Origin of the sequence: Acaryochloris sp. 'Moss Beach' (assembly GCF_021497025.1) — a bacterium.
Lineage (GTDB): Bacteria > Cyanobacteriota > Cyanobacteriia > Thermosynechococcales > Thermosynechococcaceae > Acaryochloris > Acaryochloris marina_A.
The window spans coordinates 634,244-749,586 of record NZ_CP071717.1 but is presented as its reverse complement, the minus strand read 5'-3'; the positions used below and the strand labels follow the sequence as shown (position 1 = coordinate 749,586).

Sequence of the window (115,343 nt, the reverse complement as noted above, 5' to 3'; positions counted from 1 at the left end):
CAGATATTGGGCAGCTAGCCGAGGGTAGAGAATATAGATTTGCAGGACTTTTGCCAGGAAAAGTCACGTTTGACATCACTGATAATAGGTTGGCAATGATGATTTATAACTTCAGAGAAGCCAATCTAAAACAGATACAGTTGAGTTTTTGCATGTAGTTTCTGGACAATCTCCAAGATTAGAGTACACAGAGTACAAATTGGATGTTGTTTGAGGAATTCACGGCATCATCTTGTTCTCCTAAGAACTGTTTATTGAGAGTAATTAGGTAAAACTATTTGTCGGACTAATAGAACTGACATCAAAAGATATATAACATTTTCTATATCCAGTATGCCAGAGCATTTCAGTCATCTAAAAAACACCGAGACAATCTTTTCAACTATTTGTATATAAATTCATGCATCCTCGAAGATACATTAGGATTATTCCGAAGAAATAGCTATAACCTCAACAATGACACATATTGAGCTAGTAAACCTCATTAAATATACTTATTTTGTCGAGTAAATTATTCTGAATAATGTATAGACCTATACATTATTCAGAATATCAAATAAGTTTAATTCTCTTTAAAGATACCTATAAATGTACAACAAATATCTCTATAGCTAGTTTTAACAGAGACAAAAAAAACTTAAATCAGTAAAAAATACTCAAAATATTTATATGCTCATATATCCTTCTATGTATCTTTTGCTTGGCGCAAATAATCCTTAAATGCTTACTATCAAAGGGCTATGGGAGACATCAATATATTAGACTTCTCCAAATAAACTCACTTTTTTTTGATTTTCTAATGACATTAGTATAATTACTTAGTTTTTAAGAAATATATAAAAAATACACAAATGCAAACTATTACTTTGCTAGACAATATGCCCTAGTTCAGAATTATTACTCAGTTCGACATTATGTCGAGATGAATAAAATATTATCTAAGGGAATAAAATCTTTTTAAGAGTATTATTCTTCTCTTTTGTGATTGTTTTTGTGTGGATTCATCATGACCTCTAACGAATTGATTGATTTTTATCTAGATCATTTATCATCAAGCATGACGGCATCAGATTGCCGAGCATTGTGTTCTTCTGTACTAGAAGACTGGACTTGTGTGTGTGTCAAGAAAGGGATTGCTTTAGTAGGTCACATTTATAACCATCCTAAATATCCTCAAGGGCAAGAAATCAAAACTTCAAGGATTGATGGATTTTTTTGCTAAGGATATGCACATATATATCACTACTCAAAATTCTATGTATACCTTAGGAGTACCCAACGAAGAATTTGCTGGAGATCTAGAGCTTTTATTTAATGACTCCATTGATGACACGACAGGACTCGCCTCTAATGCATTTGATGATGCCCTAGCAGAGTTTTTTCTTAAACGTTAAATAAAGTAGGTCTCGGTAGTGCTTAGATGATATCGAGACCTTGGTAGAACACCCTATGACAATCTGCTATCGAAAAAATAATAGTCAGCCATGATACGTATAAGTACTCAAGGCAATAATTGATTTGATATTTATTTTGGCAACAGCGAACGATTCCATACTGTGATGTGCACTGCTTTTTATTCAATTTTAAACTCGGTTCAAACGGAGATTACAGTGGTCCATCCTAAAGAGGTTGGAGGTTTTGAGCGAATTCGTGAAAAGTCTACTTATTCCCCTATCTATCTTGGGCTGCATCAGTCTGTTGGCAGGCTACTTGCGGTTTATTGTCGATGAAAAAGGCAATATTCCCTTAAATCGCTTTCGGTTGACGGGATGTATCGGTGAGTTTCTGGTGGGCTTGTTTTTAGGGACAATCGATTTATCTTCGCGTCAACTATCGGAGAACGCGAAATCGGCTTTACTGGTTTATGCAGGAATCACTCTGTTCTTTCTGGGGTTTCGCTTTGGTACATAAGCGCTGCGATCAATGAATGATCGCTAAGTTGGGTCCAAAAGCAGGGCAAGCTCCTCTAGACTGATACCAGCTTGGTATCACTCCCTATGACTATCCCTTTCATTCTGGCGTCTGCTTCACCCGCTCGTCGACAACTACTGAAGACAGTGGGTGTCGATCCGATGGTTCTTCCCAGTCATTTTGACGAGTCTCAGATCACCACGACGGATCCAGAAGCCTTAGTGACCACCCTCGCTACAGGCAAAGCTGAAGTAGTCGCTCAGCAGCAACAGTCTCCTGCATTAGTGTTGGGATGCGATTCTGTATTGGAGTTGGGGGGAGAAATTTATGGCAAGCCCCAGGGTACTGAGGATGCGATCGCAAAATGGAAAACCATGCGCGGTCAAACGGGCCGCCTCCTCACAGGACATACCCTGATCGATCTGCAACAGAACCGTCAACTTGTCCGCTGCCAAATGACCGAAGTAGACTTTGCCCCCCTTACAGACAACCAAATTCGAGCCTATGCAGAAACCGGTGAACCTTTACACTGTGCAGGCTGTTTTGCCCTGGATGGTCGAGGTGGACTCTTCGTTGATCAGATTAGGGGCTGCCATAGCAACGTGATTGGCCTGAGTCTGCCGCTACTGCGGCAGATGCTAACAGAGCTGGGCTATGACGTGACAGAACTATGGTCTAACGAGTCACCTTAACGGGAGTCCCCACAGCAACCAATTCAAACAGCTCCTGAATATGTTCGTCATACATGCGCACACAACCGTGAGACGCCGCTGAGCCGACGGACGCCCGATTGGGAGTACCGTGAAATCCAATCCAATTCTTGCCATTGGTCCAGAATCCTAGCCAGCGAGTGCCCAGAGGATTATCAGGAGCACCTCCAGGAATAACGTAGTTTTGACCCTGAAAAGGATTTTGCCAGGGGGGATTACGAACTTTTGTCTTCACTGCGAAATCACCCACAGGCGTGGGCCAGCCCTCTTTCCCTACTGCTACTGGATAAGATTTTAAGACCTGATCACCCTGAAATAACGTTACCTGGCGACGACTAATGCTGAGTTCCAATCGGCGAGTCCCATGGGCGCTCGGCAAATAATTTCGAGGTTGCTCCAAACCTGGCAAAGGTGTTTCAGGAATATTTTGCTCTGCTGCTTGAGCAACATCAAATGAAGCTATTGTGCCAACAGAAATTACTACACAGGCAATTTTAATGAATTCAGTTTTCATGGGAGAAATTAAAACAGCAGAAAATGCAATAGAGACGTTAAATCAAGAGTTCCCAAAACATCTGCTTCAAATCTATCTCATGAATATTTGAAGAGCAATTTTTTATTATTCTTGAAGATATAATTGAATAAAAGAGTTTATATCTGGTTGTTTTTTTTGTGCTAAACATATTTTTTAACGCAATCCACCCGTTGGCCTCTGTGGTCGGCACTAGGTATAGCAATAGCTAGGCAAAATGTCATGGGAGTTTCAGCGCAGAGTGGTCTTTCTCTTGCAGGCTACCCATGTCTCAACGGTTCTATCCATCCGTTGCCTGCACTCCTTCCTGCTGAGCCTAGGTCAATGCCATTCTTGTTCTAAGTGGATGCCTTGGGCTACCCCTTCATTAAACGTGCGTATAGACTCACCAAGTCCACTCCCTGATACAAGGCTAAGGAAGCATAGCGGGAAATATCTTGTTGAGTTTCAGGAAAATACAACCCTAAGCCACACAACGCTTCAGGCTCAGTATGGGGAAGAGGAAGACCGAAAAGTTTTCCTCCCGTCTTATGGGACACTATCACCGAGGTTTTGAGAAAAGCAGTAAATTCAATCAGTTCATCTTCACTTTGTTCACCGAACGCTGAAAGACGATTGAGTAGCATCAATGCATCACAATTCAGCTCATCGAAGTATGGATAAGTAGAAATATTTAATTGACTGAATGGAGGTAAACGGCTCTTAAGAAGGGCTTGGAGCAATTTAGAGAGTTTTTCTGGGATTCCCTCGACAGCTTGGTTATCCACCAAAGTCAGGGTGTGATACATATCAGCCCTTTCAGTATCCATAATGGCAGCAGCGGCTTCGCGTCCATCGGCTAATGAATCAAGGCATTTCAGCCAATCTTCATAGTAGTAATTTGGGGCACCTAGGGTAAGTTGCGAAGCCAGGGTGTATCGTGCACAGTCCTTGGCTTCGTAAATCACTTCGAGGGTCGCTTTGTTGCAATTTTGGAAATATAGTAGCTCAACCTGGCCATGAGTCGATGGGTTGAATTGACTGACCGCCTTGGCAAATTGGTCAACGCTCATCCAGGTGCGTGTCTGATGATTCTTGGGATGATCATCTGGACTCAGTTCATTGATCTTGCCACCATGACCCACCACAATGACAGCCCAATGCTCAGCTTCAAAGGTTTGATGGGCCCAATCCAAATACGCGACTAAAGCAGCGTGATCGCTACTGTCTTCGTCTAAGACCTCGATCTCAGTAACCGCCCCTTTAATAATCTGGCGACGACGCATTCGGGATTTTCCCCAATAGTCAGATTGAATCGCCACCGCAACTTCAGTGGCTTGGGTGCCGCAGGTCAGCATTTCAATGATGGGCTCACCAAAATGTGACAGATCATTGTCGTAGGGCATCCAGTACAAAACAGCCCATTGATGGCGTAATTTAACTGGAACCCCTTGGGAGGGTTGGGCAAAACCTGCTATCCCAGTAAATCCAGCTGAACCCAGTGCATATTGACAGAACTCTCTTCGTTTCATAACGAAATCAGAGCATTTCAGAACGTTTTTGGGTCAGCCCAATGACTCCTAGACTAGGAGATTCTTGAAGTCCGATTTTTGGTGCAGTTTTTCTACACTAAATTGCGGTCAGTCAGAATCTCATACCCTGTTTTAGTCACCAAAATGGTGTGCTCAAACTGAGCTGACAGCGCGTTATCAACCGTCACCGCTGTCCAGCGATCGCGAAGAATCTTGGTCACCTTAGTTCCGGCATTGAGAATCGGTTCAATCGCTAATGTCATTCCCGAACGGAGTTTGACATTACGCATCTGAGGAGTGCGGTAGTTAAACACTGAGGGTTCTTCATGGAGATTGCGACCTACCCCATGTCCCGTGAAATCTTCGACGACTACAAAACCATTTCCTTCCACATGGTCTTGAATAGCCCCGGCAATATCCATTAGATAATTACCTTCTTTAACCTGCTCAATCCCTTTGAAGAGAGATTCTTCAGCCACTCGAATCAGCTTGGCGGCATCATCGGTTACTTCTTCCACCGCAATCGTAATGCAGGAATCACCGTGGAAGCCTTCAAAAAATGCGCCTGTATCCACTTTTAAAACATCACCCGACTGAATGACTTTTTTGGAGTTGGGAATACCATGTACCACTTCGTGATTGATGCTGGCACAAATAGAGGCTGGAAAACCGTGATATCCCTTGAAACTAGGGGTAGCTCCCATCTCACGAATTCGCTTTTCGGCATGGGCATCTAAATCGGCAGTGGTCATGCCCGGTTCGACCAGTTCAGAAATCTCTTTCAGGACAGTGGCTACAATCCGAGACGACTGTCGCATGATCTCAATCTCACGCTTGGACTTGATTTCAATCCCTCGACCACGTTGCTTCGATATAGAGGGTTGGGCAGGCTGAGCCAATAGATTAGAGAGAATGTTCATGCGTTTTTGAAGACAGGTTTGCTGAGGATTTAGACCAATCGACTGAACAATGTAGCAGCAAGCTACTACATGAATTGATTACCCTACCCCTAAGGATAACGCCAAATTCTCTTTCATAGACACATAGCCACTGCCTTAAAAGGGCATTACCATACTGACCAACGCCTCTTCCCTTTGTTGAGAATTGTGGTTAATCCTCTCCAGTCCCCCCTGAAACTCTAGCCTTTAATTTATGCAGCCAATATGTCGAAGCATTTCCAGCTGTTGCTGGGCAGGGACTAGCGCATGGGCCCCTAAGAATCCACTGGCCGCAACCGCAGGCATACCAATACCCGGAAAAGTGGAGTCACCACAGCAAAGCAGACCCGGAATTTTTGTTTTGGGGCCGGGGAAAAGGCCTTGACCTGCCCGAATCCCTGGGCCATAAGTACCCCGATGGCGGCGTAAAAAGCGCTCATGGGTTAAAGGCGTACCGACTAAGGACACCTCGCAACGGGCTCGAATATCGGGAATAATCCGCTCCAGAGCCTGCCACATCACCTCGGCTCGCTGCTGCTTAAGCTGGGCATAGGCAGCACTATTATGGTCCAAACCCTGCCAGAGGTCATAGGGTTCATTGCCAGGGGTATAGACATGAATCACCTGTTTGTTTTCTGGGGCCAGAGAGGGATCCAGAAGGGATGGGATAGACACCAACACCACGTTCTGGGGCGCAGTCACCCCTTGCTGCCAATCGTTAACCACAATGTAATGACACGCTAAATCTGAGGGGAGGTCCTGTCCGTCAATACCCAAGTGCAAGTGCATAAAACTGGGGCAGTCCGGCAAGGTTTGTTTTTGGCGATAGCGAGTATGGGAAGCGGGCAGTAAAGAGGCTGTATCCCAAAAAGACGCATTAGAAATCACCGCCTGACGGCATCGCAATTCCTCACCTGTCCGCAATCGCACCCAACGGCTCGCTGGTTCTCAATCAGAATCTCCTCAACGTGGGCACCGAGTCGAATTTGGCCGCCCTGTTTTGTCAAGCCTCGGAGTAGTGCATCTGCGATCGCACCACTGCCACCGATGGAATAATCCAACACCACATCCGGGCGATACCATTCCCCAAACATAAAAGCCATTTCCGCCGCAATAATCCCATCTGCGGGTAACCCTGCCAATAAAAAACTCATTAAATCTAGCCAGTTAAGCAGAAATGGGTCCGTGACTTGTCCCTCAATCACCTGGCTAAAGGGACCTGTGAGTTGGCTGAGGTAGGGGATTTGTTTGAGCAGCTTGGGGATAAACCGACCAACGGTTTGTAATACACCTAAGTCAAACCGTATTGCTGCAGCAGGAAGTGCGATCGCAGCCTCTTTCAATGGCTCCATTCGTTGCTGCAAGGTCCGCCATTCGGCAACCGCTGAGTCTCCTCTCAACTCCTGCACGACATCACAAAATTGATCGGCCCCGACAGAGGTAAAGAAATTCCCTTCTGGTAAACAACATCCCCAGGTATCGTAGGTGGCCCATTCCAAATCCTCATCAATGGCATCCAATACCTGGCGTAAGGGATTCGGGGATGGACTGAAGGATAATCCCGAAAATAGAGAAGGACCCGAGTCAAAGGTATAGCCCTGGCGCTGGAATCCATGGGCTGCTCCCCCTGGCAAAGTATGACTTTCACACACCAAAACCTTGAGGCCATACTGGGCTAACAGTGCCCCACAGCTGAGTCCACCAATGCCACTGCCGATGATGATTACATCTAAATTGTCGTCATTCACCATCCATAAGTACCCCATAGCTAGGTTATTAATGGTAAATTCGCCAAGGATATTAAAACAACGCGATTTCTCTTCATTCCCTCTAAACGGCTATGACCTTACTGCAAGCAATTATTTTGGGGATTGTGCAAGGACTCACTGAGTTTCTGCCCGTCTCCAGTTCTGGGCATTTAGTGCTCGCCAGCTATTACTTAGGTTGGTGGGAAAAGCTGCCGCTCTATGTGGATATAGCCACGAACACGGGTACCTTTTTTGCTGTTCTAGTTGTCCTTCGTAAGGATGTCTGGCAAGCTCTATCTGGCTTTTTTGCAGGCCTCACTTCGTCTGCAGCTCGCCAGCAAGAAGGGTGGCGGATGGCGTTACTCGTTGTTTTAGGCTCCATTCCCACGGCCATGATTGGTTTGGGATTGAAACCGATTTTTGAAGAACTCAATCAGCCGCTGTATGTTTCCTTTGCGCTTATTGTCACAGGAATCGTGCTGTGGTTCACCCCCAAGTCTGGCCTCAAGGGGAATGCCATGTCTCTAGGTTGGCTAGATGCCACCATTGGTGGCATTGCTCAAGGCTGTGCCGTCATTCCAGGCATTTCACGGTCGGGTAGTACCATTTCCACCATGCTCTGGCGAGGTGCTACATCCGATTTGGCACCCCGATTCTCTTTTCTCATGTATTTGGTAGTGTCCTTCGGTGTCGCTATTTTGGGTATCGATGAAGTGCGAGAAGAAGGGCTGCAACTCGCTCCCCTCCTTGGCATGATTATTGCCTCTTTTATTACGGGCTACATTGCGTTGCTTTGGTTATTTTCTGTCCTAAAAAAGGGACAGTTTAAATGGTTTGCCCCTTACCTTTGGGTCGTCGCGGCGATCACGCTCATTAAAGTTGCCATAAGCTAATTTGGAAGCACCTCAGCTAAAAGTGATCGCTCAGCCAAGGTTGAGGACCACTAAAGAGCATAGTCGCCAAAGCCAGGACCTCCCTCGATCCATCTACAGCTCCCAGCAGTTTCAACTCCTGCGCTGTCAACATGCTGGAATATAGAGGAGCAAGACCTCGAATATTCAACTTCAAGTCGCCCCGCCCCCCCGTTCTCACTTGTCCCTGCCCTTGCGACACTTGCAATACAAACTGACCCGAGTTGGCAGGCACGAGCGGATCTTCTACCTGTAAATGCAGCTCTGCTTCAAGGGCCGGTGGGTAGCCCCGCAAAGTTAACGCCTTCGGTAAATCGACAATCCGCAACAACCAGCGCTCCGTTTTTTGCACCTGATAGGTTTGTTCCGCCAGCATCAGTTGAAATGGGTCAACTGGAGCCCCATACCAGAAGATGTCCTGGGCCAAGGATCGATGATCGGCGAAAAAGGTCCACAGTCGTTGCCCTGCGGCGGGGGTTAACCATACCCAGTCGTAAATATTGATGTTGTAACACCCAGAATCAATCTGATGGGCAAAGATAACGTATCCCTCCGGGTGCGCCTCTTCCCCAATTAGGTAGGCATAGATAGGGGTATCATCCTCCAGCATCTGCTCCCAAATGGCTGGATGTCGATCCAGGTTGCCGTTGGTTTGTTGGGCCCGCTGCTGATACAGCTCGGCTAGAACAGCTAAATCGCTGGGATCAATCGCCGTTATAGGTAAACTGCGATCTTTAATCGTCAAGGACTGAGTGGGGAGCTGATAGCGACAGTAGGTGCCCGCTTGTTCAAACCCCACGCTTCGGTAGAGTTGTGAAGTGGAAGCATACAGGGTGGCTAACGGAACGCCCTGCTGATGCAAAGTTTTCACCGTTTCTGTCATAAGGGACCGGGCTACCCCTGCCCCTCGATATTCTGGAGCTACTCCTACCCCAGCAATGCCATGCATGGGAATTCGCTGCCCCCCAAACCACTGCCCCATGGGATAAATACCAAGGCCACCCAAGACCTTAGGGCCGTGGCAAATCACCCTTAAATTATCTTGCCCAAGCTGACGCGCATAGGTCTGCCAATGCTCAGGAGACACATTGAAGCATTGGGTCACAACTTGGCCCAGGGCTTGAACTTGGCGTGAGGTCGCGGGTACACCAACCTCATAGTGCTGATGGGAAAACTGAGACATTCTCACGCACCTCTTCTAGAATTGCCCCTGTTCAGTCTCCAGCAGAGACCTCTCAAACCAGTGTCTGTCAACAGATAGGCAAAAATTTTCGGTCCCCAGATGACATCCAGGGATATGTTGGTATACTAGATGAGCTTTTGTGCATTAGTCATCCTGACTAGTGTCGAAGCGCTTCCCGTTTGCGGATGTGGTGGAATTGGTAGACACGCACGCTTGAGGGGCGTGTGGCTTATGCCTTGCGAGTTCGATTCTCGCCATCCGCATAGCTATTCCTTGTAAACAGAAAATTGACCTACGGTTCGGTTGCTTCCGCTTTAGGGGCAAACAGAACATTGTCAGCGTGGCTCTGTGGGAAAAAGTTAACACCCACGGCTGATGCCGCCACATAAACCGTACTCAGTACTACAACAGACAGCAGACTTCCTGCCAAGCCCATGGAAAGGTAGCGTCGCAGCCCCTGATCGTGAGCTTCTATTTGGGCAATCCTAACTCGCTTATGGGTTCTCCGATCTTTCCCGAGCAATACGACAAAGTAATATTTGCTTCCCAGCAGAGAGAAGGATTTACGGACATCGACTTTTCTACTAGGCGGAGAGGAACTGGTTAAAGCCGTCATCATGGCCTGACGCTGCTTGGCATCAAAGGATTCGGCTACCTCAAAGGGGAACTTGTTGAGAAATCGAGCGAGGGCTTCCTCTTCCTTACTGTTATTTGCCGGAATCATCAGGATTTTCTCCCAAACTGTACTAGCAGAATACCGTGGTTATTCTGCCCCAAACAGCGTGATTTTACTTAATTTGTCGTGGTTAGCCATCAGGCACTCATGTCTAGCATGCGCTGAATGGGATGGAGGGCTGCTTGGCGGATATCTTCCGGCATTGTGATTTCCGGCTTGCGATCTCGCATGGATACGTACAGCTTCTCCAAGGTGTTCAGCCGCATATAGGGACATTCATTACAGGCACAATTCCCCGTAGGTGGCGCGGGAATGAAATTTTTGCCAGGGGCCTGCTTCTCCATCTGATGCAGGATGCCCGATTCAGTCGCCACAATAAAGGTGTCTAGAGGGCTAGTCTGGGTATATTTCAGGAGTGCTGTGGTTGAGCCGATAAAGCTAGCATGTCTCAAAATGGTAGCTTCGCACTCCGGGTGAGCAATGACCTCAGCCTGGGGATGCTTGGTTTTGAGTTCGATTAACCGCCGTTCAGAAAAGGTTTCATGAACGATACAGCTGCCTTCCCAGAGCACTAAATCCCGCCCTGTTTCCGCCATTACATAGCGACCCAGATTTTGATCAGGGGCAAAAATAATCGGCTGATCGGCTGGAATTTGATTGACGATGTGGACCGCGTTGGAGCTAGTACAAATAATATCGCTCATGGCCTTGATTTCAGCCGTACAGTTGATGTAAGAAATCACCAAATGATCGGGATGAGCAGCTTTGAAGGCTGCAAATTGGTCCGGAGGACAACTATCTGCCAATGAACATCCAGCATCCAAGTCGGGTAGTAATACCAATTTATCTGGATTGAGAATCTTGGCTGTTTCTGCCATGAAGTGGACCCCAGCAAACACAATGACTTCAGCATTGGTTCCGGCAGCTTGGCGGGAGAGTCCTAAGGAGTCACCGAGGTAATCAGCGACATCTTGGATCTCAGGTTCCTGGTAGTAGTGGGCCAAGACAATGGCATTCAGGTCTTTCTTCAGGTCATTGATCGCACCCACTAAATCATGGGGCGTCGACAAAACATCATTTGAGCGGAGGGCAGTTGTAAACACTAGTCAGCGTCTATTTTTTGGCGAAGGTTAATAGAATGTAATTTGAATTATAGTTGATTTTACCAAAAATGCCTAATTCTACAGCTCTAACCCTCTGCCCAAGGGACCAATCCTGGAGCTGATGGGGGGGGGGTGTACTCCATGACTCAAACAGTGAAGAGACATTCTAAAAAGGCTTAAGAACGACAACAATTCTCATTTTAAGAATATCCACTAAAAAAGCTTTCCCAGCAAGGCTTTTAGAGTTCTGAGATCAAGCACATGTTTTCAAAATACTCATCAACTCCATATCAATGAGTTGTCTAAGCACTATTACCACTGTCAAGAACAATTCAGAGCAAAGACTGGAAGTGGGAAAAGTACCAACGGATAAGGCTCAGAGTGTTAGTCTGTCAAAATGAGAATTGCTGTAAGAACAATGAAGAAAATTTTCAAATATTAAATTAAGGTAAGGCTTATCCCTGACAGGGGTTCAGGAAATTGGATCAATGCTAGCCTGTGTGCAGACAAATGGTTACACAACTGAATATTTCTGGTATCGTTGCGTTAGCTTTCACCAACGTTTAGTTTGGTCTCGTTTATTCTTCCACTTGGAAATTCTTAATTTAGTCACTTAGTTTTACTAAGACGTGGTTTGAGGAAGATAAAGCTGATAGGGGGGAGAAAAGTTTTAGGCTTCAATATCAGTGTTTTTGGAGTTTACTAGCCGAATTTTCTTAATAATTCGCTAGTGAAGATACTAATGCTTATCTCGCACACATTATTCCCGATATATAGTTCGGTATCCTTTTTAGGAGACCGGACTGGATGCGTGTTGGCTTGGGCATAATTGCATTTGACCTATTTCAGCATCACGACTTAAATCATGGACAATGTCATTCCTTTGTTTGGTTCTTCACAATCGGAAATTAAGGTTGTAAAACCCAGCTCTTTTGAAGAAGCTCAACAAGCAGTCGATCAACTAAAAGCAGGTCGCCTGGTTATGTGTAATGTTTCTGAACTGCCCTCTCACTTAGCTCAGCGCATTATCGATTTTTTATCCGGTAGCATCAATATGCTCTCTGGAGATGTCGTGAGAGTGGGTAGTGGCGTTTTTCTCTACAGTTTGACGGAAATTGAAGTAGCAGGCTTCCAGGAGCAACGATCGGCTTAAGTTTTTTTGGTCTTCTTAACTATCCAAATGATGTCGGTTTGTGTTGCAGCAGTAGAAGCGACAGGGTAAATTGGCTGCTTGACTGAATTTCTCTAGTCTTAAGAGGGCGTGATTCTAGTCTAAGCTAAGCATAGGCAGGGGCTTTACAGCCTGCTTTTTTCCCTTTTCTGCAGGCGAAATTTTCATGATTGCCACAGGCACTCAACTTAATTGGCAACCCATCATCCGGCAGATGCAGGCTGTTGTCGGCCAGGACGGGGTGATAGTGACCCCAGAAGAGTTATCCGTCTATGAATGCGATGGCTTAGCCAGTTACCGGCAACGTCCCAGCCTCGTAGTGCTGCCCCAAACGACGGAAGAAGTAGCGGCAGTGGTGGAGATTTGCGATCGCAACCAAATACCGTTTGTGGCTCGGGGGTCAGGAACTGGCTTATCTGGCGGTGCAATGCCCACGGTAGGTTGCGTTTTAATCGTCACCTCCCGCATGAATAAAATTCTCGAAATTGATATTGATAATCAATGTGTGGTGGTCCAACCGGGGGTCATTAATGCTTGGGTCACCCAGGCAGTGGCTCCAGATGGCTTCTACTATGCGCCAGATCCCTCTAGTCAGATCATTTGCTCCATCGGTGGCAATATCGCCGAGAATTCCGGTGGCGTTCACTGCCTGAAGTACGGGGTGACCACCAACCATGTGTTGGGGATGAAAATGGTCCTCACCAATGGTGATGTAGTGGATTTAGGCAGCAAAGTCCCTGAGATGCCAGGCTATGACCTGACCGGGGTATTTGTGGGGTCGGAAGGAACCTTAGGCATTGCCACAGAAATTACCTTGAAAATTTTGCGCAGTGCTGATGCTATTTCAGTTCTACTCGCCGACTTCACCAGTGTTGATGCCGCCGGAAAAACCGTTGCCGACATCATCGGGGCCGGGATTATCCCCGCTGGCATGGAAATTATGGACAACTTCAGCATCAACGCCGTGGAAGATGTGGTGGCAACAGACTGCTATCCCCGAGATGCGGGCTCCATTCTTTTAATTGAACTGGATGGCTTGCAAGTTGAGGTCAATGCTAGCAGCGAACGGGTTAAAGAAATTTGCCGCCAAAATGGTGCTCGTAATATCGCCGTAGCCACAGAACCAGAAGAACGGCTCAAGCTTTGGCAGGGACGGAAAGCTGCTTTTGCGGCTGCCGGAAAGCTCAGTCCCAACTATTTTGTCCAAGATGGCGTCATTCCGAGAACGGAACTGGCCTATGTATTGGGTGAAATTAATGCCCTAAGCGATAAATTTGGTTACCGAATTGCCAATGTTTTCCATGCAGGAGATGGAAATTTACATCCGCTGATTCTTTATGATGAGTCCATTCCAGGTTCTTTAGAAAAGGTAGAAGAGTTAGGGGGCGAAATCCTGAAGCTCTGTGTGCGTGTCGGGGGAAGCATCTCTGGCGAGCATGGTATCGGGGCGGACAAGCGCTGCTATATGCCGGATATGTTTTCTGAGGCTGATTTAGAGACGATGCAGTGGGTGCGTCATGTATTTAATCCCAAAGAGTTAGCCAATCCTGGCAAGGTTTTTCCCACTCCTCGTACCTGTGGAGAGGGGGCTCATACACATTTGCCTGTGGAAATTGATGGGGCATTGTTATTTTGACAGTGGTTTTGCATAAGACCTGCGTTAATCGCTAATTTTGCTGTGTTATGCAGATATTTCGTTGCTGTAGTTCGCTCCAGCAAAAAGCTGCTTCTGACCCATTTGAACGTTTCTTTGCAGACTTGAATTTGTAGCCTGCAATCTGGGAAAGCTATATCACATCGTTTCTTGCTCCCACGACTTGTGTGGACTTTGAGCAACGATATCTGTAGTTTGGTGAGCAGCAATTAGAGACATGACAATTTGGTATTTCAATTACGGTAGCGATCGCCTCGGCCCTTTCGACGAAAAGCAGGCCATTGACCAAGCCAGACAAAATTCCAATGGCCATTGCTGGCGACAGGGATTTACCGATTGGCTCCCCATTTCCCAAGTGGCCGAACTCCGGGGAGATGCCCCTGCCGCTGCTCCACCACCTCCTCCCCCCGTAGGTCCGGGTGCCGCCCATGAAATCGACTATCAAATTTTCGGCGAAGACATGCAGTTTGTTGAAGTCGAACTCGATCCGGGCGAAAGCGCTGTGGCTGAGGCGGGAGCCATGATGTACAAAGATGCTGTGGTCCAAATGGAAACTATTTTTGGGGATGGCTCAGCCCAAGCTTCCCAAGGCGGCTTTATGGACAAGCTAGTCGGGGCGGGTAAGCGCCTAGTCACTGGAGAAAGTTTGTTCACGACTGTCTTTACCCACGGTGGCCCTCAAGGTAAGGCCCATGTTGCTTTTGCAGCTCCCTATCCGGGCACCATTATTGCCGCCAAACTCAGTGATTATGGTGGACGATTGATTTGCCAAAAAGACAGTTTCCTTTGTGCCGCCAAAGGCGTTCAAATTGGTATTCATTTCCAAAAGAAGATTCTCACAGGGCTTTTTGGCGGTGAAGGCTTCATCATGCAAAAGCTAGACGGGACAGGCCTAACTTTTCTCCATGCCGGGGGAACGGTGGTCCAGCGTGACCTGAAAGCGGGTGAAACCTTACATGTTGATACGGGCTGTCTCGTTGCCCTGACCGATTCGGTCCATTACGACATTCAGCAAGCGGGCAATGTTAAGTCGGTTATCTTTGGCGGTGAAGGGTTATTTTTTGCCACCCTCACAGGACCTGGACATGTGTGGTTACAATCTCTTCCCTTCTCCAGAATGGCAGGTAGAATGCTAGCCTCAGCACCTCAACGGAGTGGGAGCGGTGGTCGAGGCGAAGGATCCTTGCTCGGCGGCCTTGGTGATTTGCTAGATGGAGACAACTTCTAGGGTTTGCCAACAGATATTTTCATAGCTCTCAAGCTCTCTAGTTTGATGGCAGGTTAATTCAACCCTTCAGCGCCTAACTTAGTGCTTGATTTTCACCTCTATCTGAACGTTAATCACCACTAGTAGGCGTTTGGAGCACTCCCGTTGAATTGGCCTGACCTGATTTTTTTTCGTAGACGAGTTGCGATCGCAATCTGCACCTGTTTATGCCTAATTGGTATTCATCTTCATACTCCCCCTGGAGTCACAGCCAAACCTCCTATTAATCAGCTAGAGATTATTGCTGAACTCCCCCAAGGAACAGAAGTAGGCAATATTGCGGTTACAGCTGATAAACGAATTTTTTGTAGTGTGCATAGCTTCTATGGCAATACGAATCGGGCCATAGAAATTCTCGACCAACAGAATTGGCAGATCTACCCCAATCCAGATTGGGGGAAGGCGCCTGAGGTTAATCCTCCCAATTGGTCGGGCCTCAACAATACGTTGGGAATTCAGGCAGATGGTAGGGGCAATATTTGGTTCTTGGACAATCCTAGCCCCACCTTTTCGACAGGTCGGCTCATTGCTTGGGATACGCGGCGCAATGAGCTACATAAGGTTATTTATCTACCCCTACCCATCATCACGGGAAATGCCTTTCTCAATGATTTTGCCGTGGATGTCAAACATGAGGCGAGTTATATTGCGGATACCTCAGGTGGAGCTGATGCCGCTTTCATTGTCGTTGATCTGAAGTCTGGCTTAGCTCGCCGAATCCTGCAAGGGAGCCCGTTTACAATCCCCGAAGATATCGATATTAAGATTGATGGCCGAGTGATTTCGTTAGGAGATGCCCCAGCTAGAATCGGCGTCAATCCGATCACTATCGATCCTGCTTACGAATGGATCTATTTTGGGGCCATGAATGGCAAGTCAATCTATAGACTCCGCACCTCAGATGTATTGAATCAATCTTTAAGCGAGCAACAGTTGAGCCAAAGAGTACAGCGTTACGGTGATAAACCCATTAGCGATGGCATTACGGCTGACAGTGCCGGCAATATTTATATTACGGACATCACGGCTAATGCCATCGGTGTAACGAACCCCGAGGGCAAATATCAGATCCTCTATCAAGACAATCAAAAATTGAGTTGGCCTGATGGTCTAGCAATTGGTCCGGATGGTTATGTTTATGGAACGGTAAACCAACTCCACAAATCCCCACCACTCAATAACGGAATCAATGATGCGATCGCACCTTTTTTGATTGTTCGTTTCCCTACTTTGGCACCTAGCAGTGTCGGTCGATAAAAGAAGATCTCAGCCCCAGCGTTTATCCAAGGAAGAGGGTTGTTTGTCCTTGATCTTAAGAGTTTGCTCAATTGCCCACCCATCTTCTTCACTAATCAAAACGGCATTGCCCTGCTGACTTGTAATGGTCAGCAGGGCAATAGGTATCGTTGACGCGGTCGATTAAGCCAATTAACTTACATTGAGAATGATTGGGGCAGGAGGCATTTTGCTCTATCAGCTTTTTGAATGCTGTTTAGTTGTGGCCATCTTGGTCCCCTCATTCTTTAGTTGTCTTGCGGTAAAGAGTATTACTCATGAGGATGTTGTTGCTTGGGGGTAACTAACCTCTTCCTCGCCAATCGCCATCAATCTAAGCCATCTGTAATTAGAGGCAATGGCTTCTGCAAAGGTTGGGTAAACCATATAATCGACATCAAATTCCTGGCAAACTTCTGCCACGATGGGAGCAATTTTGGGATAGTGGATATGACAGATCTGGGGAAACAAGTGATGAACGGCTTGGAAGTTGAGTCCACCCACATACCAATTTAAGAAAAAATTGCGAGGGGCAAAATCTGCAGTCGTTTTCAGTTGAAAAATCGCCCATTCATCTTCAATTTGGTTCGAGTCTGGATCCGGCTGAGGGAATTCAATGCCCTCCATCACATGGGCTAGCATGAAAATCTCACAGACAATGGCCCCGTAAGTCCAATAGGCGATACAGAAACCTAGGACTATCTGTAAAGGGGAGTAGCCTACCAAATAAGGAGTGACCATAAAAAACGACACGCCAATGACTCGGCCAACCCAAAATGATACGTAATCGATGGGTTGCTTGGTAGGTATGGAGTTGGTTTGATAAGGGGTGTTGAGGATAAACCGTTGGATATCCCTGAAATACCAATAAATGGGAATAAAGGGGTAAATAAACCAAATCCAATAATGCTGCCATCGATGGTGAGATTTATGGGGGGCATGGGGTGACATGCGGACCACACCGTCTCCCTCAATTTCGTTGTCATACCCTTCGATATTGGTATAGATATGATGCAACTGATTATGGCGAAATCTCCAGAGGAAACTAGAGACGCCAATAACGTCGTAACAGCTGCCAACAATCCGATTGACAAGAGGACTAGAAGAGTAGCTACCATGATTGGCATCATGACCAACGCTCATACCGAAGCCAGCCACCCCCCATTCCTAAGGCAACACAACCCAGTATCTTAATAACAAGATTGGGTGGCCCAAAGAGGATGAGGCTCCAAGCAGCCAACGTCCAAGTGGTAATGACTACCGTCTTGAAATACATTGCTGGATTATCCCGAGGCCTGATATTGTTTGTGGCGAAATATTCGTTGACCCGTCGGCTCAATTCTTTCCTAAACCCGACGTTCCTGGCAAAGGTAACTTGTGGATTTGTCAATTTCGATACCTGTTTAGTTGATCGAATTTTATATCTAAACCTTGCCCTTAAATGAGAAACAGTGGATTTCAGAAATTTTCTTAATCAAAAACCGATGTAACGTTGGCCTGCACTACAGTAAGTCAGGAAATACTGAGAACTGTGAAAAGTTGTATCTTGATATCGAAAAAGTTTCCATTCAAGGGTGCATGGGCTTTTTGTGGCGACATCGAGATTAGACAGTGAACCGATCTGGCAAAATTATGAATTCGGGAACAAAGGGCCAATTTCACCCAATTTCCACTGAGGGTACTTGCCCATAATCTGCAAGAAGATGTCTGATTCTAAAAAATCTGCTAGCCAAGTCTGCAAATGGGGCCAAGGTTGCGCTTCAAACCAAGGCTTGTCTGTATTAGCAAATTGACGAACAAAGGGGGCAATCGCCATATCTGCCCAGGATCTTTGCTGATCACACAGATAAGTGGTCTTACTGAGTTGGTGATTTAACGTCTCTAAGAATTTGGAGCCTTCCGTTCGGTGTTCTTGAGCATTGGCATCCTCATAACGCTGAGCATACTTATAGCGGTCTAGATGATGCTTAAAGTGACCATCACATTCCGCCACTAATGTTTGCAGATTCGCCATTTGGACTGGATTAGAACGGAGCCAGCCGTCAGGATCATGTTGTTTGAGGGCCCACATCATAATCTCTAGGCTTTCTTCCAAGATGGAACCGTCTACCTGCACCAGTACGGGAACCGTTCCTTTGGGAGAGGCATCCAGCATTTCCTGGGGTTTGTCTCGCAACACTACTTCCCGGAGTTCACAGATCTGTTGGCTAACAGTCATAGCCAGTCGAGCCCGCATAGCATAGGGGCAACGGCGAAATGAATACAAAATGGGATAAGTTGCCATGAAAACTAACTGCTTGGATCCGGTTGATGGCGGGCATATTCTGCCCCGATGTGACGTTGGTTTCGTTGCTTAGCTAGCTCAACTTGCCGCTGACGTTCAGCAAATCGTCGTTGTTGGTCTTCTGTTTTGGTGCCATAGCAGTGGGGGCAACTTTGGCCGGGCACATACTGTTCCGATGTCATCTCTTCCGGGCTAATCGGTGTGCGACAGGCTCGGCAGAGATGATACCGACCGGGTTTGAGGCCATGACCGACGGCAACCCGCTCATCAAAGACAAAACAGTCTCCTTGCCACTGACTTTCGTCTTCTGGCACCTGCTCTAAGTAACTGAGGATGCCCCCTTGCAGATGATAGACCTGTTCAAAGCCTTCATGGCGCAATAAGGCTGTTGATTTTTCACAGCGAATGCCCCCTGTACAAAACATGGCGACTTTCGGCTTTGTCTGTAATTCAGCTTGTTCTTTGAGCCATTCAGGCAACTCTGAAAAACTTTTGGTGTTAGGATTGATCGCCCCGTTGAAGGTGCCGATGGCCACCTCATAGTCGTTGCGCGCATCAATGACTACTACATCTGGATCCGCGAGTAGTTGGTTCCAATCTTCCGGCTTAACGTATTCTCCGACGGTTTGGGTGGGGTCAATGTCTGGAACCCCCATTTTGATGATTTCTGTTTTCAGCCGGACCTTCATTCGATAAAAAGGCTGTTTCTCTGACCAGGATTCTTTCGGGGCTAGATCGGCAAGGCGTGGATCATCCCGCAAAAAATTTAAGACTGCATGGATATTGTGAGGCAGACCTGCGATCGCACCATTGATTCCTTCTGTTGCCAAGAGAATAGTGCCTTGAACATCATTATCTTGGCAGCAGGCTAAAAGAGGTGCCTTCAACTCTGCATAATCTTGCAGCTCGACGAATTTATAGAAGGCAACCGTTAAAAATTCAGACATCAATGTTGATTGAAAATATCTAGGAATAAGCAAGACACAGTCCCTCGCCATGAAGGTCTACTGCTTCAAGCTGTTTCCTATGTTAGGACATCCCCAGGCATCCTAGATATTGCAGATAGTCCAAACACTGATCTAACCCATCTTCCAAAGTATGACTTGAGCCCAACGGAGGGACTCAATCCGATTCCTAAAACGATTGCCCAGCTGTGACAGATCTCAATTGATTGCCCTGCTTCAGCACACTTTGTTCGCCGTCAAATTCCACAAAAGTTGCCCCTGTTTCATCAATAGATTCCCCTAACTTAATATGGCGGGTAGAGCCATTGATTGAAACCATAAATACAGGTTGATCACCCAAGTTAGTGCCCCCCAAAAACTTCCGTTCACCATTACTGGGTGGGGTTAGGGGTAAGGGTTTAACAACTGGCAACTCATCTTCTTGGGTTGTGGCCTTAGCAGCAGCAATCACCGGTGTACTTGCAGGTTTAGGCACAGCTGCAGGAACAGGAGCTTCCGTGACTGGAACGTACACTCGCTCAACATTATTGGGAAGAGCAGCCGTGGTCGGGCTTGCAACACTGATCTTAGGCACATTCGGCAAACTAGGAAGCCCCCCAATTGGAGGAGTTGCCACCGTTCTAGGTTGTGTTCTAGCCTTGGCAGCAGCCAGTTTTGCCGCTTTAGTTTCTTGATTAATGCGTTCCAAGGACTGGCTGACATAGTCGGCAAATGCCACCGTTTCTGATGATGGCACCTGTGGGAGTGCGATGGCTGGCAGTTGAGGGGCAGCCACAACAGGGGCATGCTGTAACCGCAATTGTCGTCCAACCCAAAACATACTGATACCCACGAGGGAGACACATGCTGATGTCATCAGTAGTCGCTTTCCAGTTAGCTGGTGTTTGGCAGATGCTTGTGAGGAGGCTAAATTAAGACTGAGGGAAGCCTCTAGATCCTCTCTCAGAGCCAAGGTTGAATCTAAAGGTGTGTAGGGTACTAATAAATCGTCCCCAGGATCATTAGTCTCTAGCAACGCATGTCCTACATGCTCATCTCCGGTCGTTGCTAAGGCAAAGCTTGAATCATCCAGACCCATTTCTAGATCTTGGAATAACTCATCCATTAACTCGTCAGCCCCCATACTGGCGTGAGACTTAGGCAATGCGGATGATTGTTGGGATTCATCGACGCCTACGGTAGGGTTTGAACTGACTTCCTCAAACATATCTTTTTAGAAACAATCAAGATTTACTGCAAAGAGTACAAGAAGCTTAGCAAGTTTTAGTTTGGGCAGAAAGCAATCGTAAACTACAAACTTCTCGTAACCCCGTTAAATAGCTTGCATCCAGTGTGCCCAATTCATTGCCCAAGAGATCCATCATTTTCAATCCCTCCTCCTCATTCCGAATAGAGAGACCCCGCAAAAAACTCAACCCATTCCCCGCAATGTAGCCTTTAATACTAATGCTCATGAAGATAAAGCTAAGACCGTGTTTTGTCCACCGAAACCAGAGCTTAAGCATAAGGCAGACTGTATTTTGTGCCTATGGGGTTCACGAACAAAATTCAGGTCAAATGCTGGTTCTCTCAACCCGACACAAGGCGGAAGTATTTTCTGAGAAAGAGCCATCAGACTGAATATGCACCCAAATGCTGCTGATGCACCTAATGTATGGCCTGTAGCCCCTTTTGTAGAGCTAACGGCAACTGCAGACGGAAATAGTGATTTAATCACCACAGCTTCGGCCTGATCATTTAAATAAGTTGCCGTGCCGTGGGCATGGATATAGCCAATCTCAGATGCCTTTAAACCACTACGTTGCAGGCAATCCTGAATAGCGGTTATGGCCGCTTGTCTGCTAGTCTCAGGTGCAGTTATATGGTGGGCATCAACGGTTAACCCTACTCCCAAAATTTGACCATATATTTTGGCCTGCCGTTTTTGAGCAACAGACGCTTCTTCTAAAACTAAAATCCCAGCCCCTTCTCCTAACACAAACCCTTCTCGATTCTGATCGAAGGGGTAGGCACCTGATTGAGCCATAGCGCCCATTTTATTGAACCCTGCGAGGGTCAACGGTGTGATGGGGGCTTCAACAGCACCTACAATCACTCGTGAACAATAACCTGCTCGAATAAGATCGGCCCCTTGAGCAATTGCCCAAATTCCGGTGGCACAAGCAGCACGGGGGGCCAGAACAGGGCCTTGGGCTGCAATAGACTGGGCAACAATGGAGGCAGGAGACACACCATAAATGCGGGCAAGACACTCTGGGGTGGCTAAAAGTGACCTCTCTTCACCATGAGAGGGATTAGAGGTGTGATAAGCAGATGCTCCCTCCTCCCATTGAAATTGAAAACCACGACTAGACCCAATCACTACACCACAATCAGTAATGGGGGACGCTAGGCCTGCATCGTCTAACGCTTCAGATAAAGCAGGTTTTAATAAGTCCTCAAGATGACTAGGCTGAGAACTTACCAGGGCTAAAGGTTGAGCAGGAATTTCTGAAAAAGGATGGTAATGCTGAATCCCTGACTCACCACAGAGTAGCCGCTGCCAGGCCTTTTCAAGGCTAGGCGCTAGGGCTGAGACTAACCCCATTCCAGTAACAACAACTTTGGTCATCATGCAAGACTACAAAATTTTCTCAAACCATAGTTGTTGTCCACCTTGCCATCGTGAGGGTTGGCAGCTAAATCCATTCTGGGTGTAGAGAGATTTCGCGGCTATATTGCCTTCATTTGTATTCAAACCAATTAGTCGACATTGTCGTTGTCGGGCCTGCTCAATTGAGAAGGTCAATAACTGAGACCCTAGCCCTTGTCCCTGTGCTTCAGGGACAACGTATAAATCTTCTAGTTTGGCTTCTAAACCCAGAGACCATAAAGAGTAAAAATAGCGAATTTGTGTATATGCCAAGCCTGACTCATGTGCGGTCACTGCCAGGGTGAAATCACACATCGGATCTTCCATCAACTTTTCTAATGCAGCATGCAGTCTGCCTTGGCTTACTATTGGCATCTGCAAGTGTTTATGGAAAGCAATCAGCAAACTTAGCAATATATGCTTATCACTAAAATTTGCTAATCGAATTTGGAAGTCCATTATGGCCATAGAGCCACAATCATCAAATTATCGCTTGAGATTCTCTATGCCTGCAGTAACTTTTGCAGATTCAATACGATCACCCTGTTGGATCTGATCCACAACTTCCATGCCCTCGGTTACATAACCAAAGACAGCATAGTTTCCATCCAGAAAATCTACATCGGCAAGGGCAAAATAGAACTGGGCAGACGCTGAATCAGGCAATTGAGAGCGGGCCATAGCGACTGCACCCCGGGTATGTCGCAATTTTGGGGGCTTGTTTTCCCCGGCAGATTTCAACGTTTTACTGTAAACAGCTTGCTCAGCCCCTTCTGGCAAAATTTCTAATGGCAGGTATCTGGCTTGCTTCGTCTCGGGATCAAGATAGCTACCAGTCCCCAGCTGTTGTACAGGAAAATTAGGATCCTTACTTTGTGGATCTCCTCCTTGGACGACAAAGGGGGAGGGGGTCCGAACAACCCGATGAAACGCGGTACCGTCGTACACTTTTTGATCAACTAAATCGATAAAGTTTCCTGCTGTAATAGGAGCATCCTTACCACTAATTGCCAGAGTGATTGTTTTTCCATTGACTTGCAGTACTACTGTAGCGTCCCCTTGCAGTTGCGGTAGTTGAGTCAAGGGAGATGTTGATTCTGAACCTGGAACTGAAGTCGTTTCATTGCCATCTTGAGTGCTTTCAGATGCGGGAGAAGCAGATGGTGATGCTCCCCCAGTATCTGATGTGCTTGAGGAATTGGAAGGAGCACTACATGCCATCAATAAGAACACGAGCACCATCACCCAAAATGACCTGAATAAGCCGATAGATTTTGTTGAGTGAAGCATAAGGAATCAATAAACTAAATTTTTGGGGTTTACAAACCTTCCATAGGAACGCCCAAGAAACGAGCAATCTCAGCTGCTTGATTCTCAATTTTGTCCAGAGCCATGGGTTGCCCCGCCCGGGTGAGAGGAATATCATTACGACCCTTGATTCTCAGATAGATAGTCCGTTGGGGATTAAGTCCGTCACGGATTTTGATCTGGACAGATTGGATATTCTCTAAGGGGTAAGTTTGCTCAACTTTTCGGTTCTTGCCTGGGCGCCCCCAACGAAATAGTCGAAATTTCCCGGCATCTTGACTGAATTCATTAAAGCCGGCCCCGACATTCCAGCTTATGGTTAGCCATAAGTAGGTTGCTAGTAGTAAACCACAAGTGCCGTAGAAAGAAAGAGCGATGCCTTGAGGAATAAAAATGAGATCAACAGCATTACCTGTTGGTAGCAGATCGACTTTGAAATAACTAGAAAGACCAGCTAAGAAGAAACCAACCCCTCCAATGGAAACCATTGTCGCGATCATGTAGTTACTAAACCGGCGAGTCCCAAGAACTTCGTAACGCAAAGTTTGCTTATCTAATAGTTTCTGTGTGGTCATGATCGGATGAGTTCTTGTGATTCCTAAACTAATGATGAGCACTGATATATGAGTATAAGCTGCTCAGCTCAACAATTGATGAGGCTGTAGTGGACTGCTAAGAACATAGAAATAGGCTCCCAAGGGGCTAAAACGTTTACTGTCATATCCAGACACTACTAGCGTTATCTATGAAATTTGATGAGATTAATAAAGTTGTAGGCTTTCTATATGAAGTTTTATTTCGAGAGTTCCATATAACTTTACTTCTCTTAAGGCCTAGTTAATAGACAGCCATTTTGTGAGCCAACCCCCAAAAAATCGATGGTTGAGGTGGGTAAAGTTTTGTACTCAACCTCACTTCTAAGTTGGCTAAACCTCTGTGGAAGTACCTTTGTAGCCGCTACAATTTCTGGCAAATCTCTGTTACATTTATTGAATGATCTCTATAACATTTGGTTATGAAGAGGTGTAGGTTGAGGTTCTAGGGCGATTTACACTATTAATTCCCAGAACTCAAACTCTCGATTCCTTAGTCCGGTTTCTGAGAAACCTCACAAGGTTCGAAAGAAAATTTTGCGGCCTTGCAATTTTTAAGTTAGATCAAGAGGGTTTATTTCCATGACCATAGCAGTCGGACGCGCCCAGGAGCGAGGATGGTTTGACGTCCTCGACGACTGGCTGAAGCGTGATCGGTTCGTCTTTATTGGTTGGTCAGGTATTCTACTTTTCCCCTGTGCGTTTCTATCCGTTGGGGGATGGTTTACCGGCACAACTTTCGTAACTTCCTGGTTCACCCACGGTCTTGCTAGCTCCTACCTAGAAGGTGCTAACTTCTTGACCGTAGCTGTATCCACACCCGCCGACAGCCTCGGCCACTCCCTACTTTTGTTGTGGGGCCCCGAAGCTCAAGGTGACTTCACCCGCTGGTGTCAGCTGGGTGGATTGTGGAACTTCACCACATTACATGGTGTCTTCGGTTTGATCGGCTTCATGCTGCGTCAATTCGAAGTAGCCCGTCTGATCGGCGTGCGTCCTTATAACGCAGTTGCTTTCAGCGGTCCTATTGCCGTGTATGTATCTGTCTTTTTGATGTATCCTTTGGGCCAATCCAGCTGGTTCTTTGCACCTAGCTGGGGTGTAACGAGTATCTTCCGATTCTTGTTATTTGCTCAAGGTTTCCACAACTTAACCCTGAACCCCTTCCATATGATGGGTGTTGCAGGTATTTTGGGTGGTGCGCTGTTGTGCGCCATTCACGGAGCCACTGTTGAGAACACTTTGTTTGAAGACGGTCAAGACGCCAATACATTTGCAGCGTTCTCTCCAACCCAAGCAGAAGAGACCTACTCCATGGTCACTGCTAACCGATTCTGGTCTCAGATTTTCGGGATTGCCTTTTCCAACAAGCGTTGGTTGCACTTTTTCATGTTGTTCGTTCCTGTAACGGGTCTATGGGCATCTGCCATTGGCCTCGTCGGTATCGCTCTCAACATGCGTGCTTATGACTTTGTTAGCCAGGAAATCCGGGCTGCTGAAGACCCTGAGTTCGAAACCTTCTACACCAAGAACATTCTCTTGAACGAAGGTCTTCGTGCTTGGATGGCACCCCAAGACCAAATCCATGAAAACTTCATCTTCCCTGAGGAGGTCCTACCACGTGGAAACGCCCTTTAATCCATCTGCGGCTGGTTATGACCGCGCAACCACTGGCTATGGCTGGTGGGCTGGAAATGCCCGATTAACTAACTTGTCTGGTCAGTTAACTGGTGCCCACATCGCCCATTGCGGCATGATCACCTTCTGGGCCGGTGCGATGACTTTGTTTGAAGTCTCTCACTTCATCCCTGAAAAGCCAATGTATGAGCAAGGCAGCATCTTGCTTGCTCACCTAGCTGCTGAAGGTTTTGGTGTAGGCGCTGGTGGCGAAGTTATCAGTACCTATCCCTACTTTGTGATTGGTGCTCTTCATCTAATTGCTTCTGCAGTCCTTGGTTTCGGTGGCCTTTATCACACTTTCAGAAGCCCTGCTAAGTTTGAAGATTTCTCTGATTACTGGGGATATGACTGGGAAGACAAAGAGAAAATGATGCAGATTCTGGGGATTCACTTAATCTTCCTCGGAATCGGTGCTCTTGCCTTTGCAGCAAAAGCTATGTTCTTTGGTGGTCTTTATGATCCCTGGGCACCTGGTGGTGGTAACGTTCGCCTTATCACTAACCCAACTTGGAACTTAGGTACTTTCCTGGGTTACATTACTCGTTCTCCTTGGGGAGAAGGTGGTTGGATTGTTAGCGTTAACAACCTAGAAGATGTTGTCGGTGGTCACCTTCTCGTCGGTGTTCACTATATCTTCGGTGGCGTTTTCCACATTCTTGTTAAGCCTTGGGGTTGGGTTCGTCGGGCCTATGTTTGGTCTGGTGAAGCCTATCTTTCTTACAGCATCGGCGCCCTTTACATGTGCGGAATGATTGCTGTGGGTTACATCTGGTTTAACAATACTGTTTACCCCAGTGAATTCTACGGTCCTACTGCTGCTGAAGCTTCTCAGGCTCAGGCAATGACCTTTTTGATTCGTGACCAACGGTTGGGGGCTAACATCGCTTCTGCTCAAGGTCCTACGGGTCTTGGTAAGTATCTGATGCGTTCTCCTTCTGGTGAGATCATCTTCGGTGGTGAGACCATGCGTTTCTGGGATTTCCGCGGACCTTGGTTGGAGCCCCTTCGTGGACCCAACGGTTTGGATCTCAACAAGCTCAGAAATGATATTCAGCCTTGGCAAGCTCGCCGTGCAGCTGAGTACATGACTCATGCTCCTTTGGGTGCATTGAACTCTGTGGGTGGTGTGGCAACTGAGATTAACTCGGTGAACTATGTTTCTCCCCGTTCTTGGTTATCCACTTCACACTTCTGCCTAGCTTTCTTCTTCTTCGTTGGCCATATTTGGCACTCCGGCCGTGCCCGGGCTGCTGCTGCTGGTTTCGAGAAGGGAATCGAGCGGAAGACCGAATACGCACTATCTCTTCCTGATATCGACGCTACAGCGGTTGACTAAGTTACCTTTGGTAATTTTAATGACTAGCTGAGTGTATCAGCGAGAAAGCCTCTACTGTTAAGGTAGGGGCTTTCTCATGGGTATTTTTGTTTATAACCAAAATAGATAAACAGGCTAGGTCAACATCTAAAGTTGTTTAGGATTTAAAATAGAATTAAGAATTCTCCCAAGAGGTGCCGGAGACAATGCGCGAGTCTGACTTGACTGATCTACTCCAATGGACTTCAACTGCAGAAGCAAAACTCAAAAACATTCCTTTTTTTTGCCAGATCCCAAGCAAGACAAAAGATTGAAGCGATTGCTCGGGAATCAAACTTGGATGTTGTAACGGTAGAATTGGTCGAGCTAGCCCGTCTGGAATTTGGTCAATAATACATGGCTACTTGTGGATCAATTACATATGGCGTAAATAAACGTGCCATTATTTGATAAGTGCGAATTCATCAGGTTCAAATCTATAAGGGTTTAAGTAGACGGCAATAGTTGAAATGCTTAGCCAAACTATTTTGCTTGATGTTGGTCAGCAGCCTACCAAATGGGTGAGACAAAATATATATTTCTGATTGGATTGAACTCTACTATCTAGAATCATGCTTAAAACATTATTGGGCGACCCGAATAAGCGAAAGCTCAAAAAGTACCAACCCGATGTGGTTGAAATCAATCTTCTTGAAGAAGAAGTAGTGGTTCTCTCAGATCAGGAATTAAAAGCTAAAACAGATGAGTTTAAAGAGCGCCTGAAAAATGGTGAGACCTTAGACGATCTTTTACCGGAAACTTTTGCCGTTGTGCGAGAAGCGTCCAAGCGAGTGTTGGGCATGCGTCACTTTGACGTGCAGCTTCTGGGCGGGATGATTCTGCATGATGGCCAAATTGCAGAGATGAAGACCGGAGAAGGTAAAACATTAGTGTCAACCTTGCCAGCCTATCTGAATGCCCTGACTGGCAAAGGCGTTCACGCTATTACAGTGAATGACTACCTGGCCAGACGAGATGCAGAATGGATGGGACAGGTCCATCGATTCTTGGGGCTGAGTGTGGGGCTGATTCAACAGTCCATGTCGCCGACAGAGCGCAAAAAAAATTACGCTTGCGATATCACCTACGGGACCAATAGTGAGATTGGCTTTGACTATCTTCGAGATAATATGTCGACTTCCATTGAGGAAGTGGTTCAGCGGCCGCTCCACTATTGCGTTATTGACGAGGTAGATTCTGTTCTGATTGATGAAGCCCGAACGCCTCTGATTATTTCGGGTCAGGTTGAGCGGCCAACGGAAAAATATTTGGATGCATCTAAAGTTGCGAATGCTTTACAACCTGAAGAGCATTATGAAGTCGATGAAAAGGCTCGCAACGTTATTTTGACGGATGAAGGCTTTGTTGAGGCAGAGCAAATTTTAGGAGTCAGTGATCTATTCGATCCAGAAGATCCCTGGGCTCACTATGTGTTCAATGCCATTAAGGCTAAAGAGCTATTTGTTAACGACGTAAATTACATTGTTCGTAATGATGAAATTGTCATTGTCGATGAGTTTACTGGCCGGGTGATGCCGGGACGGCGATGGAGTGACGGTCTTCATCAAGCGATTGAGGCGAAGGAAAAAGTCGAGATCCAGAACGAGACACAGACGTTAGCCACGATTACTTATCAGAATTTATTTTTGCTTTATGACAAGTTGGCAGGGATGACGGGTACTGCCAAGACAGAAGAAGCTGAATTTGAAAAAAATTTATAAGTTAGAAGTCACGATCATACCGACTAATCGCTCTAATCAACGTCACGATATCTCTGATGTGGTCTACAAGAGTGAAGAAGCCAAGTGGTTAGCCGTTGCCACTGAATGTGCTGAAATGTACGAAGTTGGACGCCCCATCTTGGTCGGAACCACGAGTGTTGAGAAGTCTGAAGTTTTGTCAAAACTTCTACTAGAGCGCAGCATTCCTCATAACCTTCTGAATGCCAAGCCAGAGAATGTGGAACGGGAATCGGAGATTGTGGCTCAGGCAGGCCGTGAGGGTCGAGTGACAATTGCCACGAATATGGCAGGTCGCGGAACAGATATTATCTTGGGCGGAAATGCTGAATATATGGCTCGTCTTAAGGTTCGAGAGTATTTAATGCCCCGGATTGTCCAGCCAGAAGATGATAATCCGTTGTCCATGATGCAGGTTAAACTTCCTGAAGCGGGTAGTCAGGGTTTTGGTGGAGACGGTCAGCAAAAGGGAATGCAGAGAAAAACCTGGAAGGTTTCCCCAGAGATCTTTCCGACCACTATTTCTAAGGATGCTGAATCTTTATTGAAAGCAGCCGTAAACGCAGCTGTTAAGCAATATGGTGAACAGAGTTTACCTGAACTGCAAGCTGAAGATTTAATGGCGGTCGCCTCTGAGAAAGCACCTACAGATGATCCCGTCATCCAGAAACTACGGGAAGTCTATAACCTGATTCTGGAAGAATATGACGCCTTCACTAGCAAAGAACATGACAAGGTTGTAGAACGAGGGGGGCTCCATGTAATCGGTACTGAGAGACATGATTCTCGCCGCATTGATAACCAGTTGCGAGGTCGGGCCGGTCGTCAGGGGGACCCAGGTTCAACCCGGTTCTTCTTGAGTTTGCAAGATAATCTCCTACGTATCTTTGGGGGTGATCGGGTTGCGGGCTTGATGAATGCTTTCCGAGTGGAAGAAGATATGCCCATTGAGTCTCGAATCTTGACGAGCAGCTTAGAAAATGCCCAAAAGAAGGTTGAGACCTACTACTACGATATTCGGAAGCAAGTTTTTGAATATGACGAGGTGATGAATAATCAGCGGCGAGCGATTTATGCCGAACGTCGGCGGGTATTGGAAGGCGAGGACCTGAAAGAACGGGTCATTGAATATGCTGAACAGACCATGGATGACGTTGTTGAGGCCTATGTCAATCCAGAGCTACCTCCAGAAGAATGGAATTTGGAGCAGTTGGTAGACAAGACTAAGGAATTTGTCTACTTGCTAGAGGATCTAGAATCTAGCCATATTGCTGATCTATCCATGCCAGAGATGAAGATGTTCTTGCGAGAACAAGTCCGTATTGCCTATGACCAGAAAGAGTCAGAGGTGAATGAGATGGAGCCAACATTGATGCGCCAGGCAGAACGATTCTTCATCCTGCAGCAAATTGATATGCTTTGGCGAGAGCATTTACAGCAGATGGATGCGTTGCGTGAAGCTGTAGGGCTTCGAGGCTATGGTCAGCAAGATCCGCTGATTGAGTATAAGAGCGAAGGATATGAAGTCTTTTTGGATATGATGACTGCGATTCGTCGTAATGTTGTCTACTCTCTCTTCCAATTCCGACCTCAGCGACAGCCTGAACCCTCTGAGGTGGCTTAAGGTGGCTCAGTTAGGCCTGTTCCCTTTCATCTGTTGAGGTAAGGTCAGCCGACTGAGAATCCTCTCGTCTTCGAGCTGGGCGATTTCCATTCGGCCACCTAGCAATTCGATGATGGATTGGCATGCGTTTAGATGTCGGCCCGGCCCCTTATCTAATAGGCTGGGCAATAATAAATCGCGGGTCTTTGCAGTTTGAAAGTCTTGGATGAATTTGGGGCTGAGTTCACCATGATCGGTGATAGAAAGTTCAACCCATTTAGCATTGATCAGGCGACACCAAATATCAATCCGATCGCCTGGTTTAGAACGCTGACAAGCTGCTACCAATAATTCGTAGAGGACGAGTTCTAACTTGTTGCTGGTTCCTGTAAGGGTGGTATTGGACGTCAAGTTATGAATTTGGGTCCATAATTGTCTGGACTGAACGAGGGGTTCTATCTGTTCCATGCAGCGTCGCAGAATACTAGCCAGGGGAATAGAATCTTGGGCGAGGCTGAGTTGCCAATCTTCTGTCTTGAGTAGAGTAGTGAGGGAAGTGATGGCTTCCTGGTGTGAGTCGCGTTGAGTCTCTATGGACTCTGCTTGCGATAATGCTTCAGGGCTTTGTAAATCTGCAAGCTGGCTTAAGTTTGTCTCTAAAAATCGGTTTTTGTACCAAGTTAAACTCTCTAAACTCATCCATTGTCGTTGGAGTAAGTTGGTTTCTCGCAGATACCGATACCGACTGCCTAACTGCTGCACTAAGGTGTGTATAAGCTTGAGTTCAGTGGTCTTGTAGCGGAAAGTCTCAGATGTCCCAAGAATGATGGCACCCAAGGGTGTTGGGGAATCAGGCGATTGCAATGGAATCACAAAGACTTGAGCTACCCCTGGACCATTTAACCAAGTGCGAGTCTCTGGGGCGATGTTTTTTGCTGATATTTCGAGGGTGGATTCAGATGGGTTAGGGCGTTGATCCAGTGAATGTAATAGTTGTGTGAACAGAGGATCTTGATCTAGTTGAATCGGTTCGCTATCTGAGATTGCAAATTCGGGTGATGTTGCATGGTAGGAGACAATCTTTCCTTGGTTATGCCCAGGGATCCACAATACGCCTGCAGCAAGGGGTCCATCAAAAATATGGGTGATCAGTTCGATGCCAGAGGTGATCAGTTGCGTGGGATCTTCAATCTTTAACAGGGTTTGTAGCCCCTTGTGGGCGAGGTCATATTGTTTGAGTTGAGCTTGCTGAAGAATATGATCTCGCTGTTTTTGCTCAAAGGTACCCAGGGTTTGGGCAAATTCCTGTAAAAATTCGATCTCTTTGGGCTTCCAAGTGCGGGTTCGGTGATTGCCCAATATTAGGATAGTCTGGGGAGTCGAACTATTGGCGACGGTGCGGCAGACTAATAGAGAACGCAATCCCTGGCTGATCAGTGACTCTCTCCAAGCTAGGAATCGTAAATCTTCTTCGAGATCCGAGAGTGCGATCGCACCAATGTTTCGCTCTAACATCCGCCTATCCACATCACTCAGGGGATGTAAGGACTCTAACAAGGGCCGAAGCTTGGGACTGTGATACTGATATTCGAGGCGAAACCCACCTGTGTGTTCATCCTGGCTGAGTAGCAAGAGTCGTTGGGTTTGTAAATGTCGGCAAAGGTGCTCTGACAACTTCTTGAGGGTTTTAGGCCAGTCCTTGGATTCCACCATTAATTGAGTGAACTGTCCCATCAAGGTCTGGGTTTGGGAGGAGATGTGAACAGGATTATCTCCAGCTGGTGCAACGGCAGACAACCCCATTAATTGGGCTGCAGCTTTGATAAAGTTTTTTTCCTGGTCTTGCCAAACTCGAGGTTCTTTCCCTTCTACGGACAAAAATCCCAACAATTGCCCATTTCCCATAATCGGTGCGCAGAGGAAAGCACGGGATTTAGTTTGCTGCATCAAACGCAATGGGACTTTGGCATTCATGCTACCTTGGCTTTCGCTGACAGAGACCATCTGGCCTAGGGATAAGGCTTGGCAAAAAGGCTCAATTTCAGCCATTTGGACTTGTGCCCGAATCGGTCGGGCTCGGTTTAAGCGACTTCCCTGACCAGGTTGATAGCTTACTTTTAAGACGCAGCTATTTTCTTCAAAATCTAACCAGTACAACCCAGTAAAGGTAGGGTCGATGGCCTGTTGAGCTGCTCTCAAAACGACATTGACCCGTTCATCCCAATCCGTAAGTACATTCATCTGATTGATCAGATGTGCTAGGGGTTGAGATGGCATGGAAACGGGCTCAACTGTCTCCTGCTGGCTCAATCGATTAAAGGCTGCTCCTAGGGAATGAGTGACTAGGGATAGTAAAGTACTTTCTTCGGTGCGTGGATTTCTACCCCAATGGGCAGACCCTAATAATAAAAGACCTACACATTCTTTCCGGTATTGAATGGGGTAAAGAATAGCCCCTTGAATATCAAAACGCTGAGCCAGTTTTTGCCATTTACCGACTCGACCTTCTTCTTGGAGATTCATCACCTCGATGGGATTCCGGGTCAGCAAGGCTTGATCAAACAAATCTCCTGGAAGGACTGGATAGCGCTGACTAAAGGCGGTGGAATCTGCCTGGGGTAAACCACCACTCAACCCGATTAACTCAGATTGGTTGGCGTCATACTTGGCAATCCACAATAGTGGGTAGTCCAGCTCAGATTGCAGAAACGTTAAGACACAACCGACTAAAGACTCAACTTGGTCTTGATCCAGCAATCCTGCCATCAGAGTCTGGATTCTTACAAGTTGTTCTTGGCTGGATCGTCCTGCTCTTTGAATCATATATAAGCCTAGAGGGCTGCAAGAATTGACACAATGGTGGCTACTGACCCAGAGTGTCTTAGGTCTCGTCATCCCCTAGTGTTGCCTAATCACTAGCAAACTCTAACAATCAGCTAAAAATTTTTGAACTTTGCAAATCAAATAGCAATGTTCAATGGGTTGATGCAGGCGAAATGGGAAGTTTTATAGATGAATGCTCACTCTTTCTCTTTAGCCCAGTCCAGGGAGGAGTTCTTTGACGCCATCGGCAATGAACTCTATAGAAATAGCGGTGATGATTAATCCCATCACTCGACTAATCACGTTCATGCCTGTTTTACCCATTACAGTATCCATTAGCGGGGCAACGAGTAAGCCCACCAAGGCGATTACAGATACACTCAGAATCACCAAGCCAATCAGAATCGTATGTTCTATGGATTCTTGGGTGTGAGCATAAACAATCACAGTGCTAATAGCACCAGGACCGCCGAGTAGGGGAATGGCAATGGGGACGACAGCAACAGGGGCATCCGGTAAGGTCGGTGGTTCATTTGGGTCTACCGTGCCTGTCTCTGTGAGCTGACGCGACTCAATGGTTTCAGCCCGCAACATGGATAATGCGGTTAACAGGATTAATAAGCCGCCTGCGACTCGGAAGGACGGTAGGCTAATACTAAAAAAGCTCAGAATAGCTTCCCCTGCAACGAGGGCAACTAACAGAATAATGTTTAAAGCCATAAAAGATTGAAAGGCAATGAGCCGCCTCTGGCTAGAGCCTTGCCCCTCTGTCAGGCTTAGAAAAATAGGAATAACGCCTATAGGATTAACGATTGATGCGAGACCCGCCACTAATTTTAGATATTCTGGCAAGTCAAACACAATATGGATGGTCCTCGTTAACGGTTCTGTGGATTAGGTAGACCTATGGTGTGAGGTGCGATCGCAACTTGATTCTCTCCTAGGATCAATGGCTTAAACACAGTCCATAGACTCCATCCTTCCGGTTGTCAGCAGTATCAGTCTACAGGCTTTGTTGAGGAAGAAGACTGAGTGATATATCGCTAACTTTGCTTATCTTCTCACAGTCACCCTGAAATCTCTGCAAAGCTCTCATATCCATGGGTGCTATGCAAAGGAAATCTTGATGAGTTAAGAAGTCCTAAATTCGGGCGGGTTCCCGATCAGTAAGGGCTTGTCTAGAGATGGATAACTGCTTTGGATCAACCAGGCGTTGTTGCAGGTGCTGTTTTAACTCAACCTGTTGTTGGGTTGTGCCTGCTAGTAAAACACTGACTTTGCCAACCAGAACGGTTCCCCAGTTGATCACAATAATCCCGGTTCCCGTCTGGAGATTGAACTCTAACCCTTGCAAATCAATGTCTGCTAAAGAGTGATGGTGAGTCTCAAGGGTTTCGCTACTCCATTGGGGAATGTTTAATTTTTCGGCAATCAAAGTCGGATAGGAAGACCCATTAAATCGGGGATTGCATTCGATGGCTAAATATTCTACGGTTTGGCCCGTCTGGACCACTGCTGCATCAAAAGCGAATAACCCTTTCATGCCTTGCTGGGCTAGCCATTCTGCCATTGGATCGAACAGTGACCAAGGTTGATGGAGGGTGGGATAGCGGTTACCACCATGCACACAGCCGTTCAAAATTTGTTCGGTGGCTAATAGGTGTCTGACCCCATAGTCAGTGATTTGATACTGCAGGTTGATAAAGGTTGATGTGGCAACTTCTGTTTGCACTTGAAAGGGAATCTGATTACCCAATTCCAGTAGGGTGGCTGCCAGTTGTCTAGGGTCTGTACAGCGCACAATACCAAAGCCACTGTCAGAGACGGATGGTTTGAAATAGCAAGGATAGACCAACTCATCCAGAGATTGCATCCCATCAGAGCTATGAAAACAAGCAGTGGGGGGAACTGCCATGTTTAGCATCTGAGCCAGGTGCATGAAATTGTTTTTGGAGTTGATGAATTCAACCACCTTGAACCAGGAGGCGTCCATTGCCCGATAAAGCTGAGCATGGGCACTGTTTGGATGGACTGCATCACCAAATAAATAGACAGAGGGCTCATAGTCTTCACAGGTTTGTAAGTGCTCTAGAGATAGATTCCAAACCACGTTCTGAGAATGACTTAAGCCAATCTGCAGATAATGATCACAGATCGCCTGCCATTCAGATTTTAGAGCTGGATGGATTTGGACGATATCGCCTGGCTCAGACAGTCCGAGCACTCTACCTGAATAAAGATGAGTGCCTCCAACGGCTTCATGGGTACTGGTCTGAATGTCGTGATTAAATATTTTCATTATCTATAAAAAGCGGGTAGGCCTTATAAATGACAATTCAAATCGGTTTTTCTTATGAAAGATATTAGGTGACTAGAAAAATAAGATTTTTTATAAAGACTCTTTACGTAGAGTAGTCTAATTTGTTGGCTTATTGACAATCCTTTTTTTGAAAGTTATGTATTAATTAATCTTGGTAAATCACTTGTAAATTTATTGATCAATAGAAAGCAATGCATAAATCATTTACTCATGCACAAATAGCATAATTATCCAGAAAAATGATTATCTCTGCTCATGACAAGGAAAGAATCTAATTTCTCTTTCTTACAAGAGAAAAGGTAATAGATATCTTCAGAATCCTTTACTAGAAAGGAATGATAGGCATTGACTGAATCCAATAAAACATAGATTAAAAATATTCAAAAGCTTTAAGACAATTAATCTTCCTTGCTTTATTTAGAGATCATTAAATTTGAAAAAAATGAAATAAATAATGTTTGTGCTATTGTTTGTTAAATCTAAAAACCATCTTCTTGTCTTGCATATAATCGCTTCATAAGTACCGATGCAAACTCCAATGCGTTTTTCGCATATTTTTTTGTTTTTATGAATCATCAAAATAGGTTATAGAACTAATTGTTCGTTACCTCTTTAGCTTGTTTAGTGCTGATATGAGCAATGTTCTATTTACGCTTCATAAGTCCTACAAATTTAAGGAGTTTTGGATTGTCGCATTGATTGTGCGATCGCACCCCAATCCCAACGGAACACAACAGAGGAACTAACTGTATGAAAATTTTCAATCATGACATTATGAACTGCACCCATGAGCAAGTGCAGGGCAACTATCTGTATTCCGGGCGTGTGCTAGGACTGACGGAACCCGATGATGTCATTCAGCTCCACCCCGAGCTGAAATCAGAATGGCAGGCGATCACGGAGCACTATCGCCGAATGGGTCTTCCTCATACTCATCAGGTGGTTTGGGACATTTCTCTGAGTCGCATTGCTGAGAATCCCGAACTAGAGCGGTCCGTTTTCTACTTTGGTGATGCGGTCAATCAGGAAAGTTCCTATGCTGAACAATGTCGACAGCTCGACCAAAACTGGTATGGCGTAGTTGATTACGTGAATTCCAAGAACAACTTTATGGACTTGGCCCATACCTTGGGAGTGACTGTACCCCAAACCCTGTGTTTTGATGACAAGTCAGCCATCGATTTAGACGCTGATATTCCTTATCCTTGTTATCTCAAACCCTCTATTTCGGTCGACGGTGTGGGGATTGTTCGGTGTGAAGATGAGCCTCAACTGGTATCGGCATTACAAGGACTACCAGACTATATGCCTTTCCAGATCCAGGAAGAGGTGAGAGCCACGAGTTTTTTGAATTTGCAGTACCAAGTGACATCTGAAGGGGTAAAGCCTTTGGCTGCCTCAGAGCAAATTTTAGATGGCTGTGCCCACAGTGGTAACCGCTATCCGACGATTCATCAACCTTGGGACGTGGTTGACCCCATGGCCCAATGGATGGGACAGCAGGGGATGAAAGATATTTTTGCCTTTGATGTGGCGGTAGCAGAACGGGAAGAAGGGCCATGCTATTTGGCCATTGAATGCAATCCACGGTTCAATGGAGCCTCCTATCCGACGGGAATCGCTCATAAACTCAATATCTCTAGCTGGACCAGCCAAACCTTTGTTACCTCTGCTCGCTCATTGCATCAGCTAGATTTGACCGATATTGAATACGACTCCCAGTCCCAGCAAGGCATCGTCATTGTGAATTGGGGCAGTATCTTGATTGGCAAACTGGTTATTTTGCTAGCGGGAACACCAGAACAGCAAAATCATTTGAGAGAACAGTTGAAGCAACGTCTTTGATTGCCCCTATCAAAAGTCTTGGCAGTACTCCAACCATAGCTAAAAGCTTGGTTGGTGGTGTAGCGGATTGTGACTGAAAGGAACAACCCTTCGGCAAAGCTCAGGAGCCTAAGTGCAGTATCTACACAGTAAATAGTATTATGTAGGCATGCTTAACATGACCTGGGAATTCAAACTAGACCCCACTCCTGAGCAAGTTATAGAAATTGAACACACCTTAACGATGTGTCGAAAAGTCTGGAACTTTGCTTTGCGTGAGCGTAAGGACTGGCTTAATTCTCGTAAATGCTCAGTGAATGCTTGTTCTCTTAGGCATGAGTACATCATGTCAGGTGATGAGCCATTTCCTAGTTATCACCTTCAAGCCAAACGTTTAACCCTTGCTAAGAAAGAGATTGCCGAACTCAAAAGCGTCAATGCTCAAATGCTTCAGCAAGTCTTGAGACAACTGGATGCATCCTGGGAGCGTTGGCTGACCAAGCAATCGGGTCTACCTAGATTCAAAAACCAAGCTCGACTGCGAAGCTTTGTATTTCCTCAGATGCTCAAGCATCCTCTCAGTGTAAGAGGCATCAAGCTTCCGCAACTGGGCTGGGTCAAAGTGAGATGGTCTAGAGATATACCCCAGATATGCGAAGTCAAACAAGCTCGTATTGTCCGTAAGGCATCGGGGTACTTTGTCATGTTGAGTTTACAGGCTGATGTGGATATTCCAGAGGTGCCCTTTCATGGCCATCCTGTAGGAGTTGATGTGGGCTTGGAATACTTTCTATCTACTTCAGATGGCTTACAGATCAAACATCCTCGCTTTTTTAATGAGTTGCACCGCAAGCTGAAATTGCTGCAACGTAGACTCAAGACCAAGCAAAAGGGGAGTACTAACCGGTCCAAACTGCTGAGGAAGATCGCCAGAGTTCATCAACGGATTGCCGACACTCGCAAGGACTGGCATTTCAAGACCGCCCATCAGCTTTGTGACCAAGGAGATTCCATCTTCGTTGAAGACTTGGATTTCCGCATAATGGCGAAAGGGTTTTTGGGTAAATACACCTTAGATGCTGGCCTTGGGCAATTCACTAACCAGATTCTTCCTTGGGTGTGCTGGAAGCGTGATGTTCATTATGGCAAGGTTGATCCAAGAGGAACTAGCCAGGAGTGTCCAGATTGTGGGGCAACAGTGAAAAAGGATTTGAGTGTCAGAATATCTCACTGTTTAGAGTGCGGCTCAATTAAGCCGAGAGATATTGCGGCAGCTCAAGTGATTTGTACCCGTGGGCAACGGGGAATAGAAAATGCCTGTGGAGTCGAGGTGACGGGGGATTCAGTAATGACTTCTAGTCAACTGGCTTTGAAGCAGGAAATCTTTGGAGCGATCTAAAGAATCTCCTTGCATACCTGATAGGGTTGCTGGGAGAGGATGTCAAATAAATCTGGTCTAGACCAACCATTTGTTGCGAGAATAGGGTTCAAGCTTGGCAACAGATTCTGTCTATGGATCCCATGAGGTTGCTCCCCTCATGGCGCTCTCGTCTATGGAATCAAGTGATTACCTTTTAGTCCCCCGTTCTCCCCCATCATGTCTACCCAATACTCCTTAATGATTCATGGGGGCGCAGGTGCCCTTCAACATATTCAAGCAGAAGGAAACGAAGAAGAATTTGCCCAAAGTATCTCTGGCATCTTGGAACAGGGACGCCAAAAGCTGAAGCAGGGCGCTTCCGCCCTAGATGTGGTCGAGCATTGCGTCAGCTTGCTAGAAGATGATCCGCTGTATAACGCTGGACGTGGCTCTGTCCTCAATGAGTATGGCGAAGTGGAGATGGATGCGGCCATCATGAATGGCCAAGATCTGGCTGCAGGAGCGATTACGGGCATCAAAAATATCAAAAACCCCATTTCTCTAGCCCGCCTTGTGCTCAATAAAAGTGAACATGTGATGTTGGTGGGCCATGGGGCAATGGAATTTGCGGAATTATGGGGAGTGGAATGCCTACCCGATGACTATTTTGTGATTGAGTCCCGAGTCAAACAGTTCCAAGAGGCTAAAAAGGCGGGCAAGATGGTGCTTGATCATGAAGATATTGAACAAGAACCACAACGCAAGTTTGGCACAGTCGGAGCTACGGCCTTTGACCTAGAGGGGAATCTGGCGGCAGCCACTTCAACAGGTGGGATTGTTAATAAACGCTGGGGGCGAGTGGGAGACTCGCCGATTATTGGTGCGGGTGTATTTGCAGACAATGATACCTGTGCAGTTTCGGCAACGGGGTATGGAGAGCAGTTTATGCGGACTGTACTGGCTAAAACGATTTCAGACTATATTTTCTTTCAATCCCTGGATGCTTCTCAATCTGCTCAGGCTGGGATGGAGTATTTGGTGTCCAAGGTCAAAGGCTTAGGGGGCGTGATCGTTGTCGATGCTCAGGGTCGATGCGGTGCAGGCCATTCTACCTCTGGCATGATTTATGGCTGGATTGAGCATGGGGGCGAGTCCCACTTTCAATTAACCTAGCTACAGTTTGCTCCATTGGAGGGATGGGGTTGTGCCGTGGCGGCAGTTAAATGAATACGGCCTTGAGAATCTTGAGTCCATCCTTTGGCCTCAATGAGCTGAGGTTGGGGTTTAACGGCTGTCGGCTTATTTTGATGATTGCCAACAGCACTAACACGGATCTGCTGATGGGGTCTGAGATCTTGCCATACTGTATAGGGTGTTAAGTATCGACTGGGACCCGAGGGTAGTCCTCCTCGACCAACATGGCTAAAAGAACTGCCTCCTAAGGTTTGTCCAGGTCGGCACCCTTGAGCGATGTCCTCTGGTGGTTGGACGACAGATGGTAGCTCAATTAGGCTGTGACTGGGATCAACTTCAGGACTATTGATGTCAACAACACCACTAATCCCTTGTTGGGAGCTGGCCGTAATATCGCTAAAGGGAGTGACTGTTTCTCGGGAGGCAAAGCCGAAAATACCTTCAGTGTTGATGGTGATGTTACCGCCATTGCCATCAAAGGCATTGGCGATAATATCACTATTCTCCAATGGAGAGGCAATCAGGAACTGGGTACGGATATTAAGGTTGCCACCATTGCCAAGACCTTTGGATTCTGTCGAAATCAGACTCTTGTTTCGCAATTGCAAGCTGCCCTTAACGGTGAGGTCTATGTTACCTCCCTCACCTGATGCAGTTTCCGCAATAATAGCGCCTTGATTATTTAATAAAACGGCATCAGCTTGGATGCTCAACTCTCCAGCATTACCGCTACCAATATGCTGCACACCAATACGTCCCCCTTCGGAGAGGGTAATTTGCCTCGATTGGATTGTGACTTCTCCCGTATTGCCTGTGGGCTGAGGGGGAAGAAAGAAAACGTTGCGGGTGGCCTCATTTAGAACCAAGGTATTCGACGCAATTTGAGCTGGAAGATCGTTTAAGGCTCTACCTCTGACCAACACTGATTCTGAGGCATTAATAAATAATCTGCCAGCGTTACCGCTAGCTAGGGTCCCAGTATTTACCTGCCCTCCATCTAATACAGCTAATCTCCGTGTATGGATAGTTGTATCACCGGCATTTCCCTGGCCGAGAGTAAATGTTCCTAATATGCTTGGTGAGGGATTGAACGGAGAAGAATTAATGCCAACGACTGTTATAGAGTCTGCAGCATTGACGGTTAGATTACCCCCCTCTCCCACTCCCACACCTGGAGGTAGCACACCAGCACTGGCCACAAAGGAAAATACAGTTGAAGATACACTGGCACCATTTTTTACAGTTAGTTGTTGAGTAGAGACTGAAACATCACTACCCTTTCCAGTTCCATTATTGATACTCCCTAAAAAGCTAATTATGTCTGGGGATAATCTGGACGCTCCCTGAAGATGGATCGATTGATTAGCCTGAACATCAACATTGCCTGCGTTGCCAGCTCCAGGTGAAAAACCCTGATTCCCAAAAGGAAAATTTAAGCTTCGTGAACTAATTTGCCCCCCAGCTTGTAGAGATAGCTTCTGAGTAGACACTTTAATCTGTCCTGCATTCCCATCACCAAATGTAAACGTTGTGATGCCACTACTAGAGTCTCTTTGAAATGGGTTAACTTCTTCGCTAACAATTGAGTTTGAAATAGTGACATCTACATTTCCACCCTGGCTAGGTGATAAAGGACCGACTAGAGTTCCTATCCGGCCCCCACTAGTTAATAAGAGCAAATGGGCTGTAACAGTGACATTTCCTCCAGGTCCGTTACTAAAATTTGAACTTGAAATTTGGCTATTTAGGCTATCTCCTAATTCCCGTCTACTGTTCACGATCGGGGATGCTCCTCCGTTCAAAAAAAGAGTATCAGCATTAACCTTGACATTCCCCGCCGAGCCATCACCTAAACTCAGGGTTTGAATACGTCCACCATTTAGTACTGATATTTTAGGAACGCTTATATTAATACTTCCACCATTACCGTTTGCATCTTTTTCAACCACATTGGCGATCCAAGAGCTGAACGGAAAGAAGCTATCTACTTCGCCGCCAATATCCAGGGATTGGCTTGCATGAACGTTGATATCCGCTCCGGGCTGATCGCTCAAAGTTTGGGCTCGAATTTCGGATTGGTTGAGACGAATTTGGCGACCTTGGACTTGGATTCCACCTAGAGGATTGCTGACCATATTGGGGATTAATATTGCTGATTCTGCCAGCAACTGAATATCACTAAATGTCTGAACTTGGTTGTAACCCAGATGCCATCCAATCGTAGAGGGAGAAAGGGTAACCGTTCCTTTGCTGACACTACCAATTTCAATCCGTCCAGATTTTGCGATCGCAGTACCGTTTTCAAACCGAACATCACGACCCACCAAGGCGAGAGTTTGGCTGGATGGAACGGTTAGTCTGCCCTGAACCACAATCTTTCCTGATTGCGTTCCATTGAATTGGAGACCCGTCGGTTGAGAAATAGTTAAGAGGGGTGGAGGCTGTGGTTGAGCTGTACTGAATAGACTACCGTCTTGGAATCGGACTCCTACTGCAGTGCTAGCAAGAAAAGAGCCGCCAATATCTAGGCTGGAATTGGGGCCAAAGATGATGCCATGGGGATTGAGGAAAAGTAAATTGGCGTTGCTATTTACTTGTATGACGCCATCAATATTGGATATGGATTTTCCAGTAATTCGACCAATGATGGTGTCGATGGCAGGAGCTGAATTGAATACAGCTTTGTTTGTATTCTTTATCGAAAATGACTCAAAGCTATGAAACAGATTTTTTCCCGCAGTCGTTCCACCATCAATCACAATATTGTTGCCATTGATGGTGATTTGGGAATTAATCGGTAGCGTTTGGTCGGGAACGACCTGGGCATTGAGAGGGTAGGGATACAGCAAGCTTAGGGAAAGCGTTGCGCCCATTAGAGACAGGACTGTAGTAATGGGCAGGGATATCCCAGATTGATTCTCTTGCGGAAAAACTAAGTTGGACCTCAAGTCAGTTTCACAATTCAGATGGACACAGAGCTGCAATAAATACTTTTCAGGCCGAGATTGTGACTTTATTCAGACTGCAATAAAAAATTCAAAATCAAATAATTTTCTAGCTATGTGTATTTCAGAGATAGCGATACTAATATTTAGGGTGAAAAATATTGACTAATATGCAGTTAAATTAATCAAATAAGTTGTAAATGCCACTATTTATAGTCATTTAGCCATTTTCAATACATAGAATTAATGAAGAGAAGTTGCATACTCATAACTCTGGGATCAGATTGTAGTCAATGAATAAAAATAAATTACTTCCCGAGTATACAAAAAATAGAATCTAGCTATTTTAGGGATTGAAGATCGTAATTATTAACTTATTTAGACCAAATCTGCTCTGCTGAGTTGTATTACATACCAAAGCCAGCTCTAACCTGTAAAATGCTGAAGCTATCGTACCTAATTGGGTCTTATGCAGTGGAGTTGAGTGATTACACTTGGGCAATAAGCGTGCGGTGACGAGGGCTATTACAGGTAAAAGAGGGCTGTTGGAAACCTGCTTCTACAAAAGCCTGTTGAATATCAAACGTGAAGTAGTCATCTAAGTAAGGCTCGGTACTCTTGAGGAGTGTCAGCACATAGGGGGGCAATTTACGATGGACATCCGAGTTGGGGTTCATGTCCATGATGGCTAAATGTCCTTGGGGCCGCAGTAGACGGTGGGCTTCGGCAAAGATATTGCGGATGGCTGTGCGGGGTAACTCGTGGCATACCAGGCAAATGGAGACCAAATCAAAACTATTGTCCGGTAAGTGAGTCTCTTCCGCAGCTCGGTGAATCCATTGCAGGGAGTCGTTGGCGGGGGTATTGTGATTTGCGATCGCCAAAAAATACGGGGACAGATCCAACCCCGTTAGTCGAGCCTCAGGATAAGTCTCTTGCAGAGCCAAGGTACTCAAGCCAACACTGCACCCCATATCCAAAATATCTTTAGGGGCAGTGGAAATTTGCTCTTGCATCACCTGATGATAGCTCTGACGCAAGCGACCATCCCCCTTGGCACCCGACTCAGGCCAGATTCGGGCATGGGCTGCGTAGGAGGCTACTTCTACTTCGGTGGCCGCTTCCCAACTCAGGTTCCCTGATTCGTAAGCATGGAAGGAAACCACGTAATAGTCTGGATAGTTCAAATTGGGGGTTTGAATCGCCTGTCGCTCTGCTTCCCATACCTCTAAGCCCCGATCCATCAGGGAAGAGGCTCTCTTCCGCCAGGGCACCCCAATCGATTCTGCCCGCTCAATCATCATCTTTCGGGCTTGAAATTTAGCAAAGTTAGCTAGGGGTTTGATGGCTAAGAGACCGTTGACCACACGAGATGCGAGTCGAGGTGCTTGGGGGGAAGCAGCAGTCATTTTTAAAAACGGTTTGCTATAGAGATGAACAGAATTAGCCTCATTATGACAAACAACGACGCCAGAATTGAGTCAAAGAGTTTGGGGCCAACCCTTCTGACTTTGGCTAATATTAGCTTGAAACCCTATCTTGAAGCCCTCTAGAATAGAGCGTTAAGCGTGGTCAATGGGCCTGCGCTTGCTGATGCAGTCCCCAGTGGGGGTAAGGAAAAGTAATGGCAGATTGGCAAACCATTTCAGGCGGAGTGACCGCTCCCCAGGGATACCGTGCAGCAGGCATGGCAGCAGGCTTAAAACCATCCGGCGCGAAAGATTTGGCTCTGATTGTGTCCGATGTCAAAGCCCATGCAGCTGGGGTATTTACCACAAACCGAGTGAAAGCCGCCTGTGTGACCTATAGCCAGGAACGGCTCCAAACTGGCCCCACTGAAATTCAGGCTATTTTGTGTAATTCTGGCCAAGCGAATGCTGGAACTGGTCCCCAGGGAGATGCGGCAGCGCTTGCCAAGGCGAAGAGTGCAGCTCAAACCTTAGGACTCACCCCGGAAGCGGTTCTGATTGCCTCAACCGGGGTGATTGGTGAACAAGTGCCGGTGGATAAGGTGGAAGCAGCCATGCCTCAACTGGTGGAACAGCTTTCCGTCGAGGGGTCTGATCAGGCCGCCCAGGCGATTATGACCACTGATTTAGTACCCAAAACCATTGCTTTGGAAACTTACATTGGAGGCCAACCAGTTCGGGTGGGGGGTATTGCTAAAGGTTCGGGCATGATTCATCCCGATATGGCAACTCTGTTAGTATTTGTCACCTGTGATGCCCAGGTCGAGCCAGCACTCTGGCAGCAAATGATTGGGCGGGCTGCCGATCGCAGTTTTAATCAAGTCACGGTGGATGGGGATACCAGCACCAACGATATGCTGCTGGCCCTGGCGAATGGTCAATCTTCTGCTCCAGCCATACAGGGAGGTCCTGAAGCCGATCAAGTGGAAGCTCTGGTGACAGAAGTTTGTAAGCAGTTGGCGCAAAAAATCGCTCGGGATGGAGAAGGGGCAACCTGTCTGATTGAAGTCCAGGTCCAAGGCGCTGCCGACGAAGCAGGAGCCCAGAAGATTGCCAAAACCATTGCTGGGTCGACGTTAGTGAAGTCGGCGGTATTTGGTCGCGACCCTAATTGGGGTCGAATCGCGATGGCAGCTGGTCGGGCAGGGGTAGATTTCGATGCGACCCAGCTCCATATCCAGTTGGGGGATTTTGTCTTGATGCATCAGGGTACGCCCCAAGCATTTGATCGGGAGGCGGCCAGCCAATATCTTCATCAAGATCCTGTGATTATTCAGGTTAGCGTCGGTGATGGTAATGGGAAGGGTAAAGCTTGGGGCTGCGATTTGAGCTATGACTACGTCAAAATCAATGCTGAATATACGACTTAAAAGCGCTCTGCATAATCAGAATTATTTTTTAAGAACTTCTTGAATCCATGAACTATCTCAGCAGTGACACAGGGCTGTTTTACGTTACTCCTAGAAAAAATAGGATGGTTCTACAGAACACCAGTAGAGAGACCTATGAGCCATCTGATCGATACTTTGAAGCAAGTCCCTGATTTCCGCAGTGCCCATGGCCGTATTTATCCGCTATGGCTTCTGTTGCTATTGATGGTGATGGGCATGCTTGCTGGATATCAGGGGTATCGTCCATTAGAAACCTTTGCAACCGATTATCGCCAGCCTTTAAGTAAGCTATTGGGACTTGAGAGCTTCCAAGTTCCGTCTCACTGTACCTTTCGTCGAGTGATGAAGGGGCTTGACTTCCAATCGTTGAGTCACCAATTTGAAGCATGGATGCTTTCGAAAGCCCAGACTCACTCTCCAGATACTTATGCGGCATCCATTGATGGCAAACGGATTCGTCAGGGGCTCACAGATGAAAACGGCAAGCAGCGTTTTGTGGGATTGGTGAGTTTATTTGCGGTAGAAGCGGGCATCACCCTTAAGCTCGAAGCCCTTACTCAAGAAGATAATAGCGAAATCAAAGTCGTCCAGGCTTTGTTGGAAACACTCCAACTCGATGGCTTGTTGATTACCATGGATGCCTTACACGCCCAAAAAAACACTTCAGCAGATTGTGGCTTCGGGTAATGACTATCTTATCGCTGTCAAACGCAATCAGAGCCGCCTTTATAACCACCTACAAACTTACTTTGAATGTCTTAAACCTATGGCCGAGCACACCCACTCTATGCATAGTAGAGGACGAGATGAACATCGGTGTATCCAGGTTTATGAGCCTGTCGGCATAGCCCTGCAAGAATGGGAGGCCATTCGCTCTGTGCTTTGTGTCCAACGATGGGGCACTCGTCAAGGCAAGAATTATCACAACACCGCCTATTACATCAGTTCGGCTGCCACCTCACCCCATCATTGGCAAGCTCTGGTCCGAGACCATTGGGGCATCGAAAATCGCTTGCATTGGCCAAAAGATGTTGTCTTTGGTGAAGATGATTATCGACTTGAAGATGAACAAGCTCTGCTCAATTGGTCAGTGCTTAGAACCATTGTGATTAATATCCTGCGTCTAAACGACTATCAATCCCTCAAAACTGCCATGACTAAGCTTGCCAATCGGGTCGACATCATTTTTTCGCTGCTAACTTAAAACAGCCCTGGATTGTTATCAAAGGGAACCTGGAAATCATACATAAAGGCCAGGACAGCAGATTGGTACTTCTCAAATCGGTCGAGAAGGTTTTTCGGTGTACTTTGTTTTTTCTTGCCTCGTTTCTTAGGTGCGTTTTCATCAACTGGCAGGATTGGATTACTCTTGAATCCATCGGCTAATACTTTTCGGTAACGCTGCTCAAACATCTCGATTTGTTCTGTGCTGAGAGCTTTTAAGCCTTCAGCATGAGCACTCTCTACCTGAGTTTTGATGTCCACCAACAACGTCATCATCTCTTCAGCCCAAGGTTGCTGATAGTGCTCAACGATAAAGCGTAACTCCCGCAAATGATGAGCATTGCAGAGACCATGAGCACAATCATAGGTGGCGTAACTCTGCCAACCATCATGAATGCTGGTGCCCGTAAAGTTCGGCAGAATATCCATTTCGTCCATCGCTGCTTTTCCGCGTTTGGCATGAACAAAGTAGTAGGTCAACCCACTCGTACAGGCGACATGTAGCCACCATAGCTTGCTGTTCACCCGCAGGCCTGTCTCGTCAAAATGCCCTATTGCTGCTTGCTCAATACCGTCTTTGATCTGTACCTCAATCGGTTCTAATTTCTGAGCACAGGTTGTACGGGCATTGCAGAGGGTTCCTTCAGAAACCTGGCAGCCAAAAACTTCTTTCAACAGCTCACTCGTTCGTTCAAACGGCAACAGTTGAGCGTCCATCAAGTACACCATCAAGCCTTTAAGGCTGCTGCCATACTGAACTACATTGGTGACATCTGCAGGGAATACACCCCGACTCAAGGTTTGACAGTGCTCACAATATTTGACTTCTGCTTGATGCTCAATCACCTGTAATGACAAAGGGGGTAATTCATGAACCTGCCTAAGGTCATAGTTGTGGGCTGCTACTTCGGTTAAAGAGGCACCACATTCTTGACACTGAGTCACCGGATGTAACACCACGGCATCGATGGTATCACGCCATTCCAATGTGCGACCAGGATGACCTTTTTGCCCGCCACTTTTGCGTTTACTCTTACCCCGTAGACTTTTTGTCCGCTTCCCAAAGCCATCGCCTGAGGGGGGTTTACTACTGTTACGACTATCCTTGTCAAGACGTTCTTCTAGTCGCTCTATCCGCTCGATAAGACGGGTGACTAGCTCAACAACCGCATCCTCACCTTGATGGTAGATTGCTCGAATATCAGATTCACTAATTGTCTGATCAGAGACTTTCTTGTTCAACGGAAGATCATGGATTGACTGCTGTTGTGCTTAAAACATAGCGCCAGAGAGAGTGATAACTTCATTCTCAACACAATGATTTAAGCCTGGGCAGTAACTTTTATTTCTAAAAAAGAACAGCAGTAAAAAATAATAATGAATTGGAGTATCTTGAATTTTTTTACTCTGAATAGTTATTGTATGGTCTCTGGTAATAGTAAATCTGTAGATTTAGACTTAAGCTAAATGTGACTATAATTTGCTGTTATGCGAGTGGAAATATGAGGGAAAATTGGAGTGCAATTCAAGACGCTAGCGAGGTTAGGGGTTAAACATGCGAAAAATGCAATTGCTGAAGCAGCTTACTTGCAGACGAGTTTCGATTTTACCCAGCCCATAAGCTTTTCAGGATTAGTCAACGAGCGGTGTAATGTTAAATGCCGGTACTGTGAATACTGGCGTTTGAAAGAATATCAAGACGAATTATCGATTGAAGAGTGGCAAAATGCACTGTTAAGCATAAAGGCTTTTGTCGGTGAATTTTCAATTAATTTTAGTGGAGGCGAACCTTTTTTGAAGCCGGGTTTTATTGATCTACTTCAATTTTGCTCTCAACAAGGTATTCATAGTGGTGTTACAACAAATGGGTCTTGTTTATCAAGGGTAAATGCGCAAAAAATAGCCTCTGCACGACCATTTAATGTCAATATTTCAGTTGACGCTCCAAATTCAGAAGTTCATGATTACTTGCGAGGGACTCCTGGACTTTTTGACACCTTATCGCAAGGAATCACCTATCTGGCTGAAGAACGAATAAAGCAACAACAATCGTTCCCGATAGTGATCAAGACGACCATTACAGCAAAAAACTTTCGGTACTTACCTGCTGTTGTGGAATGGGCACAAGAAATAGGCGCAACTGCAGTTCACTTTCAACCTTTAAGTCGATCTACGGACGAAACGTTTGATGAACTCTGGATTGAAGAGAAAGATTGGGAAGAGTTAGCTCAGATTGGAGAGCAACTGATCACGCTTAAGCAACAGGGAGCGCCCATCATGAATAGTGAGCAATTGCTCACATTACTCCCCTCCTACTTTAGAGAAGAAGATCTGGGGAGACAGGTTGGCCCGAATCGAACAGGTCTGCGCACTTTTACCATCACCACCAATGGAGATGTTTTTCTATCTATACATTGGCCTAGCATTGGTAATGTTAAGGATCAAGGGGCTCGTGATATTTGGTATGGTCCAAAAGCCCAAGACATCCGTCAAAAAAGTATTTCAACTTATGGCAAGTATTGGATGAATGCAACGGAAGCCCCCAAAACTCTTACGGATAAGTTGCGTATGGGTTGGCAATTGTTACAGACATAAAGTCTACTCTAATCCAAGTTTTTTCATTCAACGTCCATATTTTTTCATTCAACGTCCATATTTTTTAGGCTAGTTTGCCCCAACTTTGCCAAATTTTTTTGATCCCCCCTTTTTGAGCGACCACTTTCTGCGATCCAACTTTCTGATTCAAGCTACAACCTTAAGATGAGGAGTCTGTAGGACAATCAGCGGTATGAACAGGGTTTTAGTGATTGGTGGAGTTGGGCGGATAGGGCAAAGCGTTGCCACTGATTTAGTTAAACATTCAGAAGGGGTTGTTACACTCACCAGTCGTGATTCGAAGGCGGCTCAAAATAGTGCTGCGAGCTTAGGTGCTCAGTCTCAGGCTTTGCAGCTGGATTTGGATGATCAAGGGGCATTGGATGTTGCGATCGCATCCCATGATCTAGTCATTCACTGTGCAGGTCCGTTCCATGATCGTGATGCCCGAGTTTTGAAAACCTGTATCCAAAACCAGGTCAACTATCTGGATGTCAGCGATCATCCTTCTTTTACGGAGAAGGCGCTCCAATATCAGGAACAAGCCCAAGCAGCAGGCGTGACTGCGATCATCAACACGGGGGTTTTCCCAGGGATTTCCAACAGCATGGTTCGTCAGGATGTAGAAGCTCTAGATCAAGCCGATACCATTCACCTCAGCTATGTCGTCGCCGGAACCGGTGGGGCTGGCGTGACGATTATGCGAACTACTTTTTTGGGATTAATTGAGTCGTTCCCTGGGTGGCTACAGGGGAAATGGCAGCTCATCCAACCCTATAGCGGTCGTGAAAAGATTACCTTTCCCTCGCCCTATGGTCGGGTTAATGTCTTTTGGTTTGATGTGCCGGAACGGCTCACCTTGCCCCAAACGTTTCCCGTACAGACTGTGATTACCAAGTTTGGGTCAGTGCCCGAGATTTATAACGGTATTACCTGGGCCTTGGCTCATTGGATGCCTAAGCCTTGGTTACAAAACCGACGCATGATTGAGTTTTTATCTTGGGGAGGCTTTGTGACGACACAATTTACGGATCGGTTTAGCGGGATTGGAGTCGCCATGCGCTCGGCAGTGACGGGGATGCGGGAGGGGCAGCCGACCCAGGCTGTATCGACATTGGTGTTGCCAGATACTGCGATCGCAGCCGGATACGGCACTGGAAGTATTGCCCAACTGATCCTGACTCAGGCACTAGATAAGCCTGGGGTTTGGCCTGTCGAAGCTGCGATTCCTACTCCATTATTTCAAAAAACCATGGTCCAACGCGGCGTACAAGTCGAACAATCGATATCTCCCGTGCTGTAAGCCATAAACCTTAAAGCAAGATTACAAATCCCAACCCAACCATCGTCCAATTCAGTCAGGAGAAATTTTAGGATTAAGATAGTGAGAAACTTGCCCCATTGCATCAATCTAGGATTTAAGTACTGTGGTGAAGATCATCCAACGTCGCTCCCTCGGCCTACAGTCCGTTTATGACATCGGTCTCGCCCAAGATCATAATTTTTTGATTGCCAATGGTTGGGTTGCGGCCAACTGCTTCAATAAATCTCACTCCACAGCCTATGGATATGTCACCTATCAAACAGCCTATTTAAAAGCTAACTATCCCGTCGAATATATGGCGGCCCTGCTCACCGCCAATAGTGGCGACCAAGATAAGGTGCAGAAGTACATTGCCACAGCCCTCAGTATGGGGATTGAAGTGGAACCCCCTGACATCAATCGATCTGGCGTAGACTTTACCCCCTTAGAAAAAAGTATTCTGTTTGGACTGTCTGCGGTTCGCAATTTGGGTCAAGGTGCCATTGAAGCTGTTTTGACGGCTCGGGATGAGGATGGCGGTTTTGAATCTTTAGCAGAGCTTTGCGATCGCGTTGATCCACGGGTTGTCAATCGGCGGGCATTAGAAGCACTAGTCTATAGCGGTGCCCTGGATGCCTTTGACACCAATCGTAATCAGTTAGTTCATGATCTAGAACTCATCCTGGAATGGGCCCAGTCTCGGGCCAAAGATCGAGCCATCGGCCAAGGTAATCTGTTTGATATCATGGGCGGCGAAGGGGATGCGCCGTCCTCTTTAGAGACAGCACCTAAAGCCGAACCTGTTGAAGATTTTCAAGAATCCGAGAAGCTGAAGCTGGAAAAAGAAATCCTCGGCTTCTATATTTCTAATCATCCTTTGCGAGAAATTGAGCGGCCCGCCCGGTTAATGGCTCCCATCAGTTTGGCAAATTTAGAAGAGCAGCCAGAGAAAACGACGGTCAGTGCCATTGTTTTACTGACGGAAGTTAAGCCGATCATCACTAAGAAAGGCGACCGGATGGCGATCGTGCAGATGGAAGATTTGTCAGGTAAGGCAGAAGGCGTCGTCTTCCCTAGAAGCTTTGAGCGGATTGGCGAATATATTGAGACGGACCTCCGCCTGATGATTTGGGGAAAAGTGGATCGGCGAGACGATCGCATTCAGATCATTGTTGAAGATGCTGAGCCGATCGAGGAGGTAAAGCTAGTGATGGTCGAAATTCCAGCTCAAGATGCGGGCAATATCCAGCAACAGCAACGGCTCAAGGAAATTTTGCGACAGCAGGCTGGGGAAGAAAATGGTGCCAAAGTGTCAGTCATTGCCAAAATTAAGGGAGATGAGAAAAGTCAGCTGATCCGGCTAGGTTCTCAGTTTCGAGTTCAAAATGAGCATATGGCGGTTCAAGCTCTTGCTAGCGCTGGCTTCCGAGCATCCTCTTCGGTATTGATTGATGTAAAAAACTTGAAAAAAAATATCGGTGAATAATTTTAATTTCGAAAAAAATATGCATAATATAGCTGGTGGACATGAATATTTCACCGCTAGACCTAGGCATATGCAAATTTCTGCGCCATAATTGGCTTTATTAGGCTGGGGGTATCTAGCATACAAACCAAATCTGCAAGAGAACGCCAATGAAAAACCTATTGACTGGAGCAGGTATATCCCTACTGGCAACCACTATCGCCTCTTTCGGGTCGGTGAATGTCAGTCTTGCCCAAGAAACTAGTATTGATCCACAATCTCTACCCGGAAACTATGGGCTTGTTCGCTCTTATGATGGCCAGAATCTAGAGGTTCGCCTTTTAGACGGCACTCAAAAAACCTACTCAGTCCCTGAAGGAAGTTCTGAAAGCTTGAGTCAGGGAGACTTAATCGGCTTTGATGTCGATGATGAAGGTATGGTGTCTAAGGTTCAGCCTCCTGCTGTGGATGAAGTTATTCGCGGTACGGTCACGGATGTTGATTTAGAAAGCGAAACCGTTACCCTCTTACCTGAAGGCGCTGACGCACCTGTTGATACGCGAGTGTCCCAAAGCACGATTGCTCGCTTGGGCCTAGAGCCTGGCAAAGAAATGATGGTGACTCGGTTCGAAAACACTTGGGCTACCAAAGTTTGCCTACCTAGAGCAGCCGCTCCTGTGGTTGCACCCCCGGTCCAGGAACCAATCGTTCCTTATGGTGGTGCTGAGCCCGATCCAATTCCTTCTGAGCCTATCCCAGCTTTGTGGTAGTTACGGGTTAATTGGATAGAGTCAACCTCTACATCTAAATTTTTGCGATTGAACAGGGATAGACCGTTAGGCTATCCCTGTTTTAGTTTGAGTCAGTTTTATGAAAAAGCTATTAATTGGGTTTATTCAGGTTTATCGACGACTGATCTCCCCCTTTTTTCCTCCATCCTGCCGTTTTCATCCCACTTGCTCTGCCTACGCCATCGAAGCGATCTCTACATGGGGAGCCATCAAAGGAAGCTGGCTAGCAGTCAAACGGATTTGTCGCTGCCATCCCTTTCATCCTGGCGGCTACGATCCTGTGCCAACAGTCGTTACATCACCGAATTCAGTTCATGCTGAAGCGGTTGATTCTGATGCAGATCAGGATAATAGCCCTCACTGTTGTCAGTAAAGCTTGAGTTTCATGAAGTAAGATTACAGTTAATGTAGTCTCTACTACTTGAGAAAAGATTTGCTAACAGAAGACAGACCGTCAATCAAACTTGATAGCCCAGCTCAGCCCTTGAAGCAGGCACCTGACCAAAGAGGAGCCTCAATTGCGTTAGTTGCTGGGACCACTGTTGGGGCTGGCATACTCGCCCTACCGGCAATGACCCAACCAGCCGGTTTTCTACCCTCGACGGTGATGTTAATGGTGGTCTGGGGGTACGCTCTTGTGGCAGCGCTCTTACTCGCTGAAGTCAATGTCTTCTGTATGCGCCGATCGGGTCAGGCCAATATGGGACTGTTGGGGATGGTAGAAAGTACCCTGGGTAAACCCATTGCCAACGTGGCGGGTGGAGCCTATTTATTCCTGCACTATGCGTTACTCGTTGCTTACCTCTCTCAAGGGGGAGATATTCTTTCTGGTGGGCTGGCCCATCTAGTCGGTGGGGCTGTTCCGGGTTGGGCAGGGCCAACGGTGTTTGCCTTGATCTTTGGGGGACTTCTGTATTGGGGAAGTGACCGGCTGGTCGCCAAATTTAACAGCACCTTTGTGGGCATCGTGATCCTCACGTTTATGGCCCTGTTAGTGCTGAGTAGCACTCAGGTTGATCCAGGAGAACTAGTCCACCAAAACTGGCCAGCCATTAGTCCGGCCATTTCGGTGATGTTAGTGGCTCTGTTCTATCACAACGTTGTGCCGGTGGTGGCAACACAACTGGAGGGCGACTTAGGCAAAATCCGCCAGTCGATTGTTGTGGGTTCTGTGATTCCATTGCTGATGTTTCTAATTTGGAATGCAGTGATCTTGGGGAGTATGGGGGGCCTAGCCAGCTTGAGTACTGGCAGCGAGGTATTGGACCCCTTGGCGATACTGCGAAATAATGCCGAGTCGCCAGGGCTGAGTATTGTGGTATCGGTGTTTTCGGAATTTGCGATCGCAACCTCGTTCATCGGTTTCACCTACGGACTACTAGATTTCTTGAAAGATGCCTTTCAGGTCCGGGAAATTACCTCAGACAATCGTCTTCCCTTTTACTCAATTGTTTTTCTCCCAGCGTTAGGACTCTCTACCTTAAATCCCAATATTTTCTTTACAGCCCTCGACTATGCTGGAGCTTTTAGTATTTCGGTTCTAGGGGGAATCTTACCGGCAATCATGGCCTGGACCTTACGATATCGTTCACCCTGGCAAACCTCCCCCCAACCCCTAGTACCAGGAGGCCGGGGAACGCTGATTATTATGGTGGTTCTGGCAGTGGCTGTCATTGCAATCCAAATTTTGACCATGATGACAGGCTAGAGCCTTTTCTTCTTGCTCCTTTAAGAATGTTTGGTATTTCCGACAATTGGGAAGTCTAATAGCTAAGATTGAGCTAGCTTACTAGGTGTATTCAGTAATGCTGACCCTGTATTGGTCTTGTTTTCTGATTGGCGGTGTTTTTGTTCTTTTAGCTGTTGTTGGTGGTATTGATGGAGTTGAGTTTGAACTAGATGAGTTGGGAATGGACTCTGATGTAGCCATATTTGATCAAAAATCCCGTTCCTTATCCACCTTTGATTCCATCTCTAAAAAAAGTCGAAAGTTCCCCTTTCTTCGGCTGATTAAAAATCTTAAATTCTGGACCTTTGGCAGCTGTTTTTTTGGCTTAACAGGCATTCTACTGAGTTCATTGCAAACTGGGCTGCCTACCCTAGCCATTACACTGATCGCAATTGCTATGGGCCTAATCTGTGGAACCGCCATGTCCGGGTTACTGCTGTACCTACGACATCAGCAGACGGATAGTCTGATCAGCCATGATGATTTGGTGGGATTAGCGGGCACTGTTGAAATCCCCTTTGATGCCCAATCCCGAGGCAAAGTCCGTTTAAAAGTAAAGGGCAGTATCCTCGAAGTCGTTGCTTTCACTGATGGAAATAGCTCATTCCAGCTGGGAGAGCAGGTGGTGGTGGTGGGTACTCAGAACGATCGAATTTGGGTTGTCTCTAGTGATTCTTTTAATCTACCGCCGGATGCATTAGGAAGTGGTACACCCTGAGTTTGAGAGCTTTAAACAACACCTAGTAAGCGTATTTTAGTTCCATGTTGTCGTTCCATTGTTGTGTTTTTTAGACATGGGTAAGTAGCAGGAAATTTCAATCTATGAGTGAGTCTTTTGACCAGCCGTTCCTGGAGCAATCCCAATTGATTGCCCAAGTTGAATCTTCAAGCAGAGTTAATAGAGAGGAGTCTGGACTGCAAGCGGCGGTGCCGATAGCGGTGTCGATCTTTGCTGCCATTTTGGTGATTTGGTTTGTTAAGAGTTTTTTGCGCATTTGTAATCCCAATGAAATTCTAATTTTATCGGGGCGCAAACATCGCACCAAAAGTGGTCAAACTGTTGGCTATCGGGTCATTTTCGGGGGCCGAGTCATTTCGATTCCAATTTTGGAATCCGTCAAAATTATGGACATGACCACGATGCCCGTTCCGGTAGAAGTCAAAAATGCCTATTCCAAGGGTGGTACACCGCTAGATATCCAAGCTATTGCCAACGTTAAAATCTCTAATAATCCAGGCGTGGTGGGGAATGCCATTGAGCGATTCCTAGATCGCGATCGCAAAGAGATTCTTCGGGTTGCCAGAGAAACCCTAGAAGGTAACTTAAGAGGCGTTGTGGCCCTGCTGACGCCAGAGCAAATTAATGAGGATCGCCTGCGGTTTGCAGAGCAGATTGCTCAAGATGTCTCCAGAGAACTGGTGAAGTTAGGGTTACAGCTCGACACCCTCAAAATCCAGAGTGTTGCTGATGACGTCGATTATCTAAGCTCTATCGGTCGAAGACAAATTGCCCAGATTGTCCGGGATGCGGAAATCGCTGAGTCTAACGCTATGGGAGAAGCTGAGCGGATTGAAGCCGACTGCCAACAGCAGTCAGAAGTGGCTCAAACCCAGGCTCTAGCCATTGTTCAGGAAAAGCAAAATGCGCTACGCAAAATTAAAGCAGAGCTAGAACAGCGAGCTAAATCAGAAGAAGAACGCACTATTGCTGCTGGAAAAGAAGCCCGTGCTCGGGCAGAACAGCAACTCCAAGCGATGCGGGCTGACTTAGAGCGGTTGCGTTTAGAAGCTGATGAGGTTCTTCCTGCTGAAGCCCAGCGGCAGGCCAAGGAATTGCAATCCCGAGGGGAAGCAGCCAGCTTAGGGGAAAATGCCAAAGCCGCGGCCCAAGTCAACGATATGTTGTCCAAAGTCTGGGAGGAGACAGGCACGGATGCTGCTGAAGTCTTCTTAATTCAGCAAATTGAGATGGTGCTTCGACAGGCAGCAGAGATTCCCAATCGGGTCAAATTAGAACGGATCAATGTCATAGATAACGGTGATGGGCAAGCTATTGCGAGTTTGGTGAATGCCTATCCAGAAATGGTGCGACAATTCCTCGATCGTGTCGATCAAACCCTAGGTATTGATGTCACTGGCACTCTAAAAGCACAACGTCAGGACCAAGGAGAGTAGAAATGGAACTAATTCTTGCCCTGTTGGGCGTCATGGGGTTGGGAACGGGGGCAGTTGCCCTAGTTATCCGCAATCTCCTTTACATTTGCCAGCCCAGTGAAGTCCTAATCTTTGCGGGTAGTACTCAGCAATCGGCAGATGGAGCTCGCGTGGGGTATCGCCTTGTTAAAGGGGGGCGCAGTGTCCGTGTGCCTTTGCTGGAGAGGGCTTTGCGGATGGATCTCACCAATATGATTATTGACTTGCGGGTCTCTAATGCCTATTCCAAAGGGGGAATTCCTCTGCAGGTAGAAGGCGTCGCTAACATCAAGATTGCTGGGGAAGAACCCACCATTCACAACGCTATTGAGCGACTCTTGGGTAAAAGCCGCAAAGAGATTGAACAAATTGCCAAGGAAACCCTAGAAGGAAATCTACGGGGTGTCCTGGCTAGCTTAACTCCTGAGCAGGTGAATGAAGACAAAATTGCCTTTGCCAAAAGCCTATTGGAAGAAGCAGAAGATGATCTTGAGCAGCTGGGTTTAGTCTTAGATACGCTACAAATTCAAAATATTTCTGATGATGTACGCTATCTAGACTCCATTGGTCGCAAACAGCAAGCCGATCTCCAGCGGGATGCTCGGATTTCGGAAGCGGAAGCCCAGGCCGAATCCACTATTAAAGCCGCAGAGAATGAAAGGATTACCTCTCTTAAGCGATTAGACCGAGACATCGGTATTGCTACCGCCGAAGCCGAACGCCGACTCCAGGATGCCAAAACCAAGCGAGGGGCAGTGGTTGCAGAATCGGAGGCTGATATTGCTTCGGAGTTAGCCCGGATTCAAGCTGAAATTCCAGTGCAGCAGGAGCGAATCAAACAGGTCGAACAACAGCTTCAGGCTGATGTGGTGGCCCCAGCCGAAGCCCAATGCAAGCGGGCCATTGCCCAAGCCCAAGGGGATGCTGCCCAGATTATTGAGGACGGTAAAGCCCAGGCAGAAGGTACATTGCGACTCGCAGAATCCTGGCAGAAAGCAGGCAGCAGTGCTCGCGATATTTTTCTATTGCAAAAACTGGAGGTGTTGCTATCGACCCTAACGGCTACGGTGCCGGAGGTGACGGTCCAGAATGTCACGGTTGTGGATACGACCAATGGGGGAGGAGCGACGAAAGCAGCAGCTTTTCTGGAGCAGATTCGCCATACCACGGGGATGGATATTGCCGGGGCTGTCCAGAATATGGTGAACTCAGACCCGGCTCCCAAACCCATTGAGCCGCAAATGACAGAAGTGGACTTTACCGCTTTGCGGGCAGATGTCCAGAATGTTCTGGGGATTGTGGCCCAATCAAAGTTGGGTGGGATTCAGGCCGAACGTTCCGTTGAGGCCGCGGTCAAAATGGATGCTTCCCTGCAAAATCGCCTTCAACGTGCCCTGCAGGCTGGGGGGGATGCCGCTATTGAAGCCCTCTTTGATCATCCCGTGATTCGCATTCCTTCTCGGATTGTTGAGGCCTGGATTCAGGATGATGCTTAATCCCTCATCTGTCCTCGGCGCAAGGCATGAGGGCTATTGATATAGGCGGATAAGGGGCAAATTGTCCCATCGGCCAAAACCATTGGGAATACTAAGTTTGGCTGTTTCCGAACTTAGTATTCGCTTTTGTGAGCCGTTTAGACACTATTCTTCCTCCCTTACCACCGGCAGGATCCATAGATGAACCAAACCCTACAGCGGAAGAGCTAGCCGCAGGGCAAGTATCCGATTGGCCCCAGGCTCTTGATGCCAATCAAGCTCTGTCTGACATGTCCCAGCCCTTTGCTCTGAATGCAGAAGAAGAGCAACGATTCTCCTGGTTAGGTATTCTGGCCAAAAACGCAACTTTTACGGCTAAAACCGCTTCTACCCTATGGCTCTGCCCGGTGGCAGAGGCTGAAGTGCTCCTACAGCGATGGGTCGATCAGCAGATCCTGATAGAAAAGCAATGGCTGCAGTCCAGCCTCAGCCCTTTTCAGCATATTTATCAACTTCCCGCCTTGTTACAGCAGGTTGCCTATACCGGCTTACTGCAGCTTAAACAGCTCGAAGCAAGAGATGTCCATGCGGCCCTGATTGAACGCTACCAGACCCTCACCCATAAACGGTTGTGGCACACCCTGGCAGACGATGGTTATATTCATGCCCATTTAACCTGGCATTTGCAGGCTGCCGACCGCTGTGATGAAATCCACATCCTCCTGCAGGAAGAAGCGGAGTCTGGTGCGAATGGTTGGTATGAAGCTTGCGATCGCAACGGCTATACGGCCTTCTACTGCCGAGACGTGAACTTAGCGTGGCAACTGGCAGAGGAACAATACGAGCAATCTCCCACGCAAGCCATTCAATTGCAATGTCGCTATGCCATGATGACCGTTGCTCATCACCGTCTGGTTACTCGTCTACCGGCCCCGCTGGTAGGGGCCTTTGTTCGCCAACAAATCTGGACACCCACCCAAAGCATTACCTATTTAGAACTGATTCAAGACTCGCAACATCAATTTGAAGTCCTACAAGACTTAATTCCAGCCCTGCCCACCACCTATCATCCTTATCTCCTATCGGTTATCCAGCGTCAGTCTAATGCCGCCCACCAAGCTCAGTCATTATGCCTGCTGGCCCCTCTGTTGGAAACAACGCTGTTTCCGGATCTGTTAAAAATCATCCCGTCCTTATCGGCTGACTTTTACAAAGCGATTGTGCTGCGGGAGATATCAGCTCAGATCCCCACACCCCTTTTAGATCAAACCGTTGCCATTGCCCAAACCCTTTCCCCATCGGATGAGATGGTTGCTGCCTGCGGCATTGTAACTCGTTGGCCCCAAACCACTTCCATTTATTTGAACCAGCTGATCAATAGCCAAACGGATGAAATAGAAGAAAGTGTTTGCTCAGAATTTCTGGTCGCCGTTGCACCCACTATCTCTAATGCCCAAAAGGCTCAGGTTCTGGAAGTCATCAATTCTATTGAACATTCATCCACAAGGGCTACGCTTCTCCTTCACCTGCTTCCCAACCATCCTGGCCTGCTTTCGGTCACCTTTCGCACAGTGTGTTCCATCGAGGAGGAACGGTCTTGTGCATTCGCACTCAGCAAAATTGTTCCGTATTTAAGTGAGGTTGAGATTCAACTCACTTTGAATATTTTGGAAAAGTTTGAAGATCCGCTGGCCTATAGCTCTGTCCTTCCCCCCATCTGCAAGCATCATTCTGCACCCAATATTACGGCCAAGCTACTCAAAATAATTAACACCTTGCCAGCCGAACGAGACCGGGGACAAGCTTTAGGCACTCTTTTTCCCCATCTTTCTCCATCTGTCCAAACCGAAGTGAAAGATCAGATAAGTGCTTTCACAAATCTAACTGCAAAAGTCCTATCCATTTGCCAACTTGCCAATATAGATAAGTCTATTCTGCCAACGGCACTCCACTGGCTTTCGCAATGCCAGGATAGTAATACTCAATTTCGGGCCTACTGGACCTTAAGCCAATATCGCCCCAAACTACTTCCCGCTGCATTGACAGCAGCTTGCCAAATCACCGATACAGACACCCAGATATTGGCATTTCAACAGTTGGCCCCTCAGTTAACCCAAGAGCAGATTCAGCACGTTTTAGGCATTGCTCAACAGACAACCCGCAAAGACAAACAGCAGAGAATGCTTAACAGCGTCATTCCCTACTGTTCTCGAGCATTACTATTAAACATTCAGGCCCATAGAAAGCAGCACCCTAGTAATCAGGCGTACACATCGGTCTTAAGTACTCTCAAGACCCAACTGACATCCTCAGAGCTGAAATTGAGTCCATGGGAAGCCAGAAAAAGAACCCTTGATTCCCTCAATGCCTTGCTACCCAATGACCTACTGGCTCAGACCCTGGCCGCAACCTTTGAATTCACCGATAAAGCCGATCGAGCCAAGTCTCTAAGTCGGCTGCTTCCTCAAATTCATCCTTCGCAGATTGATTACTCTCAGTGGTGTAGAATTCTTCGCCAACTGACAGCCCTCGATTACGATGCTTTTCTCCTCAATATTCCGAAGCTCAGTCCATTGATGGAATACTTAGCACAGCCGGAGATCCTCCACTGTACGGTGCACAATATGCAGTTGATTCATCAACAGTGGTAGCGTCCGTTCAGCAACCCGCGTTCTTTTAGCTGAAATAAGCTTTGTATTTGTTATAGATAGCAACCCCAGGAATCGAAGTCCCAAATTCCTTCACCCTCTTATATTTCTTGGGGTTATATTCATTGCGTAGATTTTGGGCAATAGTAAAGTTCCTATACCACTCTTCAAGCAGTACCACTAACTCCTGAAACTTAGGATAGGCTGTTTTATATTTTTCTTCTAAAGCGACATACTGCAGCATGCGGCCAAAGGTTTTGGGGTTCACCAATGATTCTGGCATGCCTATAATTTCCCCCAACCGCTGAAAGGTTTCGTAATGGGCAATCACTTCCGTATTGAGGATGCCTAAGTCATGCAAGTCTAATCGATCTAATCCATCAATAATCTTGGCAACTGTATTGAGCATGGAATAGTTGGTCATTTTATGGCGTTTGAAGGAACGCAATAACCGAAATCCAAACCGATGTTTGGTGATCGTTTCTAAATTTTGATAATACTGCTGTAATACTTCTTTCCCTACCTCTGTGCGGAGTTGAGGTTGGACCTCCACAAATTTGGCATGTAGGCTATCAAGGAACTCAGCCTGCGGGATATTGCTTTGAAATAAAGCCTCAACATAGTCATAAAGGAGAGCATGTTTAGAACCATAGAACTTGAACTCCATGCGTTCCAAAGCTATGAATGTGTGTTTGGCAGAAATACCCGCATGCAAAAGCTGAAGATATCGGTCCAGATTCTCATATCCCTCATGGCTTTCAGCAAAAGCTCGCTTGAGCTTAACAAAGGCTAGGAACTCAGAATTGCCATATTTGCCATTGTCAATAGACAAAGCCCGCTTCACCAGTTTATGTATCGCCTGCAAAGCATCCGCATGGGTTTTAATCACTTTTTCAGGGACTTCTTCTTTCTTGCCCCCTTTGACCAAAGAGCTAATCCGCTCTGTCACACTCCGATCACCAATCAGAGGCCGATTCCACCAAGCTCGGTGTTGTTTTTGTTGTTGCGTACTATTTTCTTGTTCTAAAAAAGCCATAGTGGATACCTATTCGCAATCTTCTTCTCTCATTGGTTAAGAACCCAATCACGGGATGGCTAGAGAGGAGCACTCAGATTTATGGATATATGGGACTTGGGGGGCAACCAAGTGATTCCCAATTTAAGATACACAGATTTTGGTAAGAACTATCATGATTATCGTAATGATAAAAAAATCAGGCTTTATTTATCAATCCAGAGAAAAGTATATTTACTTTATTTTAAATCTGATATAAATTTTTTTAGTTATATTTTTTTTTGCTTGTAATCTATTTAATTTCTTTGAATACCAAGCCTGATTAATTTGATATTCAAGAGTGGGTCCAGTGTTTATAGTCAGCATAAGTGATTGAAATAGCTTAGAAGGAGTATTCATAAAAGATCAAATAAACCACTATACTTCAGTGGAAGTATAGAAAAATCGATAAATATTCATATATAAATACATATAATTAGGGTTATTTAGATTTAATGCTCTGAATAATAAAAAAAATATTAAAGTAGCCAGATCAAGCCCTTTTCTTCTAATAATGGAGGCCAAAATATAAAGTCAAGTGAGGGTAAATGAATATGGCATCTCGAAAAGGATTCTTTGCTAAGCTCTTTGATCTATCTTTCTCCGAATTTATCGCGATTCAAATCGCTGGAGTTCTCTATGGGATAGGTATTTTATTCATCGGCTTATTTGCTTTACTCATTTTAATTGGAGGTTTAACTCAAGGTGCACTACCCGCTATTGGTGCCTTGATTTTTGCTCCACTCGTTTTTGTACTGAATATTATTTTCTTCCGAATTACGTTGGAAGCGTTTATCGCTTCAATTAGAACCGCGGAAAATACTAGCCGAATCGCAAATTCAATTAATCGCTAGCCTATAGCGTTTTCTGCCTTTGCAACCCCATAGATTCCCCAGTTAAAAATCACTCCAGCTCATTCAAATCTATAAAACAGGATCTTGATTGGCATGCTTTTATCTTCCACACTGTTGAGGATAAAGGTGAAGCAAAGCCTATTTGGAAGATGAATTTGGACATCATGGCAGTTTTGCCTGGGTCAATCATGCTAGCGTCAATAGTTTGGAGAGAACCAAGCATTAAAGTTTATGCAGCGTACTCTCTGTGACAAGGCAAGTTTTGGACTTTCATGCAGTACTCATTCATCCTGGTTGAACCAGAAGTTCCAGAAAATTTGGGGGCTGCGGCTCGGGCTTTAAATACAATGGGCCATACGGATTTGCGGCTGGTGCGACCTCGATGCGATCGCAACTCAGAAAAAGCCCAAGTCCTGGCCCACGGTTCCCAAGCCGTCCTCAATGCGGCTCCCATTTATCAGACTTTATCAGAGGCGTTGCATGACATTGATTTCGCCTGCGCCACCACCGCCCGCCATCGCTATGAGAAGTATCAATATATTTCAGTGCGGGAGGTGCCCCAACAGTTACAAGCAAAGGGAGAGAGCCTACAGCACGTTGCATTTGTCTTTGGGGGAGAACGGTCTGGCTTGAATCGACAAGATATCGATCGTTGCGATCTGATCACGACCATTCCTCAGGACAATCCTCATCCTTCATTGAACTTGGCCCAGGCTGTGATGGTGTATAGCTTTATGCTGTCAGAGTCAGCAGTCCAAATTAAAGACCAGCGGCTGAATCGTGCCCCCATGCCCCCGCTCGAATATGCCAATCTCAAACACTCCTCCCTGCAGCTTATGGAGCGCATTGGATTGGCAGAACGCTATCAGAAATACGTTACTCGCGGTTTGGCACTATTGGGCGCTGAAGATCTATATTTACTGCATAATATTCGAGCCTGCTTTGATCGCACCTTAGATCGCCTAGAAGCCAAGCAGGGTAAAAATAATCATGCCGATCCCTAATCCCCTTTCCAACTTGAATGAGGTATCTTTAACCCCGATTGCCTATATTCGATCTTGCTATCCTGAACGCTTTGGTATTCCTCGACAGGCCGGATTAGTGGAGTCTGCAAAAGCAGCCATTGTCTTTCCCCACACCGATCAGCAGTGGCATTCATTGCGAGGAATTGAGAGCTTTTCCCATATATGGGTGATCTTTCTGCTACATGGTCAGTCCTTTTCCAAGTTTCGTCCCCTGGTGCGTCCACCTCGTCTGGGTGGGAACAAGAGCATGGGGGTTTATGCAACCCGCAGTCCCAATCGTCCGAATCAGATTGGACTGAGTGCAGTGCCTTTGGATCAAGTGGAACAGACCCCAACCGAAATATTGCTCCATATCCATGGAGGAGACTTTTTAGACGGTACACCCGTGTTGGATATTAAGCCCTATGTACCGTATGCAGATGCGATCGCAACTGCAACCAGTGCTTGGGCCGATGATGGAGATCCCCTATTGCCTGTGGAATGGAGTCCCGAAGCAACGGCTAACCTCATCTCAGCATTGACGGGGGATCGAAATGAAATCCAACCGATGATTTCGGATGTGATTGCCCAAGATCCTCGCCCAGGTTATGAGCGCAGGAAAGATGGTCAACCCGGGCAAGAGTGGAATATGCGGCTAGCAGGGTTTGATATTTTCTGGAAAGTCGAGGCAGGAATAGCAACAGTCACTCGACTATTTCCCCTATCCAGCTCCGATGACATCCCCAGCTAATCAAAACTGGATCTAGGGGGTCAGACATCAGCCGTCTGCTTTTTAACTACACAGAGCAGGGGCAAAATCTTGCTGTCCTCTCCCCTGATGACACTGATAACGACCGCCCGCCCATTCAATCGCCCAAATTTGATTCTCCTTTACCAAATCAACTCGGATCTGTGAGGCTCGAACCGAATCATCCATGCAAGGTTCTTTTGCGGGACCACTATGGATGACAACCGTTACGCTTGAAGCACTATGTTCGGTTGTATGCACTTCAGTGGGTTTACATTCGCCTGAGTTAGGAAACCCAGACAGTCTCAAGGCAACCGTAGGTGCCTCGGCAAGCCAAGATTCTTGCCGTTGCTTAGCAGTGGCATAGGTTTTATTAAAGGAGGCAAGCCAAGGATCAGTCTCGAAATTGTAAGGGCGATATTCTGATTTGGGCAATAGTGAAGTAGTGGATCTAGAAATAAAGTCTTCGCGAATCCAGCCTTCAGCCTGGGACTGGTCAAAGCGAAGATAGTACCAGGTGGCATCTCCTTCTCCTTTCGCTTTTTGGAGCAGGGTGACTGCATCCCCTTTGTAGCCAAAATGTTTGGCCTTGGAGCGAGTGGAGGGTTGCGATCGCACATTAATACGAGAATTCAGATCTTTGCTCGCGAGTTGAGCTGGCGTCGGTTTGATTTTTTCAGCGATGTAAGTGACTTCCCGGATTTCCCCTTTATCGGAAGAAGAACTACCAGATTTGCCTATCTTGTCTAAGTCTTTACTGAGCGGGCCAGATCGACCTGCCCCAGACTGCTGACGATCTGATGGAGTCCCAGAGGGGTTAGGTGAACTTGTATCGGCTGAAGTTTGTTGACAAGCCTGAATGGATAAACCCAAGCTCAAGAGGCAAAGGGGCAAAACAAAGCTAAATCTTTGATTCCGTCTCATTCCAAACTATCTCAAAGCTGAATTTCATGCCCACAGTATAAAATTCATCCTTGTTTTTGCCGATGACAAAGATCACTAGGAAATGTTAAACCACTATTAGGGCCTATTTTAGTCATCTTCAAACGGCACTTGATCCTAATTCTTTTTGTGTCGGAAAATTATCACAATTTGGGAATTATAAGTGTAGAGAGTTTAAGCATTATTTGCTTGATTGAATATTTGCCTAGGCTTCAAGAAAAACAGGTATATGTGCTTACCTATTTTTGAGCTGATTTAGAATTTTCATCTTCTTGATATTGACGAAAAGATATAATTTATCGAATTGAATTTTTCCTTGTTCGATAGATTTCAATCCTAATCAACTGAACCCTCTCTATCAATGGTTGGCAAGTGAGAAATTTATGGAGAGAAACCTCTTACAAATATCATTGAACCAATTCTTCGGTTTTTCAATCTATGGGATAGGTGTTTCAGTTCTTGGATACAGGCCTTTTCCCAACGGTCTCTATCGTGTGACGCTTTGGATTACTATATTTTTTATCCCTATTTTTCCCCTAGCATCACGTATAGTCCGTCCCTTTAAGTTCGAATATAAGTCTGCTAATAGAGCATTGATTGGCGATAGTTTTGGGTTCAATATTATAGGTCAAGAACCCTTACATTTAGCCAATATCATCCGGACTTATATTCTAGGCTGGAGTTTAGCTTTTTTAGCTTTAACACCCGTTGTCATCTGCGTTCAATATGGGCAAAATTATTGGCCAAATGGTGGTTCACCAGAGTGGTTTGTTTTTCTGACAGTCGCTAGTGTTATTTGGCCCATTCTCATCCTGGGTATCCTCAATCACCGAAAAAATCGGATTCATGAAGGGTTAGTCAGAAAAGGATAATACTTCATTGGCCTTTTTCGACCTTCATTGAATATTGTTCAAGGCTTGATTCTCTTTGTTGCAACTGTAGAATAAAGCTGATCTATATGATTGGAGACTTGTAGGATTTACATGTAGGTAGCTAATCTCGAATCAATTGATTAGCCGTAGGTACGCCTTCATTCGTAAACTAATCTTGACATGCCATACGGGCCAGGTTGAAGGGAGACAATGGGCGAGCTAGGTCGTAGCGACTTTCATAGTTTGTGGGGATTTAGGATAGTAATGTAGCGCTGGGTGGGGGTGCAACTGCAGTGGATGCACTTAAGCCAAGTGCCAATACAGCAAGACCCGCAAATGTCTGCTGAGTTAAGGCTCTATCGTTTTTCTTGAGGCCTTTCTCTTACTAATTTACGAGGGGAGTCTGAAGAAGGTCTGATGGAACGCTGTGGCAATTCCATGAACTTCTTCAGTGATTTAAGAAAGTATCTTGAGAAATCTGAGAATGGTATGGATTACCGAAGTCTTGTTCTATTAGAAGAACAACTCAGCCTGTAGAAGAAGAGGAATTATTGATCGGCATGAAGGACCCATGCCTAGTGAGATTTATGGATAAGACATGTTAGAAAAAAGGCTATCCAAGATCTAGTATTAGGATTTTTAGATAGGGAGCATGTCACCTTTGTAAGCTAGTATTTATACTCATCTCAAAAATCCTTGCTAGCCTTGCTTTCAGGCATCAAATTTTTAATTCCAAACTTTGTGCATTTGCAAAGGTGACATGCTCCCTTTAGATATTTCTATCACTATTGTGATTTGTTCTGACGGCAAGAGGATGCTCTACTAGGAGTACAAATCTTATACAGTTTGATTTAGAAATTAGTTTATTAAGCATGTAGTGTTTACCCTCATCTCTGAGATAATGGGCTTTATCAGAGATGACTTATTAAGTCGCCGAAATCCTATAAAAACTAAGATCTATGAGTTCAGTTTAATCGATCTTAAAGATGCCATAGTTATTGCCTGGTAAGGGATGTAGCTTTTATGGGATTTGCTTTATAAATCAGCTCTCACAGTTGATATTGGACTTGATAAGGTTGGAATGCATCGTGGTTTTTGAGATAGGAATAACCCTGGGATTTAGAAAGAAAAAGGTTAAATAAAATTATCTCAGTAACTTGATATTCATCATATTTATTTGTCTATCGACGCTACTTGCTAAAACTTAATTAGGGGAAATAGTATGTCTAAGACAAGGGATGACGTTGGTTTTACCGCCAAAAATATGGCTGCTGGACGTGCATATGAAACGAGAAGATCAGATGCATTATTCATTGATCCCTTTGCTGAGAAGCTAGCAGGTAAAGAGGTTCTAGAAGATGTAATTCCCCGGCTAGAAGCAGATGAAAAAGCGGGAAAGCCTTTTACCTCAATTCGAACGCGTTACTTTGATGACTTGATCCTAGGGCATTCTCAAAATATTCAGCAAATTGTTCTGTTAGGGGCAGGTCTGGATACCCGAGCTTTGCGTATGGAATGGGCCGCTGACACTCATGTTTATGAGATTGATCAAAGTAATATATTGACCTACAAAGAATCAGTTCTAGAGGATATTCAGCCTACTTGTAATCGGCATGCAATCGCAGCTGATTTGAAAGACTCTCTTTGGTCTGAGATGCTGATTAAACAAGGCTATCAACCGTCAAAGCCGTCAATTTGGCTCCTGGAAGGGGTTCTATATTATACTGCAGACGACTTGTGACTTAACATAGTAGCGGAGAGATTTGGCACACTGGGAGTATCCCCCCACCTACTCTCTTACTTGCATGATTAAAATTGATTTCACCGCAGAGGAAATCCAACACCTCAACTACGAACGCTATCATCATCCTCACCCACGGGTGCAGCGACGGATGGAAGTGCTCTACTTGAAAAGTCAGGGTCTTCCCCATGCCCAGATTTGTCAGCTTTGTCAGATTAGTCGTCCGACCTTAGCTAAAACCCTTCGTCAGTATCAACAAGGCGGAATTGAAGGACTGAAGACCCTGGAATACAAAGGTCAACCTAGTTCACTCAATGCTCATAGCGATAGTGTGAGAGCCTACTTTGAGCACCACCCGCCCCGCACCAGTGCAGAAGCCCAAGCAGTCATTGAACAATTGACAGGCATTAAGCGTTCTCCAACCCAGATCAAAGCCTTCCTCAAGCGCATTGGTTGTCGCTATCGAAAAGTGGGGTATGTGCCGGGAAAGTCGAGTCTGCCCGAGAAAATTGAGGAGCAAGAGCAGTTTCGACAAACTCGCCTTGAACCCTTATTAGAGGAAGCTCAACGCCAAGAGCGTCTTGTCTTTTTTGTGGATGCTGCTCATTTTGTTCACCGGGCTTATCTGGGGTTTCTCTGGTGCCTTCGTCGGATCTTCATCCCGTCTCCTTCTGGCCGTCAACGATTCAATGTTCTGGGTGCACTCAACGCTGTCACCAAAGAAGTCACCAGTATCACCAACCACACCTACATCAACTCTCATAGCATGTGTCTGTTGCTAGCCAAGCTGGCACTACTCGACCCAGTCATACCCATCAGCGTCATTTTAGACAATGCCCGATATCAAAAAATGCCAGCTGGTGACTGACTTTGCTGAGATCGTCGATATTGAGTTAGTCTATTTGCCCTCCTATTCACCCCATTTGAATTTGATTGAGCGGCTTTGGCGCTTTGTGCGCAAGGAATGTCTCTACTCGAAGTATTATGCCGATTTTCACTCTTTCAAAGGGGCCATTCAACATTGCATTGATCAATGCAATGGAGAGCACAAGGCGAAACTAACAAGCCTTCTATCACTCAAGTTTCAGTCTTTTAAAGAAGTTAATATCTTAGCCGTCTAGAGTATATCTGAATGAAGAAGAAGTTCATAATTTGCTGACAACAATCACAACTTTGTCTGTTAAGGGAAGTTGGTTTGGGGCTGATGTTATCAACTCTGTAATAATGAACGGCCAGGATAGCTGGGCTAAGTATTGGCTGTCTTGTTGTGATGATCCGGAGGCTTTCTTTGAACAGTATGGTTGGCAGGCATCAGCGATTCAACCTGGTGATGAAGGTGCCTCGTTTGGCCGCTTCACATTCCAATTCCCAGATCCTAGTCTTCCTGATCAGCCTCATCTGTATTTTATTGCTGCCTGTAGGCAAGAGTAGTTGCACTCTAATTGGAATAGATTGCCTTCAACATTTCCCCATATTTGATTGCTAGGTTGGTGGTGGAGTTCTTTGTGAACTCTCTTATCTATGACTTAGTACAGAAGGCTATCCTCCCCCTAAAGAAGCTGTGCTTTAGGGGGAGCTTTTTGAGTGACTGAGCTGGGTGGGTATTTAGGGGGGTAACCTGTGCCACTCCATGAATTGCTGCATGAGATCGCGTTGTGTAACATCCTTAGATACTAGGCTGAACTGCTTGGTGGTATTGACTTTCACTTAAAACATCTCATAGTTATGGAGCTGGCCTTGATACCAACGATAGGTATTGCCATCGGTATGGGTTTTTGTTACAGATGCAGCCTGAAAGTCAGCTAGTACTGCCTGTCCTCAGATAGCTTGAATCAGCTCAGTCCCTTTGTCCTGGTTGGTTTTCTCAAATGTAATGAGGCCAGAGCAATCTGATAGTCCAGTCCAATAGCAGGCTGGGCGGTAATCAATATTTTCTGTTTTTACCTTCTCCGCTTGATCCATAAAGACGGTGAGATGAACTTTCCCTCCCATCCCTTCAAAAGAGGTATCCAGATCTGATTGATTCGGTTTGTACTTTTGGGTGGTCTGCAAAGGAGGGACTTTGGCTAGCTCAGTATTAGATTGGCCTGCGTAGTTTCCTCAAGACCAACTTATTGCTTCGACTTTGGTCATGCCGGGGAGAGCCTAAGCCGATGAGAGAGTACTGCAAGATGCGATCGCAACTAGCAATCCCGTCAAAGCTTTATTCATCGTCCTCTAGCCCAGTCACTATCTTTGTTCTAATGGCCCTAAAGAATGGTCACAAGGACACCGATCATACTAACCACGGCATCCTGCCCAGCTTATGACTTATGCCTTCGCGAAGTTCATGGGATCTTGGTCACGACGGTGGCGCACAGGGATGGGTGTCCCTTGACGGTTGCCAACGAGAGCGGCTGTCGTCTCTAGAGATGCCTTGAGACGTTTGGCTGCATAGATGGACATATCCCGCGGAACACTGATGCGATCGCGCAAGTACCGCAGGCCAAGATCCGAACCAGGCGGAGGCGAACACACCTCACCCGTAATCAGATGGGTCAGAGCACAGCGCAGAGCTTCATCAAATAACTCATCATTGGCAGGATTGACCTTAATAATATTCTCGTGATGCTTGACCATTCGATGCAACGCTTCCGCCCGAGAAGTTGCGGGTTCAGGATAGGTGACATCTGGTAACTCTGTCCAGGGGCCATTGTCTACCCGATTCCTATTGATGGCAGTTTGCGGATCATCATTTTTATAGCATCCACCCATTTGCGGCGGTAAGTCATGGGCATGGGTATGGAAATCGCTTTGAGTACCTCGGTAGGTGGGCCGACTTTCCATGGCATCAAACCAATCCGAGAACCAAGGATTCTCCTCTCTTAGTGAGTAGCCCTTGTAGTAGTAGAGGCTGGCATTCATCCGCTCGACATAGGGGGTGAAAATAGCGTCTGCTGTACCAAACTCTTCCAAAAAATAAGGGCCTGGAGTCTGGCTAAGGGCAGCTTCGACCTTTTTCACCACACTGACAAACTGTTCGCGATTACGCTGATCTTGTTGAGGACGAGAGGGATAGCACAACCAAGTACACCAAGCCCGAAATAGCAATCGCTCTAGTTGGCGCAAAGGCATAACCGCCGGATCTTTCATGCCCTTTCCCATGGGACCAAACTCTTTTTCTAGGGCAATTAGAATATCATCACTTTCGGTGATGACCCGACCATTGAGCTCCAGTGCAGGCAACATCCCAGAGGGGACAATCTGCTTATACCACCGCTCTTTCTCCCCATAACAAAACATCGTCACTTTCTCGATTCGATAGGGAATCTGCTTCTCTTCTAGCCATAGCCAAATTTTCTGGCAGTAGGGGCACCAGGCATGATTATCACGGAATAACGTCACCCGGACATCGTCTTCGGATTGTCCAAATAAACGCAGGCAAGATTGAGAATTGGTGGGACCGTTTGCAGGATCCAAATGGAAGTCGGTACGGTCAGCTAATTCAGGCCAGCTCAGGGGAGTACTCATGGGAATATATAGGGTGACACAAAGCCATCGGATTATAAAGGGTTCTGAGGTTCATTTGCACAGCAGAGCTGGGAGGTTAACCTCCCCTTGAACATTCAAGGAGCAATCGTTGTTGATGGATAGAATATATCCTCGTCTATGGCATTTCCCCATTTTTCTTAGCCTATAGGGCCCTGCATTGATTTAAATAGCTTCATGCCAAACCAATCCATTCGGGAGTTGGCGAGGGCCACAGAGAAAATGTAAAACTCGTCGATGTTGGGGAAGGGCCATCTTGCTGGAAGCATGTAGGAGCAAAGGACGCATGGCTAACACTCCTCCTGTGGTTACTAAGCAAGACATATCACCGGAGTGATCCCGCAGTTTTGCAATCATCGGATCAGTAAGCCGCCCCTGTTGATGAGAGCCGGGCACCACTTTTAGAGGACCATTATCCTTTGTGCAGTCATCTAAATGAACACGGAGAGCAAGCAACCGTTTCAAAACCTCAACGGGTGGTTGCACGAAAGATAGGCCTTCCTTTTGAGATATTCCCAACTGAGTGGTAACAGCATTTGGTTGAACTGCAATACTGACATCTTGATGCAGTGCCACTAACCAATTTTGATCAGGAGATTTTTCAAAATATAGCAAGCGCCATTTTATTCAGGACATAATAAACTAGAGATACTGTTATGTCTTTCAATGGATGCCTAAAATCTACAGCTACGATTTACGTTGCAAAGTGATCGATGCTATTGAACTTGATGGCATGCCTCCCTCAGAAGCGAGTGACACCTTTCATATCAGTCGTAACACCATTAATCTATGGCAACGTCTCAAAGCAGAAACAGGTGATCTTCATCCCATCCCTAGACAACACCTTGGCCATAGCCACAAAATCACAGACTGGGACAAGTTTCGAGCTTTTGCTCAAGAACATCGCTATAAAACCCAAGCTCAGATGGCCGAGTTGTGGGAGGGGCAAATCAGTGAGCGTACTATTTCAAGAGCGCTGAAGAATATTGGATTTACTCGAAAAAAAAGACCTATGGCTACCGCCAACGTGATGAGCACAAACGGGCTGAGTTCGTCCAAAAGTTAACAACAGTAGACCCAGACGATATTGTCTATGCTGACGAGTCAGGGATGGACAATCGAGATGAGTATGACTATGGCTATGGTCCCAAAGGTGAGCGGGTCTATGCTTTAAAGTCTGGTAGCAGAAGTGGACGAGTCAATATGATTGCAGCTTTGAGAGGAAAGCAGCTCATGGCCCCGTTCACGATTGAAGGGGCTTGCAATCGCACCGTATTTGAAATTTGGCTTGAGACTTGTTTGATACCGATGCTCAAACCGGGGCAGAAGTTAGTCATTGATAATGCCACCTTCCATAAGGGAGGGCGAATTGAGCAACTGGTAGAAGCCGCAGGATGTGAAGTGTGGTACTTGCCACCCTATTCTCCTGATTTGAATAAGATTGAACGGTCGTGGGCTTGGATTAAAAGTCGAATTAGACACCAATTAGAGCACTTCGGTTCACTTAGAGAAGCAATGGAACATGTGTTGTACCTAGCGTCCTAATTAGAGTGGCGAATGCTATAGGTGCATTGATTGATAACGGGATTTGGTCCTAATAACGGAGAGATTAGTGGATGGGATTTAAGGCTTCTTGCCAGTTCTTGGCACCACTCGAAAGCTAATAATCGTCGGGTTCCAGGTTTTGATTGGGTAACCTCTGCAAGATTCTCAGATATCTGATGGCAGGTTTGGTCAGAAAAGATGTGGGGCAGGATAACATAGCCCTGTTGATGCAACTCTGCTTGGGTATTGCGAATAAATGAGGGTAGAGATTGCTCCAAAAGAGTCATAAAAAGATCGTCCTAGGGCAAGCGGTTGAATTTAAACTGTTCCGGGACAGGGCTGAGTTCTAGCGCTTAAATAGCACTCGCTGCGGATTGACCTGCAGGTTAAAGTATTTTGATTAGGTCTTCTCTCACCCATCCATTCTCTGCTTGATGCAAAATCTGGTTAACATAGCGAATTTTGTACCATTTATAACCATTGCTTTTATAGGAAGCAATAACATCGACTTCAAGCCCTCTAAAGCTACTATATCCAACTTGATAGCCTGTTCCAGGACCTCGACGAATATTGATCTTCGCCTTAGCATCATCGCAATATAGAACCCCATCATAATTGAGATTTTTTTGCTCTGCTTTGGCCAGCCAATGAGCATTTTGAACTTCTAGATAATGGCTGGCATGGGATGAAGGGGCAAAATTCAAACTGGCTAAACTGACTAATCCTGCCACAGTTGCAATGCTGAAAACTCTAATGCTGTGATTCATGTCTTTCCTCACCTGTTTCTCTAGACACGAATATAAGAGGACTCGAAAGCTTTTCGTGTGATCCGACTCATGTCAGATGTGTGATTCTAGCCATCCTATGCGCGAAGAACTTCTTTACAGCTTCGCGAATAGGATAGCCGGAAAGTGAGATGCAGACTGAAGCCCATGGCTCGATTATTTGAGACACGCTAAATCCAACGGTCTATTTCACTCCGAAGTGAGACGGTCGTGCCTCAAATAATTGTGGGGTAGCAAAGAATGTCATTCCAGTTCCATGGGCAATCAGCTAATCCTGCTCGTTGGGCCGCAGTCGTTTTGAATCGGCTGTGAGTCCAAATCCAATTAAAATAGCTCACCCCTAACCGAGCCGTAACCTTCGTTTGCTCCCAAACTTTGCCAAACTTATTTTGGCGGCGATGCCATCGACCTGTTTGCTGCCGAACAATCCCATTGGTACGCTCCAATCGTTGAGTTCGGTCTTTACCAATGTAGTGGATAATGTCTGGCCCTAAGATGCGCTCATAACCGCCCCAATCATCACTATTCCAAAACTTGCAATCGGTCTTGCCTTCAGTGCTGGTCATCAGTTCATCCAACAATGAGTCGGTATGCTTGCCCACCCGACAGGTCAATATCAAACCACTGGTGTTGGCCAACGTAATCGCCATCCAACAATCGCCCACCTCTAGCTCTGATGGTCGGCAATGTTTTTGCTTTTTTTTCACAAAGGACCACATCTCATCGGCACTGACATCATCGGTGCTGACTGCTTGAACGTTGCCATTATGAAGTTGCTGAGAGCGTTGGCTAGCAGAACGCACGAGGGAGACAACCGTGTTGTAGGAAAGCCCAGTGATTCGGGCAATGCCTCTGAGACTCGTGCCTTCTGCATGAGATTGGAGAACTTGATGGATCGTCTCTCGGCAGGTCTGTCGACGATAGTAAAGGGTATCAAAGGTTTCAGTGAAAGTTCGTTTACAAATAGGACAGTGATACCGTTGTTTCTCATTGGCCATCTTGCCATGCTTATAGGCTTTGGGATGACCGCACAATGGGCATTGCATGGTTACTCTAATAGCAGAAGGAATGTATTATTCTATCTGACCCACATTTGATTGAATCACAACCAGTGAGACGCAGGGGGGCTGGTGGATCACTCATAACCTGCATTAGATCCTGGGTCCTTGGGTGGCTAAATTGCAAAGAAAAAGCATGGAGACAATAACCGCAATCTCCAGGAACAGGTCGTGACAGATCCTCAAGGCTTGCAGATGGGGGTTGTCCTCCTACCCCATACAGTGGGTCGCCGAGCAAAGGATAGCCCATGGTTGCTAAATGAATTCGAATCTGGTGGGGACGTCCAGTGGTGATTGTCACTGCCAGTAGAGTGGACTCTGAGCGTCGTTGAAGAACTGTACAAGCGCTATGAGCAGGGCGTCCTTTGGGGGTGGCGGCGTAGATATATCCCAAGCCTGGATAAGGCACCTTGCCAATAGTCTGGGTAATTGCAAACTGTTCGGCCAGTGGGCGAGCAGTTTGTTCGGGACCGATCAACGCTCGATACACCTTTTGAATTTGCCGATCCCTCATTTGCTGACTCAAAGCAGCGCGAGCTGGTTGCGATCGCGCCATCAATACCACCCCCGATGTCCCGCGCCCCAAGCGATGAATGGGAAAAGGAGTCCCGTGGGGAAAGTGTTGTTGCACCTGATGAATCAAGGTATGTTCCAAAAAACCACCCCCCGGAAGCACCGGTAGTCCTGAGGGTTTATGGATGGCCAATACTTCCGCATCTTCGTATAAAACGTCAAAGGTCAAGGGTACCTTTGGCTCCTGCCACGGGGGACGGTGGTAGGCCAAATTCTGCCCTTGCTTTAATACCGTACCTGGGGAAGCTCGCTGACCGTCTAAGTGCACCTGTCCCGTTTCAATGCGGACTTGCCATTCTGTTCGACTCGAATGCCGGTATCGTTGGGCATAAAATCCTAAGAGCGTCAGTCCTGCCCCAGCTCGATCCACTTGATTGTGATAGGTCCATCCTTGATTCATCTCTCAACGCTAACGCAAAGTGTCGCCCCATCCCGTTGAGACCCAAGCATCGGTAGAATTGAAACGCAATTCTTTTCGGATGAAAGCATGTACCAATTCAAGTCATTACCGTGGCAACAACTGCTCAATGCCTCTGTGATTACCCTTGTCTTGGCTTCTGGGATTGACTATGGGCTGACCCTGATCTTACCGGCATCGTCACAAGTGCAGATTGGGTCAATATTGGGTCCTCCCTGGAGATTGCTCTCTTCGGCTGCCATAGATATGGCTATCGGCATCCTTGGCGTCATCATTTTGGAACGAGTCATAGGCTCTAGACGACGGATCCAGGTATCAACCCTATGGGGCTTGGTCCTTTGTTTATTGATAGCTCTAGTCTTAAGAGCATCACTTCCTATTCCGGGACTCTTTTTAGGTCCTTTACATCAAATTACGATTGTCGGCCTTTTGTTAGGGGTCTTTAGTAAAGGCCAGCAATATCGGCACTAGATTGGCGACTTGTCTGTTTATCCTGTACTGAACTATCTGGTCAATACTTATGGGTCAGCAGACATTTATATTTCCTTAATCTCAAGTACTTGAATGAGGGGTTGTTGCAGTCAATCTTAAGAGACTTAGAACAAAAGCATTAAATATCAGAAAACTTCTACTAGACTAAGAACTTGTACATTTTGGGTATTGAAATACCTTGCTTTTTTTTAGTCTATAACTAACGCCTTTATGGATGATGCTAGTTGAGTCAACCCTCACCCAGACTTGATTCTAGTGCATCTAGATATTAGGTATTCCTAGTTCTATTGAGTCATTTCTATGGCTGAGTCAGATTTTGACTATGAACACAATTAGGGTTGGCCTAAACAAAAATCAGTTCCCTAGTGAAAGGCGTGATCTGACTATCTATAATTCCTGCCTTCATCCTAACCCTCAATTCTTGGCAACTTGATATATACTTTACTGGATATCTTTCTCTAGGTAATCTTGGATACCTTATCCAAGACTAAATCTTATCATCAGGGTAAAAAAATGAATCAATTGCTATTGTTGACCTATTCATTTTTTTCTTTTGCTATAGTAAAAAAAAGCTTACCCAAAATAAGCGATACCCTGATTCCTTTCTGTTGTGTTTATTACTGCATTAGAGACCTATGCCTAAACTAAAGAAAAAAACGGTTAAGCCATTGACCGGAGAGAAACTATTAACCAAAATCAAAGCGCTGGGTGATTTAAGCCGAGAGGACAAAGCCAAAGCTTGTGGCTACTACTCCTTCGACCCAGATGGGTCAGAGCGCCTGAATGTGATGGCTTTTATGAATGCTGTCCTGGATGCTGAAGGAGTAGACCTTGATGCTCAGCCGACCAGTAACGGAACTGGTACGTCAGGACGTCAACCCAGCTATATGGTGTCTGTTCAAACCAATGGCAATTTGCTAGTTGGCGCGGCTTACACCAAGCAAATGGAATTGACGCCTGGTGATATGTTCGAGGTGACCTTGGGGCGCAAGCATATCCACTTAACTAAAGTTGAAACGGATAGCTAGTTAGGGAATTCGTTGTACTCTTCAGGTTGGGTGAGCTGAAGAGTAGCTCCAAAGATTAGCTTTATTGTTTTGAGAACCATGCTGCGATCGCATCTGCCATACTAACCGCCAACTGCTTCTGAGCCTTTGGATCTGTAATCCACTCGAACTCCGTCGGATTAATCATAAATCCCAACTCCATCAATACCGTCGGCGCTACCGTTGGTCGAGTCAACGCCAAATTATCCCAAAAAATACCATAGTCAGGACGCTTCAAATCATCGACTAGGTAATGATGTAAAAAGACTGCCAAATCATGGCTTTGGGCATGGTACCAGAAGGCCCCAATCCCTGCAGTATTCACAGCATCACCACTATCGGGCAAGGCATTATAGTGAACACTAATGGCAATGGTCGGTTCTGTTTTATTAATGACATCCACCCGATCCTGGGGATAGAGGTCATCATCCCCTTCGCGAGTCATCACAACGGTTGCCCCCCGCTTCTTTAATTCTTCCTGGAGTAGTTTACTGACGACAATGGTGACTTCTTTCTCGGGTAAACCCGTGGGGCCTCGCGCACCTAGATCATGCTCGCTGCCATGTCCTGGATCCAGCAAAACTTTCACATTGGCAAGTCCCTTGCTTTTAGGAGGATGCCGGAGGGACAAAATTAAGCTGGTGCCTTCGTAACGTAGCTTATAGCCCCACTGTTGTTTTGGCTTCAGGTTAAATTTATACTCCACGCGGCCTGGTGCAGGCTGCTGCCAATCTAACCGTCGAATCACTGGGTCATCATTCATAAAAATGACATCCGTTTGGGCCGTGGTGTTATGAAGGGTCAGGGTAAAGGTTTGATCACCCTGAGTCACACTAATCGGTACCGGATTTTGCAATGGAAATACCACTTCAGTCCACCCAGGCGTTTGGCGACTGCGAAGACTGCGAATAATAGAATGGGGCAGAATATTTTGGGATAGAGGACGAGTTTCTTTCTCTTTGATCCAAGCACCATAGTCCAATCGCAACCATTCCCCCTCTTGTCCGGTGATGCGAGCTTGCGTTCCTTTCGGTAAGGGCGTTAACCGAGAGTAATTCGTACTCGGTCCCGTGCGCGACACTCCTTGGTCACTTGTGACCTCAATAACGGAAAAATTTTGAGGGGAAAGAATTTCAATCGTACTGGTCCCCGTCCGCTGGATGCTTTGTCCATCTTTGGTCAGCTGAAACACAGGCTTGCCCAAAACGCCGGGTTGAGAAAAGGTGGTACACCCTTTGTAAATGCCTGGCTTCTCCGACGTTTGCGGTTGATTTTGTTGAGTTAGTGCAGCCGAGTTGGGGGGTAAATTGACGGACTTTTCTTGGGATTGCAGGGGAACTGTTTGTGGACCAATTTTGACCGAGAGCTGAGCATTGGGTTTGGCAATGGTGCTAAAGCAAACGGGTTCATTCGGGAGTTTAGCAATCTCTGTATTGGGCTTTAGGGAGTCTGCCGACAAGCCTGCAGTGGATGAGGGAGAAACTGCCGTGCGGGTGATTTTGAGGGTTTGAGTTTGGTCACCATACTGAAGTGTAAAGGTATTCTCACCAATCTCTAGGGGAAAGCTGGGGGCAAAGTTCCCGGTCGGGCTGCGATCGATCGCCTTACCATTTACTGTCACATCACCTTTGGCCGGGGCAGTGCCAATCAGAAAAATCTGAGCTGCAGTGGTTTTATGCCCATCGGCAGGGTAGACCACGCCTAAGGCATCTCCAGCAAAAGCGGCATGGGGATAAACCAAACTTAAGCTCCCAGCAAGAACTGCTAATCCCAAAATGCGCTTCATGGACTCTACCCTTCACATCCACTTCAATCAACCGTAATCCTGTGTCCCTGTCAATATTCAGGACTCTAAGGTGATGATTATAGTTGCCAAAATGGGCAGAATTTTACTTTTGAAAGCCGCTTTTTACCGACACGATAGAAGTGAACAGCTAGTTACCTCGACGCAGGACTTTACTAATCATCTTTCGGGAGAATCGGAGATTGATCTCTTCTTTCTCGGCCCATTCTTGCAGAAGGCGGAAGAAGACCTGGCGATCTTCGGCTTGGAGGACTGCCACACGATCGGCTGTTTCGATTACATAGGGATACCCACCCCCAATGATCACTTCCCCTCGGACAAAATCTAACACCGTGGAATGTAATCCTGCCTCATAAATCCATACGGGCATTTCAATACGGGCAGGGGGGCCTTCATGGGTTTTTAGATAGGTAAAGGCTACGGATTCCGCTTGGTCTCCATAATCTTGGAGGATGCCTTGATGACTGGTTTCACCTTTGCGATCGCATCTAAAGATCGGCGTGCGATCGCCCCAGTTCATATTCACTCCCAACAAAGCCGCATCATTAAGGGACGGGGCTTCCGGTAGTTTCTTTAAGCAATGCAAAAGCTGAACTAAATCTCGGGCTCGAGACGTATCGATGTAGGCCACTAAGGGCACTCGAAACTTTTCACTGGCCTGCAATAGCTCTACTAATTGCTGAACATAAAATCTTCGGCATTCTGCATCAAACTTTTCTGCAAACGTAGCCACTAGTGAGCCATCCAGAAAGACTAAACAATCCGAACGATTAGTATGACTCTCCATAAATTCGATCATGCGCTGGATTTCCATGCGAAACCGGTGCATGTTAACCAGTCGATCCATCGGAGTACTCCGATCTTGTGGCTTTAGATCTTCTGGGGACAAAACCTCTAAGCGCACATCCTTGTCATAGCTGCCCAAGGGCAAATGGGGATTCTCAAACCAGCCCACTTGCACCATGCCAATCGGAATAGAAATGTCTTTACTGGGATAGACTTGAGATCCATCCACCGCAAAGGTGGTAATCCCCATCAGCCGTTCCCGCACCCATTCCAGGCTTTGCTCTCGGCTAGACCACTTAAGCTTAGAAGGAATGATCCAGTTGGGGCTATTCCCTAATGCCTCTAATGGGCGCCCTCCTGGATTGTGGTGATCCATTAACCCTTGTGTGATTTCAGCATCAGGCTGTTGGGCAACCTTACTTAATGCTTTACGATATTTCTCTAATACTTTGAGGGTTGTTTGGTGAAAATCCTGGAACTCAGTCTGTTTTCGATCTAAAGCTTGTAGGATTTCAGACGGCTTGAGTGGCATGATAAACCCTTATTTTCAGCCCGTTTTTTTTACTCTACTACCAACTGGTAGTGAATTTTGTATCTATGTCTTTACGTCAGCAACAGCACCCACTCATTCAGGAATGGGCCAATCGGATTGAAGCAATTTGGACCGACTATTTAGAGTTATCAGACTATCCCCTTCCCTCGGAATTCGGGCATGTTGAAGGACGCCTCGAAGGCGAGTTCCTAGTCATAGAAAATATTTGTTACCAGGCTCCACCGTTTCGCAAACTCCATTTGGAGTTAGCCCAGGTGGGCACGGGCTTAGATATCTTGCACTGCGTCATGTTTCCCGAACCGCAGTATGCCTTGCCTATGTTTGGCACCGATTTGGTCGGTGGACGGAGTGGCATTAGTGCTGCCATTGCCGATCTGTCCCCTACAGTTAATGGAAAGTTATCGCCGTCATACCACAAACATCTCCAGGGTTTACCCGATTTAAAGTTTTCAGAGCCTCGACAACTACCCGAATGGGGAACTATTTTTTCTGAGTTCTGCCTGTTTATCCGGCCACGAACATCCCAGGAAGAAACTCAATTTTTAGATCGAGTCTCAGCCTATTTAAGTTGGCATTGTCAGCAAGCCATAACAACTCAACCTGTGCCTGAATCGGAGATTGATCGACTCATAGCTGGACAACGACGGTACTGCCAGCAACAACAACAAAATGACAAAACTCGACGGATTTTGGAAAAGGCATTCGGCGATGAGTGGGCAGACCGTTATATGACAACCGTTTTATTTGACTGCCCTTAATTTCATCCAACATTGCCTTGCTCTGCCTATACTTGCCTTTCTTGGATAGGCATAAATTAGAGAGCATTAACCAATCGAAAAGACTTAATTTCAATCTCATTCGTTGAGTTCTGCTGTACTCTACCGAAATGATGAAAACTCGGATTTAACCCTTCACAATAGATGGTTGTAAAAGGAACAGCCATTCAAGAATATGGTGCTGCTGACACTATGGTAGTAACTCCAGCAGCATGGAAATGGCCCCAATTTTGCCATTGACGCTTGAGTAATATTTCGTGATGTAGTTGGAAGACTATCGTATTTTTTGAATTGCCTACAAATTTGGGGCCATTGAGCCTTTTGGTTGAACTAGACCTACCCTTCGATAACGGCTTCAGAGCAATTCAAACAAGCCTCTATCGTCAATATTTTGACCCAAAAATTTCCACAAAAATGTTGTGTCTAGTGCCTACTGACTCTCTTTGTATTGGTTCGGCTGACACTCAATCACCACATCCATAACCGTGGGCATCGTAATGATAAACCGCTCAACTCCAATATCTAGTCGGGCAATGGCGTCACCAGCTGATAATAGATTCTCTGGATCCTGTGGATGATGACAGTAAACATAGACCGTTTTCTGCGCAGGTTCATAGCGCATCCGGCAACCCTTCCACCATGGAAACTGATGGCACAAATAACCTGAAAGCAGTTCGATACAGCTCATTAGTATTCCTCAGAAACTCTAAGCTGCTTTAACAGCCAGCCGCCTACAGGGAATACAGTCTACTTGGATAGCCGTAGCGATTTCGCTGCTATGGATCTCGAGATGTGCGGCTCGTGGCGCATCAAACACTAGGGTCTGCTTGGGAAAAACCACCCGCTCAAAATACCAGTTTTCAACGTTGGTGATCCGCACGACTTGAACTCTAGGTGATGGGTTAGAGTAACTGCAGAACGTGGATTTTGTTTTCTGAGGCTCAAGCGTTTTAATCATAGGAAATGCCCAGCCAGCCTTTGGATCTTTGATCCAAAGGCTGGTTAAATAAAGAATTGAAACAGAGATTTATAAGCTGGCCAGCGATTTTTATCAGAAAGGACACCTTTCTTTCGGGACATTTTCCTTTATAGGAATTTGTCATGCTTATTATGACAATAATATTAACTTATCTATAGTTTCTTAAGCCAAAACCTTTATGATGTCTTTATATTTGATTTCATCAATACCAGCCTTAAATTCCTGAATAAAGTCAGCTTCCTGTTACCATGACTCATTTTGAAGGATCAGCTCTTCAGTATTTCATTTATTCACCTAATGATCGGTAGGGGTAAGCTCACCCTCCATCAGATGAGTCGTAGTCGAACTAATGTTTACGCTTCTTAAGTTAATTCTCAGCTAGAGAAATTAGTGAAGCACACAGAGTACTAGAGTACCCATCCCTATTTTCTGACATCCACTGCTGACACCTTTATCTCTTGGCTCACGCTGATGTTGTCATCAGCTTTGCGATGTCGATATTCGAAAATCTCAGTTGGAGATGCTTTGGATTGGCTTGTTCCAGTGAGGCAGAAGCTAAAAGAATAGCAATATGCCAAGAATCGATTTGCCAAATCTTGTACTCAAAACAGAGTAAGTCAAGATAGATTTAATATCTTCCACTAAATATTTATATTCGCCCAGAAACCAGGGGCAGCGCAAGAAAAAATGAAGCTGTAATATGCTATGGAACTCCATTCTGTTAAAAGGGTTTCCCCATGGCTACAGGATTCAGCAAGCCGCCTTCCTCACCAGCTTCCACTGACTCATCCTCGTCACTCCTGCCTGCCAGTGATTGCGATCAGGCTTATCAACAGTTGTCCGAGTGTTTTGAAGATTTGCCTGATCCACGGGGAGGCCAAGGTGTCCAGCATCCGTTTGTCAGCATCGTCGTGATTGGACTATTGGCAAGTTTAGGTGGCGCACAAGGGTGGGAAGACATTGAAACCTATGGTCTAAGCCATCAAGATTGGTTGTCGAGTTTTCTGAGCCTACCGTCTGGGATGCCGACAGCAGACACCTATCGACGAGTGTTTGAGCGTATTTGCCCCTCCGCTTTTGAGCGGAGTTTCAATCACTGGTTGGATCAGGTAGTGACAACCCTCGGCGCTCAAGTGATACCGATTGACGGCAAACAACTCAGAGGTTCCTATGATCGCAATCAAGACCAATCCGCATTGCATCTGGTCAGTGCTTGGGCCAGTGAGTATCGGTTATTTCTAGGACAGGTCAAAGTTGCAGACAAGAGTAACGAAATTACCGCTATTCCAGCACTGCTAGAGCTATTAGACATTGCCGGGTGCATTATTACCATTGATGCAATGGGAACTCAGCACGAGATTGCCCGCCACATTCAAGCTAAAGAGGCTGACTATGTGCTGGCCCTCAAGGAGAATCATCCCACGCTGTTTGAGCAGGTTGAGCAATGGTTTGAAACGGCTGAAGCGAATGAGTTTAAGTGCATTGAGCACAGCTATGATGCGCGGGTGGAAGCAGGGCACCATCGTCGCGAGAAACGACAAGTTTGGGCCGTGTCCCTTCAACAGATGGGTCCTCTGTACAAGCAGGCGCAGTGGAAGGGCTTGCAAACCATCGTCAAGGTCGCTCGAACCCGTCACTTGTGGAACAAAACCACCTATGAGGTGATGTTTTATATCAGTTCTCTACCGCCAAATGCTCAGCAGTTGGGCAAAGCCATCCGCCAGCATTGGTCGATTGAGAACCAACTCCACTGGGTCTTAGACGTGACCTTTGGCGAAGATGCTAGCCGCATTCGCACAGGACATGCGCCGGAAAACATGGCCATCCTGAGACGCTGGAGCATCAACCTTCTCAATCAAGAAACGTCCTTTAAGAAAAGTACCCGTCAAAAACTAAAACGGGCGAGCATGGATGAAGCGTATATGCTCAAAGTTCTAGGCGCTTCTCTTCCTTTACAGTCTAGCCTTTCAGAGGCTTGATTTTCTTGCGCTTACCCTGGCCCAGAAACGAGGAAATCAGCAAAATTTACCTATATATCAGTAGATTGAGTTGTAACTCTTCATCCATTGACTTAGATATTGATCCCAACTATTTGCTAGTGAGAATAAGCGTTTGGGCAAACTAATAATTAAGCATTCAAGCCTATAAAGATCGATTGATATTTAATTTTTAAGAGCTAAAAAGCTGAATCTAGCTATCAGTTTTATTCTAGGGCTAGGGGGATAGGAGATGGACCAAATCATAAAAAGGCCTCATTTATTGGGGATTATCTCATTTTCTTCCTTGATTCGAACGTTATGGCATGGGACTCTAACAAAGAAAATTATTTTCAGGCAATGGCGTTCTCCAATCATCCACAACAGCAATAAACCTATTCAAATAATCCCTCGGCAATTGCTAGGGAACAGCGAGTATCCTCCCTTGGGCAAGATGTTGTTCTGGGAACGAAAAGAATCCTCTTTAGCGGCACAAAATAATTTATCTGAACGAATCCGAGATCGGTTCGTGGCTGTAGTCTGTCGACCCCCTTGCCCCTTAACCGTCTTTAAGACTAATTCAACAGCCCTCTATCTTTATGATCGGGCTGCCCAAATGATAGACCTGGCCATCACAACCTTGGTCACAGCCCTGCTTGACCACCCAATCAATCCAACCAAAAGGGATCTTACGATCCGTTCTTTTCTAACCCGCAGTGAGTGGAAGGAGTCTAGCTGATGAAACAGAGGAAGTTCTTCAAATACCTGGGGGCCTCTACCCTCCTCTTGCTATTCACTGGATCAATATTTAAAAGCTTATCCGTAGATTCCGAAACTCATCAGCGTTATCACGCCTTAATTACTCAACAGTTAATTAAAGATGCTGCATTAAATCAAGGCGTTCTCAAGTCCCGTTATGCCTTACTTCCTTCCTATGATCCACTGGTGCAAGCTATTTCTGAGCAAGGGGCAATACAAAACCAGTTAGAGCAGATTCCTGGCTTTATTGGTGATCCGTCAGCCCTCAATCAACAGTTGCAAACTAACACTAAAATTTTTCGCCAGAAAGAAGAATTGGTGGAGTCTTTTAAATCCACCAATGCGGTAGTCAAAAATTCTTTAACCTACTTACCAGAACTCGTTAAAGAGGTTCGCCAAGGAGACCGGACCAAGGGATTAACGAAAAGCAGTACGGCAAGACTCCAAGATATGTTGGATAACGTGCTCTTGTATAGCTTGTCTGCCAACGAAGCGCTAGTTCCACAAATCAACCAGCAAATGACTCAATTAGAAGAATTGAGTCAAACTGAAGCCAATAAAGATGGCCTGTTATTAGCCATTGCCCATACCCGAATTATTCTGGAGTACAAACCGAAGGTCGATCAGCTAACCCAAGCGATCCTTCAACAACCTGCTACAGAAGCTATCAATCAACTAGAAACCCTTTATACAAAACAACATCAGAGTGCCAGTCAGACAGCGAATGCCTTTCGACTGATTAGTTTCGGCTGTCTGTTGGTGATTTTGGGCGGCACTGCCTATCTTGTCATTCGACGGCAATGGGCGCTTATTCAAGAGCAGCAGCAATCCCAACAACGTATATCTGGCATTTTGAGCAGCATCACGGATGCTTTTATTACCCTGAGTCCAAATTGGCAAGTCGTCTATATCAATGAGAAGGCAGCTGAACTCTTTGGGCCAGTTCTACAGGATGGCATCCAACAAGATTTCTGGCAGACTTACCCCCAGGAATTAGGGCTTGACCATCAGGACAACTACAAGACCGCGTTACAAGACCAAATCAGTCAGTCCTTTGAAGTCTTTTACGCCAATCGCAAAATTTGGTTAGAAGTCCGCATTTTCCCTAGTGTAGACGGGCTGTCCCTGTTCTTGCAGGATATTACCCCTCGCAAGCTAGCTGAAGCCCATCTCATGCAGATGAATGAAGACCTCCAAACTTCCCAGCAGTTATTAAGACGAGTGATTGACACGATCCCACAGCTTCTATTCTGGAAGGATCGTGAGGGTATTTACTTGGATTGCAACCTACAATTTGCAACCTATGTTGGCTTGAGTCAACCAGAGCAAGTCATCGGTAAAACGGATGCTGACCTACCGTGGGCTCCGGCAGAATTAGCAGCATTTCAAGCTAGCGAGCAGCGGATTTTGACGACTGGAGAGATTGAAACCGCGTTGTTGAAACGCCACAGCGCAGAAACTTGGCTGGAGACGATTAAAGTTCCTCTTCATCAGGCGGATGGAACCATCATCGGCATTCTTGGAGTTTATCAAGATGTAACGGCACGCCAGCAGGCGGATGACAATCTGCGCAGCGTCAATTCAGAATTACAAACGGCCAAAGACCGTGCCGATGCAGCCAGCCAGGTGAAAAGCGAATTCCTCGCCAATATGAGCCATGAACTGAGAACTCCTATGAATGCGGTGATCGGGATGACAGGGTTACTGACCCATACGTCCCTGGATGCTCAACAACAGGATTTTGTCGATACTATCCGCAGTAGTGGGGATGCGCTTCTATGCTTGATCAACGACATTCTTGATTTCTCTAAAATCGAAGCTGGGAAACTCGAAGTTGAAGAACAACCTTTTAACCTCAAGTCCTGTATCGAAGAAGCCCTGAAATTAGTCGCACCAAGAGCCTTTAAGAAGGGCTTAGAAATTGCTTATATTGCTGATCCAGATTTGCCCTGCGGTATTGTCGGAGACGTTACCCGTCTGCGCCAGATACTGGTTAATCTGCTTACGAATGGAGTGAAGTTTACGAACAACGGTGAAGTCGTTGTCTATGTCAAAGAAGTGACTGCAGAGACGCAGGATATGGCGTTTTCTGATAGCGAGGGCCAGGCTCCTCACCGATTGTTCCAATTTGCGGTGAAAGATACAGGGATCGGCATTCCAGAAGATCGGTTAAATCGGTTGTTTCAATCCTTTAGCCAAGTCGATTCCTCCACGACCCGCAAATATGGCGGCACGGGGTTGGGCTTAGCCATTAGTAAGCGACTCTGTGAGTTGATGGGTGGAAAGATATGGGTGGATAGTGGCATTGGGGCGGGTTCCACTTTCTCATTTACGATTGCCGCTCCGGTTGCCGACACTTTTGACTGTGCTCCGATTCATGATTTAGCACCGCTGAAAGGTCAACGGCTCCTGATCGTCGATGACAATCTGACGAATCGAAAAATTCTGACAATATTTGCAGATATTTGGGGAATGCATTCCCAAGCAGCCCCCAGTGGACCAGCAGCCCTTGAACTCCTGCGAGGAAGATCTAACTTTGATCTGGCTGTAGTCGATATGCAAATGCCAGAGATGGATGGGTTAACCCTAGCTCGAAGGATCCACGCTCTACAAAAATATAAAGACCTGCCCCTTATCATGCTTAGTTCTCTGGGGGTTGAGGCTATTTCAACCCCGATGGACAAAAGTCTTTTTTATGCCATTTTGAATAAACCCATTCAAGAAGCACAGTTAAGTGCCATATTGGTCCGAGCAGTTACGAAGCAGTTTGAGAATACTCCCCATCCTGAGCCTATTACCCCCCAACCTATTGCCAACTCCAAAACTTTGCGCCTTTTGTTAGCTGAAGATGTGGTGGTTAACCAAAAAGTTGCATTGCTTATTCTGAAACAGTTGGGATACGAGGCAGATGTGGCCAATAACGGCAAAGAAGTTTTAGAAGCTCTCCATCGCCAACCCTACGATGTGGTGTTGATGGATTTGCAAATGCCTGAAATGGATGGCCTGACGGCAGCCCGAGCTATTCAAGAGACTTGGTCTCGTGAAGCTCAGCCTCATATCATTGCTTTGACAGCTAATGCCATGCAAGGAGACCGAGAAAAGTGTCTAGAAGCTGGCATGCAAGATTATGTGAGTAAACCAATTCGGAGTGAAGAACTAAAAGCCGCCTTAGAACGTTATGTATTGTCGCAATCATCTGTGCTGAGTTAGAAGTTAGCTCATCTCAGGAACCACTAAAAGTTATGAGCTGCCCTTCAGTTCACATATGTTGTACTAACGTTCTCGATCCGAAATTAGCTTCTCTGCTCGATGAAGATGCTTCTCTTTGGATGAAATCTTCAGTCTGCAGGACTAACTCACTGGGGAGATGGTTTGGATATCAAGCCATTAGCAGGCTGTAGGGAGTTCTTTTTTGAACAAACTATCAAGATAGATGCGAGCTGTCTTGCGGTCTGATTGACCGTACTGCATGAGGAATAACGATAGTGCCGCTGAGATAACCCGATCTTGATCCCAGTCAGGATGGGTTTCCAAATAACTCATTAATGCGTCATGGAGATCTTCAGGGATATCAGCCAGAATGCTAACGGTCGTTGACATAAATTTCGGTCGCTCTTGAACAACAGTGAGGTCGGTAGTGATGGTCGATGCACCAGACGATTAAGCATGACAACTGATGCCCTCTTTAGTCACACAAGTCTTAGTCGGAGATCCTTCTTCGACCCTATGGCTTGCGAAATATAGAGCGCAGCACTTAAGGCTGGGAGTCCTATCTTGCGGTCTACCAGTGTGATTGTCAATCGGTTTTTTTGAACTCATTGATTGAACTCAAAGCTATACACACTATGGAATTAGGTCGTAATTTTTTTTTTGCATATTCCCCAGAAATGGCCCAAACCCTTAATCTGTCGTTCTAGCCTGTGGAAAACAATCCATTTACTGTGGAAAACTAGAATGATTTTGTGAATAAGTTGGGTAGAAGCTGGGGAAAAGCTAACTGACCAGATCTAGCACTAAAGCTCTCTACAATAGGGGCTTAATTCTAAAGAAGACCGAAATCACTGTAAAGATTGCTTCTTAACTCAGCATCTAGTTTGGGGATCGGTTACTATAGGCAGCGAGATATAAATATCGGTTTCCCGTTAGTTTTCAGAATTGCTTGGTTTTATCCAGTTCAATTTTTAAGACCACGCACCGAAATCCAATTCTCTACACCTCTACTGATTTTGGGACTTAATTCATGTCGATTTATGTTGGTAACCTCTCTTATGACGTTACAGAGCAAGACCTAAACACCGTTTTTGCAGAATATGGAACTGTCAAGTCCGCCAAGCTTCCCACCGACCGTGAAACAGGTCGGATGAGAGGTTTTGGTTTTGTCGAGATGAGTGATGATGCCGAAGAAACCAAGGCGATTGAAGAACTAGATGGTGCTGAGTGGATGGGCCGTACCCTGAAAGTCAATAAAGCAAAACCCCGCGAAAACAGAGGTGGGGGTGGCAACTTTGGTGGCGGCCGACGCTACTAAAGCCCATTTAGTTTAAGAAAATTTGATCTCATAGCTCATCACATTAGAGCTATGAGATTTTTTTTGGGAATTTTTCTCTTTTACGCAGTGACTATCTAGCCTGACTGCCTGACATAAGTACCTCAAAGTCTTTAGATACGTAGCTTTTGGATGCTGAATAGCAGGGTGTATAAGGCTAGCTTTTGGCATTGTTCACACGTCAAACGCAACCTAAACGTATTACCAACTCTCTTGCCTTAGGGGCAGCGTTGCTATTCTTACAGTGCAAACCCTTACGAAGAAAAGGCTTTCAGAGATGTGTCAGGCAGTCAGCTATCTAGCTACTGCATATGTGCAGCTTATGCAATACAGGAAAATATGAGGCAACGACGATTTCCTCAAGTAGCTGCAATCTGACAATTGAGCAGAGAATTCTTAAATGATGAATCATCTGCAAAAAAGACGAATTGGCTTAGGCTGTGTATCAGCTGGGATATATATTCTCAAAAAAAGATACCTGAAAATCTTTTCGGAATATGCAAGAAATATACATGGGTTCATGGATACTCCCCTAGAACTGTTTTAAGCTTGCTAGCGATCATCAAAAGCTGAGATGTCTATAAACCTTTAAGGCGTAGGGTTTAGGCTACTTAAATAGCTACCCTGAAAACTATGGGTTTTAATATGGACGGAGTTTAAATATGAGTTTTTTTATTTTCTCTCGAAAAAAATAAATAGCATTATTAGAGGATAGGCTACTTGGCATAGCAAGTCCTAGGTTATTGACTCTTCAACTCCATAAAACGGGCATTTTAATTGAGAACCCATTTCTGAAGATTGAAGGGAGTTGTGCATGGGCAGATTAATAGGCTTAGGATTGTTGATCCTTGGCTTTTACTTTTTGGGACAAAACATTTACTTTACGACCAATGTGTATCCCTACTGGTGGAGAGGGATTGCAGCAGATGCTTCCGTTCTTTTTCTGACAGGAGGCATAGTTTCCCTTTTTTTCCTGCCTAGACGTGAAAAAATGTTGGGATGGATTCTGATGGGAATTGGCGTGCTACTGATTTTCTTTGGCAGTCGTGCAGTTCTGAATCCCACAAGCTTATGGCAATTTTGTGTATCTTTTGGATGTTTTGTGGGCGGCTATCAGTTATTTAGCACTGGCCGATTGAATATTTAGCCAGGTAGAACGAACAATGATGGCTTCTGCCACAACGACTTTCCTCATTCCTGAGCAGACCAGAAAGATGAATTAAAAAATGCCATGATTCATAATGTTAGTTTCATCAAGAGAAACAGGAATTCATGGCGAACATATTCCTAATGGCGGGCTCAATTTTTGGTGGCCTTTCCGTGGCGGCAGGAGCTTTTGCTTCCCATGCCCTCAAAGCTCAACTCAGCGAAAAGTCACAGCAAATTTTTGAGACTGGCACCAAGTATCAGATGTATCATGCTCTCGCTCTGATCCTGGTATCCCTGCTGTTGAGTCGAGCAGAAGGAGGAGAGGGGGTACTCACTATTGCAGGCTATGCCTTTATTGCTGGTATTGTCTTATTCTCTGGCAGCCTATATGGATTGAGCCTGTCTGAAATTAAGTGGTTTGGCCCTATTACTCCTCTGGGTGGCGTCGCTTTTCTAGTCGGGTGGGGATGTATTGCGATCGCAGCCTTCAAATCATCTCCGATCAGCTAATTGAACCCCCTCCAATGTTCTCACCAAAGAAATCTAATCCTTCAGACCAGAGTTCTGAAGTGCCCCATTATCATGAGCCAGACCGCACTTATCAAATGGGGCTGGATGCCAGATTACCGACAGAGGTCTTTAGTCAAGCTCTAGATCATCTGGTCATTACTTGCGTTGATTTAGTTTTTAGCCATCAACAACAGGTGTTGTTGGCTAAACGCCGTACCTATCCCCAAAAATCTTGGTGGGTCATTGGCGGACGTATGATCGCTGGAGAGTCCCCCTTACAATCTGCCCAGCGGAAAGCGAGGGAAGAAGCTGGACTTGCGATCGCAACAGGTCGATTCCACTTTATGGGAGTCTATTCCACTTGTTTTGCCCATCGGCAGCAATCCCCTCAGGATCGGGGCTTGCACAGCCTCAATCTCACCTATGTAGTCACGCTGACCGCTCCTGAAAAGCAACAGCTTTGCCTCGATCCCCATGAGTATCAAAAGTGGCAATGGTACTCCAATCGTGAAGCTACCTTGCAACTCAATGCTTCCCAGGTGATGGATCAACTGCTATTAAGTCTGTTAGATCGCGTCAATTCTATGCAAAATACATCGGGCAAGATCAATTGATTGGATCCAACAAACCAAGATAGATATTGTCAATATCCCTCAAGAAAAAACAATGATTTTACGCAGCCATTGGCGTATAACTCTCGTCGTTGTTACTGTTGCTGTTGTTGTTGGAATATTCTGAAAGCAGTTCTTCGTCATCGGTAGACCAGTCGAAATCAGATTCATCATTTTGGCGGAAACGACCATTCTCTTCTAACCAGTTATACAGAGATGTATTTTTGCGAGGAGCGATTACGGGGCTAACCTGATTACGGTTTTCTTCTGTCAAGGAGGGATTATACATGTGTGTGATCCGAGCAAAAATGTGTGTGTATACACAAATTTGCCCCATCTCAAAGCCTTACGCTTCGGTATTTATAATGAATTCTCTCAGAGAAAAATCACTGTTTTCTCCTGGAATTTACACAGGTCTTTTTGCCTCTAGGATGAAGGCATCTTCCTTTATGGCCGCAGCATGATGAATTTTTCAGTCCCAAAACGGATGATCAGCTTAGTGGCTTTGATCCTGGGGGGATGCCAGTTTGCCCCTCAAACCCGCCAGCTTACGGTATCTGCGGCTTCCAGTCTACAAACTGTTTTGCAAGCTATAGAGCCGGAATTTGAGAAGGCCTATCCCCAGATTGATCTGACCTTTAATTTTGCGGCCTCGGGGGTCTTGCAACGTCAAATAGAGCAAGGGGCACCTGTGGATGTGTTCTTCTCCGCTGCACCTAAGCCCATAAACAGGCTGTTAGAGCAGCAACTCATTATCCAGAACTCCCATCGATCCATCGTCACGAACCAACTGGCCCTGATTGTACCTGAGGAGTCTCAGGTGTCTTTGACGGGGTTTCAGCAATTAACGTCCCCCCAAGTTAAAAAAATTATGGTGGGAGAAGGGGCGAGCGTCCCCGCTGGGCAATATGCCCAAGAAGTTTTTTCGACACTCGAATTATCTCAACAGATTCAGACCAAGCTAATTTTTGCCAATAGCGTGCATGGGGTTCTAGCGGCGGTTGCGGGTGCCAATGTGGATGCAGGCGTTGTCTATGCCACTGATGTGCGCCAGTCTGATCGGGTGAAACAGGTGGCCCTTGCCCCAGCCCACAGCCATTCTCCCATTGTTTATCCGATTGCTATTGTGGCTGGGAGTTCTCAGCCCCAGACGGCTCAATCTTTTGTCGAGTTTTTGTCCACTCCTGAATCGAAAGACCGCTTCACTCAGGCTGGATTTGGTTTAGTGCCTGAGGATTGATGTGTGAGCATTGCGCCCCTATGGACCTCTTTAAAGATTGCTGCGATCGCAACCGGTATCACCTTTACTTCGGGGGTGGCAACGGCCTATGCCATGCACCGCTATCGGGGCAAAGGCAAAGCGGTGATCGAGAGCATCCTCCTGACCCCCCTGGTGTTACCTCCCACCGTGTTGGGGTTTATGCTCCTCTTTCTTCTGGGGACTCAAGGTCCCATTGGTCAGTTTTTGACCCCTGTGGGATTGAACCCGGTGTTTACTTGGTATGCCGCTGTGATTACGGCCACGGTTGTATCCTTTCCCTTGCAGTACAAAACCGCATTGGGAGCCTTCCAGCAGCTTGAGCCCGATCTACAGGCGGCGGCACGCACGTTGGGGGCTTCTGAATGGACTGTATTTCGGCAAGTGGTCTTACCCTTAGCCGGGCCAGGAATCTTAGCAGGCACGAGTTTAGCCTTTGCCCGAGCCTTGGGAGAATTTGGAGCAACTCTAATGCTGGCGGGCAATATTCCAGGGCGAACCCAAACTTTACCAATGGCGATTTATTTTGCCGTTGAAGGCGGGACATTTGAAGAAGCATTGATTTGGTGCAGCATCACCCTCCTCGTCAGTTTAGGGTGCCTGATGGGGATGAATCTGTGGCTCAGTCGAAAACCTCGGTTCAAACAGTTCCGTCACCGTCGCCCCTTGAGACCCAGATTACCCTCAGGTGCGTCCTATCCCCCTACTGAAAAGGGGTTATGGGTTGACTTGCAAAAGCGAGTGGCTGGATTCCAATTAGATATCTCTTTCCAAACCCAAGAAACCACTCTGGGGGTATTGGGAGCTTCAGGAGCTGGAAAAAGTATGCTCCTCCGCTGTATTGCCGGGATTGAAACTCCTGATCGGGGCCGGATTGTCCTCAATGGTCGGGTGCTGTTTGACTCAGTGCAGGGCATTAATATACCGAGTTGCGATCGCAATATTGGCATCTTGTTCCAAAACTATGCCCTGTTCCCTCACCTCACTGCCGCTGAGAATATTGCCTTTGCCTTATCAGCAGGACAATCCCTCAATATCACCGAAACTGCATCCCACTTAGCTCCGCTTCAGCTAGCTGACTACGGCCACCACTTGCCCCAGGAATTATCTGGAGGACAGCAACAGCGGGTTGCTCTGGCAAGGGCCCTAGCAAGCCAGCCCCAACTCTTACTCTTTGATGAACCTTTCTCCGCATTGGATACCCACCTCCGTAACCAGATTGAGAAAGTGATGGTGTCTCGTCTATCCACCTTTGAGGGCATGACCCTCTGGGTCACTCACAATGTGGAAGAAGCCTATCGACTTTGCGATCAGCTGATGGTTGTGGAGCAAGGGAAACCCTCTACCTTACGCCCAAAGCATCAAATCCTAGAACATCCCGAAACCCTGAGCATTGCCCAACTCACGGGTTGTAAAAACTTTTCCCGCATCCAGCAGAGTGGCCCAGACAAGGTGTTTGCCCTGGACTGGGAGTGCACCCTACAGATCCTGGAGCCTGTTCAGCCCCACCATTCCCAAATGGGTATTCGCGCCCATCAAATTCGGTTTTTAGATTTAGAGTCCCCCGTGACTTCACCTAGTAATACCTTTCCAGGCTGGCTAGCGATGACCCGAGAGACCCCTCACCGGATGACCCTCTATCTCAAGCTCAATACACCCCCCACCCACGCAGAAGATTACTATCTCCAGGCTGAAGTGTTCAAAGACAAATGGAAACAGCTCAAAAACCTGCCTTTTCCCTGGTCAATTACCCTTGACCCCCTGCGAATTTTATTACTTCGGGAATAGTTATTTCCCATTTTTCTTTAGCTATTTTTGTAAGTGATAAAGATTGCCTAGCTAACGTGATTTAGATCACACTAGCTTCCATTTTTTCCAGCGATATTGAAGAAGACTTAGAGTTATCTGAGTCGTCATTGGGGAACACACATACGTCCGACAGGTTGGTTCAGCTTGTCGGTGTTTTTTTGGGAAATGATGTACCGACAGGGTTTAACCTGTCGGTTTTTTAATGGGATGGTATTGATTACCAAAAGACCTCCGTATAAATACGGAACTTTTTGACCATCTTTTTTTTATTCTTCAGAGACTTTTTGTTTACTCCGAAAATTCTCGCAGAAAATAGTTTGGACTCCGTAATTATTCGGTAGAGCCAACCTGTGACTGCCGATAAAGTGTAATCACTGTGTGTTCACCACTGTTTCTGGGTAAGGACTGCAGCAGCAGTGCTTACCTAGATCCAAATACAAATCCTTGAATGACCTCGCTTGATCACGAGGTCATTTTCTTTTTTAAAGGCTTACGGAGGGTGAAGCCTTGCAGCCAAAAAGCTAACCCTCTAGGCCAAACGCTTTATGGATCGCCTGCAAAGCAGTACTCCCATCTTCCTGGGCCACCACGCAACTGACTCGAATTTCCGAGGTGGCAATCATTTGAATATTAATTTTCTGCTGGGCTAAAGCCACAAACATCTGCGCTGCAACTCCAGGCTGCCCCAACATACCGATACCGACGATACTGACTTTTGCGATCGCAGAATCAGATGCCACTTCACCACACCCTAAGCTGCGAGACAAATCCAGCAAAAGCCCCTGAGCCACCTCTAAGTCCCCCTCTGCCACCGTAAAGGCAATATCTCGGGTAATCTGCCCTTCCACCTGGCGAGAGCGTTGAGACTGAATAATCATGTCTACACTGATATTTCGTTTGGCTAAAACCTGGAAAATATGAGCCGCCATGCCAGGATGGTCTGGAACATTACGGATGGCGAGTTGGGCTTGCTCAAGATCTAGGGCCACACCACGCACCGGGGGAATGGGGTAATCGGGTAAGGAGATCCCACTATCAATTGAAGAGCTAGTGACTTCAAAGACATCACACAGGGCTTTCGTTGCCCGTTCACAATCCGCAGCAGCAATCGTACAGCTGACATTCACCTCAGACGTAGAAATCATCTGCAAATTGATATCCAAATCACTCAGGGTCTGAAACATTTGGGCTGCAATTTGCGGACGGCCAATAATCCCCGCACCGACAATACTCACCTTAGCGACCTTGGGTTCTACCAAAACCTCCGAGGCAGGACCAGTGGGCAAATTCGCACTAAAGGCAGTCGCCACCGCTTCAACACGATCACAACAGTCTTGAGCCACGGTGAAAGCAATATCATTGGAGTTGCCATCATGAATCGACTGGATAATTAAGTCCACATCCAGGTGTTGATTGGCTAACTCCCCAAACAATCCTGCTGCGACCCCTGGCCGATCAGTAACATGGAGCAAAGCAACCTTAGCTTGGTTCAAATCAAAATGCACCGCATCAACAGGGCGACCTAATTCTAGGTCTGTCAAAGTTTTCGGTTGCGTTCCAGTAGAGATAATTTGAGTACCAGGCTCATCAGTCCAACTAGAGCGGACGGCCATCTGGACCCCATAATTACGAGCAATCTCCACCGCCCGAGGATGAAGGACATTAGCCCCCAGACTCGCCAGTTCAAGCATCTCCTCGCAAGTAATCTCCTCCATCAGTTGGGCCTTCTCTACCAACCGAGGATCCGTCGTCAGCACCCCAGCCACATCGGTATAAATCTCACATTTTTCGGCGTTTAGAGCCGCCGCCAACGCCACAGCAGAGGTATCTGATCCACCTCGGCCTAATGTGGTTACTTCCAGATCGGAGGTATTAGAGGTGCCCTGAAATCCAGCCACCACCACCACTTTTCCTTCATTGAGATGGCGTTCTAAGCGTTCCGTGGCAATGTGGAGAATGCGAGCACGGGTATGTTCAGGTTCTGTGACAATCCCCACCTGAGCCCCAGTCAAGGAAATAGCAGGCTGCCCCAATTCCTGGAGGGCCATGCTCAGGAGGGAAATTGAGACTTGCTCCCCTGTCGATAGCAGCATGTCCATCTCGCGTCGGCAGGGATTGGAGGATACACCTTGGGCCAGCTGGACCAGAGTATCGGTGCTCTTGCCCATGGCCGACACCACCACCACCACCGAGTTGCCCTGGACAACGGTCTGCTTTACCCGCTGGGCAACCGCTTTAATCCGCTCGACTGAACCAACGGACGTGCCACCAAACTTCTGAACAATTAGGCCCATGATTGTTACATCTATCTGTAAAACGCAGGACTAGATCCAGCAAGAACGCCAACCTATTCCCGCAAACTGCTAATCAGCATTATGGTATGAAACCGTTATGGGTCATACTGCATCCATGTAAATTTATAGATTGATTCCTCGACAACGATGATCAGCCCTCCTGCAAACACTTCTCTCACCACACCCTGGGGTGCCCCTTTTTCCGAATCTGCCAAACGGCTGTTGCTGTTGGGGTCAGGAGAACTCGGCCGGGAAGTCGCCCTAGAGGCCATGCGCTTAGGCATTGAAGTGATTGCAGCAGATTCCTACGACCATGCCCCTGCCATGCAGTTTGCCCAGCGTCATGTTGTGATTAATATGCAGGATGGGGCGGCCCTGCGCCAGGTCATAGAGTCGGTTAAACCAGATCTGATTGTGCCCGAAATTGAAGCCATCGCCACTGCAACCCTACTCGAACTAGAAGCGGAAGGATGGAACGTAATTCCCACCGCTAAAGCCACTAATCTGACGATGGATCGGGAAGGCATTCGGCGTCTGGCAGCCAGTGACCTGGACTTAAAAACCTCTCCCTACCAATTTGCCTCCACCCAAGCAGAATATGAACAGGCAGTACAACACGTTGGCCTTCCCTGCGTGGTCAAACCCGTCATGAGTTCCTCAGGTAAAGGCCAAAGCTTAGTCAAAACAGACAGCGAAATTATCCCAGCCTGGACCTATGCCCTAGAAGCCGGTCGTGGCAACGCCCCCCGCGTCATCGTTGAAGGCTTTGTCGAGTTCGAAACGGAAATAACCTTACTCACCGTGCGGTCCCAGTCAGGCACCCACTTCTGTCCCCCCATTGGCCATGTGCAGCAAAGCGGGGACTATCGAGAGTCCTGGCAGCCCTGTGCCCTCCACCCCAATACCCTGGAAGCCTGCCAAGCTATGGCCCGCCAAATTACCGATGCTTTAGGAGGGTGGGGACTATTTGGCGTGGAACTTTTTATTGCGGGGCCGGCCGATCAGGCTCAGACGGTTTACTTCAGCGAAGTCAGCCCTCGCCCCCATGACACAGGCATGGTCACGATGATTAGCCAAAACATGTCGGAGTTTGAACTGCATGCTCGCGCCATTCTGGGGCTTCCCATTGGTGATATCCAGCTCATTAGCCCTGGAGCTTCAGCAGTAATTTTGGCCTCAGAGGCATCCAAGGAGCCCAAGATTGAAGGCGTTGCTGCAGCTCTTACCGTGCCAACCAGCCGCGTTCGCTTATTTGGTAAACCCACTGCCCATAAAAATCGACGGATGGGGGTCGCTCTAGCCCTAGGTGAGACCATAGAGGAAGCCAGACAACGGGCTAAAGACTGTGCCCAGCAAGTTACCGTTATCAGTTATACTCTAGACGGCTAAGATATTAACTTCTTTAAAAGACTGAAACTTGAGTGATAGAAGGCTTGTTAGTTTCGCCTTGTGCTCTCCATTGCATTGATCAATGCAATGTTGAATGGCCCCTTTGAAAGAGTGAAAATCGGCATAATACTTCGAGTAGAGACATTCCTTGCGCACAAAGCGCCAAAGCCGCTCAATCAAATTCAAATGGGGTGAATAGGAGGGCAAATAGACTAACTCAATATCGACGATCTCAGCAAAGTCAGTCACCAGCTGGCATTTTTGATATCGGGCATTGTCTAAAATGACGCTGATGGGTATGACTGGGTCGAGTAGTGCCAGCTTGGCTAGCAACAGACACATGCTATGAGAGTTGATGTAGGTGTGGTTGGTGATACTGGTGACTTCTTTGGTGACAGCGTTGAGTGCACCCAGAACATTGAATCGTTGACGGCCAGAAGGAGACGGGATGAAGATCCGACGAAGGCACCAGAGAAACCCCAGATAAGCCCGGTGAACAAAATGAGCAGCATCCACAAAAAAGACAAGACGCTCTTGGCGTTGAGCTTCCTCTAATAAGGGTTCAAGGCGAGTTTGTCGAAACTGCTCTTGCTCCTCAATTTTCTCGGGCAGACTCGACTTTCCCGGCACATACCCCCACTTTTCGATAGCGACAACCAATGCGCTTGAGGAAGGCTTTGATCTGGGTTGGAGAACGCTTAATGCCTGTCAATTGTTCAATGACTGCTTGGGCTTCTGCACTGGTGCGGGGCGGGTGGTGCTCAAAGTAGGCTCTCACACTATCGCTATGAGCATTGAGTGAACTAGGTTGACCTTTGTATTCCAGGGTCTTCAGTCCTTCAATTCCGCCTTGTTGATACTGACGAAGGGTTTTAGCTAAGGTCGGACGACTAATCTGACAAAGCTGACAAATCTGGGCATGGGGAAGACCCTGACTTTTCAAGTAGAGCACTTCCATCCGTCGCTGCACCCGTGGGTGAGGATGATGATAGCGTTCGTAGTTGAGGTGTTGGATTTCCTCTGCGGTGAAATCAATTTTAATCATGCAAGTAAGAGAGTAGGTGGGGGATACTCCCAGTGTGCCAAATCTCTCCGCTACTATGTTAAGTCACAAGTCGTCTGCAGTATAATTAGATCTCTCGTACTTAGTAATCAAACCCCATCTTCACCTGTATTTAACTGTAGACAAAGGCCATTGATCGCTTTTTATTTATGAATACCCAAGGTTTTTTTGAAAGACAAACCGTAGCAAGAGATGCTAAAAAAACCCTTCTCCATTAGCTCATCAGATTACGATTGACTCTTTCTTGTAGAAAAGATTTCATTCAAATAAGATTGGTTTTCCTCAACAATAACTTCTGGGAAGAGCATTATATTTAGCACTCACACTCTAAGAGTGCTAAATAATAAAGATTTCGATGAATATTTAAGCTAACAATTGTGTTGAGGGCATAATTAATAAAAGCTTAACCAGGAGTTATGCTATGACTTTACACATCGAATTCAAGTCTAGTACGATCCAATTCTGGAAACAGTTAGAGATGTTTCAAGCCTTCCTCCAGCATCCAGAATTAGGGGTTCAGGTCTCTATTGATCAAGATCCAATCAACCGAATCTTTCTACGTTCTGAACATTGTGGTATTGAGGTTCCTGAGCGACCCACTATTATGTTCCGAGCCACTATTATTGATGCGCTTCCTCTAGCATCAGTGGAAGCCATGATTCAACGATTTACCTTTAGAACAGAAAAGCAATCTTGTATTGCTACCCTTGGATTAATTTCTTAATTAAAAGAAGGCAGTGACAGCAGTTTTAATAAATATCCCAAACATCAATGGTGGGTTTCAGCACTGAAGGAGTGCTGAAACCGTTCAAGTATTTCGAGTGTGAAATAACCTCGTCCGAAGCCCTTGCATTAAATTGAATTAGCTCAATTCATATTGGACTATACTCCGAACGAGTTGAAAGTTTACTTTTTTCATGAGCTTCAAATCCCTTGCTAGAGAGAGTTTTAGCTTAATCTAAAATGTTAAGCCCTCAGCCGTTGGCAGTATATCAATGGAAGATACTTGATAGTCCAATATGAATTGTTCGAGCAAGATGTCGATCAATTTTGGGTAGAAGTATGCAATCGACTCAGTTGTTGGCCAATATCCTGGAGTTCTTCAGCACCAATATCGCAAATTTCGGCTATCTGAGCTGGAATTAGCCCTGCATCTACTGATTGAGCCAGATTTGAGCATAAATCTCTAATTTGGACTAAGCGATCTATTGTTTCTCCTAACTGCTTAGGGTTATTTTTGGACATTAGTCATCGTTCTCCGTAGGATTATGTGAAAATGCACTCATCGAACTTGCACTAACAGGGCGAGCCATTGCTCAATAGAGCAATACAAAAATCATCAACAAACTTTTTCATGAACAAATAGCCATGAAAAGGCAAGAGATCTATCCTCTTTACTGATTAGATTTGAACTATTGTGAGGGGATAATGAAGCAGAGCCAGTTTCAACCCATCAGATGGGTTCAGAGAAAAATATTCCCATACAGAGTTCCAACACTTGGTTGACCTGTTCCTCAAGGCTAATATTGCCAAACGCTTCCCGATCAATCACAGATCGACTCACCAATCCCAGGGTGACGCTGATTAATGCTTCATCTGCAATTTGGCGGACGGGGTATTGCTGGCGTAAATATTGGAGAAGTTCCAACATTTTGCCGTAAGCAATTGAGAACTGATCCGTCGTGTAGTCATATTGGCCTTGAACCAGGCGATTCTGTTGGGTTCGAATAAACCGAAAGGTATATTCTTTTGGGTGCTCAAGGCCCCAACGAATAAAGCCTTTGGTAATTGCGATTAGAATCTCAAGGGGATCTGAACCTGCCTTCTCATACTCAATCAGAATTTGACGCTCGGTCAGCTTAAAAATTTGCACTGATAATGCTTCAGCAACCGCTTCTTTACTTTCAAAGTGAGCATAGAGACTAGCCTTTGATTTAAATCCTGCAGCTTTACGTAGATCCTCAACCGAAGTCTCCTCATAACCTTGATGGGTAAACAACTCAAGGGCCGCCTCTAAGATGGCTTGTTTCCCATCACGACGATAAGAACGTTTAGGTTGAGTAATCTCCAATGTTGGCATTCCTATATAGTGAACGTACGTTCGTTAATATTCTAAGCAAGCCCATAAAGTCGTGACCTTATCTTGTTGCAAAAGTTTAAATATCTGAAAAATGGCTGCAGACCTTGCCCCAAATCTAAGACCTGGAAGCAAAATGCAATTTAGCTAAAGACAGGTTGGCATCAGCCTCTACTATCCAGTTGTTAAAGTTGTATCGGCAGTTCCATAGGACTTGTGTGGAAAAGATGGTCAATCTCATCACTGAAGAAGCTTCTACAGACCTTCCATTCTCACCAGTACGTTCGGGATTGATGGGTTTATGTGTGGGAGATGCATTGGGGGTACCCGTCGAATTCCTGAGTAGAGAAGAACTGATAGAGAGTCCGGTTACTGAACTGGATAGCCGTAATGAATGGAAAGAACCCCCTGGAACATGGTCGGATGACAGTTCTTTAACCTTTTGTCTCGCGGATTGTCTATGTGATGGGTTTTCGCTCCAGGCCATTGCTCAGTCATTTTGTCGTTGGTATTACGAACAGGAATGGACGGCACGGGGGAAAGTATTTGATATTGGCATTACTACCCAGATGGCCATTCAGAAGCTGCAAAATGGTGTTGCACCGTTAGAAGCCGGTGATACGGTGGAGCGCAGCAATGGCAATGGTTCACTGATGCGAATTTTACCCATGGCATACTGCTACAAAACGATAGACTTACCCACTTTGATTGACAGGGTTCATCAAGTCTCTCGCATCACCCATGCCCATCCTCGCTCACAAATGGCTTGCGGGATTTACATTTGTATCGCAGTAACCTTGCTTGAAGGGGCTAGTCCGGGAGAGGCTTATGTCCAAGGATTGGAGCAAGCTGAGGAGATTTATCAGGCATTTCCCTATCTTTTAGAAAAGCACCATTTTGAGCGGATATTTAGCCGTGACATCGAAAATTTGCCCATTGAAAGTATCCATTCAGAAGGATATGTGATTGACACATTAGAAGCCTCCCTGTGGTGCTTGCTGACGACATCATCATATCCAGAGGCAGTATTGAAGGCCGTCAATCTGGGTGAAGATACAGATACGACTGCAGCGGTAACGGGAGGATTAGCAGGTATCCATTATGGAATTGAGAATATTCCATCCAAGTGGATTAACGGGATTGCACGTCCCCACGATATTCAAAGGTTGGCAGATCGTTTGGAAGCAGCCCTGTTCAGAGCATGACGGTTTCACGTGAAATTGTTGGACGATTCGTGGATGCAGCTTTACTGGATCCGCCGCTAGCAGATAGGCTGTTGCAAAAACATCCTGAGCTAAAATCGGCAACATTACTTGGCGAATCGTTCCTTCACTTCTTGACTATCGAGAATTATCCTGACGGTATAGGTTTTCTAGTAGATCGGGGCTGGCCTATTGATGAGCGTGACGAGGATGATACAACGCCATTGATTAATGCTGTGTTCGTCGGGGCATTTGAAGCGGCCATGGTATTGCTTGACCTTGGGGCCGATCCGAATGCTGTCTCGGCAATATATGACAACCCGCTCCACTGTGCTATTTCGACTGGCAATATCAAAATGGTTGACCTCCTACTTAAAGGTGGGGCAACCCCCTTGTATACAACGAGTTGTGGAATAACCGCTTTTGATGTGCTTCCCAATAACAAGCCTGCAAAAACACCACAATCCGAGCAATGTTAAGGGAGCATGGTTGGGTCGCACCTGATGAGTAGCCCTCCTGTTAGGTTAAAAGTCAGACTTTACCCTCTGCATTTAAATCAAAGGATGCCACTATCAACTTTGCCTGTGACTCAGAAATTTATATGACACCTCGCGTTATTTCAATTCAGGTGGGCTTACCCCAAACCCTAGGGAAGGAGGGAGCCACTGATTTTATGGACCGACCCTGGACAACTGGCTTCTTGAAGATGCCGACTCAGGGGAAAATCTGGCTAGGTTTGACTAACTTAAACGGTGATGGCCAAGCCGATTTAAAACATCACGGTGGCACGGAAAAAGCGGTTCTGGCTTATGCCGCAGAACATTACCCAAGCTGGCAAGCTTCGCTCCAATTGTCAGATTTTTCCTATGGTGCCTTTGGCGAAAATTTCACGATCGCGGGACAAACGGAATCATCAGTTTGTATTGGTGATATTTACCAACTGGGTGAAGCTCAAATTCAAATTTCACAACCTCGGCAACCTTGTTGGAAACTATCGCGTCGCTGGCACATTCGAGATTTAGCCTTGCAGGTGCAAAATAATGGCAAAACGGGCTGGTATTTCCGAGTTCTACAGGAAGGCTATGTTGAACCTAATTTATCCTTGGTCTTGTGTGATCGCCCCTATCCACAGTGGTCAGTTGCACGCGCCAATCAGGTTATGCACCATCAATTTGACGATCGAGAAACCACCCTAGAGTTAGCTAGGTGTCCAGAATTGGCGATTAATTGGCAACGCACTTTAACCCAGCGTGCAACTAAAGGAATTATTCCTGACCCCAGCTTTCGACTTGAGGGCAAAGCTTAAGTTAGAGATCTGTCTTTCAATAGCTTCAAAAGATTTACCAAAATGGCGTGTAAACAAGAATATCTGTTCCAACGTAATCTCTACGATTCTAAACGGCCATTTTATGCACAATGATCTGATTATTCTCTGGATCACTGATGATTAAGCTATTTTTGTTCAAATTCTTACATTCAGTCGTTGTTTGCAAATATTCAAACGTATCAACATCTGCGCTCAAACCAAATGTCATGGGAGTGTTGGGTTTCTCTGACTTTTGGGGGTAAAACTCAATCACAGAATCATCAAGTTGAATCGCAAAATGGAGAGGACCCTTATCGTGTTTTTCTTCGTTGACCGTTTGCTTCAACAATTGCCCATACCAAATCGCTAGTTCTCTGGGGTGGCCAGAACGTAAAACAACTAGGTTTAATCTTATATGGGATAAAGATTTTGAATCACTGCACATATGACGTTACTAGTGAATATAAATCTAAGTTTCTATCTTATCTCAAGCTAAAGCCTGTACTTTCTATAGGTAGACTAAAAGCAAGGCTTAAACTCATCAATATTCATGGTAATAATTTTTATCATAGAATATCTTTACGCTATGTAAGACTTATTATTTATTCCAGAATATCAATCTATAGTATCCATATAAAAATTTCTGCGAGTGACGATTTTTTTTGCGAATAGGAGAAAAAAATAGCATTAAAATTCTTCCATTAATCGATGCTAAATCTCGTATAACAGCAACATGATCTAAACAGATTTATCTGGCTGATACTCATATTAAAACCTCTATATCTATAGCTTTAGAGAGTTATCATTATCCCCTGAATGAGATTGGCTTATATATAAAATATCTAAATTATTGGCAGACGAGGGCTTGGTTTGAATTTAATCAAAACTTAAGTGTTATTTTCTTTCGCTTTACTTGAGTCTAAACCTACTTACTGCTGTGAAGGCACTGCTAGTATTGAGCTTGCAAGATTAGGGCATCTTAATACTATCTTCAGAAACAGCAAAAATTTACCGTGATTTAAATCACAATCAAATTTAAAATCATACTTATATAGTTTGATCGCTTATATATTATTGATATGTCATAGTATTCCAAATTTTTTATTATGTCTAAGGATTATTAGATTATTTTATTTTCAGAGTAATTCATTTAGATATTTTGCATAGATGAAATTGAAATATTAAAAAAATATATATACAAAATCACATCCCTCATGTAGGATTAATTCAGATTAAATTAAACGTGTCTCACAAAATTAATCTAAAACGCATATCAATGGATTTGTTCAGAAATAAAGAGGTTTGTTGACGAATCTTTTATTGATTTGATGTATAGCTCATGGATTGCGTGCTTTATTTTTTAGGTATGTAATTTATAGCGTGCTGTGCAACCGTGATATTTATTTCACGGCAAAACTTTCTAATACGCCCTCTTGAGTTGGAGCGTTATTATTGAGCGTTTTTTATATATGGGCACTACAAAGTAGTGTCGTTAAACATTATCAAAAGATGATGTTTAATTTGTGGCACTAAGATTTCTGCATTTAGATTAGTTTTATTTTTTGACGTTGAAGTATTAGCTTTAATGAGGTAAACACATGGCTACTATTGTTGGTTCTAATCTCGCTGATTTCATTACAGGAACTGCTGATGGTGATGGCATCTTTGGTCTTAATGGCAATGACTTGATCCGTGGTGGTGCTGGTGTAGATATCATCATCGGAGGCGCTGGGAATGATCGGCTTTTTGGACAAGATGGTGATGACGTCATCTTTGGCGATTCTAGGGTCTTTGATCCTGCTGCTGGAGATGATGACTTTATCAGGGGTGGCAATGGGAATGACCTAATCTTTGGTGAAGGTGGAAACGATGATATCCGAGGCGACGCAGGAAACGATAACCTATTTGGCGGAGGCGGTAATGACTTTATTGCCGGAGGATTAGGTGCAGATAATATCTTTGGAGACGCTGGCGATGACAATATTCGCGGCGGATCTGGTGACGATATTCTCAACGGTGGCGATGGCGCAGACTGGATTCGCGGAGATGCTGGGAATGATCGCTTTTTCGGTGGCAGTGGGAATGATCGCATTTTCGGTGGTGCTGGTAACGACCTCATTGATGCCGAAGATGGCAATGATTTCTTAGATGGTGGCGCTGGTGACGACGTTATTTTCGGAAGTATCGGCGATGATGAAATCAGAGGGGGGAGAGGAAATGATGCCCTTGTTGGCGGTGGTTTCTCGAACGATACCCTATCTGGTGGTGGTGGAGATGATGTCCTCGTTGGCGTCGATCCCTTTATCGACCCCTTTGGGTTTGGTGATGGTGAAATTGATGAACTAAGAGGTGGTCGTGGAGCTGATGTCTTTGTTCTTGGAGATGATGGTACTATCCTCGGCCAACCTGCAGGTAGCGGTCCTAAAAACTATTACCTGGGTGAAGGGGATGCTGATTATGCCCTTATCCAAGACTTTAGATTTGGTCAACTAGATAAGATTCAGCTATCACCAGGTACTGTTTTCAGCATCGGTAGTACCATTGGTCCATTACCTTTTGGAGTTAGCATCTCTATTGGTGGTGACTTAATCGCAATTGTTCAGGGCGGTGCATCGGAAGCACAAGTTGCTGCTTCTATCATCTAATCTCGCCATTACTAGTTCCTAGTAATATAGCGCTATGCTGCTGCAGAAAAAGTCCGGACTTTTTCTGCAGCAGATAGTTCAGGATTTATGTATAGAAGTCAAAAAATTAAAAAGCTTAAAAAAATACTAGAGCTTAGCCACTCGAAAATTCTAGCTTCTAGTAGAGAGTGTTAAGTTTGCTACTCCAAAAAGAGAATGAAATATGATTCTTATGTGTGAATATTTTGAATTTAATGTTTCATAAGTCTTATACCAATTACCTAGCAAAATGACCTGTATTGATATTTGGAAGTTCTGCAAACTGTTTGCTTTTTAAGATTGAGTAGTTTATCTCAAAAAGCAATTGGTATTTTGGTAATTGGTATTAGAATTATTTTTTTTGATTATGTAAGGCTTTTGCTGTATCTGGAAATATTGGTATACATCACCAAATTACTTTGGCACCTATCATAATCTATGACGTTCAAAAGATTAGCAGGATAGTCAAAGGCTTTGCTTATTGTTTGGCAACGAATTCAAGATTGTTACTGACTATTGATTCCTTATTCTAGTTCAACGAAAAAGAAGCAGTTGGTTTAGTGAACAGAACTCTTAATGTTCGCAATGGCCTGATGTTATCCCGCCACAGTGTTCGAAATACTAGGTTTATGTTCACTAAAATTTGGTGCTCAATTCGTAAGAACTAGAAATTCTTGACTTGAGTTCTTCCTTTCAACTGCATCCGAGAATATACAGTTTCGAGAATTCAGCTCATGACACGTAAATTGACCGAAGGACCGATAGGGCCTATTCTTCTCAAACTGACGGCTCCCATGGTATTGGGAATCATATCAGTTATTGCTTTTAATCTAATTGATACCTATTTTGTCGGACAGCTAGGAACCAACCAGCTCGCAGCGATGAGTTTTACCTTTCCCGTAGTGATGACTTTTGGCAGTCTTGCGATGGGGTTGGGAATTGGAACCTCTTCAGTCATTTCCCGAGCTATTGGTAAAGGCAATTTGAAGCAAGTACAGCAATATACTACTGCAAGCTTGAGTCTTTCCCTAGTCATCGTTATGCTCTTTGTAAGTCTTGGTTTCTTTACTATTGAACCTTTATTTCAACTCTTAGGATCAGGACCATATGTCTTGCCTTATATCAAAGATTATATGCAAATTTGGTACTTAGGAATGCTTTTCTTAGTTATTCCAATGGTAGGCACCAATGCAATTCGAGCTGCGGGGAATACGCTATCGCCAACAATCATAATGGCTTTTGCTGCAGCATTAAATATTTTTTCTCGATCGACTCTTTATTTTTGGAGAATTTGGTTTCCCTCGACTGGAGCTGCAAGGGGCCGCAATCGCAACCGTTATTTCAAGAGCATTCACGTTACTAGCAGTTCTTTTTGTCCTGCGCGTCAAGGAGAATCTCTTATCCCGGAAACATCCTAGTCTTCAAAAGACCATTGAGTGCTGGCAAGAAATTCTAAAAATTGGTTGTCCAGTGGCAATCGCAATGTTGCTTACACCCTTTGCCACTGGTATTATCACTCGATTAATTTCTAGTCATGGTTCTGCAGCAGTTGCTGGCTTTGGTATCGCAACTCGAACAGAGTCTTTTGCATTGATCACTGTTTCTGCGTTGGCTGCCAGTATAGGTCCTTTTGTGGGGCAAAACTGGGGAACCAATGCCTTTGGAAGAGTTCGAAAAGCTCTTCAATATAGTTATAGATTTTGTTTAGGGTGGGGCTTATTTGTTGCAGTTGTTTTGAATTTCTCAGGGCAAACTATTGCGACATACTTTAACCAAGATTTAGATGTTGTTGGTATTACGGCTACTTATTATTCTTTTGTACCCATTAGCTATGGCATGGTTGGCATTATTTTAGTTGCAAGCTCAGCATTTAATGCGATGGGAAAACCCTTGCCGGCTATATCAATTTCATTCCTTCAATTCTTTATTATTTATATTCCTGTTGCCTATATTGGTAACAATATGAGTGGCTTGACAGGGATTTTTACTGCAGCAATAATATCTAATTTTATAGTTGGTATTTTGGCTTATTATTTAAGTCAAAAGAACTGCTTGCATTTAAATGAAAATATGCCAATGTCAGTAAAGTCAGAGCAAGAGATATATTCATGACTTTCTGTTGATTTAATAAGATTATTTTTATCCTTTGATCTTGTTTTGATATTTATTTTATGAAAATATAAAACTCAGTCAGTATAAAAATATAGATGCTAAATTATTAGATTAACATTTCTAGGTGAGACTTTCTAGGAAAGTCTAAGCCTTGCTTAGAGAGGGTTTTAGGATTTATGGGTAAAGCTTCGTTTCAGATAGCCCCTCATTCTATACCTGCTTTAATATTAGTTTGGGTTTATCCCCTAGCTTCAACTACTTTTACGAAGAAGTACAGGTTTAAGCTGATGAAAGGATAAGAGTTTTAACTTATCTAGACGTTAGCCTTTCAAATATCAAGACTACGGTAGCTCGTTTATATTCAATTTCGCGATTGTACAACCGCTTGACTCAGCCCATCAGTTCTTTTACTGAAAAAGAAGGGGCATATGCCTATAAATCAGTTACTTGGAGGTAACTTTTGTTCGTTTTTGAGGAATGGGAATGGACAGTGTCGAGTCTAACTTTGGTGAGAAGCGATAACTCAGCTTTTGGATAAACGTCCACACAGGCAAACTGAATAGTTGATAAGCATGAAACATCGTTGCAATCACCACACTTTGCGCCAGGGGCACCCCCATACCATTGAGAGAAAAGGCTAGGGCAGCTTCGTAGGTACCCAGGTTGGCCATAGTCGTAGGCACTGTCAGCCCCAAGTTCAGAACAAACAAGCAGATCAAAAGTTGGGGTAAAGACAGGACATGACCTTGAGCCATGCACAGCATTTGCAACAGTAAACATTCCGTAAACCAGTCTCCCAAGTCCATGACCGCAGCATTACGAATTTGGAGAGGATTACGAATTACAGCTAGTCCGATCTTAAACTTTCGGAACCATTGACGTAATTTTGGAAACCGTTGGCGCAAACCTCGGAGGATGGCCCACAATGCGGCCCCTAGAAAAGGGATGCCGATCAGCAAAATAATACCTTTTTCCCACCAATCGACTTGGGGCAAACCGACGGAGACTTGTAATGCTGATAGAACAGCTAGGGTGACCAGAATGCCGACATCTAGCATTTTATCCACTAGGATGACGGCTGTAGCCTCAGCTGCATCAATTTTTCGGCCCTTGGTATCTTTATCCTTGCGCAACAGGGCAATTTTAACGGCATGCCCCGCTTGGCTGAGAACAAAATTGCCAATAAATTGGCCCGATACGTAAGTATTTGCGGCTTGTGCCCAACTCACTCCTGCCGATTGAGGACAAAGCACCCAGAGACGAGTTACCTGAAAGGCCATTTGTACCAAAGTAACCCCTAACATTAGAAATAGGGATTCGATGCTAAACCGCTGAAATGCATCTAGCAGATCACGACCTTGGAGATTGATTTTTTGAAAGAGAAAAACGAGTCCTAGCCCAATGCAGAACAGCAGCAGGAGGCGAAAAATCGTTTTGTGTTGCCAAAACTTATTCATCAGTTTGTAGTGTGATCAAGTTTGGCATTAGAGGTTGAATTGGGTAATAACATCTTTAAACACTGCATGGTTAGGCTCCTTCTCCACTGTTGGGTCTTATGCTCTAGGCAGAGGCTCTGTTCGCGATAGCTACGATTGTCGGCTATTTTTTCTTGGAAATAATTATTGTTCTTAGTCTCTCTAACTCTGCTTGCTTGGATTTTTGGAGTGATTAATGAGTGGGGTAAAAGAAATGACCAAGAAACAGGTAAATAGGGACCATGAGGTTCATTTATTGACTGGTAGATTGACCTTCTCCAACCAAGCTTAGTAAACGCTTTTCTGGTGCATTCCTATAAGAGAAACAAAATCTTAGAGCCTTAATTCTTCATGCATGTAGTAGCTATTATCCCTTTAGAGTGGTGATTTGTCTTAAGAACCGAGTCTAAGACGCCTAATATCTAAGGGGCGAAATCTAGGTATTTACCTCAGAAAGCTAGATGGTGAGTGGGCAATCAACAGACTCATAACTACCGCTAGTATGGACAGGCGAAATGGCATTTTCGGATCGAATATGCAACAAAATTGACCGTCACAGTTGATCGGCAAATCCATCGTTAGGTAAGAACTAGAGGGCTAATACTATGTCTGATTAAGAGTAAGAAACGGCTAGTGCACGCAAGAATACTTGAAGTCTAAAGCATCCCTCAACTACAGTAATGTGATGCAGATCCGCCTTTGTCGTGATGTAAGTACTAGCGGGTTTATGTTCTCAAACTTAGGATTTTGCTATTGCGGATATTGCCCCTATGACCCAGCCTTCAACTCTAGTCGATTTGCTTCGAGAGCGGTCTCAGCACCAGTCTGATCTAGATGCCTATACCTTTTTAGCCGATGGTAAAACTGAATCCGGCACTCTCACCTATGCCACCTTGGATTTGCAAGCCCGTGCGATCGCAGCCGCAATACAAGCCCTGACCGCCCGTGGCACCAACGTTCTGGTTGTCTATCCCTACGATGCCGGACTAGAATTTGTGTCGGCCTTTTTTGGCTGTCTTTATGCCGGGGTGGTGGCCGTCACCGATAATCCTCCCCGTAAATCCGCAGCCATTGCCAAACTCCAAATCCGGGCCCGAGCCTCGGAAGCGACTGTACTGATCTCTACAGCAGGATTTTTGGAGCATCTCAAAACCCAGCTAAAAAAGAATCCTGATTTAGCGCCGTACTTAAATAAGTTGACCTGGCTGGCCACGGATACCGTGCCCATGGATCAGGCCTCTGCTTGGGTGCAGCCCGACTTAGAGCCGGACACGTTGGCCTTTTTGCAATACACCTCGGGGTCCACTGGAGATCCGAAAGGGGTGATGGTCACCCACGGCAATATGCTCCATAACTCCAAATTGATTTATGAGGGCTTTGGCCATTCAGACACGAGTCAAGGCGTGATTTGGCTACCGCTATTTCACGATATGGGTCTGGTGGGGGGTGTTCTTCAACCCCTGTATGGGGGGTTCCCAGTGACCCTGATGTCGCCGATTTCCCTGATCCAAAAACCGATTTTGTGGCTAGAAGCCGTGTCTAAATATGGGGCGACCACCAGCGGCGGACCCAACTTTGCCTATGATTTACTGTGCCAAAAGGTAAAGCCGCAGCAGCGAGACAAGCTGGATCTGAGCAAATGGGAAGTAGCCTTTTCTGGGGCAGAGCCCATCAAGGCCGATACCCTGGATAAGTTTGTGGACTTTTTTGGTCCCTGTGGATTCCGCCGGGAAGCCTTTTATCCCTGTTATGGTATGGCTGAAACCACCCTATTTATCTCCGGGGGGCTGAAATCAGAGCCCCCCGTGATTCGCTATCTCGACAGTACAGCCCTGGCCGAAAATAAAGTGGTGTCTGTAGAGCCGGAGTCTGAAAAAGCCCAGGCGATTATCGGCTGTGGCCGCATGTTGTTAGAGGATAAGGTTGCGATCGCAAATCCCGATACCCGAACTAAATGTGCGGAAAACCAAGTCGGTGAGATTTGGGTGTCTGGGGCCGGCGTCGGCAAAGGCTATTGGAACAGACCTGACATCACTGCCGAGACCTTTCAGGCCCACTTGGCTGATACCGGCGAAGGACCCTTTCTACGTACCGGCGACCTAGGCTTTGTCCAGGATGGTGAAGTCTATATCACGGGCCGTATTAAAGACTTGATGATTATTTGGGGGCGTAACCAATATCCCCAGCTCATTGAACAAACCGTTGAGCAATGCCATCCGGCCCTACGGCCCAACCATGGCGCTGCTTTTTCCATTCCCCTGAATGGTGAAGAGCATCTGGTGATTGTCCATGAAGTGGAACGAAACTTTTTCCGTCGCTTACCCGTCGAAGAGGTTATCGGAGCAATTCGTTTGGCCATTGCCGAAGACCATATGGCTGAAGTCTATGCCGTGTTGCTTCTCAAGCCGGGTGCCATCCCCAAAACCTCTAGTGGCAAGATCCAGCGTCGCGCTTGTCGAACTAAATTTTTAGAAAACAGTTTTCAACCCGTTGCTGAGTGGAAACAAGAAACCCAAGGCAATATCTCAGATTTGATGGCCCCTATGGCCGCGAATCAATCGTAATTTAACGTTCCCCGATCTGATGTCGTCATCCTTAGTGAAAGCCAAGGACAGATGGTCTACTCAAACCTCCAGTGCTATGAATGCTTTCAGTCAACACGATGGAAATTGGCAGACTAAAAGTCGTCAGCTCTTTTTAAAGGGAGCCGAGCAGTTATTGCGGCGATTCGAAGGTCTGATCGAGTCCTACTCCCTAGTGGGTAACACCCCTTTTATCGAAGCTCAACAGTTCTCCTGGATCAAGAGGCTAGAAAACAACTGGCACATCATTGTCCAAGAACTGGATGATATTCTCCAGTATCAGGATGAGCTACCCAACTTCCAAGATTTATCGCCAGATCAGTACCGTCTCACCCAAGACGATCGCTGGAAGACCTTTTTCTTCTATGCCTTTGGGGTAAAAGCGGCTCAAAACTGTGCTCACTGTCCTCAAACCAGCCAGCTGATCGAAGCCATCCCGGGCATGAAAACGGCCTTCTTCTCCATCCTGTTGCCCCACAAACATATTCCCGAGCATTGCGGGGTTTTCAAGGGAGTCATCCGGTACCATCTGGCCCTAAAAGTGCCCCAACCCGAAACCCAATGCCGTCTGCGGGTAGCGGATCAAATTCGTCATTGGCAGCAGGGGCAAGGTTTAGTCTTTGATGATCGATTTCCCCATGAGGTCTGGAACGATAGCAACGAGGTTCGGGTCGTACTCATTGTCGATGTGATCCGACCCCTTCAATTTCCCGTCTCTGTCCTCAACCAGACCCTTATTCGCTTAATTTCTTGGTCGCCCTTTGTTCAGGATGCTAAAAAGCTTCAGAACCAGTGGGAACAACGCCTAGGTGCGATTATGAAATCTCACTAATCTAATTCTGATGTCCCACTCAGCCATCAGAATTAAGGATTTATTACGATAGTCAACACATCATTGGAATACAGTCCCGTGAAAGAATTTTTCGAAACTTTAATGCGCAAACATATTGGCGGGTTGGTTTCGCGTTCGTCCCTGGTGGGCCACAACACCTTTTTTAACCCCAATATGTTTAGTTGGGTCTCTCTTTTGGAAAAGAATTGGCGAACGATTCGTCAAGAGTTGGAACAGGTCCTCCAATACCAAGAGGCATTGCCCAATTTTGAAGAATTGGTGGAATATGACTCTGAACTCACTAAAGATACCCAGTGGAAAATGTTTGCCTTCTATGCCTATGGCATCAAGGCTGAAAAGAACTGCGATCGCTGCCCAGAAACCACCCGGTTGATTGAACAAATCCCTGGGTTAAAAACAGCCTTTTTCTCGATCTTGCTACCCCACCAACGCATCCCACCCCATCGAGGTCCTTATAACGGCGTCCTGCGCTATCACCTCGGGTTGATGGTGCCAGCGGCCACGGACCAATGTGGCATTCGCGTCGGCAAGGACATTCGTCATTGGCAAGAAGGTAAAAGCCTAGTGTTTGATGACTCTTTTGAACATACGGCTTGGAACGATGCGGATAGTGTACGTGTCGTCCTGTTTTTGGATGTGGTTAGGCCGGTTAAA

General features: G+C 46.0%; 95 protein-coding genes, 1 tRNA gene and 7 pseudogenes (1 of these 103 cut by a window edge). 60 read left to right on the top strand and 43 right to left on the bottom strand.

The features are described from left to right. The first annotated feature begins 1,006 nt into the window (after window positions 1–1,006). The 4 genes from HRE53_RS03520 to HRE53_RS03505 all read left to right on the top strand — a co-directional run bounded on the left by HRE53_RS03520 (window position 1,007) and on the right by HRE53_RS03505 (window position 2,603). Entirely contained in the window at window positions 1,007–1,222 is a 216-nt protein-coding gene (locus HRE53_RS03520) for a hypothetical protein (protein ID WP_235109091.1), read from the top strand. Between the two features lie 4 nt (window positions 1,223–1,226). Continuing rightward, entirely contained in the window at window positions 1,227–1,394 is a 168-nt protein-coding gene (locus HRE53_RS03515; RefSeq protein ID WP_235109090.1) for a hypothetical protein, read from the top strand. Between the two features lie 256 nt (window positions 1,395–1,650). Continuing rightward, window positions 1,651–1,911: a hypothetical protein gene (locus HRE53_RS03510; protein WP_235109089.1), complete on the top strand. Its 261-nt coding sequence runs from the start codon at window positions 1,651–1,653 to the stop codon at window positions 1,909–1,911. A gap of 86 nt (window positions 1,912–1,997) precedes the next feature. Next, the gene (locus HRE53_RS03505) at window positions 1,998–2,603 is read left to right on the top strand and encodes a nucleoside triphosphate pyrophosphatase (RefSeq protein WP_235109088.1); all 606 of its coding nucleotides are present in this window, start codon (window positions 1,998–2,000) and stop codon (window positions 2,601–2,603) included. Here HRE53_RS03505 and HRE53_RS03500 read toward each other — a convergent pair. The 4 genes and pseudogenes from HRE53_RS03500 to HRE53_RS03485 form a co-directional block, all read right to left on the bottom strand. Further along, window positions 2,587–3,135 carry a L,D-transpeptidase gene (locus HRE53_RS03500; RefSeq protein ID WP_235109087.1) on the bottom strand — a complete coding sequence of 183 codons (549 nt, stop codon included), beginning with the start codon at window positions 3,133–3,135 and terminating at the stop codon, window positions 2,587–2,589. The two genes, HRE53_RS03505 and HRE53_RS03500, sit on opposite strands and share 17 nt — an antisense overlap. A 374-nt stretch (window positions 3,136–3,509) precedes the next feature. Further along, the gene (locus HRE53_RS03495) at window positions 3,510–4,664 is read right to left on the bottom strand and encodes a clostripain-related cysteine peptidase (RefSeq protein WP_235109086.1); all 1,155 of its coding nucleotides are present in this window, start codon (window positions 4,662–4,664) and stop codon (window positions 3,510–3,512) included. A 92-nt stretch (window positions 4,665–4,756) separates the two neighbouring features. Further along, on the bottom strand, window positions 4,757–5,584 hold the full coding sequence (gene map, locus HRE53_RS03490; protein WP_212662237.1) for a type I methionyl aminopeptidase: 828 nt from the start codon (window positions 5,582–5,584) through the stop codon (window positions 4,757–4,759). 225 nt (window positions 5,585–5,809) lie between these two features. Further along, a pseudogene (locus tag HRE53_RS03485) lies at window positions 5,810–7,353 on the bottom strand (phytoene desaturase family protein). Window positions 7,354–7,442: 89 nt separating this feature from the next. Between HRE53_RS03485 and HRE53_RS03480 the strand changes: the two are divergent. After that, window positions 7,443–8,243: an undecaprenyl-diphosphate phosphatase gene (locus HRE53_RS03480; RefSeq protein ID WP_212662236.1), complete on the top strand. Its 801-nt coding sequence runs from the start codon at window positions 7,443–7,445 to the stop codon at window positions 8,241–8,243. Between the two features lie 16 nt (window positions 8,244–8,259). On the opposite strand, the gene eis is transcribed toward HRE53_RS03480, so the two are convergent. Next, entirely contained in the window at window positions 8,260–9,444 is a 1,185-nt protein-coding gene (gene eis / locus HRE53_RS03475) for an enhanced intracellular survival protein Eis (protein WP_235109085.1), read from the bottom strand. A 181-nt stretch (window positions 9,445–9,625) separates the two neighbouring features. Between eis and HRE53_RS03470 the strand changes: the two genes are divergently transcribed. Next, a tRNA-Leu gene (locus tag HRE53_RS03470) sits at window positions 9,626–9,707 on the top strand. A 29-nt stretch (window positions 9,708–9,736) separates the two neighbouring features. On the opposite strand, the gene HRE53_RS03465 is transcribed toward HRE53_RS03470, so the two are convergent. Together HRE53_RS03465 and nadA are read right to left on the bottom strand one after the other, a co-directional pair. Further along, entirely contained in the window at window positions 9,737–10,168 is a 432-nt protein-coding gene (locus HRE53_RS03465; protein WP_235109084.1) for a hypothetical protein, read from the bottom strand. An 89-nt stretch (window positions 10,169–10,257) separates the two neighbouring features. After that, the gene (gene nadA / locus HRE53_RS03460; RefSeq protein WP_396133412.1) at window positions 10,258–11,223 is read right to left on the bottom strand and encodes a quinolinate synthase NadA; all 966 of its coding nucleotides are present in this window, start codon (window positions 11,221–11,223) and stop codon (window positions 10,258–10,260) included. Window positions 11,224–12,088: 865 nt separating this feature from the next. Between nadA and HRE53_RS03455 the strand changes: the two genes are divergently transcribed. From HRE53_RS03455 to HRE53_RS03440, 4 genes are all read left to right on the top strand, one after another. Then, on the top strand, window positions 12,089–12,376 hold the full coding sequence (locus tag HRE53_RS03455) for a cell division protein SepF (protein WP_212662232.1): 288 nt from the start codon (window positions 12,089–12,091) through the stop codon (window positions 12,374–12,376). Between the two features lie 184 nt (window positions 12,377–12,560). Further along, window positions 12,561–14,030: a glycolate oxidase subunit GlcD gene (gene glcD, locus HRE53_RS03450; RefSeq protein WP_235109083.1), complete on the top strand. Its 1,470-nt coding sequence runs from the start codon at window positions 12,561–12,563 to the stop codon at window positions 14,028–14,030. A 235-nt stretch (window positions 14,031–14,265) separates the two neighbouring features. After that, window positions 14,266–15,276, top strand: a complete 1,011-nt coding sequence (locus HRE53_RS03445; RefSeq protein WP_235109082.1) for a TIGR00266 family protein — start codon at window positions 14,266–14,268, stop codon at window positions 15,274–15,276. Between the two features lie 144 nt (window positions 15,277–15,420). Further along, a complete protein-coding gene (locus HRE53_RS03440; RefSeq protein WP_235109081.1) occupies window positions 15,421–16,572 on the top strand; it encodes a major royal jelly family protein in 1,152 nt (383 codons plus the stop codon). A gap of 294 nt (window positions 16,573–16,866) precedes the next feature. On the opposite strand, the pseudogene HRE53_RS03435 reads toward HRE53_RS03440, so the two are convergent. From HRE53_RS03435 to HRE53_RS03395, 9 genes and pseudogenes are all read right to left on the bottom strand, one after another. Then, a pseudogene (locus tag HRE53_RS03435) lies at window positions 16,867–17,866 on the bottom strand (fatty acid desaturase family protein). A gap of 354 nt (window positions 17,867–18,220) precedes the next feature. Next, window positions 18,221–18,874 (bottom strand): glutathione S-transferase, encoded by a 654-nt coding sequence (locus HRE53_RS03430; RefSeq protein ID WP_235109079.1) that lies wholly within the window; start codon window positions 18,872–18,874, stop codon window positions 18,221–18,223. Between the two features lie 5 nt (window positions 18,875–18,879). Next, on the bottom strand, window positions 18,880–19,821 hold the full coding sequence (locus HRE53_RS03425; protein ID WP_235109078.1) for a rhodanese-related sulfurtransferase: 942 nt from the start codon (window positions 19,819–19,821) through the stop codon (window positions 18,880–18,882). A 187-nt stretch (window positions 19,822–20,008) separates the two neighbouring features. Beyond that, on the bottom strand, window positions 20,009–21,046 hold the full coding sequence (locus HRE53_RS03420) for a hypothetical protein (protein ID WP_235109077.1): 1,038 nt from the start codon (window positions 21,044–21,046) through the stop codon (window positions 20,009–20,011). A 46-nt stretch (window positions 21,047–21,092) separates the two neighbouring features. Beyond that, window positions 21,093–21,293, bottom strand: coding sequence for a hypothetical protein (locus HRE53_RS03415; protein WP_235109076.1), 201 nt, complete (start codon window positions 21,291–21,293; stop codon window positions 21,093–21,095). Next, window positions 21,290–22,453 (bottom strand): beta-ketoacyl-ACP synthase, encoded by a 1,164-nt coding sequence (locus tag HRE53_RS03410; RefSeq protein ID WP_235109075.1) that lies wholly within the window; start codon window positions 22,451–22,453, stop codon window positions 21,290–21,292. The genes HRE53_RS03415 and HRE53_RS03410 overlap by 4 nt, the downstream gene beginning before the upstream one ends. Window positions 22,454–22,459: 6 nt before the next feature. Further along, window positions 22,460–22,846 (bottom strand): GNAT family N-acetyltransferase, encoded by a 387-nt coding sequence (locus HRE53_RS03405; RefSeq protein WP_235109074.1) that lies wholly within the window; start codon window positions 22,844–22,846, stop codon window positions 22,460–22,462. Between the two features lie 111 nt (window positions 22,847–22,957). After that, on the bottom strand, window positions 22,958–23,713 hold the full coding sequence (locus HRE53_RS03400) for a peptidylprolyl isomerase (RefSeq protein ID WP_235109073.1): 756 nt from the start codon (window positions 23,711–23,713) through the stop codon (window positions 22,958–22,960). A 77-nt stretch (window positions 23,714–23,790) separates the two neighbouring features. Continuing rightward, entirely contained in the window at window positions 23,791–24,354 is a 564-nt protein-coding gene (locus HRE53_RS03395) for a photosystem I assembly protein Ycf4 (RefSeq protein ID WP_212662222.1), read from the bottom strand. 600 nt (window positions 24,355–24,954) lie between these two features. Between HRE53_RS03395 and psbD the strand changes: the two genes are divergently transcribed. From psbD to secA, 4 genes and pseudogenes are all read left to right on the top strand, one after another. Next, a complete protein-coding gene (gene psbD / locus HRE53_RS03390) occupies window positions 24,955–26,010 on the top strand; it encodes a photosystem II D2 protein (photosystem q(a) protein) (protein ID WP_212662221.1) in 1,056 nt (351 codons plus the stop codon). Then, window positions 25,994–27,388: a photosystem II reaction center protein CP43 gene (gene psbC, locus HRE53_RS03385; RefSeq protein WP_235109072.1), complete on the top strand. Its 1,395-nt coding sequence runs from the start codon at window positions 25,994–25,996 to the stop codon at window positions 27,386–27,388. Before psbD ends, psbC begins: the two co-directional genes overlap by 17 nt. A 185-nt stretch (window positions 27,389–27,573) precedes the next feature. Beyond that, window positions 27,574–27,760, top strand: a pseudogene (locus HRE53_RS03380) (PCP reductase family protein). 218 nt (window positions 27,761–27,978) lie between these two features. After that, window positions 27,979–30,769, top strand: a pseudogene (secA, locus tag HRE53_RS03375) (preprotein translocase subunit SecA). A 6-nt stretch (window positions 30,770–30,775) separates the two neighbouring features. On the opposite strand, the gene HRE53_RS03370 reads toward secA, so the two are convergent. The 3 genes from HRE53_RS03370 to HRE53_RS03360 all read right to left on the bottom strand — a co-directional run bounded on the left by HRE53_RS03370 (window position 30,776) and on the right by HRE53_RS03360 (window position 35,870). Next, entirely contained in the window at window positions 30,776–33,571 is a 2,796-nt protein-coding gene (locus HRE53_RS03370; RefSeq protein WP_235109071.1) for a GAF domain-containing protein, read from the bottom strand. 210 nt (window positions 33,572–33,781) lie between these two features. Further along, entirely contained in the window at window positions 33,782–34,432 is a 651-nt protein-coding gene (locus HRE53_RS03365; protein ID WP_212662217.1) for a MarC family protein, read from the bottom strand. 280 nt (window positions 34,433–34,712) lie between these two features. After that, window positions 34,713–35,870, bottom strand: coding sequence for an ATP-grasp domain-containing protein (locus HRE53_RS03360; protein WP_235109070.1), 1,158 nt, complete (start codon window positions 35,868–35,870; stop codon window positions 34,713–34,715). A gap of 771 nt (window positions 35,871–36,641) precedes the next feature. Here HRE53_RS03360 and HRE53_RS03355 point away from each other — a divergent pair. The 3 genes from HRE53_RS03355 to HRE53_RS03345 all read left to right on the top strand — a co-directional run bounded on the left by HRE53_RS03355 (window position 36,642) and on the right by HRE53_RS03345 (window position 40,248). Then, window positions 36,642–37,736, top strand: a complete 1,095-nt coding sequence (locus HRE53_RS03355; protein WP_212662215.1) for an ATP-grasp domain-containing protein — start codon at window positions 36,642–36,644, stop codon at window positions 37,734–37,736. 148 nt (window positions 37,737–37,884) lie between these two features. Beyond that, window positions 37,885–39,114: a transposase gene (locus HRE53_RS03350; protein WP_315876225.1), complete on the top strand. Its 1,230-nt coding sequence runs from the start codon at window positions 37,885–37,887 to the stop codon at window positions 39,112–39,114. A gap of 198 nt (window positions 39,115–39,312) precedes the next feature. Next, window positions 39,313–40,248, top strand: a complete 936-nt coding sequence (locus tag HRE53_RS03345; protein ID WP_212662214.1) for an isoaspartyl peptidase/L-asparaginase family protein — start codon at window positions 39,313–39,315, stop codon at window positions 40,246–40,248. Here the strand turns inward: HRE53_RS03345 and HRE53_RS03340 are convergent. Beyond that, complete coding sequence (locus HRE53_RS03340; protein WP_235109068.1) at window positions 40,245–43,142, bottom strand: S-layer family protein; 2,898 nt, start codon at window positions 43,140–43,142, stop codon at window positions 40,245–40,247. The genes HRE53_RS03345 and HRE53_RS03340 overlap by 4 nt on opposite strands. 560 nt (window positions 43,143–43,702) lie before the next feature. After that, window positions 43,703–44,623 carry a class I SAM-dependent methyltransferase gene (locus tag HRE53_RS03335; protein WP_235109067.1) on the bottom strand — a complete coding sequence of 307 codons (921 nt, stop codon included), beginning with the start codon at window positions 44,621–44,623 and terminating at the stop codon, window positions 43,703–43,705. A gap of 215 nt (window positions 44,624–44,838) precedes the next feature. Between HRE53_RS03335 and argJ the strand changes: the two genes are divergently transcribed. Both argJ and HRE53_RS03325 read left to right on the top strand, forming a co-directional pair. Further along, window positions 44,839–46,053, top strand: coding sequence for a bifunctional glutamate N-acetyltransferase/amino-acid acetyltransferase ArgJ (gene argJ, locus HRE53_RS03330; protein ID WP_235109066.1), 1,215 nt, complete (start codon window positions 44,839–44,841; stop codon window positions 46,051–46,053). A 135-nt stretch (window positions 46,054–46,188) separates the two neighbouring features. Further along, a protein-coding gene (locus HRE53_RS03325) for an ISAs1 family transposase (protein WP_235109065.1) occupies window positions 46,189–47,278 on the top strand; the annotation gives its coding sequence in 2 pieces (ribosomal slippage) (window positions 46,189–46,728 and window positions 46,730–47,278; 1,089 coding nt in all). Here HRE53_RS03325 and tnpC read toward each other — a convergent pair. Next, complete coding sequence (gene tnpC, locus HRE53_RS03320; protein WP_235109064.1) at window positions 47,275–48,540, bottom strand: IS66 family transposase; 1,266 nt, start codon at window positions 48,538–48,540, stop codon at window positions 47,275–47,277. The genes HRE53_RS03325 and tnpC overlap by 4 nt on opposite strands. Window positions 48,541–48,816: 276 nt before the next feature. On the opposite strand from tnpC, the gene HRE53_RS03315 reads away from it, so the two are divergent. The 10 genes and pseudogenes from HRE53_RS03315 (at window position 48,817) to HRE53_RS03270 (ending at window position 61,500) form a co-directional block, all read left to right on the top strand. Continuing rightward, window positions 48,817–49,893: a radical SAM protein gene (locus tag HRE53_RS03315; RefSeq protein ID WP_235109063.1), complete on the top strand. Its 1,077-nt coding sequence runs from the start codon at window positions 48,817–48,819 to the stop codon at window positions 49,891–49,893. Window positions 49,894–50,086: 193 nt separating this feature from the next. Continuing rightward, entirely contained in the window at window positions 50,087–51,196 is a 1,110-nt protein-coding gene (locus tag HRE53_RS03310) for a saccharopine dehydrogenase family protein (RefSeq protein ID WP_235109062.1), read from the top strand. Between the two features lie 124 nt (window positions 51,197–51,320). Next, on the top strand, window positions 51,321–52,682 hold the full coding sequence (locus HRE53_RS03305; RefSeq protein WP_235109061.1) for an OB-fold nucleic acid binding domain-containing protein: 1,362 nt from the start codon (window positions 51,321–51,323) through the stop codon (window positions 52,680–52,682). Window positions 52,683–52,831: 149 nt separating this feature from the next. Next, complete coding sequence (locus tag HRE53_RS03300) at window positions 52,832–53,431, top strand: hypothetical protein (protein ID WP_212662207.1); 600 nt, start codon at window positions 52,832–52,834, stop codon at window positions 53,429–53,431. A 100-nt stretch (window positions 53,432–53,531) separates the two neighbouring features. Continuing rightward, a pseudogene (yidD, locus tag HRE53_RS03295) lies at window positions 53,532–53,744 on the top strand (membrane protein insertion efficiency factor YidD); the annotation flags it as partial. A gap of 129 nt (window positions 53,745–53,873) precedes the next feature. Continuing rightward, the gene (locus HRE53_RS03290; protein ID WP_315876219.1) at window positions 53,874–55,160 is read left to right on the top strand and encodes an aromatic amino acid transport family protein; all 1,287 of its coding nucleotides are present in this window, start codon (window positions 53,874–53,876) and stop codon (window positions 55,158–55,160) included. A 97-nt stretch (window positions 55,161–55,257) separates the two neighbouring features. After that, window positions 55,258–55,899: an NfeD-like protein gene (locus HRE53_RS03285; protein ID WP_235109058.1), complete on the top strand. Its 642-nt coding sequence runs from the start codon at window positions 55,258–55,260 to the stop codon at window positions 55,897–55,899. A gap of 104 nt (window positions 55,900–56,003) precedes the next feature. Next, entirely contained in the window at window positions 56,004–57,356 is a 1,353-nt protein-coding gene (locus HRE53_RS03280; protein WP_235109057.1) for a flotillin family protein, read from the top strand. 2 nt (window positions 57,357–57,358) lie between these two features. Further along, on the top strand, window positions 57,359–58,870 hold the full coding sequence (locus tag HRE53_RS03275; RefSeq protein WP_315876217.1) for a flotillin family protein: 1,512 nt from the start codon (window positions 57,359–57,361) through the stop codon (window positions 58,868–58,870). Between the two features lie 128 nt (window positions 58,871–58,998). After that, entirely contained in the window at window positions 58,999–61,500 is a 2,502-nt protein-coding gene (locus HRE53_RS03270; RefSeq protein WP_235109056.1) for a hypothetical protein, read from the top strand. 25 nt (window positions 61,501–61,525) lie between these two features. Here HRE53_RS03270 and HRE53_RS03265 read toward each other — a convergent pair whose 3' ends face one another. After that, a complete protein-coding gene (locus HRE53_RS03265; RefSeq protein ID WP_212662199.1) occupies window positions 61,526–62,533 on the bottom strand; it encodes a hypothetical protein in 1,008 nt (335 codons plus the stop codon). A gap of 572 nt (window positions 62,534–63,105) precedes the next feature. On the opposite strand from HRE53_RS03265, the gene HRE53_RS03260 reads away from it, so the two are divergent. The 3 genes from HRE53_RS03260 to tsaA all read left to right on the top strand — a co-directional run bounded on the left by HRE53_RS03260 (window position 63,106) and on the right by tsaA (window position 65,160). Continuing rightward, window positions 63,106–63,405, top strand: coding sequence for a DUF4282 domain-containing protein (locus HRE53_RS03260; protein ID WP_235109055.1), 300 nt, complete (start codon window positions 63,106–63,108; stop codon window positions 63,403–63,405). A 272-nt stretch (window positions 63,406–63,677) separates the two neighbouring features. Next, window positions 63,678–64,409, top strand: a complete 732-nt coding sequence (locus tag HRE53_RS03255; RefSeq protein WP_235109054.1) for a TrmH family RNA methyltransferase — start codon at window positions 63,678–63,680, stop codon at window positions 64,407–64,409. Then, window positions 64,396–65,160 carry a tRNA (N6-threonylcarbamoyladenosine(37)-N6)-methyltransferase TrmO gene (gene tsaA / locus HRE53_RS03250; protein ID WP_235109053.1) on the top strand — a complete coding sequence of 255 codons (765 nt, stop codon included), beginning with the start codon at window positions 64,396–64,398 and terminating at the stop codon, window positions 65,158–65,160. Before HRE53_RS03255 ends, tsaA begins: the two co-directional genes overlap by 14 nt. Window positions 65,161–65,202: 42 nt before the next feature. Here the strand turns inward: tsaA and HRE53_RS03245 are convergent, their stop codons facing one another. Beyond that, window positions 65,203–66,081 (bottom strand): SH3 domain-containing protein, encoded by an 879-nt coding sequence (locus HRE53_RS03245; protein WP_235109052.1) that lies wholly within the window; start codon window positions 66,079–66,081, stop codon window positions 65,203–65,205. A 401-nt stretch (window positions 66,082–66,482) separates the two neighbouring features. On the opposite strand from HRE53_RS03245, the gene HRE53_RS03240 reads away from it, so the two are divergent. From HRE53_RS03240 to HRE53_RS03225, 4 genes and pseudogenes are all read left to right on the top strand, one after another. Next, the gene (locus tag HRE53_RS03240; protein ID WP_235109051.1) at window positions 66,483–66,971 is read left to right on the top strand and encodes a hypothetical protein; all 489 of its coding nucleotides are present in this window, start codon (window positions 66,483–66,485) and stop codon (window positions 66,969–66,971) included. Between the two features lie 1,222 nt (window positions 66,972–68,193). Next, window positions 68,194–68,712, top strand: coding sequence for a class I SAM-dependent methyltransferase (locus HRE53_RS03235; protein ID WP_235109050.1), 519 nt, complete (start codon window positions 68,194–68,196; stop codon window positions 68,710–68,712). A 22-nt stretch (window positions 68,713–68,734) separates the two neighbouring features. Then, window positions 68,735–69,833, top strand: a pseudogene (locus HRE53_RS03230) (IS630 family transposase). Between the two features lie 103 nt (window positions 69,834–69,936). Beyond that, window positions 69,937–70,143 carry a hypothetical protein gene (locus HRE53_RS03225; protein WP_235109049.1) on the top strand — a complete coding sequence of 69 codons (207 nt, stop codon included), beginning with the start codon at window positions 69,937–69,939 and terminating at the stop codon, window positions 70,141–70,143. Between the two features lie 387 nt (window positions 70,144–70,530). Here the strand turns inward: HRE53_RS03225 and HRE53_RS03220 are convergent, their stop codons facing one another. The 3 genes from HRE53_RS03220 to HRE53_RS03210 form a co-directional block, all read right to left on the bottom strand. Then, window positions 70,531–70,764, bottom strand: a complete 234-nt coding sequence (locus HRE53_RS03220) for a hypothetical protein (RefSeq protein WP_235109048.1) — start codon at window positions 70,762–70,764, stop codon at window positions 70,531–70,533. A gap of 258 nt (window positions 70,765–71,022) precedes the next feature. Further along, window positions 71,023–72,222 (bottom strand): glutathione S-transferase family protein, encoded by a 1,200-nt coding sequence (locus tag HRE53_RS03215; RefSeq protein ID WP_235109047.1) that lies wholly within the window; start codon window positions 72,220–72,222, stop codon window positions 71,023–71,025. Window positions 72,223–72,405: 183 nt separating this feature from the next. Further along, on the bottom strand, window positions 72,406–72,855 hold the full coding sequence (locus tag HRE53_RS03210; RefSeq protein WP_396133411.1) for a phytanoyl-CoA dioxygenase family protein: 450 nt from the start codon (window positions 72,853–72,855) through the stop codon (window positions 72,406–72,408). A gap of 55 nt (window positions 72,856–72,910) precedes the next feature. On the opposite strand from HRE53_RS03210, the gene HRE53_RS03205 reads away from it, so the two are divergent. After that, window positions 72,911–73,785 (top strand): IS630 family transposase gene (locus tag HRE53_RS03205; protein WP_212662369.1). Its coding sequence is split into 2 segments (ribosomal slippage): window positions 72,911–73,240 and window positions 73,243–73,785, totalling 873 coding nucleotides; the frame shifts between segments, so codons are not numbered across the junction. On the opposite strand, the gene HRE53_RS03200 is transcribed toward HRE53_RS03205, so the two are convergent. The 4 genes from HRE53_RS03200 to HRE53_RS03185 form a co-directional block, all read right to left on the bottom strand. Continuing rightward, on the bottom strand, window positions 73,782–74,072 hold the full coding sequence (locus HRE53_RS03200; RefSeq protein WP_235109045.1) for a hypothetical protein: 291 nt from the start codon (window positions 74,070–74,072) through the stop codon (window positions 73,782–73,784). The genes HRE53_RS03205 and HRE53_RS03200 overlap by 4 nt on opposite strands. A 99-nt stretch (window positions 74,073–74,171) precedes the next feature. Beyond that, entirely contained in the window at window positions 74,172–74,552 is a 381-nt protein-coding gene (locus tag HRE53_RS03195; RefSeq protein ID WP_235109044.1) for a hypothetical protein, read from the bottom strand. Between the two features lie 233 nt (window positions 74,553–74,785). Then, window positions 74,786–75,616, bottom strand: coding sequence for an IS1 family transposase (locus HRE53_RS03190; protein WP_235108928.1), 831 nt, complete (start codon window positions 75,614–75,616; stop codon window positions 74,786–74,788). A gap of 7 nt (window positions 75,617–75,623) precedes the next feature. Further along, window positions 75,624–76,601 carry an RluA family pseudouridine synthase gene (locus tag HRE53_RS03185; protein WP_235109043.1) on the bottom strand — a complete coding sequence of 326 codons (978 nt, stop codon included), beginning with the start codon at window positions 76,599–76,601 and terminating at the stop codon, window positions 75,624–75,626. 87 nt (window positions 76,602–76,688) lie between these two features. On the opposite strand from HRE53_RS03185, the gene HRE53_RS03180 reads away from it, so the two are divergent. Both HRE53_RS03180 and HRE53_RS03175 read left to right on the top strand, forming a co-directional pair. Then, entirely contained in the window at window positions 76,689–77,090 is a 402-nt protein-coding gene (locus tag HRE53_RS03180) for a hypothetical protein (protein WP_235109042.1), read from the top strand. Window positions 77,091–77,746: 656 nt separating this feature from the next. Continuing rightward, entirely contained in the window at window positions 77,747–78,139 is a 393-nt protein-coding gene (locus HRE53_RS03175; protein ID WP_212662187.1) for an AbrB family transcriptional regulator, read from the top strand. 61 nt (window positions 78,140–78,200) lie between these two features. On the opposite strand, the gene HRE53_RS03170 is transcribed toward HRE53_RS03175, so the two are convergent. Together HRE53_RS03170 and HRE53_RS03165 are read right to left on the bottom strand one after the other, a co-directional pair. Next, window positions 78,201–79,943, bottom strand: coding sequence for an N-acetylmuramoyl-L-alanine amidase (locus HRE53_RS03170; protein WP_235109041.1), 1,743 nt, complete (start codon window positions 79,941–79,943; stop codon window positions 78,201–78,203). A 148-nt stretch (window positions 79,944–80,091) separates the two neighbouring features. Further along, the gene (locus tag HRE53_RS03165; protein ID WP_235109040.1) at window positions 80,092–81,279 is read right to left on the bottom strand and encodes a DNA double-strand break repair nuclease NurA; all 1,188 of its coding nucleotides are present in this window, start codon (window positions 81,277–81,279) and stop codon (window positions 80,092–80,094) included. A gap of 65 nt (window positions 81,280–81,344) precedes the next feature. Between HRE53_RS03165 and HRE53_RS03160 the strand changes: the two genes are divergently transcribed. Then, a complete protein-coding gene (locus HRE53_RS03160) occupies window positions 81,345–82,058 on the top strand; it encodes a phycocyanobilin:ferredoxin oxidoreductase (protein ID WP_212662183.1) in 714 nt (237 codons plus the stop codon). Between the two features lie 448 nt (window positions 82,059–82,506). On the opposite strand, the gene HRE53_RS03155 is transcribed toward HRE53_RS03160, so the two are convergent. Both HRE53_RS03155 and HRE53_RS03150 read right to left on the bottom strand, forming a co-directional pair. After that, window positions 82,507–82,698: a hypothetical protein gene (locus tag HRE53_RS03155; RefSeq protein WP_235109039.1), complete on the bottom strand. Its 192-nt coding sequence runs from the start codon at window positions 82,696–82,698 to the stop codon at window positions 82,507–82,509. Window positions 82,699–82,782: 84 nt separating this feature from the next. Continuing rightward, a complete protein-coding gene (locus HRE53_RS03150) occupies window positions 82,783–83,034 on the bottom strand; it encodes a DUF1830 domain-containing protein (protein WP_212662181.1) in 252 nt (83 codons plus the stop codon). Between the two features lie 758 nt (window positions 83,035–83,792). On the opposite strand from HRE53_RS03150, the gene HRE53_RS03145 reads away from it, so the two are divergent. The 3 genes from HRE53_RS03145 to HRE53_RS03135 all read left to right on the top strand — a co-directional run bounded on the left by HRE53_RS03145 (window position 83,793) and on the right by HRE53_RS03135 (window position 89,000). Then, on the top strand, window positions 83,793–85,034 hold the full coding sequence (locus HRE53_RS03145) for an ISAs1 family transposase (protein ID WP_235107866.1): 1,242 nt from the start codon (window positions 83,793–83,795) through the stop codon (window positions 85,032–85,034). A gap of 304 nt (window positions 85,035–85,338) precedes the next feature. Then, window positions 85,339–85,770 (top strand): hypothetical protein, encoded by a 432-nt coding sequence (locus tag HRE53_RS03140; RefSeq protein ID WP_235109038.1) that lies wholly within the window; start codon window positions 85,339–85,341, stop codon window positions 85,768–85,770. Further along, entirely contained in the window at window positions 85,770–89,000 is a 3,231-nt protein-coding gene (locus HRE53_RS03135; protein ID WP_235109037.1) for a DAHL domain-containing protein, read from the top strand. The genes HRE53_RS03140 and HRE53_RS03135 overlap by 1 nt, the downstream gene beginning before the upstream one ends. A 177-nt stretch (window positions 89,001–89,177) precedes the next feature. On the opposite strand, the gene HRE53_RS03130 is transcribed toward HRE53_RS03135, so the two are convergent. Beyond that, window positions 89,178–89,390: a DUF2811 domain-containing protein gene (locus HRE53_RS03130; RefSeq protein WP_212662179.1), complete on the bottom strand. Its 213-nt coding sequence runs from the start codon at window positions 89,388–89,390 to the stop codon at window positions 89,178–89,180. Window positions 89,391–90,030: 640 nt separating this feature from the next. On the opposite strand from HRE53_RS03130, the gene HRE53_RS03125 reads away from it, so the two are divergent. The 4 genes from HRE53_RS03125 to HRE53_RS03110 all read left to right on the top strand — a co-directional run bounded on the left by HRE53_RS03125 (window position 90,031) and on the right by HRE53_RS03110 (window position 92,609). Beyond that, window positions 90,031–90,318 (top strand): RNA-binding protein, encoded by a 288-nt coding sequence (locus tag HRE53_RS03125; protein WP_212662178.1) that lies wholly within the window; start codon window positions 90,031–90,033, stop codon window positions 90,316–90,318. A gap of 832 nt (window positions 90,319–91,150) precedes the next feature. Next, window positions 91,151–91,483: a hypothetical protein gene (locus HRE53_RS03120; protein WP_235109036.1), complete on the top strand. Its 333-nt coding sequence runs from the start codon at window positions 91,151–91,153 to the stop codon at window positions 91,481–91,483. Between the two features lie 125 nt (window positions 91,484–91,608). After that, on the top strand, window positions 91,609–91,995 hold the full coding sequence (locus tag HRE53_RS03115; RefSeq protein WP_235109035.1) for a DUF423 domain-containing protein: 387 nt from the start codon (window positions 91,609–91,611) through the stop codon (window positions 91,993–91,995). 14 nt (window positions 91,996–92,009) lie between these two features. Next, window positions 92,010–92,609, top strand: a complete 600-nt coding sequence (locus tag HRE53_RS03110; protein ID WP_235109034.1) for an NUDIX domain-containing protein — start codon at window positions 92,010–92,012, stop codon at window positions 92,607–92,609. Between the two features lie 58 nt (window positions 92,610–92,667). Here the strand turns inward: HRE53_RS03110 and HRE53_RS03105 are convergent, their stop codons facing one another. Beyond that, window positions 92,668–92,895, bottom strand: a complete 228-nt coding sequence (locus HRE53_RS03105; protein ID WP_212662174.1) for a DUF3134 family protein — start codon at window positions 92,893–92,895, stop codon at window positions 92,668–92,670. A 171-nt stretch (window positions 92,896–93,066) separates the two neighbouring features. Here HRE53_RS03105 and modA point away from each other — a divergent pair, with 171 nt between their 5' ends. Continuing rightward, window positions 93,067–93,846: a molybdate ABC transporter substrate-binding protein gene (modA, locus tag HRE53_RS03100; protein WP_235109033.1), complete on the top strand. Its 780-nt coding sequence runs from the start codon at window positions 93,067–93,069 to the stop codon at window positions 93,844–93,846. A gap of 3 nt (window positions 93,847–93,849) precedes the next feature. Then, entirely contained in the window at window positions 93,850–95,652 is a 1,803-nt protein-coding gene (gene modB, locus HRE53_RS03095) for a molybdate ABC transporter permease subunit (RefSeq protein WP_235109032.1), read from the top strand. Window positions 95,653–96,194: 542 nt separating this feature from the next. On the opposite strand, the gene HRE53_RS03090 is transcribed toward modB, so the two are convergent. Continuing rightward, window positions 96,195–97,967 (bottom strand): aspartate kinase, encoded by a 1,773-nt coding sequence (locus HRE53_RS03090; RefSeq protein WP_235109031.1) that lies wholly within the window; start codon window positions 97,965–97,967, stop codon window positions 96,195–96,197. Window positions 97,968–98,114: 147 nt separating this feature from the next. Between HRE53_RS03090 and purT the strand changes: the two genes are divergently transcribed. Beyond that, window positions 98,115–99,356 carry a formate-dependent phosphoribosylglycinamide formyltransferase gene (gene purT, locus HRE53_RS03085; protein ID WP_235109030.1) on the top strand — a complete coding sequence of 414 codons (1,242 nt, stop codon included), beginning with the start codon at window positions 98,115–98,117 and terminating at the stop codon, window positions 99,354–99,356. Here purT and HRE53_RS03080 read toward each other — a convergent pair. Then, window positions 99,345–100,401 (bottom strand): annotated as a pseudogene (locus HRE53_RS03080) (IS630 family transposase). The gene purT and the pseudogene HRE53_RS03080 sit on opposite strands and share 12 nt — an antisense overlap. 439 nt (window positions 100,402–100,840) lie before the next feature. Between HRE53_RS03080 and HRE53_RS03075 the strand changes: the two are divergent. After that, on the top strand, window positions 100,841–101,143 hold the full coding sequence (locus tag HRE53_RS03075) for a hypothetical protein (RefSeq protein WP_212662169.1): 303 nt from the start codon (window positions 100,841–100,843) through the stop codon (window positions 101,141–101,143). 320 nt (window positions 101,144–101,463) lie between these two features. Here HRE53_RS03075 and HRE53_RS03070 read toward each other — a convergent pair whose 3' ends face one another. Beyond that, window positions 101,464–101,664 carry a hypothetical protein gene (locus HRE53_RS03070; RefSeq protein ID WP_212662168.1) on the bottom strand — a complete coding sequence of 67 codons (201 nt, stop codon included), beginning with the start codon at window positions 101,662–101,664 and terminating at the stop codon, window positions 101,464–101,466. A 208-nt stretch (window positions 101,665–101,872) separates the two neighbouring features. Beyond that, window positions 101,873–102,499, bottom strand: a complete 627-nt coding sequence (locus tag HRE53_RS03065) for a TetR/AcrR family transcriptional regulator (protein WP_235109029.1) — start codon at window positions 102,497–102,499, stop codon at window positions 101,873–101,875. 224 nt (window positions 102,500–102,723) lie between these two features. Between HRE53_RS03065 and HRE53_RS03060 the strand changes: the two genes are divergently transcribed. The 3 genes from HRE53_RS03060 to HRE53_RS03050 all read left to right on the top strand — a co-directional run bounded on the left by HRE53_RS03060 (window position 102,724) and on the right by HRE53_RS03050 (window position 105,004). Continuing rightward, the gene (locus HRE53_RS03060; protein WP_235109028.1) at window positions 102,724–103,701 is read left to right on the top strand and encodes an ADP-ribosylglycohydrolase family protein; all 978 of its coding nucleotides are present in this window, start codon (window positions 102,724–102,726) and stop codon (window positions 103,699–103,701) included. Beyond that, window positions 103,698–104,177 (top strand): ankyrin repeat domain-containing protein, encoded by a 480-nt coding sequence (locus HRE53_RS03055; protein ID WP_235109027.1) that lies wholly within the window; start codon window positions 103,698–103,700, stop codon window positions 104,175–104,177. The genes HRE53_RS03060 and HRE53_RS03055 overlap by 4 nt, the downstream gene beginning before the upstream one ends. Window positions 104,178–104,299: 122 nt before the next feature. Continuing rightward, window positions 104,300–105,004 (top strand): MOSC domain-containing protein, encoded by a 705-nt coding sequence (locus HRE53_RS03050; protein WP_235109026.1) that lies wholly within the window; start codon window positions 104,300–104,302, stop codon window positions 105,002–105,004. A gap of 88 nt (window positions 105,005–105,092) precedes the next feature. Here the strand turns inward: HRE53_RS03050 and HRE53_RS03045 are convergent, their stop codons facing one another. Beyond that, window positions 105,093–105,350: a hypothetical protein gene (locus HRE53_RS03045; RefSeq protein WP_235109025.1), complete on the bottom strand. Its 258-nt coding sequence runs from the start codon at window positions 105,348–105,350 to the stop codon at window positions 105,093–105,095. A gap of 1,252 nt (window positions 105,351–106,602) precedes the next feature. On the opposite strand from HRE53_RS03045, the gene HRE53_RS03040 reads away from it, so the two are divergent. The 3 genes from HRE53_RS03040 to HRE53_RS03030 all read left to right on the top strand — a co-directional run bounded on the left by HRE53_RS03040 (window position 106,603) and on the right by HRE53_RS03030 (window position 109,779). Beyond that, window positions 106,603–107,649: a calcium-binding protein gene (locus tag HRE53_RS03040; RefSeq protein ID WP_235109024.1), complete on the top strand. Its 1,047-nt coding sequence runs from the start codon at window positions 106,603–106,605 to the stop codon at window positions 107,647–107,649. Between the two features lie 752 nt (window positions 107,650–108,401). Further along, a complete protein-coding gene (locus tag HRE53_RS03035; RefSeq protein ID WP_235109023.1) occupies window positions 108,402–109,085 on the top strand; it encodes an MATE family efflux transporter in 684 nt (227 codons plus the stop codon). A gap of 64 nt (window positions 109,086–109,149) precedes the next feature. Then, window positions 109,150–109,779, top strand: a complete 630-nt coding sequence (locus HRE53_RS03030) for an MATE family efflux transporter (protein WP_235109022.1) — start codon at window positions 109,150–109,152, stop codon at window positions 109,777–109,779. Window positions 109,780–110,222: 443 nt separating this feature from the next. Here the strand turns inward: HRE53_RS03030 and HRE53_RS03025 are convergent, their stop codons facing one another. After that, window positions 110,223–111,236, bottom strand: coding sequence for a lysylphosphatidylglycerol synthase transmembrane domain-containing protein (locus tag HRE53_RS03025; protein WP_235109021.1), 1,014 nt, complete (start codon window positions 111,234–111,236; stop codon window positions 110,223–110,225). A gap of 788 nt (window positions 111,237–112,024) precedes the next feature. Between HRE53_RS03025 and HRE53_RS03020 the strand changes: the two genes are divergently transcribed. From HRE53_RS03020 to HRE53_RS03010, 3 genes are all read left to right on the top strand, one after another. Continuing rightward, entirely contained in the window at window positions 112,025–113,818 is a 1,794-nt protein-coding gene (locus tag HRE53_RS03020) for a fatty acyl-AMP ligase (protein WP_235109020.1), read from the top strand. A gap of 76 nt (window positions 113,819–113,894) precedes the next feature. Continuing rightward, a complete protein-coding gene (locus HRE53_RS03015; RefSeq protein ID WP_396133442.1) occupies window positions 113,895–114,668 on the top strand; it encodes an aspartyl/asparaginyl beta-hydroxylase domain-containing protein in 774 nt (257 codons plus the stop codon). Window positions 114,669–114,746: 78 nt separating this feature from the next. After that, window positions 114,747–115,343: the 5' portion of an aspartyl/asparaginyl beta-hydroxylase domain-containing protein gene (locus tag HRE53_RS03010; protein WP_235109018.1), read on the top strand. It continues 135 nt past the right edge of the window; the window shows 597 of its 732 coding nt (coding positions 1–597); its start codon is at window positions 114,747–114,749; its stop codon lies beyond the right edge, outside the window.

Coding starts and splice junctions, on each gene's coding strand:
- HRE53_RS03120 (WP_235109036.1), top strand. CDS start 91,151: ATGGGCAGATTAATAGGCTTAGGATTGTTGATCCTTGGCTTTTACTTT.
- HRE53_RS03175 (WP_212662187.1), top strand. CDS start 77,747: ATGCCTAAACTAAAGAAAAAAACGGTTAAGCCATTGACCGGAGAGAAA.
- HRE53_RS03160 (WP_212662183.1), top strand. CDS start 81,345: ATGTCTTTACGTCAGCAACAGCACCCACTCATTCAGGAATGGGCCAAT.
- HRE53_RS03165 (WP_235109040.1), bottom strand. CDS start 81,279: ATGCCACTCAAGCCGTCTGAAATCCTACAAGCTTTAGATCGAAAACAG.
- HRE53_RS03180 (WP_235109042.1), top strand. CDS start 76,689: ATGTACCAATTCAAGTCATTACCGTGGCAACAACTGCTCAATGCCTCT.
- HRE53_RS03395 (WP_212662222.1), bottom strand. CDS start 24,354: ATGACCACACAGAAACTATTAGATAAGCAAACTTTGCGTTACGAAGTT.
- HRE53_RS03090 (WP_235109031.1), bottom strand. CDS start 97,967: ATGGGCCTAATTGTTCAGAAGTTTGGTGGCACGTCCGTTGGTTCAGTC.
- HRE53_RS03050 (WP_235109026.1), top strand. CDS start 104,300: ATGACACCTCGCGTTATTTCAATTCAGGTGGGCTTACCCCAAACCCTA.
- HRE53_RS03340 (WP_235109068.1), bottom strand. CDS start 43,142: ATGGGCGCAACGCTTTCCCTAAGCTTGCTGTATCCCTACCCTCTCAAT.
- HRE53_RS03200 (WP_235109045.1), bottom strand. CDS start 74,072: ATGACTCTTTTGGAGCAATCTCTACCCTCATTTATTCGCAATACCCAA.
- map (WP_212662237.1), bottom strand. CDS start 5,584: ATGAACATTCTCTCTAATCTATTGGCTCAGCCTGCCCAACCCTCTATA.
- HRE53_RS03075 (WP_212662169.1), top strand. CDS start 100,841: ATGACTTTACACATCGAATTCAAGTCTAGTACGATCCAATTCTGGAAA.
- HRE53_RS03055 (WP_235109027.1), top strand. CDS start 103,698: ATGACGGTTTCACGTGAAATTGTTGGACGATTCGTGGATGCAGCTTTA.
- HRE53_RS03445 (WP_235109082.1), top strand. CDS start 14,266: ATGACAATTTGGTATTTCAATTACGGTAGCGATCGCCTCGGCCCTTTC.
- HRE53_RS03115 (WP_235109035.1), top strand. CDS start 91,609: ATGGCGAACATATTCCTAATGGCGGGCTCAATTTTTGGTGGCCTTTCC.
- HRE53_RS03135 (WP_235109037.1), top strand. CDS start 85,770: ATGAAACAGAGGAAGTTCTTCAAATACCTGGGGGCCTCTACCCTCCTC.
- HRE53_RS03265 (WP_212662199.1), bottom strand. CDS start 62,533: ATGGCTTTTTTAGAACAAGAAAATAGTACGCAACAACAAAAACAACAC.
- HRE53_RS03020 (WP_235109020.1), top strand. CDS start 112,025: ATGACCCAGCCTTCAACTCTAGTCGATTTGCTTCGAGAGCGGTCTCAG.
- HRE53_RS03400 (WP_235109073.1), bottom strand. CDS start 23,713: ATGGTGCTCGTGTTCTTATTGATGGCATGTAGTGCTCCTTCCAATTCC.
- HRE53_RS03275 (WP_315876217.1), top strand. CDS start 57,359: ATGGAACTAATTCTTGCCCTGTTGGGCGTCATGGGGTTGGGAACGGGG.
- argJ (WP_235109066.1), top strand. CDS start 44,839: ATGGCAGATTGGCAAACCATTTCAGGCGGAGTGACCGCTCCCCAGGGA.
- HRE53_RS03310 (WP_235109062.1), top strand. CDS start 50,087: ATGAACAGGGTTTTAGTGATTGGTGGAGTTGGGCGGATAGGGCAAAGC.
- HRE53_RS03515 (WP_235109090.1), top strand. CDS start 1,227: ATGCACATATATATCACTACTCAAAATTCTATGTATACCTTAGGAGTA.
- HRE53_RS03025 (WP_235109021.1), bottom strand. CDS start 111,236: ATGAATAAGTTTTGGCAACACAAAACGATTTTTCGCCTCCTGCTGCTG.
- HRE53_RS03280 (WP_235109057.1), top strand. CDS start 56,004: ATGAGTGAGTCTTTTGACCAGCCGTTCCTGGAGCAATCCCAATTGATT.
- HRE53_RS03370 (WP_235109071.1), bottom strand. CDS start 33,571: ATGATTCAAAGAGCAGGACGATCCAGCCAAGAACAACTTGTAAGAATC.
- HRE53_RS03500 (WP_235109087.1), bottom strand. CDS start 3,135: ATGAAAACTGAATTCATTAAAATTGCCTGTGTAGTAATTTCTGTTGGC.
- HRE53_RS03240 (WP_235109051.1), top strand. CDS start 66,483: ATGGAGAGAAACCTCTTACAAATATCATTGAACCAATTCTTCGGTTTT.
- purT (WP_235109030.1), top strand. CDS start 98,115: ATGATCAGCCCTCCTGCAAACACTTCTCTCACCACACCCTGGGGTGCC.
- HRE53_RS03035 (WP_235109023.1), top strand. CDS start 108,402: ATGACACGTAAATTGACCGAAGGACCGATAGGGCCTATTCTTCTCAAA.
- psbD (WP_212662221.1), top strand. CDS start 24,955: ATGACCATAGCAGTCGGACGCGCCCAGGAGCGAGGATGGTTTGACGTC.
- HRE53_RS03355 (WP_212662215.1), top strand. CDS start 36,642: ATGAAAATTTTCAATCATGACATTATGAACTGCACCCATGAGCAAGTG.
- HRE53_RS03345 (WP_212662214.1), top strand. CDS start 39,313: ATGTCTACCCAATACTCCTTAATGATTCATGGGGGCGCAGGTGCCCTT.
- HRE53_RS03125 (WP_212662178.1), top strand. CDS start 90,031: ATGTCGATTTATGTTGGTAACCTCTCTTATGACGTTACAGAGCAAGAC.
- HRE53_RS03170 (WP_235109041.1), bottom strand. CDS start 79,943: ATGAAGCGCATTTTGGGATTAGCAGTTCTTGCTGGGAGCTTAAGTTTG.
- HRE53_RS03335 (WP_235109067.1), bottom strand. CDS start 44,623: ATGACTGCTGCTTCCCCCCAAGCACCTCGACTCGCATCTCGTGTGGTC.
- eis (WP_235109085.1), bottom strand. CDS start 9,444: ATGTCTCAGTTTTCCCATCAGCACTATGAGGTTGGTGTACCCGCGACC.
- HRE53_RS03185 (WP_235109043.1), bottom strand. CDS start 76,601: ATGAATCAAGGATGGACCTATCACAATCAAGTGGATCGAGCTGGGGCA.
- HRE53_RS03060 (WP_235109028.1), top strand. CDS start 102,724: ATGGTCAATCTCATCACTGAAGAAGCTTCTACAGACCTTCCATTCTCA.
- HRE53_RS03040 (WP_235109024.1), top strand. CDS start 106,603: ATGGCTACTATTGTTGGTTCTAATCTCGCTGATTTCATTACAGGAACT.
- HRE53_RS03520 (WP_235109091.1), top strand. CDS start 1,007: ATGACCTCTAACGAATTGATTGATTTTTATCTAGATCATTTATCATCA.
- HRE53_RS03145 (WP_235107866.1), top strand. CDS start 83,793: ATGGCTACAGGATTCAGCAAGCCGCCTTCCTCACCAGCTTCCACTGAC.
- HRE53_RS03110 (WP_235109034.1), top strand. CDS start 92,010: ATGTTCTCACCAAAGAAATCTAATCCTTCAGACCAGAGTTCTGAAGTG.
- HRE53_RS03465 (WP_235109084.1), bottom strand. CDS start 10,168: ATGATTCCGGCAAATAACAGTAAGGAAGAGGAAGCCCTCGCTCGATTT.
- glcD (WP_235109083.1), top strand. CDS start 12,561: ATGATTGCCACAGGCACTCAACTTAATTGGCAACCCATCATCCGGCAG.
- HRE53_RS03155 (WP_235109039.1), bottom strand. CDS start 82,698: ATGCGCTATGAACCTGCGCAGAAAACGGTCTATGTTTACTGTCATCAT.
- HRE53_RS03215 (WP_235109047.1), bottom strand. CDS start 72,222: ATGAGTACTCCCCTGAGCTGGCCTGAATTAGCTGACCGTACCGACTTC.
- modA (WP_235109033.1), top strand. CDS start 93,067: ATGATGAATTTTTCAGTCCCAAAACGGATGATCAGCTTAGTGGCTTTG.
- HRE53_RS03410 (WP_235109075.1), bottom strand. CDS start 22,453: ATGATGACCAAAGTTGTTGTTACTGGAATGGGGTTAGTCTCAGCCCTA.
- tsaA (WP_235109053.1), top strand. CDS start 64,396: ATGCCGATCCCTAATCCCCTTTCCAACTTGAATGAGGTATCTTTAACC.
- HRE53_RS03255 (WP_235109054.1), top strand. CDS start 63,678: ATGCAGTACTCATTCATCCTGGTTGAACCAGAAGTTCCAGAAAATTTG.
- HRE53_RS03425 (WP_235109078.1), bottom strand. CDS start 19,821: ATGTCTGAATTTTTAACGGTTGCCTTCTATAAATTCGTCGAGCTGCAA.
- HRE53_RS03430 (WP_235109079.1), bottom strand. CDS start 18,874: ATGGCAACTTATCCCATTTTGTATTCATTTCGCCGTTGCCCCTATGCT.
- HRE53_RS03235 (WP_235109050.1), top strand. CDS start 68,194: ATGTCTAAGACAAGGGATGACGTTGGTTTTACCGCCAAAAATATGGCT.
- HRE53_RS03070 (WP_212662168.1), bottom strand. CDS start 101,664: ATGTCCAAAAATAACCCTAAGCAGTTAGGAGAAACAATAGATCGCTTA.
- HRE53_RS03495 (WP_235109086.1), bottom strand. CDS start 4,664: ATGAAACGAAGAGAGTTCTGTCAATATGCACTGGGTTCAGCTGGATTT.
- HRE53_RS03245 (WP_235109052.1), bottom strand. CDS start 66,081: ATGAGACGGAATCAAAGATTTAGCTTTGTTTTGCCCCTTTGCCTCTTG.
- HRE53_RS03030 (WP_235109022.1), top strand. CDS start 109,150: ATGTTGCTTACACCCTTTGCCACTGGTATTATCACTCGATTAATTTCT.
- HRE53_RS03360 (WP_235109070.1), bottom strand. CDS start 35,870: ATGAAAATATTTAATCACGACATTCAGACCAGTACCCATGAAGCCGTT.
- HRE53_RS03150 (WP_212662181.1), bottom strand. CDS start 83,034: ATGATTAAAACGCTTGAGCCTCAGAAAACAAAATCCACGTTCTGCAGT.
- HRE53_RS03300 (WP_212662207.1), top strand. CDS start 52,832: ATGAAAAACCTATTGACTGGAGCAGGTATATCCCTACTGGCAACCACT.
- HRE53_RS03420 (WP_235109077.1), bottom strand. CDS start 21,046: ATGTTTGAGGAAGTCAGTTCAAACCCTACCGTAGGCGTCGATGAATCC.
- HRE53_RS03455 (WP_212662232.1), top strand. CDS start 12,089: ATGGACAATGTCATTCCTTTGTTTGGTTCTTCACAATCGGAAATTAAG.
- HRE53_RS03505 (WP_235109088.1), top strand. CDS start 1,998: ATGACTATCCCTTTCATTCTGGCGTCTGCTTCACCCGCTCGTCGACAA.
- HRE53_RS03195 (WP_235109044.1), bottom strand. CDS start 74,552: ATGAATCACAGCATTAGAGTTTTCAGCATTGCAACTGTGGCAGGATTA.
- HRE53_RS03415 (WP_235109076.1), bottom strand. CDS start 21,293: ATGAGCATTAGTATTAAAGGCTACATTGCGGGGAATGGGTTGAGTTTT.
- HRE53_RS03015 (WP_396133442.1), top strand. CDS start 113,895: ATGAATGCTTTCAGTCAACACGATGGAAATTGGCAGACTAAAAGTCGT.
- HRE53_RS03130 (WP_212662179.1), bottom strand. CDS start 89,390: ATGTCAACGACCGTTAGCATTCTGGCTGATATCCCTGAAGATCTCCAT.
- HRE53_RS03350 (WP_315876225.1), top strand. CDS start 37,885: ATGCTTAACATGACCTGGGAATTCAAACTAGACCCCACTCCTGAGCAA.
- HRE53_RS03225 (WP_235109049.1), top strand. CDS start 69,937: ATGAACGGCCAGGATAGCTGGGCTAAGTATTGGCTGTCTTGTTGTGAT.
- HRE53_RS03285 (WP_235109058.1), top strand. CDS start 55,258: ATGCTGACCCTGTATTGGTCTTGTTTTCTGATTGGCGGTGTTTTTGTT.
- HRE53_RS03405 (WP_235109074.1), bottom strand. CDS start 22,846: ATGCCAATAGTAAGCCAAGGCAGACTGCATGCTGCATTAGAAAAGTTG.
- HRE53_RS03260 (WP_235109055.1), top strand. CDS start 63,106: ATGGCATCTCGAAAAGGATTCTTTGCTAAGCTCTTTGATCTATCTTTC.
- HRE53_RS03105 (WP_212662174.1), bottom strand. CDS start 92,895: ATGTATAATCCCTCCTTGACAGAAGAAAACCGTAATCAGGTTAGCCCC.
- HRE53_RS03065 (WP_235109029.1), bottom strand. CDS start 102,499: ATGCCAACATTGGAGATTACTCAACCTAAACGTTCTTATCGTCGTGAT.
- HRE53_RS03190 (WP_235108928.1), bottom strand. CDS start 75,616: ATGCAATGCCCATTGTGCGGTCATCCCAAAGCCTATAAGCATGGCAAG.
- HRE53_RS03480 (WP_212662236.1), top strand. CDS start 7,443: ATGACCTTACTGCAAGCAATTATTTTGGGGATTGTGCAAGGACTCACT.